The sequence below is a fragment of the Pseudoduganella dura genome (genome assembly GCF_009727155.1).
Classification (GTDB): domain Bacteria; phylum Pseudomonadota; class Gammaproteobacteria; order Burkholderiales; family Burkholderiaceae_D; genus Rugamonas; species Rugamonas dura.
Genome location: NZ_WNWM01000002.1, coordinates 919639 through 1034718 on the forward strand (window position 1 = coordinate 919639; position 115080 = coordinate 1034718).

Consider the following 115080-nt stretch of genomic DNA (forward strand, 5'->3'; position numbering starts at 1 on the left):
ACCGGCCCATCGACGTGGGCACGCTGGCCAGCGAGGCAGGCATGAGCGTGGCGGCGTTCCACGCGCACTTCAAGGCGGTCACGCAGACCACGCCGATCCAGTACCTGAAGACGACGCGCCTGCACAAGGCGCGCCTGCTGATGGTGCAGGACGGCCTGAACGCGGCCACGGCCTGCCACCGCGTGGGCTACGAAAGCAGCTCCCAGTTCAGCCGCGAATTCAAGCGCTTCTTCGGGCGCACGCCGGCCAGCGAGGCTGCGGAAATGAAGAACGCGCTGATGCAGATGCCGGCGCAACCGGCATCCGCCCACATGACAATGCAGTAGCGCAGCGTGCCCGGCACTCCGCGCGATACGGCACCTTGCCTGCAAATAAACACCTGAAATCGCTATCGATCGTTCCCGGCAGGTGGATATTCGCCCTGCATGCGCCATGGCGCCCCACCCCACCATGCAAATAAACCGCTTCGCGCGCCCGGGAAGCGCGTACACTGCGACCAGTGGGGCCACATAGCAAAATGCTATGAACCTGAAGTTGAAACCGCTTGCGCTGGACCAGTCACCGACCGGCCTTCGCGCGGATGCCCCATGTTACAGCCTTTCATGGCGGCCTGCGATGCGACGTCGACGAGTTCGATCGACCATTCCGGGCAGCTTCCGGCCCCAGGCCGGCCATTGTCCAGCGGAGTACAGCATGCCTTCTCAATCCTATCGTGGCCACGTGATCGACGTGACCAGTTATCCCCTCGGCGAACGCATCGCCTACCTCAGCAGTATCACGGTCGTCGTATCCGGCGAAGTGCGCCATCTGGCGAAATCGCTGGCCGATTCGTTCACCAGCGACAGCGATGCGCAAGATTATGCATTCAGCGAAGCCCGCTCCTGGGTCGAACGCTTTCCGCTGCGCTGGCCTTTCACGGCCCGCGCCGCCAGCGGAACGTGAGCGGCGAGGCCTCATCATGACCAAGACGGGTGTGGCGCTGTTCCTCCTGGCCGTTACCGCGGCCTGGTTCCTGTGGCCCTACAACGCGGGACCGGGCGAACCGCCTGCGCGCCATATTCTTACCAGTCAGCAAGCATCGCGGTAAGGTACGAACGGCGCCGGCGCAGCGGCGCCGACGGCATGAGAATAGTTGCCGCAATGCAAAAGCCCACCGCTGGGGTGGGCTTTTGCATTGCGGGCCGCGGCACCGCCCGCGCTATCTGCGCGGTGCGGGCCAGGCAGCCTGATCTTTAGATCGCGCGGATATTGCCGGCTTTTTCGCCTTTTGGACCGGTCGAGCGTTCGAACGAAACGCGCTGGTTCTCGGCGAGGCTCTTGAAGCCTTCCGATTGAATGTCCTGGAAATGGGCAAACAGGTCGCCGCCGCCAGCATCAGGCGTGATGAAGCCGAAGCCTTTGGAATCGTTGAACCATTTTACGGTGCCGGTTTGAGTAGTCATTTAATCAGTCCTTAAAAATTGCATGGGCAAAGACGCCCGAGATGCACATTCGACCAAGAGGGATAACGGAGGAAATCAAACGGGACCGCCAGATGGCGAACGGGAGAGAAAGACCAACAATAACAACGACTTGATGTAGTGCGAGACAGAAGATACAGTACATCGCCATAATGTCCTAATCTTTTCGGATTTATTTTTCGCGATTCACGCTGGCGCAATCTCCCAATAATTTCCTGTGGTAACTGATATTATCCAAAGCCCCCTCCGGTGCGGGTATGGCAGCATCGGGTTCAAATAAGGCAATCGTAAAATGACCCAATCCCGACTCGCCGGTTTCATACGCGACAATATGGAACCAATCCTGCAGGCATGGGAAAACTTCGCGCGCACCATCGAGCCGCCGGCCCTGACGATGAGCGATGTCGATCTGCGCGACCACGCGCGCCAGATGCTGCTGGTGTTTGCCGACGATCTCGACACCGAGCAATCCGACCAGGAGAGCGCCGACAAGGCCAAGGGCTTGGGCGAGCGCGGCCATGCCGACACGGCCGCCGAAGTGCATGCCGAGGCACGCCTGCTGTCCGGCTACACCGTGGTGCAGCTGGTGTCCGAGTACCGCGCCGTGCGGGCGAGCGTGCTGACGCTGTGGGCCGACGACACGCGCGGCGGCCAGGGCACGGACCTGGGCGATGTAACGCGCTTCAACGAAGCGGTGGACCAGGCCGTCGCCGAATCGGTCGCGCGCTACGAGCGCCTGGTCAAGCAGTCGCAGAACATGTTCCTGGCGATCCTCGGCCACGACCTGCGCAACCCGCTCGGCACGCTCGTCACCGGTTCGAGCTTCATGATGCAGGCCACGGATGTGCCGCCGAAGTATGTGCTCGTGGCCACGCGCATGTTCAACGGCGCCACGCGAATGAGCAAGCTGATCAACGACCTGATCGACTTCACGCGCACGCACCTCGGCCCGGGGATCCCGATCCGGATGCGGCAGGGCAATCTCGCCGTCGTGTGCGACCAGGTGGTCAACGAGCTGCGCACCTTCCACCCGGAACGGCAGGTCGACATGCGCCTGTCGCGCCGGCTGGAAGGCCAGTTCGACGAAGGGCGCATCGCCCAGATGCTGTCGAACCTCATCGGCAACGCCATCCAGCACGGCAGCAACGATACCCCGGTCACGGTCGATGTAAACGGCGGCGAGGAAGACATTGTCATTGCCGTGACCAATCGCGGCCCGGTCATCCCGCCGGACAAGATCACGGGCATTTTCGATCCGCTCGTGCGCCTGGTCTCGAACGCCGACGCCGACTACACGGAGCGCACGAGCCTGGGCATCGGCCTGTTCGTTTCGCGCGAAATCGCTCACGCGCATGGCGGCCGCATCGACGTGGCCTCCAATGCGGCCACCGGCACCACCTTCGCGGTGACGCTGCCGCGCCGGCCGAAGGGGTTGCGCTCGACGGACAGCGCGGCGGACCACTCTTGAGCGGCACGCCGCGCACGGTGCTCGTGGTGGACGACGAGCGGGACCTGGCCGACATGGCCGAAGCCCTGTTTGCCGGCCACGGCTTCCAGGTGCGGGTCGCCTATTCGGCGGACCAGGCCCTGGCGCTGCTCGCCAGCGACGGCGCGATCGACGCCTTGTTCTCCGACATCATGATGCCCGGGATGACGGGGCTGCAACTGGCCACGACGGTGGGCAGCCTGTACCCCTCGATCAGGATCGTGCTGACCTCCGGGTACACCGCGCCGGCACTGATGGCCGGCATGGCCCGGCCGTGCCATTTCGTACCCAAGCCCTACCGGATCGACACCGTGGTCGATCTCCTGCGCAGCTGAGCCGCGCAACGCGGCATCGGACCACCGGGGGCGCGGGCCCCGACACGCTTGGCTCATCCATCGATACGGTGCGATACTCCCGGTACAGGCGCTCTTTCCGGAGGCAAGATGATGCAAGCAACCGACCAGCAACCGGACCCGGGCGGGTTATCGGTGACATCACGGAAAATGCTCGAGCTGCGCGAAGCCGTGCTGGCCGAATGGGAGACGCGCGTGCGCGCCTGCCTCGACAAGGCAAAGGAACTGTCGCATCCGATCCTCATCGATACGCTGCCAGCCTTCTACGACAACATCGCCCAGGCCCTGACGGCCGATTATCCGCGGGTCGATGCCGGCGACGGCACCACGGTGGCCATCGAGCATGGCGGCGAACGCGCGCGCATCACGGCCTACGACCATGAATCCCTGATCCGCGAGTACCAGCTGTTCCGGTGGGCGATCTACGACGTGCTCTACCGGGAAGGCGTGCAACTGTCGCGCAGCGAACTGCTCACGCTGGAAGCGTCGATCGACAACGGCATCCAGGCGGCCGTGTCCGGGTTCGTGATGGCGCACACCGCGCTGCGCGAACGCTTCGCGGCGGCCCTGACGCACGACCTGCGCGGCCCGCTGGGCACCGTCTCCGCGGCGCTGGAACTGATCCTGATGGTCAATGATCCCGCGAGGATCAAGACGCTGGCGGCGAAAGCGCTGGACAACGTGCACCGCATGGATGCGATGATCCACGAACTGCTGGACACGATGGCGTTCCACAGCGGCGAACAGCTGGCGCTGCAGCTGGCGCAGTTCGACATTCGCGAGGTGATCCTGGATATCCAGGTCAACAGCGCCGGGGCCGGGCGGCCGCAGGTCGATTTCGGGGACCGGGCGCCGATCGTCGGCTGGTGGGACCGTTCGGCGCTGCGGCGCGCCATCGAGAACCTGGTCAGCAACGCGGTCAAGTACGGCCGGGCGGGATGCCCGATCACGATCCAGGCGGACGAGATCCACGGCCGGCTGCAGCTTTCCGTGCACAACGAAGGCAACCCGATCCCGCCGGAAGAACAGGAATCGATCTTCCAGATGTATCGCCGCTCGGAAAAGGCCAGGCATACCCGCACCAACGGCTGGGGCATCGGCCTGCCGTACGTGCGGGCGGTGGCGGAAAGCCACGCCGGCAGCATCAGCGTGGACAGCCATGCCGAACGGGGTACCACCTTCACGATCGACACGCCGCTCGACTGCCGTGCCTACAGTGGCGCTCCCACCGTTGTGTAGCCGGCCGCCGCCGTGTCAGTTGCCGCGGTAGGTCGAGTAGCCGAACGGGCTCAGCAGCAAGGGGATATGGTAGTGCTGGGCGGGCGCATCCACCGTGAATTCGACCGGTATGCGCGGGAAGAACGTGGCCTGCTTCTGGCGGGCGTAGTGTTCGCCCGTCTGGAACACGATGCGATAATCGCCCGCGGTCACCGGCCGGCCTTCGGGGTAGAGCGCGGCGATGCGGCCCTGGGCATCGGTGACGCCGCCGGCCAGCTCGCGCCACGCATCGCCGGCGCGCGCCTCCAGCGTCACGCGCACGCCCGCGGTGGGCTGGCCGCTCTGCAGGTCCAGCACGTGGACGCTGATCGGGTTGCGGGCCGTGGTTGCCGCCGCGGTTGCGGCAGTGGCAGCGGTGGCAGCCGTGGCGGTAGTGGCCGCGGCGGCGGCAAGGGCGCAGGCGAGCACGAAGCGCTTGATATGATGGCGTTTGATCGGGTACATGGGATTCTCCTGTGGGATTGAAAAAGTCACTGCGCGGCGGGCTGGTCCAGGCCGGGCACGGTGCGGATGGCGGCCAGCGCGCAGGCATGGTCGTTGACCGCGCCGCCGCCGCCGGCGACGCCGATCGCGCCCACCACCTGCCCCGCGGCGGATAGCGGCACGCCGCCGCCGAGCAGCAGCAGTTCCGGCAGCGTGGCGAGGTTGCGGGCATCGGCGCTGGCCGCGGCCTGGCGGGCGAGGTCCAGCGTGGCCGTGCGGGTCGACAGCGCGGTATAGGCCTTGCGCCGGCTCGCCTCGATATTGTGCGGGCCGACCGTTTCGGCGCGCTGCAGCGCCAGCAGGTTGCCGCCGCGGTCGAGCACCGCGACCACGATGGCGCGCTCCTGGCGCCGGCAGGTATCGATGGCGCCGGCGACCAGGCGATTGGCCGTTTCCAGTGTCAGGTCGCCCTGCTGGCGCACCTGCGCGGTGGCCGACGCGGCGGAAAGCGCTGCGAGCATGGCCAGCAGCGAGGCGGTGGGTTTGAACATGGGGCTCCTGTCGGGGTCGATGTGAAGCCCGATTGTGGCATCCGCCGGGCCACGGCCGCCTGACCGCCAGATGACAATTCCGTCATCCAGGACCGGCCTGAACCGGCTTAGAATAGGCGCTTTGCGCAGGCGCTTCCCGCCCGCCCCAAGTCATGACCATCCTGGTGATCGAAGACGAGCCGAAGACCGGCGACTACCTGCAGCGCGGCCTGGCCGAGTCGGGCTTCGCGGTGCGCCTCGCGCGCAACGGGCGCGACGGCCTGGCGATGGCGCGGGACGGCGGGATCGAGCTCGTCGTGCTCGACGTGATGCTGCCGCGGATGGATGGCTGGCAAGTGCTCGAAGCGCTGCGCGGCGATCCGGCGACCGAGCAGGTTCCCGTCATGTTCCTGACCGCGCGCGACGAAGTGCACGACCGCGTGCGCGGCCTGGAACTGGGCGCCGACGACTACCTCGTGAAACCGTTCGCGTTCGTGGAACTGGTGGCGCGCATCCGCACGCTGCTGCGGCGCGGCCCCGTGCGCGAGGAAGAACTGCTTTGCATCGGCGACCTGGAAATCGATGTGATCAGGCGCCGCGTGCGCCGCGGCGCCGCCACCATCGTGCTGACCGCCCAGGAATTCGCCCTGCTCCACCTGCTGGCGCGGCGCCAGGGCCAGGTGCTGTCGCGCTCGCTGATCGCCTCGCAGGTGTGGGACATGAATTTCGACAGCGACACCAACGTGATCGACGCGGCGATACGCCGGCTGCGGCGCAAGATCGACGACCCGTTCGCGGAAAAGCTGATCCACACGCGGCGCGGCATGGGCTATGTGTGCGAGGCCGGGCCGGCCGCCGGGGAATGACGGCCGGGCTGCGCCATTCGCTGGCGGTGCGCGTCACCGCCATGTTCGTGCTGATCGTCGCACTGGCGGCCGCCGGCCTGGGCACCTACCTGTACCGCGCCTTCGTGGCCGAGATCGAACGGCGCGACGATATCGGCCTGCTGGGCAAGCTGCGCCAGGTGCAGATCCTGCTCGGCCGCCCCGGCGCCGCCGAACTGCTGCACACGCGGCCGGATTTTTTCCGCGACACGATGAGCGGCCAGGAAAATTCCCTCGTGCGCTTCATCGCGCCCGATGGCGCGGTGCTGGCCGACATCAACGCGGGCGGCGAACGGTATCCGGTACCGCCCGCCGCCGCGATCGCACCGGACCGCGCGGCGATCGCCGGCTGGACCAGCCGGCGCGGCGATCCGGGCCGCGTGGTGGCCGGGATCGCCCGGCTGGGCACCGGCACGGTGACCGTCGTCGTCGCGCGGGTCTACGGCGAACGCAGCGCCATGTTCGCCCGGTACCGCCAGCGCATTGCCGGCGCCGCCGCCGTCGGCGCGCTGGCGGCGGCGCTGCTGGCCGCGCTGCTGCTGCATCGCGGCCTGCGGCCGCTGCGGGTGCTGGCCGGCCATGCGGCATCGATCCGGCCCGGCACGCTGGCCCAGCGGCTCGACGCGGGCGACGCCCCTTCCGAACTGCTGCCGCTGATCGAGGCCCTGAACGCCATGCTGGCCAGGCTGCAGGAAGGCTATGCGCGCCTGTCGGGCTTTTCCGCCGATCTCGCGCACGAGTTCCGCACGCCGGTGGCGAACCTGCTGGGGCAAAGCCAGGTGATGCTGGCGCAGCCGCGCGGCGCCGCCGAGTACGAGGGGCTGATCGCCTCGAACATCGAAGAGCTCGAGCGGCTGGCGCGCATGATCGAAAGCATGCTGTTCCTCGCCCGCGCCGGGCAGGACGAAGTGTTGCCGGCCCGGCAAGCGCTGCAGGCACTGGACGAAATGACGAAGGTGGCCGACTTTTTCGAAGGAATGGCCGAGGAACGCGGTCTGCGCATCGAATGCGCGGGCAGCGCCGTGGTGCTGGCCGACCCGGCGCTGCTGCGGCGCGCGCTGGCCAACCTGGTGTCGAACGCCGTGCGGCATGCCGACGCCGGCACCACGATCGCGTTGCAAGCCGATCAGCGTGCCGGTTCGACCGTGCTGAGCGTGGAAAACACCGGTGTGCCGATCGCGCCTGAGCACCTGCCGCACCTGTTCGACCGTTTCTACCGCGTGGACACGGCGCGCGGCAACGCCGACGGCTCCACCGGGCTGGGACTGTCGATCGTCGGCGCCATCATGGCGCTGCATGGCGGCACGGCTGCCGTGCAGGCCGAGGGTACGCGGGCGCGGTTCACACTGGATTTCCCTGCCGCCCGGCCCGAGAGCGCGCGCCACGCCGCGCACTGAGCGCACAAGGTCACAGCGGCCGCGGCCGTGGCGCCGCCGGCATCGGCAAACACCATGCCGGCAGGTACAGAAGTGGCTTGCATTCATGTACCCGTCGCATGTCCGGCACGTGCGTGTTCTTACCGTCGTGCTCGGGTGATTTCAGGTTAATATTCGCCATCAACCTCCCGGCGACAAGAACGCCGGCCTGCCACGCCCGACCGGCGGGCCCGAACCGCTGTGCGGGGCGAAGCTGCCTCGTTGAACATGGATGCGCGATCATGCTGGGTATCGAACAGGCTCCGGACGGCGAAGGATTATCCCAGGCGGCGCAGGAACTGCTGTCGCTGCGCGAGGCCGTGCTCGACCACTGGGAAGCCACGGTGCGGGCCGAGATCAAGGGCGCCGCCGAGCTGCTCGGCCCGGCGCTCACCGACAACCTGCCCAGCCTCTACGACAACCTGGCCGAAGCCATCAGCCCGGACCGGCCCCGCAAGACCGCCACGCAGCACACCACCGCGGCCATGTCGCATGGCAGCGAACGCGCGCGCCTGACCTGCTTCGGCCCCGAAGAGGTGTTGCGCGAATACCAGTTGTTCAGGGACGCGATCCGCGATGTAGCCCAGGCCCACGGGATGGCATGGCCGGCCGAAGTGTGGGCCGGGATCGGCCACTCGATCGAGATCGCCGCCTGCGAATCGCTGCGCGAATTCGCCGCCACGCACGAGGCATTGCGCCGGCGGGTGGCCGCCGCGCTGTCGCACGACATGCGCGCGCCGCTGGCGGTCATCGCCACCGGCGCGCAACTGATCGAACTGACCGACGACGTCGAGGTGGCGAAACGCTCGGCGGACAAGATCCGCCGCCACGCCACGCGGCTCGAATCGATGATGGGCGAGCTGCTCGATGCGCTGACCGTGCTGCGCGAGGAATTGCCGCCGCTGGCCCTGTCGTCCTTCGATATCGGCGACCTGGCGCTGGAGGTGGCCCGGCAATTCGGCGAGCACGGCGGCGGCCCCTTCACGTTCGAAGGCGACAGCGTGGCCGGCCACTGGTGCGCGCCGGCGCTACGCCGGGCGCTGGAAAACCTGGTGTCGAATGCCGTGAAATATGGCGCGGGCGGCGAGGTGCGCATCACCACGTCGGTCAACCGCGGCAGGCTGTCGCTGTCGGTCCACAATACCGGACCGGCCATTCCGGAAGACCGGCGCGATCGCATCTTCGGCTACCTGTTCCGCTACGGCGGCCCGGGAACGGTGGGATGGGGCATCGGCCTGCCGTTCGTGCGCGACGTGGCCGAATCCCACGGCGGCAGTGTCTCGGTCGACAGTTCCGACGAAGATGGTACCACCTTCACGATCGACATCCCGGTCGACTGCCGGCCGTTCGTCAAGCGCACCGTGCACTGCGCGGATGCCGTGCCGGAACGGCAGGATGCCGGCGGCTGAGCCGCCGGGCCGCCGGGCCCGTCCCCTGCCGGGCTGTCAGGCCGCCGCGGGCATCCGCACTTCCCTTACATCCCGGAAGAAGCGCAGCATCTCGCCGCTGGCAGAAGGGCCTTTTTCGTCGGTGTAGCTGCCCCGGCAGTTGCCGCCGGACCAGGTATGGCCCGCGCCATGGATCACCCATTGCTCGGCCAGTACCGTGCCGCCGGCACCGCGGTGGACCATCCGCGTGAAGTCGCGGCCCTGGAACGCGCCCACTTCCTTCACCACTTCGGCACATTGCGAATCGTTCGCGCTGGCTGCGCTCAACGAGTGTTCGATGACCGTGTGCCCGTTGGCGATGTGGACGGTTTGATCGTTATCGCCGTGGAATACGATGACCGGCACGGCCGTTTGCGTCAGCGCGGTCGCGTCGCCGATGGCGGCCCCGTTGCGCATCGCCTCCAGCGCCGTGGCGGTGTCGCCGGCACAACCATGGGGCAGGCCGGAATGGCAGCCCACGGCACAATAGATGTCGGGATAGGTACAACCCAGCACCACGGCCATCGCGGCACCGGCGGACATGCCGGCCACGAAGACCTGGTCCGCCGGCACGCCGTATTCGCCTACCACTTCGCGCGTCGCGCCGGCGATCAGCGCGGCATCGCCCTGGTCGCGTTGCTGGTGCGCCTTGTCGAACCAGTTCCAGCAGCCGCCGGGCATGCCGAACCTGGTCTGTTCAGGGTACATGACCAGGCAGCCCGACTGCTCGGCATGCATGTTCATGTCGGTACCGTTGGCGAAATCGTCCACGCTCTGGCCGCAGCCATGCAGCATCACGACCAGGCCGGGCTCCTTGCCCGGATAGGAGGCGGGGATATACAGCTTGTAGCTCAGCGAGCCGTGCGGGGACAGGAAAGTCCTGCTGATGAAGCGGGAAGTACTGGACGAATGCGGCCCGCTGGCCGGTTCGATGGCGGCAGTGCCCAGGCTAAGGGGCATGAACGCAAACCGCGTCCACTGTTCGCAAAAATTTTGTATCATTTGAAGACTCCGGAGAAGTGATGGTGGGTCTCCTGCATGTTTTTTGTTACTTTACCGGCTGCCGAGCTGGCGTGACAGGGTTAATTGGCTGTCTCCGCGTAGGACAGGTACCCGTAAGTAGTTTGTTAGTATTTGACCGGCTGTCCGGCCCCCTCTTTCCTGGCTGTGCTCCTGGCGGCGCATGCCTGCCGTCAACAATCCAGGTCTCTGCCGTTACCTCGCGGGTTACGCCCCGGCGTCGCCGAACACGTCCCTCCCATGCTCCAGCAATGCCTGCCGCAGCCACTGGCCTGCCTGCCGGTGCGCATGCGCACGATGCCACAACACCTCGAGTCGCTGCACCGGCAGTCCCGCCACGTAGTCGCTTTGCAGGCGCACGACTTCGCCACGCTCCAGCGCACTGTTCGCCACGAACAGGGGAACGATCGCCCATCCATGCCCCTGCCGCACCATTTCCAGCACGGCCGGGTCGCCTTCGACCCACCATATCGCACTCGACAGCTGGATTTCCGGCGAACTTTTCTGCCGGGTGCGCGCCGTCAGCGCGATTTGCCTGGTGCTTGCCAGTTCCGTGCGCGTGACCGTGCCTTGCCGCGCCAGCGGGTGCCTGGCCGCCACCACCAGCGCCACTTCCACGCTGCCCAGGCCATGCGACCGGATCGCGCTTCGCAGCCCCTGCTGCTCGTAGCCGACACCGAGGTGCGCGCGGCCGCTGCCGATCATTTCCAGCAAGTCTTCCATCAGCGGGAACAGCAGCTCCAGTTCCACCCGCGGGAAGCGCGTGGCGAAGTCGCCGAGCACCCTCTCCAGCCAGGGCAGATGCGAGTCGTCGTCGATGGCCAGGGTCAGGCGCGGCTCGACGCCGCCGGCCAGTTCGCCGGCCAGCGCCTGCATGTGCTGGCATTCGCCGATGATCCGTCCGGCATCCTTGACCAGGCGTTCGCCGGCCGGCGTCAGGCGCGGATAGCGCCCCGCGCGGTCGAACAGTTGCACACCCAGGTCGGCCTCCAGGTTGGCGACCGCCGTGCTGATGACCGACTGGGCCTTGCACAGGCGGCGGGCGGCCGCGGAGAACGAACCGAGCTCGGCCGCCGCGTGGAACGCCAGGAGCTGATCGATGGAAAAATGCATTTATCTGTTTTTTGAATGGATACCAACTTCAGTCTATCGCACTTCGCGATGTACTCTGCAAGCTCTTCAACAAACAACGGGGTATGCCATGCGCACCACGGCAGACAGGTTGCGGCACGCGATCGGCTTCGAGGCGATCGGGCTGCTGATTTGCATCCCGCTCGCGGTATGGGCCTTCGGCATGGAAGTCCACCAGCTCGGCGTGCTGGCGGTGGGGATTTCGCTGGCGGCCACCGGGTGGAATTACGGCTACAACAAGGTGGTCGACCGCCTGATGGTGCGGCACCTGGGCCGCCTCGACAAAACCTGGGCCGAGCGGGTCGCGCACGCGGCGTGCTTCGAGCTCGGCCTGTTGCTCATCACCCTGCCCGCCGCGGCATGGTGGCTGTCGGTTTCGCTGTGGGAAGCGTTCATCATCGACGCGGCCATGGCGGTGTTCTATCTGGTGTATGCGTTCGTCTACAACCTGGCCTACGACAAGGCTTTTCCCGTGCGGATGGCGCATCGCGCCTGAGGAATACCTGAAATAAGCGGCCGCAATGCCCGATGCCGGGTCGGCGGTTTCCCGTGACGGAATGTGCGTGGCCACCACCCTTTCATCCGACAAGTTATCAGGCAGCCGCATGAAACTTATCGAAAACGAGAATTGGCTTATTTCTTCGCGAGGCGCCAAGATGGGCGCATCCCTACTCAACAACAGCGAGTCCATCATGTCTTTCCTCGAATACTTCCCCATCGGCCTGGCGGTTGCCGGCCTGGTACTGCGCTACGCACTTTCAAAGCGTTCGGCACGCGCGGTGCAGGCCTGGGAAGCGTCCCGCCCCCAGGACAAGGCCGTTGCACCGTCCCGCCCGCCTGCCATCCTGGTCCGCACCGGCGCATTCAACGCGGCTTGAGATTCCCACTGCACGCCGTTGGCCCGGCGCGCCGTGGCATGCCAACGCGCCGCGCCGAAACCGTCGTGCCTGCAATCGGCCAGGCATGACGGCCATGCCGTTTCCGTCACAACCGTCGCCTTAATCACCACTCAGCAATTCAAATCCCTCGCCAACACCGGCGCAGCAGCGCTACGATAGGTGGATCGCGAAACGCTAGTCGTCCACCCGCCCGGGAGAGGAGCGCGCCATGATCCCCCATGAACTGACCCGCAGGTTTGCCAGCGGCAAAGGCGCGATCTTCGTCGGCGCCGGCATGTCGATGGGGGCGGAGCTGCCGAGCTGGAGCGAGCTGGTGACGCCGCTGCAGGACAAGCTCACGCACCTGAAGGCGGGCGACCAGTACAGCCCGGAGCAGATCGCCGGGTGGTACGAGGTGCACGAAAGCCGGGAAACGATGATCGATTTCCTGAAGAAGCAATTGCGCCGGGATTGCGTGCCGACCGAGTGCCACCGCCTTATCGCCGCGTTGCCGGTGGACCTGTTCTTCACCACCAATTTCGACAACCTGCTGGAGCTGTCGCTGCCCGACGCCGAAGTGGTCTACAACGACGTGGACTTTTCGATGCTCGACGCGCCGCGCAGGCGCCAGCTCATCAAGGTGCATGGCGACTTCAAGGACAGCAAGTCCATCGTGTTCACCCGCAGCGACTACGACCACTACCTGGAAGACCGCCCGACGATTTCCGAACTGATCCGCCTGACGCTGGTGCAGCGCGCGGTGCTGTTCCTCGGCTACAGCTTCAACGACCGCAACCTGACCACCATCCTGGCCCAGGTGGGCCGGCGGCTGGGCCAGCTGCGGCGGCCGCTGTTCGCCGTGCTGATCAATCCGCATCCGTATGTCAAGCTGGAGCTGGACAAGAAATACGGCGTCACGGTGATCGAACTCGTCGTGCCCGGCGAAGGCAGGCAGTTGCGCGAGGCCAGCGTGCTCGCCGTGCGCAGCTGGCTGGAGCGCTTCAGGACGCAGATCGACCGCGAGCGCAACAACTTCGCCGACACGCAGTCGATGCTGCCCGGCTCGAACCTGCCCCTGCCCTCCGGCGGCTTCGTCGGCCGCGAACGCGATATCGACAAGGTGATGAAGGCGCTGAAGGTGTCGCGCGTGGTGGCGGTCAACGGGCCGGCCGGCATGGGCAAGACCGAACTGGTGATCGAGGTGGCCCGGCGCTGCGAATACGGCACCAAGTCCGACCTCACGAACCGGGAGACCCTGTTCGCCTACAGCGTGTATATCGACGCGCGCGACTGCAGCGATTCGCCGTCGGTGCTGCACTGCATCCTCGACACCATTGCCGAGACCTTCAAGCTCGGCGCCACCAGGCATGTCCCGCTCGACCAGAAGAAGGCGCAGATCGCCGGAATGCTGGCGATCTTCCGCGTGCTGCTCGTCATCGACAACCTCAGGCGTGCCACCGAGTCGGGCATCGCCGAGTGGCTGCAGCAGATTCCCGAGCCCAGCGCCGTGATCCTGGTGACGCGCGGGCAGTTCTCCGGCGTATCCGTGCGCGTGCCGATCGGCGGGCTGGAAACGGAAGACGCCAGGGCCTTTCTGGGCGAACATCTCGCCCGCCGCCGCATCGCCCATGACGATGCCGGAGTGGACGGGCTGATCGCCACCGTGCACGGCAGCCCGCAGGGCATGAAGATGCTGGTCGGGCAGCTTGCCACGCCCGGCTTTCCCGTGTCGGCGGAACGGCCGCAGGACAGCATGGCCGAAGCCTGCGAACGGGTGCTCGCCGATTCATGGAAGCACCTCGGCGAGCCCGGCAAGACAGTGTTGCGCGCCGCCTCGATCCTGACGAAGAACCACATTTCGCGCGACGCGCTGCTGGCCGCGTCGGGCCTGGAAAGCGGCGCCTTCGCGGCGGCGCTGCACGAATGCGAAAGCCTGCTGCTGCTCGAACCCAGCACGGAACCATGGAGCGGCACGGGCCGCGTGCACGGCTACAAGCTGCATCCCGGCACCGCCGCGCTGGTAGGGAGCGCGCTCGAAGATACCCCCGGCCTGCGCGACGGCTTCTATACCCGGCTCACGGCGTATCACCGCGCATTCGTCGGCAAGGTGGTGGTGCGGCCCGACCCGCCCGTGCCCTACTGGAACGCGGTGGTCACGCAGGACATGCTGGAGATCGACGACGAATGGCCGAGCATCCGCGACGCGCTGGTCTGGGCCACGGAGCACGAACCGGCCCATGTGATCGCGCTGGTGGTCCTGCTCGCGCATTACATGGACTCGCGCCTGCTCAACAGCGACCGCATCCGCTTTACCCGCGCCGCGACGGCCGCGCTGCACGAAGCGGGTCGCGCGTGCGAGGAAGCACTGCTGCGCATCGATGCGCTGGGCTGGACGCTCATCGAGGAAGGCCAGTTCGAGGAGGCCGAGACGGAAATCGCGCAAGGCCTGGCGCTGCTCGGGGAATGCGATCGCGGGCAGGCCGCCGGCCTCGCATCGCTGGCGCTGACCTGGCGCGCCCGGGCCCGCTGCCTGCAGGACCGCGCCGCCCATGCGCAGGAAGAAATCGTCAAGGCGCTGCGCACTTCCCGGCACGAGCCGAACTGGATCCGCTACCGGGTGCACATGGTGGCCGGCGACATTCGCGTGAAGCAGAACAACTTCGCCGGCGCGATCAGGAGCTACGAGAAATGCCGGCGCTTCGTCAACAGCTACGGCGGCGAGGAAGGCTACCAGACGCTGCCGCGGCTGGGCATGGCGCACCTGCGCAACGGCCAGCCGAACCAGGCCGAGAAAGTGTTTGCGGAGCTGCTGCGCATCTGCCTGGCGGACTCGATCGAAATCGGCGCGCTGTATGCCCGCTACGGGCTGGCCTACATCGCCTCGCGCGATGCCGCGCGCCGCGGCGGCGCGCGCATGCAGCTCAAGCAGATCCGCGCCCAGCTGTCGCGCGCGACGACGTCCAACCTGCTGCACCGGCTGATGGACGAGCTGGAAGGCATGCTCGATGCCGCCGAAGCGCGATCCTGATGCCCTGAAAGCAGAATAAGTGAAGCGCCGCACCCACTGCACACGCGGCGCAATCGTGCGTCGGCGCCAAGGCGGCACAATCGGTGGATACGATCCAGTCTATTTCCATCCCGACGAAAGGAGCACGCATGACCACCGAGTTCGACCGCGCCGACAACCTGCATCGCCCGCCCATGGAAACCGCCACGACATCGACCACCCGGCCGCTGATCGTGACCCCGACCTTCGTCAGCCGCGTCGACGATACGCCGCGCGGCGAACGGCCGCAGGACGCGGGTTCCTCGAAGAGCCGCCACGGCCACGAGGTGCACTTCCCGAACTGGCGGCCGCATGCGCTGGCGCTGGAGGGCGATCCCAACCTGGCGTTCGAACACTGGGACGAATACTGGCGCAAGGTGCACGGGCCGAAGTTCGCCTGGGACGAACCGGGCAGTTCGTCGGCGCTGGTGCTGCGCTACGACCAGGTGCACCGCATCGCCTCGGGGCCGTCGTCGGCGTTCCGGCCGCCCTACCGCGCCATGGTGGATGAAGACGGGCGGCTGCCGCCGGACCCCGAACGGCGCGTGCCGGCGCATCGCCGGCCGCGCTGGGACGGCTTCGCGTATATCGCCTACGCCGACGAAGCGGACATCGAGCGCACGCTGAAGCAGGAAAAATTCGCCGAACGGATCGTGGCCGACGAACAGGTCGCGTTCCGGATGGTCACGCGCGAGATCGCGCGCGAATACATCCTGATTCCCAGCGAGCGGCACCGCGATCCGGTCAGCCTCGTGAAGATCCATATGCGCGCCGCGAGCCTGTCCCGCGAGGAGTTCCAGCGCCGGCTGCTCGACGAGCATGCGCCGCTGGTCATGGCGCAGCCGGCCACGCGCGAGTTCGTGCGTCGCTACGCGCAGCTCCACAATATCGGCTCCACGCAGGAGGATCCCGAGGGCAGCAGGATCGACGCCGTGTCCGTGCTGTCGTTCGCCTCGCTCAACGACGTGGAGGATTACCTCGTCAGCGCCGATCACGCCGCCATCGAGGCCGCGGAAAACGCGCTGCTGGGCGAAGGCTCCGAATGGTGGACCGGCATCAACTACAGCGTGATCAACCGGCTGGTGCCGGAGCTCGCGACCGAATGGCGGTGATGCCGCGCTCCAGGGCCGCCGTCAGCGCGCTGCGCCGGCGGCAGTGGGGCTGACCCGCCATATCTCGCCGGTCACGTCGTCGACCACGAGCAGCGAACCGTCGTCCTGCACGGCCACGGACGACGGGCGGCCCCATACCTCGCGGTCGCTGACGACGAATCCCGTCATGAAGTCCTGGTACTTCCCGGCCGGCACGCCATCCTTCATGAACACCCGCACCACTTTCGAGCCGGTGCGCGTGGTGCGGTTCCAGGAACCGTGCAGCGCCAGGAACATGTCGCCGTGGTATTCGGCCGGGAACCGGTTGCGCGCGGCGCCGCCCGCCTCGTACACCACCATGCCCAGCGGCGCCGAATGCGCGGTCACCAGCAGGTCCGGCGTTCTCGCCTTGTCGCGCAGGTCGGGGCGGATGCCCTTCAGGCGCGGCTCCTCGTTGCGGCCGATGTAGTACCACGGCCAGCCGAAGAAGGAACCGGCCGGCACGCGCGTGAGGTAATCGGGCGGCAGGTTGTCGCCCAGCAGGTCGCGCTCGTTCACGCTGCAGAACAGGTCGCCCGTGGCGGGGTGCCGGTACATGCCCACGCAGTTGCGCAGGCCGGTGGCGTGGGTGCGGCGGTTGCCGCCGTCCGGATCGAAGGCAAGCACCACGCCGCGGTCGGTTTCCTCGCCCCACGCGCCGCCCACGCCGTGCTTCGCCTCCCAGGCGGGCAGCGGTTCGTCCGGACGGGCACCGATCCGTTCGCCGATGTTCGACGCCGAGCCGACCGACACGAACATGGTCTTGCCGTCGGCGGAAAACGCCAGCGTGCGGGTGGTATGGGAGCCCGGCGCCGCCACCAGCGTCGGCACCACCACTTCCGGCTCCGCGCTCGCCACCAGGTCGCCGTTCCGGTATGGGAAGCGCACGATGGAATTCACGTAGGCCACGTACAGGTAGCGCGGTTCGGCGCCGACCGGCCAGAAGGCGAAACCGAACGGCCGGTTCAGGTCCTTCGCGAACACGCTCACGGTATCGGCCCGCTCGCCCGTCGATGAACGGAACACCTTGATCAGCCGCTTCGGCATCGACGACATGAACAGGTCGCCGTTGGGCGCCTTCACGAGCAGGCGGCCGCGGTCCGGATCGGTGGCCCACAGGTTCGCCTCGAAGCCGTCCGGCACCGACGGCGCCACGCCGGCCGGGCGCGCCACGGTCTGCGGACTGTTGCCGGCGCTCGGCGTGGCGAACGGGCGCGCCAGCCTGTCCGCGCGCACTTCGTGGATGCGCCCCGGGCGATCGGCGCTCCAGCCATCCTGCGCGGATGCGGAAGCGGAAGTCGGGGTGGAGCCGGACGATGCCGCCGGCGCGGCCTGCTTGCCCCGCACCGTGCCAAGCCAAGCGACGAGCGCGGCGCGGCTCTCCCCGTCCGCCACGTTGACGGGCATCGTGGTGCCGGGCGCGTAGCTGCCCGGATCGAGCAGGTAGCGGTCCAGCTCCCGCGCCGTCCAGGTGCGCCCCGCGGCGCCGGCCGCGGCAAGCGCCTTCGAGTACGCATAGCCGGGCACGCCGGCCACGCGCCGCCCCAGCACATTGAACAGGCCAGGGCCCGCCAGCGCCTGCATGTCCGGCGACACGCTGTGGCACATCGCGCAGTTGGTGGCGAACACCTTCGCGCCGTCGACCGGCGCGGCATGGGCGGCCAGTAGCGGCAGGGTCAGGAACAGGCACAGGGACAGCGCGGCGCGGATCGGCTTCATGGTCGGATGGGTGTCGGTTTCTCCGATTATGGCGGCAATGCGCCGCCGGCCGGGATCATTCGCGTGATTCTTTGGGAGCCACCGGACATCCGGTGTCAGACACTTTTTCCGGATGCTTTACCCGGAAAAGGTGTCTGACACCGGTTTTCCTACGCATCATCCTCCCCGCCCTCCGTCAGCGCGTAGACATCCCCGGCCGTCGCCCCGGTTCCGTGCTTGCGCGCCCGCAGGTCGCGGTACACCGCGGCGCGCATGATCGTCATTGCCACGACGGGAGCCGTCATCAGCAGGAAGAGCGCGATGATGACCTCGTGGATGACCAGCCGCGACTGCGCCACCGTGAAGTAGATCATCGACGCCAGCAGCAGGCACCCCGCCCCCAGCGTGACGGTGATGGCCGGGCCGTGGATGCGCTGGTAGAAGGTGCGCAGGCGCAGCAGGCCCAGCGCCCCGGCCAGGATGATGGTTGCGCCCAGCACCAGCAGCAGCGCCACGGGCAGCGCCGCCCAGCCGGGCAGGTGCTCGATGCCGCTCATTCGATGATCTCCCCGCGCATCAGGAACTTCGCCATCGCGATCGTCGAGACGAAGCCCACCAGCGCGATCAGGATCGCCACCTCGAAATACACCTGGGTGCCGAAGCGGATGCCCAGCACGATCGCCAGCAGCATGCCGCACATCCACAGCGTGTCGAGCGCCAGTACCCGGTCGTGCGCCGCCGGGCCGGCCAGCAGCCGCACTGCGCAGAAGACCATCGCCAGCAGCACGCAGACCAGCGCATAGCCGATCGCCAGTTCAAGCAGGGTTTCCATCTTGCTCCTCCGTTTCAAAGATCGCCATCAGCGGCTGTTCGTAGCGGGTCCTGATCGTGTCGATCCACCATGCCTCGTCTTGCAGGTCGAACACGTGCAGCGCAAGTTCGTGCCGTTCGGGCAGGATTTCGATCCAGACCGTGCCGGGCGTCATGTTGATCAGGCAGGACAGCATCGCCAGCCCGTAGGGATCGCGCATCGTCAGCGGCACGCGGATGAATTGCGAATGCACGGTGCCGTAGTCCCTGAACAGGATGATGCGGCACACGGCAAAGCACGACCGGACGATTTCCGCCGACGCCATCGCCAGCAGCCGCGCGAACACGAACGGGCGGCGCAGGCGCGGGTAGCCCAGCGGCTGCAGCCGGCGCGTCAACAGAGGCACCGCGATGCCGAGCACCGCGCCGAACAGCAGGTTGGCCGGGTCGAGCGCCTGGTTGAGCAGAAGCCACACGGCGCACAGCGCCAGCGAGACGACGGGGAACGGCAGCCAGCGCATCATGGCGCCTCCGCGGGCGGCGACGCAGGTGGCAATGCGGGTGGCAATGCCGGCAGCACCGGGCCGGGCACCGGCGGCATGCCGAGCACCCGGTCGACATACAGGCCGGGCCGGTGGATGTCATGGCTGGCGCGCGCCAGGTAATCGAATACCGGCGCGGCCTGCACCGTGAGCAGCACGGAGACGAGCAGCAGGCCCGCTACCGGCGCCACCTCCGCCGCATGCAGGGCCGGCGGCGCGGCCATCTCCGTGGCCCAGAACGTGCGCACGCCGAAACGCATCAGCGACACGATGGCGACCAGGCCGGATGCGAACACCAGCGCCATCAGCGTCCAGCCGGTGGCGCCGATCGCGGGCAGGCCGGGGCCCGGGTTGATCAGCGCATGGAACATGCCGAACTTGGCGACGAAACCGGACAGCGGCGGCAGGCCGGCGATGGTCAGCGCGCAGGCCGCGAACGCCAGCGACAGGAAGGCCATCGCCGCGGGCACGCCCTTGCCCTTCGGCTCGGCGGGCATGTCTTCGACGGCGTAGGCCTCGGCCGTCAGCGCCAGGATCGCCGCGCCCGGCGTACGGATGCGGTCGACCAGCTCGATCAGCAGCACGAACCCGGCGAGGGCGACGGTGGAGGCGATGAAGTAATACAGCCCGGCCGCCACCAGGGATGCCTGGCCGTAGCCGATCACGGCCAGCAGCGTGCCGGACGAGACGATCGCCGCGTAGCCGGCCAGGCGCCCCGCCGTGTCGGTGGCCAGCATGCCGGCCGCGCCGAACACGATCGTGGCCATGCCGCCCCACAGCAGCGCGTCGTAGCCGTAGCGGGCCGCCTCGCCCGCGCCGTCGGAAAATACCAGCAGCCACAGCCGCAGGATCACATAGGCGCCCACCTTGGTCATCAGCACCAGCATCACCGCCACCGGCGGCGAGGCGGCCGCGTACGTGGTGGGCAGCCAGAAGCCCAGCGGCCACATGGCGGCCTTGACGAGGAAGGCCAGCGCCAGCACGGCGATGCCGGTCTTGAGCAGGCCGAGGTCGGCCGCGCCCAGTGCCCCGACGCGGCCGGCCATGTCGGCCATGTTCAGCGTGCCGGTGGTGGCATAGACCAGCGCGGTACCGACCAGGAAGAACAGCGCGGCGACCAGGTTCACGGCGATGTACTGCAGGCTGGCACGCAGGCGTTCCACGTTATAGCCGTGCAGCACCAGGCCGTACGACGCGGCCAGCATGACCTCGAAGAACACGAACAGGTTGAACAGGTCGTGCGTCAGGAACGCGCCGTTGATCCCCATCAGCAGGAACTGGAACAGCGGATGGAAATGCACGCCGATGCGGCTCCAGCGCGGCTGGGCGTAATGCAGCGCCGCCAGCGCCAGGATGGCTGTCAGCACCAGCATGCCGGCGGCCAGCCGGTCGGCCACCAGCGCGATGCCGAAGGGCGCGGCCCAGTTGGCGGCGAGGTAGACGCCGATGCCGTCCGGCCAGCTGCCGTCGGCCAGCGCCACCAGTGCCAGCGCATTGGCCAGCAGCGCCAGGACGGAGCCATACGCCAGCGCGAACTTCAGGCGGTGCCGGCCCTGCGTGAGCGGCGCCAGCGCCGCGCCGCACAGCAGCGGCAGCACGATCGGCACGACGACCAGGTGCTGGGTCCATGCCACGTTCATTCGCCGGGCTCCTCGCCGTCGACATGGTCGGTGCCGGCCAGGCCGCGCGCGCCGATCATCACCACCAGGTACAGCGCGGTGGTGGCGAAGCCGATGACGATCGCCGTCAGCACCAGCGCCTGCGGCACCGGATCGGCCAGGGCCGCCGGATCGGGAACGGCGCCGGCCGGCGTGAGCGGCGGCCGGTCGACGGCCAGGCGCCCCATCGCGAAGATGAACAGGTTGACGGCGTACGACATCAGCATCAGACCGATCAGTACCTGGAAGGTGCGCGGCCGCAGGATCAGCCAGATGCCCGAGGCGAAGACGATGCCGATGCCGAGCGCGAGAACGGTTTCCATTACTGGATCTCCTTGGGTGGCGGGATGGCGGCGGGGCTGACGGTGCGGCCCGCGCCGGGAGGCACGCGGCGGCTGCGCAGCGACTGGTGCGCCAGCGCCACCAGGATCAGCATCGTGGTGCCGACGACGACCAGGAACACGCCGAGGTCGAACGCAAAGGCCGACGGCACGTGCAGCTCGCCCAGCAACGGCAACGCGACATGCGCGGTATGGCTGGTGAGGAACGGATAGCCGAACAGCCAGGCGCCCAGGCCCGTGCCGCAGGCGCACAGCAGCCCCCAGCCGATCCAGCGGTGCGGCCGCAGGCGCAGGCGCGACTCGACCCAGTCGGTGCCGGCCACCATGTACTGCACGATCAGCGTGGTGGCGAAGATCAGGCCGGCGACGAAACCGCCGCCCGGCAGGTTGTGGCCGCGCATGAAGAAATACACGGCGATCACACCCATCACCGGCAGCAGAAAGCGCAGGTACACGGCCTGGATCATCAGGTAGCCGTCGCGCGCCTGCTGCGCCGGCTTCTGGGCGATCGCCGGGTCCACGTCGCTGGCCTGCTGCATCGGGATGGCGATGCTCTCCGGCGCGGGCCGGAAGCGGCGCAGCAGCGCATACACGGTGAGCGCCACCGCCGACAGCACCGTGATCTCGCCCATCGTGTCGAAGCCGCGGAAGTCGACCAGCAGCACGTTGACGACGTTGGCGCCGCCGCCTTCGGAGAGCGCACGCAGCACGAAGAAATCGCGGATGCTGGGCACCGCCGGCCCGGTCAGCACCGCGTAGCTCGCCGCCGCCATGGCCAGCCCGCCGGCCACCGCCACGGTGGCGTCGCGCGCCCGCCGCAGGTTGGTGTTGCGTGGCGGCTTGCCCGCCAGGTGCGCCGGCCTGCGGCGCGGCGGCAGCCAGCGCAGGCCCAGCAGGATCAGCACCGTGGTCACCGTCTCGACCATCAGCTGGGTCAGCGCCAGGTCGGGCGCCGACATCCACAGGAAGGTCACGCTGGTGGCCAGGCCGGTGGCGCCCACCAGCGCCAGCGCGGCCAGCCGGTGATACTTGGCTTGCCAGGCCGCGGCCACCGCGCAGCCGGCGCCGATCAGCCAGAGCAGCGCCAGCAGCGGGTCGGGGCTGCCGGGGGTGAGCCGCGGCCAGCTCTCCAACGGCCGGGCAAGCAGCAGCGGCACCGCCACGAACGCCGCCATCAGCACCAGCAGCTGCGGTTGCAGGCGGCGCGTTCCCGCCAGGCGCACCAGCCGCGCGGCGCCCTGCGACAGCGCCAGCATCGTGCTTTCGTACATCTGCGCGCCCTTCACGCGGTGCAGCACCGGCACGCGGTCGCGCTCGGCAAGGCCGAACCGCTCGCGCAGCAGCAGGTAGACCGCCACGCCGCCGCCCAGCGCCCCGAGGCTCATCATCAAGGGCAGGTTGACGCCGTGCCAGATGGCCAGGTCGTACTCGGGCACCGTGGGGCCGAGCACCGAGCGGGCCGCCACCGCCAGGATGTGCCCCACCACCCGCTCGGGCATGATGCCCACCGCGATGCAGAGCAGCACCAGCAGTTCGATCGGCGCGCGCATCCAGCGCGGCGGCTCGTGCGGCTGTTCCGGCAGGTCGCGCGCCAGCGGGCCGAAGAACACGCTGATGAAGCGCAGCGAGTACACCACGCTGAACAGGCCCATCAGCACGGCGGCGTACGACATCCACCAGTTGTCGTTGCCGCCCACGATCATCGTTTCGGCGAAGAACATCTCCTTCGACAGGAAACCGTTCATCAGCGGCACGCCGGCCATGGCGGCGCTGGCCACGACCGCCAGCGCCGCGGTGTGCGGCATGGCGCGCCGCAGGCCGCGCAGCCGGCGCATGTCGCGCGTGCCTGTTTCATGGTCGACGATGCCCACGGCCATGAACAGCGAAGCCTTGAACACCGCGTGGTTCATCGTGTGGAAGATGGCCGCCACCACCGACAGCGGCGTGCCGATGCTGATCAGCACCGTGATCAGGCCGAGGTGGCTGATCGTGGAATACGCCAGCAGACCCTTCATGTCGTACTGGAAGATCGCGAACCACGAGCCCAGCAGCAGTGTGCAGACGCCCGCCGTGCCGAGCACCCAGCTCCATTCCGCGGTGCCGGCCAGGGCAGGCCACAGCCGGATCAGCAGGAACACGCCGGCCTTGACCATCGTGGCCGAATGCAGGTAGCTCGACACCGGCGTCGGCGCCGCCATCGCGTGCGGCAGCCAGAAATGGAACGGGAACTGGGCGCTCTTGGTCAGCGCGCCGAGCGCCACCAGCACCAGGACCGGCAGGTACCAGTCGTGCCCGCGGATCAGGGCGCCGGCCCCCAGCACGGTCTGCAGCTCGTAGCTGCCGACGATGTGCCCGAGCAGCAGCACGCCGGCCAGCAGGCACAGTCCGCCCAGCGTGGTCACCGTGAACGCCATGCGGGCGCCGCGCCGCGCATCGTTGCGCTGCTGCCAGTAGCCGATCAGCAGGAAGGAAGTGACGCTGGTCAGTTCCCAGAACACGACCAGCTGGATGAGGTTGCCCGACAGGACAACGCCCAGCATCGCGCCCATGAACGCCATCACATATGCGTAGAAGCGGTGCACCGGATCGCGCTTCGACATGTAATAGCGCGCGTAGAGCAGCACCAGCAGGCCGATGCCCAGTACCAGCACGGTGAACACCCACGCCAGGCCATCCATGCGCAGCAGGATGTCGACGCCGAACGCGGGCAGCCAGGCGAAGCGCATCTGCGGCACGCCGCCGGCGGCGATGGCACCGAACTGGCCGATGGCGAGCACCAGGGCTGCCAGCGTGGCGACGCCCGCCACGGCGGCGGGACGGGCGCGCGAACCGCCGGGCATGCAGGCCGCGACGAGCGCCGCGGCAAAGGGCAACAGCAGCAGCAACAGCAGCATCGCCGTTACCCCCTGCCTGGGCGGCTGCCCGGTCGCGCCAGCCCGTCAGCCATCGTCGCTGCCTTCCGTCGCGCGCACCAGCAGCGTATCGCACGGCAGGTGCTGCAGCAGGTCTTCGCTCGTGCTGCCCATGAACACGCGGGCAACGGTGGATTGGGGATGGACGCCGAGCACCACGAGGCGGATGCCATCTTCGATGACATGGCGGGTGATGGATTCCGTCACGAGGCCGTGGCCGACCGCGATGTGGATGCGCTCGCGCACGCCGGCGGCCAGCGCGCAGCCGTCGAGGAAGCGTTCGCCTTGCGCCAGTGACGCCTGCGCCGCATCGGGCGGGGCATCGGCCGCGCTGTCCTCCAGCACGTGGTACAGCGTGATGCCGCGGCCGGGGAACAGGCGCAGGGCCGTGTCGAGCGCGCGGCGCGATGCGTCGGAAAAGTCGTTCGCCACCAGCACGCGCGCATAGCTGCCCCGCGTGCGCTGGCGCACGACCAGCAGCGGCTGCGCGAGATCCTGCACCAGGCGGCCGGCGGTGGAGCCGAGGATGACCTGCTCGAACGGCACATCGGGGGATGCGCCGATGACGACGACCGCGTCGCCCAGCGTGGCGGCGGCGCCGAGAATACCGTCGGTAACGTCGCCCTCCACCACCTGCAGGGCCGGCGTCACGCTCGTGCCGGCGAATTCCTCGGCCAGTTCGGCGCGCGCGGCATGGTGGAACGCCTGCCCGGGACCGCTGCCGTCCAGCCAGGACGACACGTCTTCCGGCGTGCTGGGCCCCTGCTGCACCACCAGCACGGTGAGATCGGCCCGCCATTCCGCCGCCAGCTGCCTGGCGCGGTCCAGCGGGCGGTCGCAGCGCGGCGACAGGTCTGTTGCAAGCAGCAGTCGCCGGGGCTGGAGGCTATCGGTAATGTCGTCGTTCACGCAAAATCTCCGTGGCTCAACCGGTGTCAATTGCCATTACTGTAGCGGTTCCCGGCCGATGATGACCACGCGTTAGGCCGGCTTCGCCAGCTCCGGCCCTGGCCGCGCAGGATGACGGGGTACCCGTGCCGGAGGAACCGGTACCGGTTGCCTCCGCGGCGGCCGTGACAATTCGCGCATTTTCGGGGGTTGCATTTTGATAAGCTCCGAAATCCCTGCCGGCGGCCGCATGCCGGGGTTGCCACGCTTGCCACTTTGTCCAGCACGGAGCTCTTGTGCCGAGGACCGGTATCGAGGTGGACCGGCGGGGCGTTGTGATCTAAGCTGTTCCGGTCTATTCCGGCGCCGCTCGATCGGCACCTTTTACTGGAATAACTCTCTCGGAGGAACATCATGATCGCAAAGAACACGATTTGTCTCTGGTTCGACGGTACCGCATTGGAAGCCGCGCAGTTCTACGCAGCCACGTTCCCGGACAGCGCGGTCGGCGCCGTGCACCGCGCGCCGGGCGACTATCCCGCAGGCAAGCAGGGCGACGTGCTGACCGTCGACTTCACCGTGATCGGCATTCCCTGCCTTGGCCTGAACGGCGGCCCGGCGTTCCGGCACAGCGAGGCATTCTCGTTCCAGGTCGCCACCGCCGACCAGCAGGAAACCGACCGCCTGTGGCATGCGATCGTCGGCAACGGCGGCCAGGAAAGCGAGTGCGGCTGGTGCAAGGACAAATGGGGCCTGTCGTGGCAGATCACGCCGCGCGTGCTGACCGAGGCCTTCACGGGCTCCGACCAGGCGGCGGCGAAGCGTGCCTTCGACGCGATGATGACGATGCGGAAGATCGACGTCGCGGCGATCGAGGCCGCGGTGCGTGGCTGACCGCCTTCGGGCAATCGACGACAACGAAACCGCAATAACGGACATCGTGCATGGTTGAACTGATCATCGAAGCGGGTGCCTGGATCGGCCGGGTACTGTTTCATCTCCTGGCCGAACTCGTCCTCCAGGTCATCTTCTACTGGCCTGGCTGGTTTTTCCTCCGGCTGGTAACCTTCGGGCGATACCCGCCGCGCAGGCCGATCGGACACGATTTCATGTGGGTGGCGGCAGTCGGCGTGATCGTCCTGGCGGTGGTGGCAGCCCTTTGCTTTCACCTTGCAAGTTTCCGCTAGGCGTGGCGCCTGCACGGGCCGTGGGGCCGCGGGCGCCTGCCCCGCGTTCCCGCCCTTCATCGCCGTCGGGTAAGGCGGCCGGGAATCGTCTCGTGGCCCCACTCCGGCCAGTGCCTGGCGGTCTGCCGGGCTTTCCGCAGCCACGCGAAAGCGGCATCGATCAGCGCAAGCTGGGCCTCGGCCTCCCGGATCGATGCCGCCTCGGCGCGCCCGCGGATGTAATCGGCCAGCCCCTGCGCCACCGTATCGGCCTGCAGCTTGAGGATATCGACATCGACGACGGTTTCGACAAAGCCGAAACAGCACGGCCCGCCAAGGAACTCGGCATCGTTGAAGTTGCTTTGATACGCCGCCTCGATCAGCAGGGTGTCGATATCGCCGGGCCCCCTGCCCATATCGACATCGATGCCGGCGAGCCGGCCAAGCGCCGCGATGCCGCTGCACATCTGCTGTTCGGCGTCGCCCCAGCCGCGCAGCCGGAGGTTTCTTGCGATTTGCAGGTAGAACTTGTCCATGGATGCCTTCCCCCGATGTACTAGTAAGCTCCCACAGGGTAAGACAGTGAGCGGTTCGATCCGTTCCTCGCCGGCTCATGACAGTCCGCAATGCAGCGCGGTTTATTCCACCGCCACGTCCCACAGCTTCGCCATCCGGGACGATCCCTGCGGGCCGTCCACGGTCAGCACGACGAGGAACTTGCCGGCCTCCCTGTACCGGTGCACCGGATGCTGCTCGGTCGACGTGGTGCCGTCGCCAAAGTCCCAGAGCCACCGGGTGACCGGCCCCACGCTCTCGTCCCGGAAGGTCACGCTGCGCCGCGCCATGTCCGTGACGATGAACGACCACTGCGCCTCGAACGGCTTCCGGTACTTCGCTTCCAGCGGCATCAGCGTGAAGACGGTGCCCAGGCTGGCGTTGCCGTACATCCTGCGATGCGCCGACAGGTTCCAGAAGCCCTTCTTCGACGCTTCGTCCGGGCCGTCGTAGTCGATGACCGCCCAGGTCAGGCCGACCTTGCTGTTGTCGGACAGCTGCGATGCCACCGCGCGGGCGGGATCGGCGCCGGCGTAGTCGAACGGCGTGATCCAGAATTCGGCCGTCAGCTTGCCGGGCTGGCCCGGCTTCGCGTCGTACGAATAAGCGATGTTCGAGTACGGCAGCTTCTTCAGCCATGCCTGCGGGCCCCACAGCAGCGCCCAGTCCTTGCCGGCCGCCGGCGTGAAGATGTGGTAGTTTTGCGCATGCACGCCGTGATAGGCGAAGTAGCGCTGCGCCCATGGCAGCGACTGGTCCGGGTGCAATGTGTCGATCAGCGGCCCGCCCGAGAGATCGCCGTCGACGACGATCTCGAAGGTATCGTTGTGCAGGCCGGGATCGGCGTAGTCCCAGTGGTCGTCCCAGGCTTCGTAGAGAAAATACAGCCGGTTCAGGCCTGCCACCCACGCCACGCGCACCTTCACGTCGAGGCTTTTCGGGTCGATCCTGCGCCCCTTCCCGGAGTCGTCCCGCAACTGGTCGGTGCCAACCACGTACGCGTCCGGGAAATCGCGCCAGTCGTCGGCCTTGCCGTCGATGACGGGGATCTTATTGGCGGGGAACTGGAAGACCTTGTAGCCCCGGTCGTCCTGGGCCCCGGCACTGGCGCAGGCGATGGCGGCGAGCACCGCGGGCGCGAATTGTCTGATGGTGATCGGCATGTGGGCAGTGGCAAGGATAGCCGGCAAGGACCGGCATGAGCTGCATGCACTCTACCAGTTCGCCGCACCGGCAACGGCGCCGGGCCGATCAAGAAATTGAGAATCGCAAGGACGCCGGCACATTACAATGACCAGGTTGCTCTCGACCGGCCACCATGATCACCTCCCTCAATCACATCACGCTGTCCGTCTCCGACCTGGAGCCCTCGTTCGCCTTTTACGTGGATACGCTGGGCTTCCGGCCGCGGGCGAAATGGGCCCGTGGCGCCTACCTGTCGGTGGATGGCCTGTGGCTGTGCCTCACCCTCGACAGGCGGTGCCGGCAAGGCCCGCTGCCCGAATACACGCATGTGGCGTTCACCGTCGAAGCCGCGCGGTTCGCGGCACATGCGGCCGCCCTGCGGGCACTGGGCGTCACGCAATGGCAGGACAACAGCAGCGAGGGCGATTCGCTGTATTTCCTCGACCCCGACGGGCACAAGCTGGAGATCCACGCCGGCAGCCTGGCGTCGCGACTGGCATCGCTGCGCCTGGCGCCGTATGACGGCTTGACGCTGTTCGACTGAGCCGCCCGGCCCGCCGCCACGGGGTCGATCGCCAACGCGGTCAGGCCCCGTCCAGCACGAAAGCCGCGGCCTGGAAATCCCCTTCGAGCACGACGTCCAGTCCATGCCCCATCCAGTAGGCGCCGCTGGCCCGCTTCGGCGTTCGCGGCGACACGCCGCCGGAAATGGCCCGCAGCGCATACGTTTTCTTCGGATCGAGCCCGCGCAGCTGGATGCGCGGCCGGGCTTCGCGCAGGCCGCCCGAATGGAGGAAGGCGAACAGCACGGCCTGTTTGGCGTCCTGCGCCACCGACAGCGTGGCCGAACGGGCCGAGCCGCCCTGCGGCGACACGAGGCGGTACAGGTTCCCCTGCTGCACCGTCATGCGGATCGTCTTGTATTCCGCCACCAGGCGCTTTGCCTTGGCGAAGTCGTCGTCCTTCCAGTGATTCAGGTTGGCGCCGATGCCCAGCCCGCCCTGCATCGCGGACAGGAAGCGGTATTCCAGCGACGTGACACGCTTGTTGACGAAGTTCGGCGCATCGGTCACCCACGCCATCATGATCGCCGGCGCGTAGGCGCGGCTGAAGCCGTCCTGGATCAGCAACCGGTCGAGGGGATCGGTATTGTCGGACGTCCAGACCTGGTCGGTCAGGGCCATGATGCCCAGGTCGACGCGGCCGCCGCCGCTGGCGCACGACTCGATCTCCAGCTTCGGGTGCCGCCGGCGCAGTTCTGCCAGCAGCTTGTACAGGTTTTCCACGTAGGCGACGTACAGCCGCTGCTGTTCGGCAGGCGCCGCCTCCGGCCAGCCCGGTTCCGACCAGGCGCGGTTGTGGTCCCACTTCAGGAAGGCGATATTGTGGTCCGTCAGCAGCTTGTCGAGCATCTTCAGCAGGTGCTCGTACACGTCCCTGCGGGCCAGGTTGAGCACGAGCTGGTTGCGCGCCTCCGAGCGCGGCCGGCCCTTGAAGTTGATCACCCAGTCGGGATGCGCGCGATACAGGTCGCTGTCCGGGTTGACCATCTCCGGCTCCACCCACAGCCCGAATTCCATGCCCAGGTCGTTGACGCGCCGGATCAGCGGCGCCAGTCCGTTCGGGAATTTTTTCCTGTTCACGACCCAGTCGCCCAGGCCGGCCTTGTCGCCGTTGCGGGCGCCGAACCAGCCGTCGTCCATCACGAAGCGCTCGACACCGATGCTGGCCGCCTTCTCGGCCAGCGCCGTCTGTCCCGCTTCATCGACGGCGAACAGCGTGGCTTCCCACGAGTTGTACAGCACGGGCCGCAGCCGTGGCGACGGCGCGCCGGGCAGGATGCGCTCGCGCTGGTAGCGGTGGAACATGCGGGATGCGCCGCCGAAGCCGTCGCCCGAATATCCGGCATGGAAGACGGGCGACGCCAGGCTCTCCCCCGGCTTCAACCGGTAGGCGAAATCGAACGGGTTGTAGCCTGCCGTGGTGCGCACGCCGCCCAGCGCATCCATGTCGACGTGGATGCGCCACGAACCGCTCCAGCCCAGTGCGCCGAACCACACGGGTCCGGCTTCTTCCTGCGTGCCCGCGCGGCTGATCGCGATCCACGGATTGGCCTGGTGGGACGTGACGCCCTTGCGGCTCTCGATCACGATCGAACCCGGCACGATCGGGCGCGTCTGCAGCGCGAACTCGCCCGCCCAGCGCCCGGTGAGGTAGGACAGGCGGTAGTCGTCGCTGTACGGCAGGTTGAGGCTCGCCGCCGCCAGCTGGTCGAGCTGGATCCAGCCGGCGGTGCGGTTTTCCACGGTCGCCGAGCGGGCCACGATGCCGGTCGCCGCATCCATCGCATAGGTGACGGAAACGTGCACCGCGCGGCTCACGTCCTTCAGCCGCACCACGATCCGGTCGTTGCCGACCTGGTGGTCCACGTAGCGCAATACCAGGTCGCGCACCCCGTCCGGGAAGGTCACCTTCAGGGCCGGCTCCACGGTCAGGCCGCCGCCGAAGCCGGGGAATTCCAGCGGCGTGATGGTGACCGGCATTTCATTGGACGAGTTTTCGGGTACCGGCACGGGCGTCGGCAACGTGTCGCCCGCGGCCAGCGCGCTGCCCCAGTACAGCGTCTGCAGCTGCCCTTCCCCGTTCACGCCGAACGCGTACGTCACGTCCGCGCCGTCGAGCCGGAAGACCCTGGCCGATTCGTCCACCGACGGCCGTGCCCTGGCGGCGCCGCCGAGGGCGATGCCGGCGAGGCCGCCGAGAAGTTGCATGCAGAGGGTGCGGCGGCGCTGGTCGATGTCGGTCATGTGTGGTGGTCTCCTTGTCGTTGATGTTTTCCGGTGAGTGTACGGCCTTACCCCGGCCGCGCCTTCCGTTCCCTGGTGCGTATCCCCTGCAGCAGCGTGCTGCGCGACGAATCCAGGTGGATCCGCATCGCCTCGCGGGCCCCGGCGAAATCGCGCCGCGCGAGTGCCCGCATGATGTCCAGGTGCTCGTGCACCGCGTACTGGTTGCGGCTCTGCTCCTCCTCCTTGTCCCACTGGTAGTGATAGTGGAACACCAGCGATACGCTGTCGTACAGGCTCCTGGCGAAGCGGTTGTTCAGCAGCCCGATCAGGAAAGTGTGGAAGTCGCGGTCCAGTGCCGGAAAATCCTTGTGCCGCGCCGGCATCACGGAGCCCAGCTGTTCGTGGCGGGCAATCAGTTCGTTCAGTTGCTCGAACGCGGGATCATCCGGCGGCAACTGCGCGAAGCGATCCACCGCGGCGAATTCGAACATCTGCCGCACGTCGGCCAGTTCCATCGCGAACGAGCGGTCGAAGGCGCACAGCCGCCAGCCGCCGCGCGGCTTCTTTTCGATCAGCCCGGAGCGCGAGAATTCGATCAGGAACTCGCGCACGCTGATCGTGCCGGTACCGGAGGCCCGCGCCAGTTCCGCCTCCGAGAATTCGGCGCCGGGCGGCATGTCGCGCTGGTAGATGCGCTCCAGCAGCACTTCCCGGATGCGGTCGGAGCCGGGCTGCAGCTCGGCGAGGTCGAAATAATCCTTGCGTCGCGGCTTGCGGAGCAGGCGGCGTTCCTTCAGGTCGCCGATCAGGCCCTGCGCATGCAGGTGGCCGAGCACGCTGCGCACCGCGGTGCGGCTGCCCTCGACCAGTTTGGCCATCTGCTGCTCAGTCGGCAACGGCTCGCCGATCGCCACGTGCGCGGCGAAATGTTCCAGCAGCAGGTTGGTGCTGCGCTTGAAGACGAGGGGCGGTCGGGCCATGGGGTCTCGGATCTTGTATTGAATAAATTATATCCCCGATTCGCGGCAATGCCCGGGCCATCGGAGGCCGCGCCGGTCATCTTGCCGGTCGCCGCGCCTGTCGTGCGCCCCTGTCGTGCGCCCTGTGGCAATTCGCCCACGCATTGGTCAAGTTCGTGAGCAAGTGCTTGCATGCTGCCCATGCCGAAACATGCATGATTACACTCGCCGGTGCAAACATGAAGTTTTTTATTCATTAAGCACTGTCGGCTTTTAAAAAATACAACCCTTGACCAGGACTCCATGCAAAGCACCATTCTCGCCGCCGCCCTGCTGCTCGCCGCCGCGCATGGCTTCGCGGCCGATTTCAACGTGCGCGACTACGGCGGCAACGGCGACGGCGTGACGAAGAACACCGCGGCGATCCAGAAGGCGATCGATGCCGCCGCGAAGGAAGCGGGCACCGTGGTCTTCCCGGCCGGGACGTACCTTACCGGCTCGGTCTTCGTCAAATCAGGCGTCACGCTGAAGCTGGGCAAGGGCGTGACCCTGCTCGGCTCCCGCGATATCGACGATTACCCGTTGATGCCGACCAGGATCGCCGGCATCGAGATGACGTGGCCGGCGGCGCTCGTCAACATCTACCGGCAGCAAAATGCCGCCATCGTGGGCGAAGGAACGATCGATGGCGACGGCAAGGTGTTCTGGGATGCCTACCTGGCGCTGCGCAAGGAGTACCAGCCGCGCGGCCTGCGCTGGGCTTCGGACTACGATGCGCGCCGCCCGCGCCTGGTGCAGGTGTTCGACTCGTCCGACGTGAAGGTGGGCGGCGGCCTGCTGATGCGCCGCGCCGGTTTCTGGACCGTGCACGTGTGCTATTCGAACGACGTGACGGTGGATGGCCTGACGATCCGCAACAACGAGGACGGCAAGGGGCCGTCGACGGACGGCATCGACATCGATTCGTCGCGCAGGGTGGTGGTGGCGAACGCGGATATTTCCGTCAACGACGATGCGCTGGCGCTGAAAGCCGGGCGCGATGCCGACGGCCTGCGCGTGAACCGACCGACCGAGGACGTGCTGATCCGCGACGTGATCGTGCGCGCCTCGAAGGGCGGCATCACGTTCGGCAGCGAAACCTCCGGGGGCTTCCGCAATATCGAGGCCTACAACCTCACGTTCGACGAACACACGCCCGTCGGCATCCTGTTCAAGTCGGCGCACACGCGCGGCGGCTGGGGCGAGAACCTGCGCCTGCACGACATCACGATGCACGGCACGCCGATCGTCATGCGCATCAACATGAACTGGAACCCGGCCTACAGCTACGCCGCCATTCCGGCCGATGCGAAGGATGTGCCGCCCCACTGGAGGGTGATGGCCACGCCGGTACCGAAGGACAGGGGCCTGGCCCATTTCCGTGATATAAAAATCTGGAACATCAGGGCCACCGGCGCGAAGAGCGCGTTCGAGGTGGCCGGCATTGCCGAAGCGCCGCTGCAGCGCTTCCATTTCGACGGCATCGACATCGAAGCGAAGAGCGGCGGCCATATCCACGAGGCGCAGGACTGGCGCTTTACCAATACGAAGCTGCGACTGCCGGCTGATGCACCGGTGGAAGTGGGCGAAGACAGCCGCGTGACCGGGCTGCCGGCCGGAACGTTCGTCGTGCGCAACCCCGCAAGGAAAGGTTAATTTACCCGATGCTCAAGCCACACCACCTTGCCGGCCTTCCGCTGCTGGCCGTGCTCATCGCGGCGAACGCCGCCCCGATCGACCGCCAGGCCGTCGTCAAGCGCCACGATCCGCATTTGCGGGCCATCGATCCGATGTCGCCACTCAGCGTGGGCAACGGCCGCTTTGCCTTCACGGCCGATGTGACGGGCCTGCAGACACTGCCGGACCATTACCACGGCCAGGGCACGCCGACCGAAACCGGCGCGCGCTGGTCATGGCATGAGAACCCCAATCCGCACGGCTACAAGCTGTCCGACGCGAACCGCGACTACACCGCCTGGGGCCGCACCGTCGGCTACCCGATGAACGCGAAGTCGCCGGCCGGCCAGTGGCTGCGCGAGAACCCGCACGTGCACCCGCTGCCGCAGATCGGCTTCGTGCTGACCGGTACCGGAGCCCGGCCCCTCGCCGCCGCCGACGTCAAGGACGTCGACCAGCGCCTGGACCTGTGGAAGGGTCAGCTGGACAGCCACGTGCGGCTGCTCGGCCAGCCGGTATCCGTCAGCAGCGCCGTCAGTCCGGACAGCGACACGCTCGCGCTGCGCATCCGTTCGCCGCTGCTGGCGGGCGGCCGGGTGGCCGTGCGCATCGCCCTGCCCTACGGCTACCGGCCGGGCGATCACCACAACCCGCCGCTGGACTGGTCGCAGCCGGACGGACACCGGACGAAGGTGCTGGAACAGACCGGCCGCAGGCTCGTGGTCGAGCACACGCGCGACGCTTCCCGTTATGCGATGACGCTGGCCAGCGGCACCCCTCTGACCATTGCGCATCCAGGTGCCCACGTGTTCGAGATCACGCCGAAATCCGGCGAAACGCTGGAGCTGACGATTTCATTCGTGCGGGACGGCATCGCCCCGGCGCCCGCCGCCGCCAGCGTCTTCAAGACCGGCAGCGCCTTCTGGGACCGGTTCTGGCGCAGCGGCGCGGCCATCGATTTCGCCGGCAGCACGGACCCGCGCGCGGCCGAACTGGAACGGCGCGTGGTGCTGTCCCAGTACCTGGCCGCGATCCAGCTGGGCGACGAGATGCCGGCGTCGGAGAGCGGGCTCACGACGTCGACCTGGTATGGCAAGCACCATACCGAGATGGTGTGGTGGCACACCGCTCACTTCGCGCTGTGGGGCCGCCCCGAATACACGGCGCGCACGCTGACCTGGTTCCAGCGCACGCTGCCGGTGGCGCGCGCCGTGGCCGCCGAACGCGGGCTGAAAGGCGCTCGCTGGATGAAGATGACCGGGCCGGGCGGCCGCGAAAGCCCAGGCGGCAACCCGCTCATCGTGTGGAACCAGCCGCACCCGATCCACCTGGCCGAACTGCTGTACCGCGCCAATCCCACGCGCGAAACGCTCGAACGCTACCGGGAACTGGTGTTCGACACCGCGCAGGGCATGGCCACGATGCTGCACTGGGATGACAAAGGCAAGCGCTACGTGCTTGGCCCGCCGCTGTGGATCGCCCAGGAGATCTACGACCAGGGCACCAGCATGAACCCCACCTATGAGCTGAGCTACTGGGCGCGCGGCCTGGAGATCGCGCAGCAGTGGCGCGAACGGCTCGGCATGCCGCGCGACGAGGACTGGGAACGGCGCAGGACGGGACTGTCGAAGCTGCCGGTGAAAGACGGCAAGTACGTGGCGCTGGAATCGACCCCTGATACCTGGGACAACGTCGACAGCCGCCACGACCACCCGTCGTTCCTGATGGCGCTGGGCCAGTTGCCGGGCGACGGCGTGGACCGCGCGATCATGCGCAACACGCTCGACGCGGTGCTGGCGAAGTGGGACTGGAACACCAAGATCTGGGGCTGGGATTACCCGATGATCGCCATGACGGCGGCCCGGCTGGATGCGCCGGAGCTGGCGGTGGGCGTGCTGCTCAAGTCCGACGGCCCGAACAACGGCTACACGGCGGCCGGGCACAACCCGAACAAGGCCCTGCCCGTCTATTTGCCCGGCAATGGCGCGCTGCTTGCCGCCGTGGCGATGATGGCCGGCGGCTGGGATGGTGCGCCCCGCGCCACGCCGGGGTTCCCCGACGATGGCACCTGGAAGGTGCGGACCGAGGGGTTCATGCCGCTGCCATGAACGACATTTCCAGCCCCGACATGAAAAGTGAAAATCACATGACCGATCCGCTCGACCGGCGACGCCGCCGCTTCCTGCGCGACACCTCGGCGGCGGGTGCGCTGCTGGCCTCGGGCGCGGTGCCGCTGGCGGTTGCTGCCAAGGAATCCGCGGCGCCGGCCGATCCATGGCGACGCGCGCAGCAGGTCGTCGACCGCTGCTCGCGCCGCCTTGTCTTCCGCAGCGAAGATTTCACGATCACCGCCTTCGGCGCCAGGCCCTGCGCGCTGGTGCCGGCGCAGTCGGTCTGGCGCACCGAGCGGACGGATGTGATGACGCCGGCCCCTGGTTCGCCCGACTGCTACCCGGCGCTTGCCAACGCCATCGCGGCCGCCAGCCGCGCGGGCGGCGGCCGCGTGCTCGTGCCGGCCGGCAGCTGGTACTGCAAGGGCCCGATCGTGCTGCGCTCGAACGTGCACGTGCACCTGGCGGCCAATGCGCAGGTGTACTTCAGCGCCGACCCGGCCGACTATGCGAAGTATGGCGACATCGACTGCGGCAAGGCCGGCAGGCTGGTGCTGTCGCGCTGGCAGGGCAACGACCTGCTGAACTACTCGCCGCTGGTGTATGCGTACAACCAGTCGAACATCGCGCTGACCGGCGAAGACTGGACCAGCGTGCTCAATGGCCAGGCCGGCGTGCACGTCGATGCCGGCGAAGGCCCATGGTGGGACTGGATCGACCGCAAGGACGGCAAGGTGAACGCCGCGACCGTCAACCCGCTCAATCTGCCGCTCGAAACGGTGGCGCCCACACTGGCCCCGGAACAGCGCGCGCTGATCCAGGGTAATCATCCGCGCTGGAATGGCGACACGCGCTACCTGCCCGCGCTTTCCGAAGCCGGCGTGCCGGTCGCGCGGCGCGTGTTCGGCATCGGCCACCACCTGCGCCCGTGCATGATCGAGCTGATCGGCTGCACCGACGTGCTTCTCGAGGGCTACCAGGTGGTGCAGTCCCCGTTCTGGCTGCACCACCCGGTGAACTGCCGCAACCTGCGCATCAGCAAGGTGAACATGGAAAGCAAGGGGCCGAACAACGACGGCTTCGATCCCGAATCGTGCGACACCGTTCTCGTCGAGCACTGCATGTTCAATACGGGCGACGACTGCATCGCGATCAAGTCCGGCAAGAACCGCGACACGCAGTATGGGCCCACCCGCAACGTGGTGATCCAGGACTGCGTGATGAACAGCGGCCATGGCGGCGTGACGCTCGGCAGCGAGATGGCTGGCGGCATCGAGCACGTGTACGCGCAGCGCATCGATTTCCGCAACGCGCACTGGGCAAGCGACCCGCTGCGCAGCGCTATCCGGCTGAAAGCGAATCTGAACCGCGGCGGCTTCCTGCGCCACCTGTACGTGCGCGACGTGACGGTGCCGAACGGCGTGGATGCGCGCGCCCGCAAGAGTTCCCCGCCGGACGCGGCCAATCCCTTCAAGGGCCTGGCCACCGGCAGCGGCGCGATCGTCACGATCGACTGCAACTACGCGGCCGGCGACGATGGCGTGCGTACCCGTCCCACCGCGGTGTCGGACGTGCACATCTCGAACCTGCGCGCGCGGAACGTCAAGATGGCCGATGGCGAGTTCTCGTGCTGGCAGGCCGTGCTGATCCTGGGGCCCGTCGCCGCCAGCTTCAACGGCCCGGCCGGCACGGCGATTCCGCCGGTGACCAACGTGACGATCACCGACTGCGACTTCGGCACGCCGCGCAACGGCAGGGAGCCGGTGTACCTGCACAATGCGCGGGACGTGGTGCTGGCCAACGTGAAGATCGGCGGCAAGGTCGTCGACCGGAAATTTTCGGCCTGAATTATCCATTCGAGGGATCGTCATGCAACGAACGATAGTCCTGCTCGCGGCGCTCACCGTGGCTGCCGGCGCCCACGCCGCCGCCCTGGCGCCGATCCGCGTGATTCTCGTCGGCGATTCGACGATTGCCACGGGCAATGGCTATGGCGACGCGCTGTGCGCGCGCTTCAGGCCTGAAGTCGCCTGCGTGAACCTGGCGGCGAACGGGCGCAGCTCGAAGAGCTTCCGGGCCGAAGGCCGCTGGGACAAGGTGCGGGAACTGCTGCGCGATGGCGGCGACGATGGGGGCAACGATGGTGGAAAATTCAGTGCGCAGTATGTGCTGGTGCAGTTCGGCCACAACGACCAGCCGGGCAAGCGGCACGCGACCGACCTGGTGGCCGAGTTCCCCGCGAACATGGCACGCTATGCCGCCGACGTGCGCGCGCTCGGCGGCGTGCCGGTGCTCGTCACGCCGTTGACGCGCCGCACCTTCAGGGGGCCGTACCTGCGCGACACGCTGGCGCCGTGGGGCGCGGCCACGCGCAAGGCGGCCGCGCGGGAGCGCGTCGTCCTGCTCGACCTGAACACGGAGAGTGCGCAGGCCGTGCAGGCCATGGGCCAAGCAGGGGCGGATACGCTGGCGGTCGAACCGCCGGCGGTGCCCGATCCCGCCGGCAACAAGGTGAAAAACGCGTTCGACTGGACGCACCTGGGGCCGAAGGGTGCCGCCTTCTTCGGCGCGATGGTTGCAAAGGAACTGGCGCAGGCGGTGCCCGCGATCGCGCCTTACCTGGATACGGATTGATTTGGGTGTTCTACCAGACGGGAAGTGCCAGCGTCAGCAACCTGAATCCGGGATCGGTACATGCGTCCCCATCGTCGCTGATCAGATGGATCACGCGCTGCTTGCCATCGACCATCAGCGCCTCGGGCCGGAAACCGGCCGGCAGTGCAACGTCCAGCGGCACGGCCTTCGCGCCCGCGCGCCAGCCGAACAACGCGAATTTTTTCCCTGACCCGCTCGGGCCGGCGACGATCAGGTAGCCGCCGGTACCGGGAACGGCCTCGATGCTGCGAATGCCCAGCCCGCCGAGATCGAGTTCGACCGCATCGCCGAATTCCGGCTCGGCGTTCGCGCCGCCGGCGGCCACGAGCGCCTGCGGATTCCTGAGCGGCACGATGAGTGCGCGGCCACCGGGAACAGGATTGCGGAAACCGATCAGCAGGCCGCCGGCGGCGTCCGCCGCCAGGCCCTCGATGTTGAGGGCGCCCTTGCTTTCGGGAGACAGGAGCGCCACTTCGGCAAGGTGGTAGCGGATGCCGATGGGGTGCGCGAAGAGCTTCGGCAAGCCGGAATAAGCCGTTCCGGCCGGACGAAGGCTCGCCCCGCCCGTGCCCGCGCCGACTTCCGTCGCGAACAGGCGGCGCCGGTCCGGCCTGGGCTTGCCGTTCTTGTTCGCGCCGTGCGAAGTGAGCCAGTAGACGCGGTTGCCGACGCGGGCCGCGCCTTCGATGTCCGCCTCCTTCTCCACGCCCAGGAAAGCCTGGAGATTCAGGGTGGCGACAGGCTGGCCCGGGGCACGAAGGCTGTACACGCGCAGGACATTGTCCTCGTCGTTCGCGACGACGAACCTGTCGCCGTCGAGCATGACGGCGGCGGAGGCGTCGCACATGCCGGCATAGCGCGTGACCGCGGCAGCGGGCAGTGCGCAGATCACGGCCATCAGGATCGCGCAGGTTTTCACGGTAAAAGCGGACATGGCACCTCCATCACGTTCATCGACGCACGATGGGACCGGATTGCGTCGCCGGATCCGGACCCGCTCTCAGCGCGGGTAAGTAAAACCGGTACGGATATCCATCGGCGCGATGCGGCTGCCTTCGCGCACCATCAGGCGTTGGGGCGGTTCGACGCCGGCCAGCACGCGCGCCGCGACAGGCAGCCCTTCCCCCTTGCGCAGCAGCGCATCGCAGCGCTCGTAGACATTGGGGCAGTCCGTGGCCGCGAGGAGCGCCTGCACCACAGGTATCTTCCACAAGTCCACGCCGCCGGCATTGAACTGGCAGATCAGGTAGCCATCCTTGCCGCCGTAGCTGTGCACCAGCAGGCCCGGCAAGCCGTCCTTCTCGCCGTCGACGAGCGGCACCAGTGCCTGCATGTCGGCGTTGCGCAGCGCATCGGCGCGGCGGGCGATGGCGGCCTGCACGCGCCGCTTCATCATCGCGTGGTCGATCGGCTCGTCCTCGCGCAGCGTCCACACGCGGGCGGCGATCTGCGACTTGGCATTGTAGGCCGCGCGGGCCAGGAACTGGCGCGACGACGACTGCACGATCGCCGTGGCGCCGGGCTTCCTGAGTTCCTGGGGCTTGCCGTCGACCTTGTCGATGGCGGAGGCGTAGATCCACGGGTCGCCGGCCAGCAGGCCTTTTTCCTTACCCTGTTTGATGGTGATGATGAGCATGTGCGGCTTTCGTATTCAAGGACGGAATGATACAGCAAGGCGTTACGTGACAGAACGCGAGCAGTCAGGCACTTTTCGGTGACGGTAATACCGTTTGGACAAGTCGAACCCGGGCGCAATTTCCGGGTCGGCCGGCCTGATTCGAATCCAGCCTGTCGCTTTCGGAAAAAGCAAGTGTGATCGATGCGCGGCAATGCTTCGAACCAGCATATTCCAGATACCGGCACCATTCAGCATCGCTAAACCAGCTCATGCATGCAAGAGGCTCCATTAATACTATTCCACGAGGAAACAGCCGTATTTGCACGATTTACAAATTAACTTTTATTTTGCTAGTGTTGCAAATAACCAAAATATGGGTAGTTTCACCTGCATCGAGTTACCGCAAGGATGTGTCAATGCTAAAATGTTGTCTTATTTTTAACTAGGAATACGTATGAAGAAATTGGTACAGAAGATCGTCGTATCGGCGATCATGGCCGGTTTCGGCATCTCGACTGCCGTTGCCGCCGATGCCTGCCAGGACTGTTTCAAGAAGCGGTGGATTTATTTCAACGGCAACATCACGTTGCCGGCGGACTATGCAGCCCTGCAAACGCTGATCGTGCAGGCCCGGAAGGAAGGCTTCAACGGCATCGCTCTCAATAGCGGCGGCGATGGCTCCTTCACCTCGCTGGCCGGCCTGCCTCAGAATAAATACAATCTGATAATTGAAAACACGAAAAAACTGGTTGCACTGGCCAGCCAGAATAATATCGAACTCATTCCGGTGGCCGGCGGCCCGGAAGTGCCGGCCGCACTGAATTCAAACCTCGTCGAAGCCTTGCCGACGAATACCGTGTTTACTGTCGAAGGCAGCACTGGCCGGGTAAAGGACCTAACAAACAAGATTCCGGACGGAGGCTTCGATACGACAGCCGGATGGGGCATGGACACGGTAGTGACGGTGGATAAATCCGAAGGCCACACGCGCGCACCGGCGATCAAACTGACGCCGTCGGATGGAACGATCAAGTTACCGAACGGAGAACCCAATTACAACTCCAGGCTCGTCAAGAACCTGAAATTGCCGGCACATAAATCCTACAAGCTTTCTTTCTGGCTCAAGGCCAGCCCCGGTTACGTTACGTCGGACCTTTTCATCCAGATCCTCGATGTCGCTTCCGGCGCCCCGGCGTACAAGAACGGCCTGGGCTGGGCGCTCGGCAGCAATGGCGAGTGGGAAGCCAAGAGCAACCGGGAACTGTTTGCCGAAAACAGTTCGGACTGGAAGAAATACGAATTGATCTTCAATACCGGGAACTTCACGAATCTTAATCTGTGGTTCTCGAACCAGACCAAAGGCGACCCCGCCACGTTCGCCCTGATCGACGATGTCGAACTTTACGAGATCGGCCTTCCCAAACTGGTGGACCGCGCGAGTATCACGACGGTGGTAACCGGCAACGGAATCCAATACGCCAAAGGCCAAGATTACGCCATCGATTCGATCAATGGAAAACTGAACATACCCAAAGGAAGCAGGATAGCAAGTGGTCAGGACGTGACGGTTTCCTGGCATCAATCAGGTGTAAACCTCGCCGGACGATGGAACACGCCATCGACAGCGTGCACGGACGGATATTTCTATTGGCAGAATACGTTGCACAGGAATTTGTTCCAGCTGTTTGGAAACAAGTTCGGCGAAGGCAATACGAATAAATACTTCATGCCCTATGACGATATCCGCGTCATGAACTGGGACAAATCCTGCGCCACCGGGAATAATGCGGCAGATTACCTGGCTTCCACCGTCAACAAGGTGCGGTCCAACATCGTTGCCAATAATAAATCGGTCGAGATTCTCACATGGAACCAGATGTTCGATCCGCACGTGAATGCCAGGGCGAATTACTGGCAAGTCAACGGCAGCCTGGTGCCCTCATCCGTCAAGCTCGATTCGAATATCGTGGTGGTCAATTCGGCCGGTGGCGGCAGAACGGCCATGGCGGACGACAAGATCCGTGCCGCATCGCTCAATTTCTTTGCACGGCGCGGCCACAAGCAAGTTGCCGCCTTGTATCACGACAACCGGGACAGCGTGAAGAACTGGATCGAGATCATCAGCGATCCCATGACGCCTGCTCTAGACGGTGTGATGTATACATCATGGGTCTACAACAAGGAAGATCGTCTCCAGGGTTACAAGGAGCTCGAAGAAGTGGCGCGACTGCTTCGTGACAACCTTCCTGGCAAGTGGCCCGCCAGGCAGCCGTGATAGAGCGCCGATTCCACCCGATTGCGTCGCCAGCGGACATGCCGATGGCAGGCGTGCCGGCAGCGCACTGACCGATTTGGCCACCATGTTTTCAGGTTGAAACGGCGAATCGGCCATGAGCAATCGTGAATCAAAACAGCTCCTGCGCTCCGGGAGCTGTTTTTCATGGCGTCTTCCGGGCGGCACGCGAAGCGGTACGATCCGGCGACATCTCGACCGCAAGAACGGCGATGGACAAGAAGATTCAGCCTGTTTCGTACCGTTGGCACCGACGCAAAAAAGGCCTGCAACGCAACGTTGCAAGCCTTTCATGTGTCCTGCGAATCCTGGTGGGAAGTGCAAGTTTCGAACTTGCGACCCCTGCAGTGTGAATGCAGTGCTCTACCCCTGAGCTAACCTCCCGAAGAGGCATGATTATAGGGAAGACCATTGCATGACGTCAAGGCCCTTTGCATGGAAGCGCAAAGGGATTCCAATCCCGAATGTAAAAGTCCGGCGGATGCCATGCCGGCGTGCGGATAGGCCCCCCGATAGCGGCCGGGAGTGCTATGCCCCCAGCAGCCCGGCCCCGCCCAGCGGCACCGTCTCGAACCGCTCCCCGAACCCGGCGATCAGCGGCCGCCCGGCCACCAGCGCCTCCTTCACGGCCGGCAGGCCGAGCGAAGCCTTGTGGCTCTCCGCGCTGTCCCACGCCTCGGTGATCCACAGCGCATCGGCATCGTTCGGATCGGCGGCGACGATGTAGCTCAGGCAGCCGGGCATCGCAGCCGTCGCCTTCAACAGGATCGCGGCTAGCGCATCGCGCTGGCCGGGGGTGGTTTTGATTTTTCCGATGAGACCGTACATGGGTTTTTGCTCTTTTACTGGAGAAAGGATCGACTGGCAACCCGCCAGGGGAACGACCGCCATGGCCGCCACAAGGGTACGCCGCTTTGCTTGCATGGGCACTCGCGAAAGTTGGAAACGCCGGACATCGCGTCACGCTCGCAGCATAACGAAATTCTGCCGTTGCAAAATACGCGAATTGTCACCATCGCGGGTTGCCGTGCTGCCGATAGTTATGCAGGGTAATTAAAATTGTGACATCATGCCTGGTACTCGCTTTTCGCGAGCTTTACCAGAAACGCCCCGCCTCATGATTCCACCCGCCAGTCCCGCCGATCGCGCCAGCCCCGAAGTGCGCTTCGGCGCCCTGTTCGAGCAGGCGCCCGTCAGTATCCAGATCCTGGCACCCGATGGCCGCACGCTGCGCGTCAACAAGGCGTGGGAAAACCTGTGGCAGATCCATGAAGGCTCGGCGCTCAGAGCCCATGTCTTCAGCGCGGACTACAACGTGTTGCGGGACCCGCAACTCATCGCGGCCGGTATCGCCGCCTGCCTGGAGCGCGCGGTTGCCGGCGAATCCGTGACCATTCCAGCCATTCGCTACGACGTCGCGGCGCTGGGCGGGACAGGACCGGCGCGCTGGGTGACGGCGCGCGCGCACCCGATCAAGGACAGCCACGGCAACATCCTGGAAGTGATGCTGATGCACGAGGATATCAGCGAGCGGATCGAAGCCGAGACCGCCCTGCGCACCCGCGAAGAACGTTTCCGCATCCTCGTGATGGCGACCAACCAGATCGTGTGGACGAACACGCCGGATGGCCGCGTGCTCGAGGATTCGCCTTCCTGGCGTGCGTTCACGGGCCAGACATACGACGAATGGAAGGATTTCGGCTGGCTGGATGCGTTGCATCCGGACGACCGGGACGGCACCAGGGCGTTGTGGACCGCCTGCGTGGCATCGCGCTCGGTGTTCGAGACCAGGTACCGTATCCGCCGCGTGGACGGCTGCTATCGCTGGATGGCGGTCAAGGGCTTGCCGATCGTGGACGCGAACGGCGCCATCCGCGAATGGATCGGCGCCAATGCCGATATCCATGACATGGTCACGGCACAGGCCGGACTGCAGGAGCAGGACCGGCGCAAGGATGAATTCCTGGCGATGCTCGCCCACGAACTGCGCAACCCGCTGGCGCCGATCTCCGCGGCGGCTGAGGTACTGAAATTCTCCGCCGCCGACGAAGAGCGGGTGCGCCTGGCCAGCATGGTCATCGGCCGCCAGGTGCGCCATATGACTTCGCTGGTCGACGACCTGCTCGATGTGGCGCGCGTGACGCGCGGCCTGATCCAGCTGGAGACCGCATGCGTGCACGTGATGGACATCGTTGCCAGCGCCGTCGAACAGGCGCGGCCCCTGCTCGAGGCGCGCGGGCATGCCTTTGCGATCGACGGCGATGCCGGCGGCGCGCAGGTGCTCGGCGATGCGCACCGCCTGGTGCAGGTGGTGGCCAACCTGTTGAACAATGCCGCGAAATACACGCCGCGCGGCGGGCGCATCACGCTGGCGCTCGCGTGCCATGGGGCGGCGGTGACCATCGAAGTACGCGACAACGGCATCGGCCTCGACCACCAGCTGCTGCCGCACGTGTTCGACCTGTTCACCCAGGCGGAGCGGTCGCCCGACCGCACGCAGGGCGGCCTGGGCATCGGCCTGGCGCTGGTACGGCACATCGTCGCCATGCATGGCGGCACGGTGGCCGCGCATAGTGGCGGACCCGGCATGGGCAGCGTATTCACGGTGACGCTCGATACGGTGGCGCCCGATGCCGCCGGCGTATCCGCAAGTTCCGAAACGGCAAAGCAAACAGGGTAGCGCCGGGGAGCCTAGTGCTCCACCGGCCCGCAGCCGGCGGTTTGGTCCGCCCGCGGCAGCGCCAGCGTAAATGTGCTCCCCTGCCCCGGGCCCGCGCTGGCCGCGCGGATCGTTCCGCCATGCAGCTCGGCCAGCCGCTGCGCCAGCCACAGGCCGAGACCGAGACCGCCCTCGGCGCGGTCGGAAGTGAGCGCGGCCTGCGAATATCGCTCGAACAGCCGCTGGAGCAGCCCGGCATCGATGCCGACCCCGTTATCTTCGACGATCACTTCCACCTGCCGCGGCCCCGCCGCCAGCGTGAGCACGATGGTGCCGCCCGGCGGCGTGTACTTCGCGGCATTGTTGAGCAGGTTCGACACGATCTGCACCAGCCGCTTGTGATCTCCGCACACATGGGCCGGCCCGCCAGGCAGCACCACCCGGCAATCGTGGCGCCTGCGCCGCATCAGGTCCTGTACCTGGTCGAGCGAGCCGGCGATCACGTCGCGCATGTCGAGCACGGCGCGGTCCAGTGCGATCCGGCCGTGGCTCACGCGTTCCACGTCCATCAGGTCGTCGACCAGCGCCACGATCTGGCCGACCTGGGCGGCGATCACATTGCCGATCCGTTGCCGCTCTTCGGGCCGCGCGGCGCCACCCAGCCGCAGCACTTCCGCCGCCGCGCCGACCGGCGCCAGCGGGTTGCGCAGTTCGTGGGCCAGCGTGGCGAAAAAGACATCCTTCCTGTCATGCTCGGCGCGCAGGGTCCCGAGCGCGGCGTGCAGTTCGCGCTCCGCATGCGACCGGGCGGCATCGACCGCGGCCAGCCCGATCGCGAAGCGCCAGATGATCATCATGAACAGAACGACCAGGCTCCAGACGAACAGCGGCAGCGCCGTGCCGCTGTCGTACAGGCCGGCCCGGGCAGCCATGGCCGCGAGCGCGCCGGTGCCGACCGGCACCACGAACGCCAGCACCAGCAGCCGGCGCGAGATCCGCGCGCTGGGCAGCTCTCCCGTGACCGCCGCCATCAGGCCGTCGCGCGGATGCGCGAACAGGATACCCAGCGACAGCAGGATCACCTGCGCGGTGGTCAGCACGGAAGTGCCGCGCCCCGGCAGGAAGCGGAACAGCAGCGTGTCGCGGAACAGGTACCCTGCCAGGTTCAGGATCGCCAGCAGGAATACCGCCAGTGCGATGGCCTGGGCAAGCTTCATCCGCGTGCGCGCCGCGGCCAGCGCCAGCGCGCAGCCGAGCCAGAAAAACATGCCGGCCGTGACCGGCGACGACAGGCTCGTTGCCTGTTCGTGCCCGCTTCGCATCGGCACGAAGGGAAACGGCGGCCCGCCGGCGAGATAGCAGGTTTCGATGGCGAGCGCCAGCGCGATCACGGCCGCGGGCCATGGCAGCACGAGCGCCGGCCGCGCCGGCCACGTCCGTTGCGCCCAGAGCCCTCCCGCCATCAGCAGCGACAGGATCGCGGTTGCCGGCACCATGGCCGGCAAACCGGGAACGATCGAGATGAACGCTCGCTGTCCAGCCAGCCAGCCGCCGAGATTGGCGATGCCGATCGCCAGGCAGGCCGCGATGACGAGCGCCGATAGCGGCGAACGGCACTGCGGGGGTTCGTCCCGCTTGTTCACCGTATGAAGCCGCCTGCGCCGCCGCAACGGATTGCCGCAGCCGGCCTTCCTGCGCGTGCGACGTCCTGGACCGTGCGATCGGGATCGTTGTTCATGTTTTCTCCCTGCGTCGAAGCCGTCAGGTTACTGCGCTGCGCAGTGGAGAACTGTTCGATCAGGCACACTGGGGCGATGTCGCTGCCGCGCTGCCGCACTACCGTTCGTCAGGCGGCCACCTCCAGGCTGTGCGGCAGTTCGTCGGCCGGCACCGGCCTGAACAGATGGAAACCCTGCAGTTCGTCGCAGCCCAGGGCTTGCAGGATGCGCACCTGCGTCGCCGTTTCCACGCCCTCGGCGACCACCCGCATGCCCAGCGAATGGGCCATGGTGATGATCGCCTGGAAAAACACATCGCCGTTTTCATCCTTGCCAAGCCGGCTCGTGAACGACTTGTCGACTTTCAGCAGGTCGAAGGCCATGTTGTGCAGCATGGAAAGCGACGAGTATCCGGTGCCGAAGTCGTCCACCAGCAGCCTGACGCCCAACGCGTGGATGGCCTGCAGGTTGTCCGCGGTGCGCCGCGGATCGACCACCATCGACGATTCGGTCAGCTCGATCTCGACGGACGAGGCACTGATCCCATGGCGGGCAAGCGCGTCGCCGATACTCTCGCGGATATCGCGCTCGTTGAACTGCCGGCTCGACACGTTGATGGAAACAGGCACGCTGGCATAGACGCCCCCGGACCACCGCGCGATCTGCGCGCAGACCAGGTCGATCACCAGCTCGCCCAGGTTCAGTATCAGGCCGGTTTCCTCGGCCAGGCCGATGAATTCGTCCGGCGCGAGCACGCCTTCCAGCGGGTGATTCCACCGCACCAGGGCTTCCAGGCTCGTGACCTTGCTGGTCCGGCAGTCGACGCGCGCCTGGTAATGCATGACGAACTCGTTGTTGGCGATGGCGGCGCGCAGTTCCTTTTCGCGCCGAGTACGCGCGCGCATCGCATCGTAGAACGCCGAGTTGAACAGGTGGTAGCGGTTCTTGCCGGACGTCTTGGCCTCGTACATCGCGATATCGGCATGCTGGTACAGCGTTTCCATGTCCTTCGCATCGCAGGGGTACACGCTGATGCCGATCGACGTGCCGACCGAAGCGGTACCCTTCGACGTGGTGAACGGGGCCTGGAAGGCATGCAGGATGCGATCGGCCACGTGTTCCGCCTCCGATTCGTGGGCCAGCAGTTCGAGCACCACCACGAACTCGTCGCCGCCGAGCCGTATCACATGGTCGTTCGGGCGCACCGCCACCTTGAGGCGCTTGCCCACGTGCTGCAGCACTTCATCGCCGGCGCCATGGCCGAACGTATCGTTGACCAGCTTGAAGCCGTCCAGGTCAACGAAGAGCACCGCCAGCTTCTGGCCCGCCTTGTCCGCGCGTTCGAGCATGGCCGGCAACTGCCGCCGGATCCAGCCGCGGTTGGGCAGGCCGGTGAGGGTATCCTCGTTGCCCCTGCGTTCCAAGTCTGCCATGTGCGACTTTTCCAGCGTGACGTCGCGCACGGTGATGGCAAGCACTTCCTCCGACCTGACAACGCCCATGCGCAGGTGCTGCGGCTCGCTCCTGCTGTCCGGCTCGATCTGGAAATCCTCCTCGGCCGCGCCCTGCCGGAACGCCTTGTCCAGCAGTTCCTTGGCCGGTTGCGCGGCCAGCCCTCCCTGTATGCCCAGCAGGCGCTGGCCGATGACCGACTGGCGCGACGAACCCAGCATCGCGGCGCCGCGTTCGTTGCAGTCCACGATGCAGTAATCCACGATGACCTTGCCTTCGCCGTGCACCGGCTGGCAGATGAAGAAGCCTTCCGTTCCGCCTTCCGTGGCCTTGCGGTAGGCGGCCTGGGAAAGTTCGAGCTGGCGGCGCTCGCGATGGAAACGGACCGACATCGTCGTGGCGATGATCACGAACGCCGCCAGGACCAGGTTGGCGCCCGCCGCGATCTGGATGGACAGCAGGCGCCGCTCGTTCATCGCGGCCTGCGCTTCGGTCTGGTCCGCCGCCGCGATGACGACGATCGGGAATCCGTCCACCCTGGCCCAGGAAATGAAGCGGTTGACCGAATCGCCGAAATCCTTTCCGGACACGTAGATGTTTCCCGCCGACGTGTCGAGCGCGAAACGCAGCGACAGCGGAATGACCGGCGGCTGGCGCCCGGCATGCTCCGCGCGGAAAGCCCGGGACGCGCCATCGATGCCGTACGACGCGACGAAGCCATGCTGGCCGAGAATGCCGCCGTCGTAGGGCGCCATCAGCGAATCGCTGTCGAGAGCCACCACCACCACGCCGGCCAGGTTGCCGGAGGCATCGAGGATCTTGCGGGAAAAACGGACGAAATACTCGTCCTGCCCCGGCAATTTCCTGGGCGCGCCGATGAACATCGCATCCACGCCGCTTTTCGTCTGCTCGGCGAAAAAGGGCAGGCTGCCGGCAGTTTTCAGTTCCTCCTCGCCCCAGGCCGAGGGACTGTTCGTGAACAGCATCTCGTACCGGGGGCTGAAGACCGAGATATTGAGGATCGCCTTGTCCGGGCCCACCACTTCGTCGAGCGTTTTCTGTTCGGGCTTGCCGCCGACCGCCTGCCAGTGCGAACCGATCAGCACGAGGATCTGGTCGATCATCGTCAGGTCGCGCGACAGCTGGGCCGCCTGGTTCACCGCGATCCTGGTCGCGGTTTCGTAGGCCCGGCGTTCGAACTGGGTGCGCTCGGCGTCGAGCACCTGGAACAGGTAGACCCAGCAGGTGCAAGCCACGATCAGGCCGAAGAACGGCCATGCGAAGATAGGCAGGCTGTCCGCCCTCATGGCACGCAGGGCGCGGGACTTGAGCGCCGGGCCTGGCATCTCGTCCATTGTTGTCTCCTCACGCCGCTGGTGTCGTGCTTGCGTTTCGCGCTCGCGTTTCGCGCTCATATCCTGCGCTTGCGCCCGTATCGCATGCATTCTCATTGCCCGTTGAGCCAGACGAAGCTCAACCGTGGGTGCAGCTTAAGCATACGCGAGCGGGTTGCAGGTCGCAAGTGAATAGCGTGCGGGAGCAACGGCCCCGGCGGCATGCCGGTGGCTGTGGTAGCCGATGCGGTGAAGGAATTTGCGGCGGCGCCCGATGCGCCGTCCGGTGCCGGTGACGGCTGGCCTCAGCGGACAGCGGCCCCCGGGTGGCTAGCGGACCCGTCGGCGGCATCCAGCCGCGGCAACACGACTGTAAACGTGCTGCCCCTGCCCAACCCGGGGCTGCTGGCGTGAATGGTACCGCCGTGCAACTCGACGATATTCTTCACCAGCGCCAGCCCGATTCCCAGGCCGCCCTGCACGCGGTCGGGCGTGCGTTCCGCCTGGGCGAACAGGTCGAACGCACGCGACTGAAGGTCGGCCGGCATGCCGATGCCGTTGTCGGTCACTGACAGCGACACCCGGACCGCATCGGCCGACAGCCGCACGTCGACACGGCCCCCCTCCGGCGTGTACTTGGCGGCGTTGCTGAGAAGGTTCGCCAGCACCTGCACGAGCCGCTTCCTGTCGCCGGAGACCGGCGCGGGCGCGCCGGGAAGCTCGACGGCCACCGCATGGCGGCGCGCATCCAGAACGGGGCGCAGCTGTTCCAGCGCATCGTGCACCACCTCGCCCATTTCGGTCGGCGCGCGCCGCAGGGTCACGAGGCCGCGGGTCACCCGCGACACGTCCAGCAGGTCATCCACCAGGCCGGACATGTGGCGGACCTGGCGGCGGATGACCGCGCTGGCATGCCGCACGCCGGCCTCGTCCAGCGTGCCGAGCGACAGCAGCTCGGCCGCGGTACCGATCGGCGCCAGCGGATTGCGCAGTTCGTGCGCGAGCATGGCCAGGAACTCGTCCTTGTTGCGGGCTTCCTGGCGCAGCGTCTGCTCGACGACCCGGTGCGCCAGGTACTGGTCGGTGACGTCGGTGCCTTCCACGAAGATACCCTGCACCGTGCCGTCCGCGCCGACGATCGGCTGGTAGATGAAATTCATGAAGCATTCGGTCAGCGTGTCGTCCGGCCCCCGCCGGAACCGCGCCGACATGCCGTGCACGACACGCGCCTTGCCGCTGCGGTACACGTCGTCGAGCATCGCGAGGAAACCCTGCGCCACGATCTCGGGCACGGCGACACGGGCCGGCTTGCCGATGTAGTCGCGGTCTCCGCTGAGCGCGATGGTGGCTTCGTTGACCAGTTCATACACGTGGTCGGGACCGCGCAGCACCGCCATGAAACTGGGCGCCTGCCGGAACAGCGAATGCAGGCGGTCGATGTCGGCCTTCAGCGTGAGGTTCGCCTCGTAGACCTGCCGGGCACGCGTGAAAATGCCGCTCTGCTCGGGAAGCAGGGCCAGCGGCGCATCGCCGCCATCCCGGGAAGCATGGCGCAGCCGTTCCAGCTCGGTGACATCGATCGGGTGCTGCAGCACGTACGCCACCTCGCCGTCCGCGCCGAGCACGGGGCTGTGCGTGATGCTCCAGTAGCGCGCCTCGAAGCCGTCGCCATCGATCCGCGGGACGTCGAAACGCAGCAGCGCCATCACGTCGACCTCGCGTGTGCGGATCACCCGCTCGACCGACGCGATGGCCTGCCCGAGCGTTTCCTGGTCGGTCGGGAACGCATCCCAGGCCCAGCGCCCCACGATATCGGCCAGCGCGCGATTCGTCGATGCCAGGTAGGCCCGGTTCGCGCCGGCGATATTCAGGTCGCGGTCCAGCACCAGGTAGGGATTGGGCGACGCATCGAACAGGGCCTGGTGAAAATTATCGATCAGTGGCATGGTCATCGCAGCGATCCGGCCGGTGCCGCCGGCCACCATCAAAAACTGCATTGTATCGATGGCGCGTCGTGCGCTATGTGCGCTCACGCTCTCCGCGGCCATCGCCGGCGCGATGCTGCGCCGTGCACGTTTGCTGCACATTTTGCCGCACGCTACGCCGTATCTCACGCCGCACGTTACATATTTCGTGCGGCAAACAAATATTCGCTCGGGTAAGATGCGCAAATTGCCTGACGGCCAGTTCCGCCATATGCCGGCCGGATTCACGGAATCCTTCACGCCAAGCGTGCCGTGGTGTAACGTGCATGAACCGCTTCGTACGCTGGAGTAAATCGTTGGTACCGATCGACACGCCCATCCCCGATCCCGGCGCAGCGGACATCATGCGCCCGCTGGCCGCCGATGAGATCCACAAGGTTCACGAAAACCGGCATTACCGGTTTTTCCGGGCCCGCAAGGGCGGCGAGGCGCTGTTCGTCAAGTCGGCGAGCATCCGGCCGCTGGATACCGGCGCCATCGCCGCGCTGCGCCACGAATACGAACTGCTGCACGATATCGGCATCGAAGGCGTCGTCAAGGTCACCGGGCTGCTGCAGTCGGACAACGCGCTCTCGCTGGTGATGGAGGACGCGGGCGGCCAGAATCTCGCCGCGCGGCTGCGCGACGGCGCCCTGGCGCCGGCCGCGTTCTGCGACATCGCCACCCGGCTGGCCCGGGCCGTGGCGGGGCTGCATGGCGCCGGGATCATCCATCGCGGCATCGGCCCGGACAACATCGCCTGGTGCGCCGCGACGGGCCGGGCAACGCTGCTCGACTTCCAGACCGCCATGTTGCTGACCACGTTGCCGGTGGCGGGTGGCGACGCGGCGCGGCCGGAAGGCAACCTGGCCTATCTGTCGCCGGAGCAGACCGGCCGCACCGGCCGGCCCGTGGATGCGCGGTCCGATCTCTATTCGCTGGGTGCCACGCTGTATGAAATGCTCACGGGTGCGCCGCCCTTCACCGCGCGCGATCCGATCGAACTCGTGCATGCGCACCTGGCACGCCGGCCCAGGGCGCCGCATGCGGTCGATGCCGCCATCCCGGCTGCCCTGTCCGGCATTGTCCTCAAGTTGCTGGAGAAGGAACCCGAGCGGCGTTACCTGACCGCAGCCGGCCTGGCGGCCGACCTGGCGCGCGCCGGCGGCGAGCTGGCCCGCACGGGCACCGTCCAGCCGTTCGCGCTGGGCGAACACGACGTGCCGCACGGCCTGTACCTGCCCGAGAAGCTGTATGGCCGGGCACGCGAGCGCGCCACCCTGCGCGCCGCCTTCGACCGGGCCTGTCAGGGGCGCCGGGAACTGGCGCTGGTGACAGGCGCACCGGGCATCGGCAAGTCGGCCCTGGTCAACGACCTGGAACGGCAGGTCATGCGCGAGCGCGGCTACTTTATCGCAGGCAAGTTTGATCAACTGCAGCGCAATGTGCCGTATGCCGGCCTCGTGCAGGCCCTGCGCATGCTGGTACGCCAGCTGCTGACCGAACCGGATGACGCGCTGGCGGCCTGGCGGCAGGCCATCCTGGCGGCGGTGGGTCCCAACGGCGGGATCCTGGTCGACGTCATCCCGGAGATCGAGGCGATCCTGCAGGCGCAGCCGGCGGTGGCCGCACTGGAACCGGTGGAGTCGAAGAACCGCTTCAGCCAGGTGTTCACCTCGTTCCTCGGCGTTTTCGGTGGCAACGGCCGCCCGTTCGTGCTGTTCCTCGACGACCTGCAGTGGGCCGATGCGGCATCGTTGCAGCTCATCGGTCAATGGATCGGCGACGCCGGCGGCGGCCACCTGCTCGTGGTGGGCGCCTATCGGGACAGCGAAGTCGGCCTGGCTCATCCGCTCGCGCGACTGTTCGCGGAAGTGAAGGCCGCCGGCGCGCAACTGCCGGAAATCCATCTCGGCCCGCTGGAACCGGACGACGTGGGCGACCTGCTTGCCGACGCGTTCGGCCAGCCGCCCGGGCAGTGCGCACGGCTCGCCGGGCTGGTCGCCGCGAAAACGGCGGGCAATCCCTTCTTCATCCGCCGCCTGCTCCACGAGCTGCACAAGGAATCGCTGGTGCGCTTCGATCCGCGGGCCGGTTCATGGACGTGGAACATCGATGAAATCGAACGCGCTCCGGTCAGCGACAACGTGCTGGCGCTGATGGTCCGGGCGATCGACCGGCTGCCGGAAGCGGCACGCGAGCTGCTGCAGGCCGGCGCCTGCATCGGCCACGATTTCGACCTGGGCACGCTTGCCGAGGTCGGCGCACGCTCGCGCACCACAGCGATGAACGACCTGTGGCCGGCCATCGAGGATGGCCTGCTGGTGCCGCTGCGCGAAGCCTATAAGGCGCCGCGGCAGGCCGGCCCGCTCGATGACGACCTGGCCGGCCTGCCCGTCGTGCTGCGCTTCGTCCACGACCGGGTGCAGCAGGCCGCCTACTCGCTGCTCGGCGAGGAACGCCGGCAGGCGCTCCACCTGGCCATCGCGCGCCAGCTGCTGCGCAGTACCCCGGCCGGCGAGCTCGAGGCCCGGCTGTTCGACGTGGCGGACCAGTTCGCACTCGGCGCGGCGCTGGTCGCGGACCCGGCCGAGCGGCTGCGTGTCGCGGAACTGTACCTGGGCGCCGGGCGCAAGGCCAAGGCGACCGCGGCCTACGAAGCGGCGTTCGATTACCTGGCCGGCGGCAGGCAGCTGCTGCCGCCATCGGCGTGGCGGGCCCATGCCGCGCTGGCCTTCGCGCTGCACCGCGAACTGGCCGAGGCGGCGTACCTCGCGGGGCGGCACGCCGTGGCGGAACAGGTGATCGAAGCCAGCCTCGCGCATGCGCCGTCGAAGGTCGCGCTGGCGGACCTGTACTCGCTGCGGGTATTGGCGGCAACGGTGGCCGGCGACTGGTCCGGCGCATTGCGCTGGGGCCGGGAAGGCCTGGCCGTGTTCGGGCACGCGTGGCCGCTGGACGGCCTGGCGGCCGCCAACGACGCCGAGGCCGCCGCCGTGCCGGTCAACCTGGGCGCGCGGCGCGTCGAAGACCTGGTGAGCCAGCCCGAAGTGGCAGACGACGACATCCGCGCCTGCATGCGCCTGCTCTCCATCCTCGGCCCGCCGGCCTACTTCAGCGGCTCGGCGGTGCTCACCTTCCTGGTGACCCGCGGCGCCAACCTGTCGCTGCTGCACGGCGCCTCGCCCTACTCCGCCTTTGCCTACGTGTTCCACGGCGCGCTGCACAACGCGCGCACCGGCCAGTACGACGTGGGCCATGCGTTCGGCAAGGTGGCGCTGGCTCTGGCACGGCGCTTCGGCAACCGCGCCGAGGAAAGCCGCACGCTCGAAGTGTTCGGCCTGGTGGTGCACGCATGGCGCATGCCGTTGAGAGACAGCCTGCCGCTGATGATCGAAGGCCACCGCGCCGGCGTGGAATCGGGCGAGCTCGCCTACGCCGCGTTCAATCTCTGCGGCATCCTGATCAACGGCTTGCCGGCCGCCGTGCCGCTGCCCGGCTTGCTGGCCGACGCCGACCTGGCGGTCGAATTCGCCACCCGGCACCGCAACCGCACCGGCCGCGAGATTTCATTGCCGTTCCGGCAGTTCGCGCGCGCGATGACGGGCCGCACGCCCGTGCCCGCGCGGTTCGATGACGGCGACTTCGACGAATCGCGCTTCCTCGACGAGACGCAGGGCAACCAGACCGCCATCGGGCAGTTCTGGGTGGCCCGTCTCCAGGCAACGTACCTGTTCGGCGATTACGCGGCGGCCCTGCACAGCGCACGGGAGGGTGCGAAGTGCGTGGATGCCGGCATCCTGGGCATGGTGACATCGGCGGAGCACGTGTTCTACAGCGCGCTGGCGCTGGCGGCGCAGGACTCGCGGGGACAGGACTCGCCGGTCCAAGGCTTGCCCGCACAGGACTTGACTGAACCGCGTGCCTCGATCGCCCCCCTGCGCGCGCGGCTGGCCAACTGGGCCGTCCACTGCCCGGCCAACTTCCTGCACAAGCAGAAGCTGGTCGACGCGGAGCTGGCACGCCTCGACCGCGCGCCCTGGCGGGCGATGGAACTGTACGGCGAAGCGATCGAAGCGGCCCGGCAGCACGGCTTCGTCCAGGATGCGGCGCTGGCCAACGAACTGGCGGCGGCCATGTTCCTTGCGCAGGGCCAGCCGCGCCTCGCGAATGTCTACCTGGACGCGGCACTGGCCGGATACCGCGGCTGGGGCGCAACGGCCAAGGTGGCGGCCCTGGCGAAGCGCCATCCGGGGCTTGTCGCGGCGCCGCCGGAGGCGCGGCCGATGCCGGCGCACGCCGCGCCGCCGCTGGCGCTCGATGCGCTGGGGCTGATCAGGGCATCGCAGGCGATCGCCGCGGAAACCGTGCGCGCGCGGCTGTTCGAGCGGATCCTGCAGATCGTCGTCGAACTGGCCGGGGCGCAGACGGGCATGCTGCTGCTGGGCGACACGGCGGCGCTGCGCGTGCGGGCCCGCATCGCGGCGGAAGACGGCACCACGATCGTGCTGGAAGATACCGCGCTGGCCGACTGCCCCCTGCTGCCGCGCGCCATCGCCCGCTACGTGGCGCGGCTGCAGCAACCCGTGGTGCTGGGCGACGCCGCGCGAGAAGGCGCGTTCGCCGCCGACGCGGAAGTACAGTCGCTCGGCCTGCGCTCGGTGCTGTGCGTGCCGCTCCGGCAGAACTTGCAGTTGATGGGTTTGCTGTACCTGGAAAACAGGGCGATGGCGCACGCGTTCACCGCAGCGCGCGTGGAGGTGGTGCAGGCGCTCGCGGCGCAAGCGGCGATATCGCTGGAAAACAGCACGCTGCTGCGCGAGCGCGAGCGGGCGGAACTGTCGGCCCGCTTCCTGGCCGGCGCGGGCGCCGCGCTGGCCGAATCGCTCGACTACGCGGCCACGCTGGCGCGGGTTACGGCGCTGGGCGTGCCCACGCTGGCCGACTGGTGCATCCTCGACCTGGTCGATGAATACGGCAACGCGCGCCGCGCCGGCGTGGCGCATGGCGACCCGGCGCAGCATGCGCTGGCCGCCGCCCTGAAAGCCGTTTCCATCCCGGCCGCCGGCAATCTGCTTCACCCGGCCACGCAGGCGCTCCACGAAGGCCAGGCGGTACTGCTGACGGACGTTTCCGGGGAACGCGTGCGGGCGATGGCCTATGGCGACGAGCACCGGCGGCTGATCCTCGCGACGTATCCACGTTCGTTCATTGCGGTACCGCTGTCCGCCCGCGGCCGGACGCTGGGCGTGCTGACCTTCATCGCCAGCGCGCCGCGCAGGCCCTACGGGCAGGCCGACCTGGCGCTGGCGGGCGCGCTCGCCGACCGCTGCGCGCTGGCGATGGACAACGCCGCGCTGTACCGGGAAGCGCAGGATGCCATCCGCGTGCGCGAGGATTTCCTGGCGGTCGCCTCGCACGAACTGCGCACGCCCCTGACGCCGCTGCAGCTGCAGATCCACATCATCGAACGGCGCCTGCCCCGGCTGTTCGACAACGGCCAGGGCGGCGAGGACGGCGCGGCATGGCTCGCCCCGCGGCTGCGCACCCTGCGCCGCCAGGGCCAGCGCCTGGAACGGCTGGTGACCGAACTGCTCGACATATCGCGCATCACCAGCCGGCAGCTGCAGCTCGAGCTCGAGGAAGTGGAGCTGGCCGACATCGTGCGGCAGGTGATCGAGCGGCTGGAGGACAGCGGTGAGATCGCCCAGGCCGGTTCGGCGCTGGCGGTCGGCTGCGACGCGGGCATTGTCGGCTCGTGGGACCGCCTGCGGATCGAACAGGTCGTCACCAACCTGCTGTCGAACGCGCTGAAGTACGGCGAGGGCAAGCCGGTCGCCCTGCGCGCGACGTCGGACGGCACCGAAGCGGTCATCGAGGTCACCGACCACGGCCTGGGCATCGAGTCCGCACACCTGCAGCGTATCTTCGGCCGCTTCGAGCGCGCCGTCTCGGCCCGGCAATATGGCGGTCTCGGCCTGGGCCTGTATATTGCAAGCCAGATCGTCACGGCGCTGGGTGGTAATATCCACGTCACCTCCACGCCAGGGGCCGGCTCGACCTTCACGGTCCGGCTGCCGCTGGCGCAGTCTCCCTCACCAGGAAAGTTCACCTGACATGGATCCGGTTCCGCCACAGGGTTCGACAGCCAAGACGATCCTCATCGTGGACGACGATGCGGACATCCGTTCCGTGCTGTCCGAATTCCTCGAGGAAGAAGGCTATGCGACCGCCACGGCGCCCAACGGGCGCGAAGCGCTGAGCTACCTGCAAAAGCATCCGGAGACCTCCGTGGTGCTGCTCGACCTGATGATGCCGGTGATGAACGGGTTCCAGTTCAGGGCATCGCAGAAAAGCACGCCGGCGGTAGCGGCGGTGCCGGTCGTGGTGATGACGGCGCGCGGCGCGTTCGACCCCGCGGAAATGGATGTGCAGTGCGTGCTGGCCAAGCCGCTCGACCTCGACCTGCTGGTCGCTTCGCTCGACCAGGTCCGGCGGCCCGCCGAACTGCGCTGAAGTAAAGACGTAGCGCATCAGGCCTGCCGCGGCCGCTTCCCGTGCCACAGCCGACGCCGGCCAGATTCTGGCGAGCAAGCACAATCGATCCCGAATGCCCCGCAAAGTTGCGTGTCTAACAAACACGATACGCCATCGAAGGTAGGGTTGTGCTTTTAGGCGCCCCTGGCCGCACGCTGGCTGCAACCGGACGGCGCCGCCCAACCAAGGTGCGAGTGCCATGAAAATAAATTCGAAAGCCGCCAAGATCGGCGGCGCCCTTCTCGCGGCAATCCTGGGGTTGCTGATCCTCTTCATGCTGTTCGACTGGAACATGCTGCGGCCCTATATCAACCGCAAGGTCTCCGAAACCACGGGCCGCGAATTCGCCATCCGGGGCGACCTGGACGTGAAATTCCACCGCGGCCTCGACAACGAGAAAGGCTGGCGCCGCTATGTGCCGCGGCCCTATGTCAGCGCGCAGGATATTCGCATGAGCAATCCTTCGTGGAGCACGGTGGGCAAGCAGATGGCCACGGCGAAGCGGGTGGACGTGGGCTTCCGCATCCTGCCCCTGCTGGGCAAGGATTTCATCATCACCGACCTGCGGCTCGACGGGCCGCAGGTGGCGCTGCAGCGCCGCAAGGACGGCAGCAATTCGTGGACGCTGAAGGATAACGGCCCGTCCGAATGGAAGGTCGATATCCAGCGCCTCGCCTTCTCCAGCGGCACGCTGCGCTACCTGGACGATTCGATCAACCTCGACCTGCACGCGGATGCGAAATCGATCAGCGGCGCCGGCGCGCCCGCCGTGAAAGGCGCCCAGCCCTACGGCCTGGCATTCACGCTCGGCGGCAGGTACAACAAGGCGCCCGTGACGGGCGGCGGCAAGGCCGGCGCGGTGCTGACGCTGACCGACTCGGATACCACCTTCCCGATCGAGGCGAACGCCAACATTGGCGGCAACAGGATCAGCGTGGAGGGCGTGCTGAGCGATCCGAAATCGCTGTCCGGCCTGGACCTGCAACTGAAGCTCGCCGGCCAGAGCATGGCCGACCTGTACCCGCTCACCGGTGTGCTGCTGCCGCAGACGCCGCCCTATTCCACGCATGGCCGGCTGCTCGGCGAAAAGAACGATGCCGATGCCTGGACCTTCACGTACCAGAAATTCACCGGCAAGGTGGGGGCGAGCGATATCGCCGGCACGCTGGCCTATTCGCAACGCAAGCCGAGGCCGTTGCTGCGCGGCGAGCTGACATCGCAGCAGCTGCGACTGGCGGACCTGGGCCCGGCCGTGGGGGCCGACACCGGCGCCGGCACGAAGCAGGCCGGCAAGGTGAAATCGCCGCCCGCGGGCAAGGCGCTGCCGGTCAATGAATTCAATACCGACAAGTGGGGCGCGCTGGACGCCGATGTGAAGTTCACCGGCAAGCGCATTGTTCGCGTCAACGACATTCCGCTGCAGAACGTGGTGGTCGACCTGCACATGAAGGACAAGGTGCTCAAGCTCACGCCGCTGAACTTCGGCATGGCCGGCGGGAACATCTCCTCCAATATCTCGCTGGACGGCCGCCAGAAGATGATCAATGCGCAGGCCCGCGTGGCGGCCCGCCACCTGAAGATCCGCGAGCTGTTCCCCAAGCTGCAGTCGATGCGGGGCAGCTTCGGCGAGATCAACGGCGACGCGGCGCTGGCCGGCAAGGGCAACACGGTCGCATCGATGCTGGCCACGTCGAACGGCGAACTCAACGCCGTCGTCACCGAAGGTTCGGTCAGCAAATTCGTGCTGGAGCTGGCGGGCCTGAATGTGGCCAACGCCGTGTTCGTCAAGGTATTCGGCGACAAGCAGGTGCAGATGAATTGCCTGGCCGCCGAGGCGGGCGTGCGCAACGGCCGCGCGAACGTGGAGCGCTTCGTGCTCGACACGGACGATGCCGTGATCGACGTTACCGGCTACGTGGACCTGGCGCAGGAACAGCTCAACCTCGACGTGCGGCCCAAAACCAAGGGCACGCGCATCTTCTCGCTGCGCACGCCGCTGTACGCCAAGGGCACGTTCGCCGACCCGGACGTCGGTCCGTACAAGGGCCCGCTGGCGCTGAAGGCCGGCGCGGCCATTGCGCTGGCGACCGTGTCGCCGCTGGCGGCCATCCTGCCGCTGGTGAACGTGGCGAAGGTGCCGGACACGAACTGCGCCGCGGCGATCAGGGAAGCGGAAAAGGCGCCGCAGGTGCGCGAGGCGCCGAAGGCGAAGGCGGCTGCGAAGAAATAAGATGCTATTCCCTGGCGACCGCGAACAAGCCTTGGCGGCCCGTTACCCGCTCGCCAGGCTCTTCAGCGCCACGCGCGCCGCTGCCAGGTCCCACGCCGCGGTACCGACACTCTTGAACACGGCGGCGCGGTTCACGTCGACCGGCCCACGCAGCGCGGCGGCGAGCGAACGGACACGCGACCAGTCGGTGTTCGCCCGCAGCAGGTCGCCGGCCTCGTGCCGCGCGCCGGCCGGATCGTCGGCATACAGGTCGCTGCCATCGAGCGTGATGCGGCCCAGCTCGGCCATTTCGGGCTTGAACGCGCCGGCACCGATCACCAGCCGCCCCGGCCGGGCCTGCTCGTCGTAGACCGGCTCCTTGCTGGTCGTCAGCATGATGACCGCATCGATATCGGACGGCGGCGCGGCGCAGGGGCCCAGGAACGGATGCAGGTCCCGATGGCTGTCGCAAAAGGCTTCGGACGATTGCGCGCTCCTTCCACAGACCAGGATCTCGCTTTGCGGATGAAGCGCGTGGATGGCCCGCACATGGTAGCCGGCCTGCACCCCGGTACCGAACAGCAGTATCCGGGCGGGCGCGCGGCGCAGCAGGGTGCGGATGGCCAGCATCGATACGGCGGCGGTGCGCCGGCCGGTGACTTCGGGGCCGTCCAGGATGCACAGGATGCGGCCCGTTGCCGCATCGCAGACCGTGACCGTTGCGTGGATGGTGGGCAAACCCCGCCGCCGGTTGGCCGGCTGGACGTTGACCAGTTTGTGGATGCCGATATCGCGCGCCGTGGCCGGCATGCTGAGCAACACCCCGCCCTCCCCCAGCGGCACCACCAGGCGCTCGGGGCTCAGGATGGTGCCCGCTTCCTGCTCGGCTGCCGCCTCGGCGATGGCATCGACCAGCATGTGGAAATCGAGCAGCGTGGCAGTCCGTTCGCGATCGAAGACCAGCGGGCCCGTATCGGTTCCGCCGTTGGTACTGGATGGGCTATTCATGCATCCTCCGTATCGGTTGGGCCCGATGCACGACGCATTGGCACCCCGCGTGGCTTCAATGCAGCCTGGCCCAGATCTCGTCGACCTGGGACTTGGGCCGTTCGATCGCGCGAAGCAGCCTGATTTCCAGCCACAGCATTCATCCCGCCCTGCAACCAGCATATAACACCGGCGAGCGCACCGTCGTGCTGTTCGATCCAACTGCAGGCCTACGTGCGCCTTGACCGCGAAGACCAACATTCCATATACTGTTATATATCGCGTTATGGAGAATTGAAATGGTGGATTTGTTGCGGGATTCGGGACCGGTATTCCTTGGGAGCCGGCTCAAGCGGCTTGGCGAGCGCATGCAGGCAGGCGCGGCACGGGTCACCCAGAATGCGGGGCTGACGATGCAGCCGGCGCATATGTCGCTGCTCGCGACGCTCGACGGCGGTCCGATGACGATCGGCCAGCTGGCCGAAGCGGTCGGCATCAGCCAGCCCGGCATTACACGTGGCGTCGGCCAGTTGATCGAGCTCGGCCTGGTCCTGTCCGAGCAGGGCGAAGACCAGAGGCAGCGAACGGTCTCGCTGACCCCTGCCGGCCTGACAGCCCTGGCACGGGCAAGACTGCACGTCTGGCCGCAGGTGGAAGCGGCGGTCGAAGCCCTGCTCGGGGACAACGCCGGACAATTCCTGGCGCAGCTGGCACGGATCGAAGACGTGCTCGAGCGGACGCCGCTCGATGTCCTCGCCGCCAGGAGCCGGCCCGAAATCCTGGCGATTCGCGAATACAGCGACGAGCTGGCGGCCGACTTCCACGACATCAATGCCGAATGGATTACCGACATGTTCCGGCTCGAAGCGACCGATGTGGACGTACTGCGCAATCCGCGCGAAAGAATCATCGATGCGGGCGGCACCATCCTGTTCGTGGAAGCGAAAGGGCTGGGTATCGTTGGCGCCTGTGCGCTGCAAAAAACCGGTCCCGGCAGTTTCGAACTGACGAAGATGGGGGTGCGCAGTTCGGCGCGCGGATTGAAAGCCGGAGAATTCCTGCTTGCCGCCGTCATCGAGCGCGCCAGGTCGCTGGATGCCGGACTGCTTTATCTGCTCAGCAATAAAAAGTGCGCCGCCGCGGTGCACCTTTACGAAAAGGCCGGGTTCCTGCACGATCCGGACATCATGGCGCGATTCGGCGCCCGTTACGAGCGGTGCAATGTCGCGATGCGCTACCCGCTTCCTTCGCCGGCGCCGGCGCCGGCGGATCCTGCATCGGCCGGCAGCGCGCGCGCTTGAGCTTGTGCCTCAAGGCCTCGCGGCTCGGGCGTTGCGGGTAGGCGGTATCGCGAACGCAGGAATGCCGGCCCGGCGTACCCGGATCTACTGGCCAGTGAGCACGGTCAATCTCGAACCTGTTCCGGCATCGCCCAGCGCGGCGCTGGTGACGAGCACCGTGGCGCCGGGCTGCAGCATCGCCGTCACGCGCCGGTAGAAGTCGTCCGGGATGCGCACCTTGTTGCGGGCCAATTCGTCGACCGGCCGGCCGTCTTCGTTTTCGTGTCCGGCCACGCCGGCATGAATCCACTGCTGCGCGCCCCCGGTGCCGGCGGCCAGCGTCAGCACGTGGGTGACGTCGTCATCGCGCGGCAGCGCGACGGCGGAACGGCCGATCGGCACGCCGTTGCGCAGCACGATCACGGCCTGGTCGGCGCGCGACATCACGATCGTCACGGGGCCGGCGGGCGATTTTTCCGGTGTCCAGAAATCGCCGTCGCTCGTCACATCGAGCGTCGATGGCGCCAGTACCTCGCCGCCGCCGGTGGCGACCGGATGCACCGAATCGCCCGCGACGATGACCGTGGTACCGAGCTTGGTCGCCGCGAACAGCTGCCTGGCGAAGGCCATCGGCAGGTGCACGCAGCCGTGGCTTTCCGGATAGCCGGGCAAGCCGCCGGCGTGCAGCGCCACGCCGTCCCAGGTCAGCCGCTGCTGGTACGGCATCGGCGCATTGTTGTAGGTACTGGAGCGGTGCTTTGCATCCTTCTGCAGGATGGTGAACACGCCGGTTGGCGTCTGGTGCCCGGGTTTCCCGCTCGACACGGTGGCGACGCCGATGCGCACGCCGTTCCGATAAACGGTGGCCAGCTGCTTCGAGAGATCCACGTAGACCAGCACCGGCCCGCGCGGCGCGATCTGCGGCGCCCATACCCACTCCCCCGGCTTCATGCTGGCCGACTGCCGCGCCAGTTCAATCGCGGACGATACGGTGCGCCCTTGCGCCGCAGCCGTTCCGGTCCACAGCACGGCGGCAACGGCAAGGCTTGCGGCCAACGCCAGGCTCCGCCGCCCTTCGACGATGCGCTTGCCGTGCCTTGCCGATGTGTTGGATCCGCTCATTGATGACGGCTCTTCCATTTTCAAAAGGTAAGGGAAATCCTTGCGCAACCTTGAGCTGTTGCCCGTGCAATGCAGTCAGAAGAGGCGGCGCCTTTCATCGGCATCGCAGCGGCCGCTCGCGGCAGGCAAGCTGGACGTTATCGTTCAGGCATGTACCGTACACGAATCTCCGCCGGGATGCCAGCCGCCTGCGGACAGTGCCCGAAACTTGCGTTTGACTGTAATGTTCACCTGCCGGGCACGTTGCCCCGGTTATCGAAAGCCTCCATGAAACGATTGCGCATCACCCTGCCCCTGTCGCTCGGCGTGCTCGCGGGCTGGCTGGCATTGACCATCGGTGTCGGCTGGATCACGTCGGGCGGCGGCACGCAGTCGCTGGGCGACGCCGCCAGCGTCGGCATCGGCCCGGGCTGGCTCCTGGCGGCGTTGTTCGCGGCGGCGTTCGCGCTGGCGTCCGACGATCGCCGGGCGGCCGGGCTCTGCGCGCCGCGTCCATGGAAATCCGTGGGCCTGGTCTGGCTGCCGCTGCTGTATGCGGCCCTGATGGTGCTCGCGGCGCTCGGGGACCAGCTGACGATCCCGCGCGCCACCTTGCTGGTCCTCGCGGTCAACATGCTGGCGGTGGGCCTGTCGGAAGAACTGATGTTCCGCGGCGTGCTGCTCGCGGGGTTCCTGGACCGCTACACGGCCTGGCAGGCAGTCTTCGCTTCCTCCGCCATCTTCGGGCTGATGCATGCGCTGAACGGCTTCACCACGGGCGACGTGCCGGACGCGCTGTGGCAATCCGGCGGCGCCTTCCTGCAGGGCGTGGGCTACGCGGCGGTCCGCCTGCGCACCAGGTCGATCTGGCCGATGGCCGTGGTGCATGGCCTGTGGGATTTCTCGCTGATGCTGCAGCTGGTCTCGGGCGCGCAGCAGGAGACGGCGCCGCTGCGTCCTTACGTATCGCTGCTGCTGGTGATGCCGATTTTCCTGTACGGCCTATACCTGCTGTGGGACGGCCGCGGCGAGGCGCCGCATGGCGCCACGGCCGGCGGAACGCCCTGAGCCCATGCCGATCCGGGATCGCTTCGACTTGATCGAACAGGCAACCGTTACTTTTGCGTGCCCACGGAAAGCGTATAGTTCGCGCTTTCGTTGCGCCGCGCCGCATTGCGCATCAGGTACACGTTCACCGTGTACTCGCCACCCTGTTCGGCCTTGCCGCGGTAATCGAGGCCGTCGATCGAGCCGTTGAACAGGGCCTCCTGCGCGCCCGGCGCAGTGACGTTGAAGTAGTTCGAGCGGGAATTCGTCTTCAACCCGACGGCCAGCATCTGCCCCTGGCGCACCTGCACCTTGTACTCGGCGCTGCCGTAGCCGCGGATCTTGCCGCGCACGAGTTTCGTGCCGGGGGTGCTGGCGTCGATCGTGTGCGTCTCGACCTTGTCGGCCGCCGCGGCGGATTGCTGCAGCCCTGCCAGCAGGCCGCACAATGCAACGCCGGCGGCAAGCACACGCTTGCCGGCCAGGGCCGAATGGTTTGCTTCGGTTTTCATTGCGCTCCCACCAGCGCGGCGGCGTGCCGCGCGATCATCAGTTCCTCGTTGGCCGGCACCACCCAGGCCGCGACCTTGCTGGATGCGGCGCTGATGCGCGCGATGCCGCCGCCAACCGCGCCGTTGGCCGATTCGTCGAGCGTGACGCCCAGCCACGCCGCATCGCGGCACACGGCGGCGCGCACCGCCACGCTGTTCTCGCCGATGCCGCCCGAGAAAACCAGCGCATCGAGCCCGCCCAGTGCCGCGGCCAGCGAGCCGAGTTCGCGGCCGATGCGGTAGACCAGCAGGTCGATCGCCAGTTGTGCGCGGGGATCGACGCTGGCCTCCAGCGTGCGCATGTCGGCCGCGATGCCCGATACGCCCAGCAGCCCGGACTCCTGGTACAGCAGCCGCTGCACCGCCGCCACATCCATGCCCAGCTCGTCGATCAGGTACAGCACCACGCCGGGATCGAGCGCGCCGCAGCGGGTGCCCATCGGCAGGCCGTCGACCGCCGTGAATCCCATCGTGCTGGCCACGCTGCGGCCGGCGTGCATCGCGCACATGCTGGCACCGTTTCCCAGGTGGGCGGCGACGATGCGCCCGCCGGCCAGCGCCGGCGCGAAGTCCGGCACCCGGCTGGCGATGTATTCGTAGGAAAGCCCATGGAAACCGTAACGCCGGATGCCGCGGCCGGTGATCGACGGCGGCAGCGCGAACGCCTGCGCCAGCGCCGGCTGGCCCGTATGGAACGCGGTGTCGAAGCAGGCCACCTGTGGCACCTGCGGCGCCAGCGCCAGCACCGCGCGCACGGACGCCAGGTTGTGCGGCAGGTGCAGCGGCGCCAGCGGGATGAGTTTTTCCAGGTCGTCGAGCACCGCGCCGTCCAGCAGTTGCGGGCCGCTGTAGTGGACGCCGCCGTGCACGATACGGTGGCCGACGGCGCGCACGTTCATGCCTTGCAAATGCTCTTCGGCGTGATCGATCAGGAAGCGCATCGCCCCCTCGTGATCGAGCGGCGCATCGGCCCACGTGCGTTCCCCGGCCGGGTGCCCCTGCGCGTCGGACGCGCTGAAGCGGGTGGTGCCGGCATACAGGTTTTCCACCTTGCCCTTCAGCTCCGGCGAGAAGTCCGGACCGCGGAACAGCGAGAACTTGATGCTCGACGATCCGGCGTTGATGACCACCACGGCATCGTCCGGCGCCAGCCCGTGATTTGGTGCGTTCATCCTAGCCGCCCAGGATCCTGGCATCGGCCAGCTTGCGCCGCGCGACCAGCACGGCCACGGCGCACGAGGCCAGGCGCGCGGCCACCGAATCGGCGCGGCTCGTGAGGATCAGGGGCACGCGCGCGCCGAGCACGATGCCCGCGGCCTCGGCGCCGCCCATGAAGGTGAGGCTCTTGGCCAGCATGTTGCCCGCTTCCAGGTCGGGCGCGACCAGCACGTTGGCGCGGCCGGCCACCGGCGAGACCAGGTGCTTGATCGCGGCCGCGCCCGGATCGATCGCGTTGTCCATCGCCAGCGGCCCGTCGAGGATGCCGCCGGTGATCTGGCCCCGGTCGGCCATCTTGCACAGCGCCGCCGCATCGATCGTGGCCGGCATCTTCGCGCTGACCGTTTCCACCGCCGCCAGGATGGCGACCCGCGCCTCGCCGAATTCGAGCACGTGCGCGAGGTCGATCGCGTTCTGCACGATGTCCACCTTGTCGGCAAGTTCCGGGGCGATGTTGATGGCGGCATCGGTGATGATGACCGGCTCGCCGCGGCCGGGAATATCCATCACGAAGCAATGGGTAAGCCGGCGCGCGGTGCGCAGGCCGGTGGCGGACGATACGACGGCGCCCATCAGCTCATCGGTGTGCAGGCTGCCTTTCATCAGCGCCTGCGCCCTGCCCTCGCGCACGATTTCGACCGCGCGCGCGGCGGAGGCGTGGCTGTGCGGCGTTTCCTCGAGGGGCAATGCGGAGATATCCAGTCCGGCCATGGCGGCCGCCTGTTCGATCCGGGCCCGCGGGCCCACGAGGATCGGCAGGATCAGGCCCAGGCGGCTGGCATCGAGCGCCGATTCCAGCGCATGGGCATCGCAGGGATGGGCCAGTGCCACGGTGACCGGACCGCCGGCGCGGGCAATGTCGATCAGCCTGTCGAAATAGGGATGGCCGGTGCCGGGTGCGTTCATCGGCATACGGCTCCCGCGGTGCAACAGCGTGCTGCCCGGCGTGCGGGCAGGCTTTCTTTCGAGAGATACATTCGGGCTCCAGCGACGGGTTGTAGCGATCTTATCTATAAATCAACGCCGCAGCCAATATTTTCTGCTGCGGTGCGCAATCCCGCCGGTGGGCAGGCATCAGGGCTGGGCGCGTTCCCAGGTGTAGACGCCGGCACCGCCGGCCAGCACCAGGTGCAGCCGCCCGTCGACGATGCGGTAGCTGCGCACTGCTTCGATATCGGCAGGCAGCCGGCCCGCAAGCGGGCCCGGTGGACACAGCATTTTCGTGGTGCCCAGCGGACTCAGTGCCAGACCGCCGGCCGGACCGTCGGCGCTCCAGGTGCCGGAACCCCGGTTGCAGTCGATGCGCGCGGACAGCCGGCCATCCGCACCGAACTGCAGCTGGTACTGATCGGGCCGGGATGGCCGGAGTTCGGCGGCGGCGGCGTCGCCCGCCCGGTACGATACGAGCTGCCAGGCCGTGCCGGCCAGTGGCGGCTGGCTCGCGGCCTCCCCCGGAACCGGCGCGGAAGCGCAGCCGGACAACAGGAGCGCCGTGGCCGCGGTGCCCGCCAGGAATCGTGCAGCGGCGGCCGATGTGGTGGATTTGCTTGCAGTGTTCATGTCTCGATCCTTCCAGGAAAATGCCCGCCGCTCAGAAACGGCGGTGCCCTTCGTCGGCATCGCAGCGGCCGCTGAACTTGATCAGGCCTTCGATCTCGATGGCGCCGTACACGAACCCGTGTATTCATGCCAATAACTTGTCGTCACGAAGACGCCGTGACGCCGGCCGTCCCGTGCATGTGCAACAACCACAGGCAGCGCAGGAAGCCGGGAAGTCGCGGTGGATGCATCGGCTGCTTTTCACTCCAGTCATTGGCCATGCCGGTTGCGGGATCGTCCGGTCGCGTGGACGAAGATGAGTGAAGCTTAACTGATGGGCAACGCTGACTGGCGGCACAGGAGCCCGGTAACGGGCCTGGTTGTGGTTTTTTTGAACGGCCAGGCCGGTTTTTCCCGGCAGCTAGCTGGCGCTGCCGTTCAGCCCCCCATGCGACGATGTGCTCCCCTCTTTTATAGCGAAAGCCATCTCATGAACCAGAGCCAGCCACCGCGCCGCGATTTCCTGCGCTATGTCGGAACCCTGGCGTCGTTGTCCACGCCGGCGGCGCTGGCCGCGGCCAGCGACAAGGACCGCGTCACGTTCGCGCCGATCTTCGACAAGTCCGAAAAGCCGGAAAAGACCGAACCGCCTGCCGATCCCTGGGACCAGCGCGTGGGTGTCGCGATCGTCGGCCTGGGGCGCATCGCGGTCAACGAGATGCTGCCGGCCTTTATGCAATGCAAGCACGCCAGGCCGGTCGCCCTGGTGACGGGCGACCGCGCCAAGGGCCTGAAGATCGCGCATCAGTACAACATCCCCGAAAGCGCGGTGCTCGATTACCGGGACTATGACAAGCTTGCCGGGATGCCGGAAGTACGAGCCGTGTACATCGCGCTGCCCAACAACATGCATGCCGAATATACAGTGCGCGCGGCGCGCGCCGGCAAGCATGTGCTCTGCGAAAAGCCGATGGCGAACAGCGCGGCGGAGTGCCGGCAGATGATCGAGGCGTGCGGCAAGGCCGGCCGCAAGCTGATGATCGCCTATCGCAGCCAGTACGAACCGCTGGCCAGGGCATTGGGAGAGATGGTGCAGGAGCGGAAGCTCGGGGCGCTGAAGGAATTCAATTCGGTGAACTCGCAGAACATGGGCGACCCGCAGCACTGGCGCCTCAAGCGCGCGCTGGCCGGCGGCGGTGCCTTGCCGGATATCGGGCTGTACTGCATCAACGCGGCACGCTTCCTCAGCGGCGAAGAACCTGTCGAAGTGTTCGGCAATACCTGGTCGACGCCGGGCGATACGCGTTTCCGCGAAGTCGAAGAATCCTGCCAGTTCGTCCTGCGCTTCCCCAGCGGCTTCATCGCCACCTGCACCACCAGCTACGCCGTGCACAAGTCTCAGATGTTCCGCCTGAACGGCGCCGACGCCTGGGCGGAGATGAACCCTGCGTACGCGTATCACGGGAACCAGCTGCGGGTGGCCCGCGTGGTCGACGGCAAGGAACAGGTCAGCGACATCCAGGCCGGGGAAAAGAACCAGTTCACGCTGATGATCGACCACTTTGCCCGATGCGTCCAGCAGGACAGGGAGGTGCGCACGCCGGGCGAGGAAGGCTTGCAGGACCAGCGGATCATGGAGGCGATCTACGAGTCGGCGCGCACGCATCGGGTGGTGAAGCTGGCGGTGCCGGGGCGGACGCGGGGGCCGGCGCTGGAAAAGAAATGAAGCCGGCGCATGCGCCGACAGCCATCCGCAGGGATACCTTCAAATGGACGATTCGGAGAGCCCCGCGGTGGTAAGCGCGGGTCTTCGAATCCCACCCTCTTCCGTCCAGACAAGTAAGTTGGCGCATGCGCCGACGGCCATCCGCAGGGATACCTTCAAATGGACGATTCGGAGAGCCCCGTGCTGGTAAGCGCGGGTCTTCGAATCCCACCCTCTTCCGTCCAGACAAGTAAGTTGGCGCATGCGCCGACGGCCATCCGCAGGGATACCTTCAAATGGACGATTCGGAGAGCCCCGCGCTGGTAAGCGCGGATCTTCGAATCCCACCCTCTTTCGTCCAGACAAGTAAGTTGGCGCATGCGCCGACGGCCATCCGCAGGGATACCTTCAAATGGACGATTCGGAGAGCCCCGCGCTGGTAAGCGCGGGTCTTCGAATCCCACCCTCTTTCGTCCAGACAAGTAAAAAAGGCCATCCGCAGGGATGGCCTTTTTTACTTGTTCTGGCGGAGAGGGTGGGATTCGAACCCACGGATGGGTCGCCCCATCGCTTGATTTCGAGTCAAGTACATTCGACCACTCTGCCACCTCTCCTGGTGACGCTACAGCGCGCTGACTCGACGCCCTGCACTCCCAAGCTGAACAAAGTTCGTTGCAACTCAAGAGGCACGATTCTATAGCAACATTTGTTCCGCGTCAAACCTCGGCGGTGGGATTTGTTCAATGCGGTCGAGGCACGCAAAGCGCTGGCTACTCGAAGACTGAAAACCCGGTCAGGGGGAAAAGCGCCAGCGCGAAGCGCCGGCGAAGCCGCTGCAAAGCAGCGGCAGATGGGCGATTCGGAGAGCCCCGCGCTGGCAGGCGCGGGGCTTCGAATCCCACCCGCTTCCGTCCTCCTGCCGACCTCCTCGAAAGACGACGCAGGCGCCGCGCGCCCTCGGCGCGCGAGGCTGGCGCGGAGCGCCAGCAGATGGGCGATTCGGAGAGCCCCGCGCTGGCAGGCGCGGGTCTTCGAATCCCACCCGCTTCCGTCCAGACAAATAAAAAAGGCCATCCGCAGGGATGGCCTTTTTTACTTGTTCTGGCGGAGAGGGTGGGATTCGAACCCACGGATGGGTCGCCCCATCGCTTGATTTCGAGTCAAGTACATTCGACCACTCTGCCACCTCTCCTTTCCCACATTGCTGCGAGAAGGCAAGATTATAGCAGCCCTTCCGGAAAATGGAAGGGCTTTTTAAAGCTCATGGACTCACGCCTTCAGCGAGGTCAGGCCGCCCATGTACGGCTGCAACACGGCAGGAATCTCGACGCTGCCGTCGGCCTGCTGGTAGTTCTCCAGCACGGCGACCAGCGTACGGCCCACGGCCAGGCCGGAGCCGTTCAGCGTGTGCACCAGTTCCGGCTTGCCCTGCGCGTTGCGGAAGCGCGCCTGCATGCGGCGGGCCTGGAAGGCTTCGCAGTTCGACAGCGACGAGATCTCGCGGTACGTGTTCTGCGCCGGCAGCCACACTTCGAGGTCGAACGTCTTGCTGGCGCCAAAGCCCATGTCGCCGGTGCACAGCGACAACACGCGGTAAGGCAGGCCCAGCTGCTGCAGGATCGTTTCGGCGTGGCCCACCATTTCGTCCAGCGCTTCGTAAGATTTTTCCGGGTGGACGATCTGCACCATCTCGACCTTGTCGAACTGGTGCTGGCGGATCATGCCGCGCGTGTCGCGGCCGTAGCTGCCCGCTTCGGAACGGAAGCACGGCGTGTGCGCGGTCATTTTCACCGGCAGCGCATCGACCGGCAGGATCTCGTCGCGCACGGTGTTCGTCAGCGTTACTTCCGACGTGGGGATCAGGTAGAAGGTCTCGCCCTCGCCTTCCACGCCGCCCTTCTTCACCGAGAACAGGTCGGCTTCGAATTTCGGCAGCTGGCCGGTGCCGAGCAGCGAATCGGCGTTGACCATGTACGGGGTGTAGCACTCCGTGTAGCCGTGCTTGTCCGTGTGCGTGTCGAGCATGAACTGGGCGAGCGCGCGATGCAGGCGTGCGATGCCGCCCTTCATGACGGAGAAGCGCGAGCCGGTCAGCTTGGTTGCGGTGTCGAAGTCCAGGCCCAGCGCGGCGCCAACGTCCACGTGGTCCTTCACTTCGAAATCGAACGCGCGAGGGGTGCCGACCTTGCGCACTTCCACATTGCCGGATTCGTCGGTACCGACGGGCACGGATTCGTGCGGCAGGTTGGGCACCGCCTGCAGGAATGCCTGGAGTTTTTGCTGCACGTCGGCCAGCGCGGTTTCGTTGGCCTTGAGCCCGTCGCCGATGCCGGCCACTTCGGCCATCACGGCGGAGGTATCTTCTCCCTTGCCCTTCAACATGCCGATCTGCTTCGACAGCGCATTGCGCTTGCCCTGCAGCTCCTCGGTACGCGTCTGGATCTCTTTGCGCTCGGACTCCAGCGCGCTGAATCCGGCAACGTCCAGCTGGAACTTGCGGCTCGCCAGGCGGGCGGCCACGGTGTCGATGTCTTTACGGAGAAGTTGGATGTCAATCATGGAAATTGCCGCGAATGTCGAAACCGCAATTGTACCAAGACGACGCCCCTTCCCTTGAGTTTTACGCCCCCGCGGCGCACGGCCCCGCCGGGCCGTTCAACACATCGGCTCAGCTTTTCTCGGCAGGGGTCAGGCGCTTTGCGGCGATCGTCACGACCGGCATGTGCACGTCCGGATGGATGAACAGCGGACGGTCCGCGGAAACGACGAGCGGCTGTGTTTCGCTGGTGACGAAGGCGGTGCCGAGACCGATGGCGGCGACGACGAAGAAGATGGCTTCCATGTGTTTCATTGCATTCATGATGCGCTCCGTGGTGGTTTGGTTGTACTGGTACTGCGAGGCGGCCCGGGATGTTTGCACTGTACCTAAAGGCTTTTCGCGTCTCCACCGGCGTGCGACGAAGCGCGGAAAACGCGGGATGAACTGCAACCGCGCGGGCTCCGCATAAATTCGCATGAATTCGAGTGTGACGTTTCACCTGACCCGAAGCACAGAATAGGCCGCGTCAATCTCTGCCGATTGACGGACCGCAAATGCGCAGTTGATGGAAATCAGGATGGAACTACTGGCGGGGAACTAAGCGGATCGCAAACGTTTTCAAGATTTGCCCAAACGTTTTCATAAGCGATGGAGTAATTTCAGAACACCGGTTTGCGTGGCAGGGCGCCAACAACGATGTGTCATTTGCGCACTGCCCCGTGTTTGAAGGAAGCGTTACTGGCCGTACGCATCAGCGCACCGGCGTGCTCGCCAGGTCGCCCACGACCGTGTGCCATTTGCGCACGGTCCAGCGCTTGACCAGGCCGTGCCGGACGTACGGATCGGCGGCGGCGAAGTCTTCCGCAATGGCCGGCGCATCGATGGTGAAGACCAGCAGCGCGCTGTCGATCGGCTCGCCCGCCGCGCCGGCCAGCAGCAGTTCGCCGCGTTCGACGGCGTCCCAAGCCAGCTTCAGGTGTTCAGTGCGGTACTGCTCGCGGCGCTGCAGGTAATCGTCGGCGAGCTCATAAGTCAGCAGGTAATGCATGTGTGCTTTCCGTGGAAATGGGTGACCCGAGCCAGTCCAGCACGAGCCGGTTGAAGGAATCGGGTTGGCGCAGCATCGGCCAGTGATCGGTGTCCATCGCCACGGCCTTGCTGCCCGGCTTGCCGTCCAGCTCGGCCACCCAGGCGGACGAATGGAACATGAACGGCTTGCGCGTGCCGTAAATATAGAGCATCGGGCACAACGGGCGGAACGGCCTGCTGCTCTTGTACTTTCCGGTCCAGGTCGAATAGTAGGGATAGTTCTTTGCGACCGTCAGCGCCTCCGGCGCGGCCGGCACGCGCATCTTCCTGGCCAGTGAACGCGTCATCGATTCACCCACGCCGCCGCCGATCTTCCAGGCGGCCGCCAGCCATAACTGGTACGCCATGATGCCGAGCTTGCCCTTCAGGCCGATCTCGTCCAGGTGCGCTTTCGATCCCGCGTCGCCGATATCGACGCCGATCACGCGCGATACCAGGTCCGGGTGGCGCTGCGCAAAGTTGTAGCCGAACAGGCAGCCCCAGTCGTGCACCAGCAGCGTGACCGGCCTGCCGGGGCTGACCTGGAGGACCACCTGTTCGCACAGGGCGACCAGCGCATCGAGCGAGTGTTCCTTGCGGGGCGCGCCGGGCTCGAAGCCGGGCCAGGTGAAGCGCACGCAGCGGAAGTATGGCGAGAAGGCGGCGGCTTGCGGCTCCCACAGCGCGGCGGTGTCGGGCCAGCCGTGCAGCATCAGGATGGTGTCGGGGCCGGTGCCATCGATGTGGACCTGGGTGTTGCCGATGAGTGTTGCCGCCACTTGCCCTCCGTTGTCAGTATCCGGTGATCAGTATGGGGGTGGTCAATCCTCGCCCGCCTGCTTGTCCAGCCCCCTCAACCACGCCAGCTTCTCGGCGATCTTGCCCTCCACCCCGCGCGGCACCGGCTTGTACCAGCGCGGCTCGGGGATCCCGTCCGGCAGGTACGTTTCGCCGGCGGCATACGCATTCGGCTCGTCGTGCGCATAGCGGTACTCGTGCCCGTAGCCGAGTTCCTTCATCAGCTTGGTGGGCGCGTTGCGCAGGTGGACGGGCACCTCGCGCGACTTGTCCTTCTTGACGAACGCCATGGCGGCGTTGAAGGCGTTGTAGCCGGCATTGCTCTTGGCGGCGATGGCCAGGTAGACGACGGCCTGCCCCAGCGCCAGCTCGCCCTCCGGGGAACCCAGCCGTTCATACGTTTCGGCGGCGTCGTTGACGATGGTCAGCGCGCGCGGATCGGCCAGGCCGATGTCTTCCCAGGCCATGCGCACGATGCGGCGGGCCAGGTAGCGCGGGTCGGCGCCGCCGTCGATCATGCGGCAGAACCAGTACAGCGCCGCATCCGGGTGCGAGCCGCGCACCGATTTGTGCAGCGCCGAGATCTGGTCGTAGAAATTGTCGCCGCCCTTGTCGAAGCGGCGCGCGTTCAGCGTCATCGCGTTCTCGACGAACTTCGCGTCGATGTGCGTGATGCGCGACGAACGGGCCGCCGTATCGGCCTGCTCCAGCAGGTTCAGGAAACGGCGCGCGTCGCCATCGGCAAAGCCGACCAGCGTGTCGACGGCCACGTCGTCGAACGTCAGTGCCGTCAAGGCGGAAGCGCGCGCCTTGTCGAGCAGTTGCCGCATCTCGTCGTCGGTCAGCGACTTGAGCACGTACACCTGGGCGCGCGACAGCAATGCCGAGTTGACTTCGAAGCTGGGGTTTTCCGTGGTGGCGCCGATGAACGTCACCAGGCCCGATTCGACGAACGGCAGCAGCGCATCCTGCTGCGCCTTGTTGAAGCGGTGGATCTCGTCGACGAACAGGATGGTGTTGCGGCCGAACTGGTCGAGGTTCTGCTGCGCCTGTTCCATCGCGGCGCGGATGTCCTTGACGCCGGCGAACACGGCGGACAGCGCGATGAACTCGGAGTCGAACGCGTTGGCGGTCAGCCGCGCCAGCGTGGTCTTGCCCACGCCCGGCGGGCCCCACAGGATCATCGAATGCGGCTTGCCGGCCTGGAACGCCAGGCGCAGCGGCTTGCCTTCGCCCAGCAGGTGGCCCTGGCCGATCACTTCGTCCAGCGTCTTCGGGCGCAACGCCTCGGCCAGCGGTTGCCGGGGCTCGGTGGAGAAGAGATCGGCCATCGGTTCTATCGCCTGGTTTATTGCTTCACGACGTCGGCGCCCTTCGGCACATCGAACCGGAACGCGGTCGTGCCCAGCGGCGGGTTCTTTTCGAACTTGCGGAACGCCAGCGTGGACACCTGTCCAAAATTATCCTTCAGCTCCATCGCTTCCGGCTGGCCGTTCTTCAGGCCGATCGAGATCAGCTCGAAGCTGGTGTCCTTCGCCTTCGGCACGGCCTTCAGCCATTCCAGGCCGTCGCGCGTGCCCGCCTCGGACAGCGTGAAGTTCTTTTCCAGGTCGTTGGAGCCGAACAGGATCGCGGCCGGCGAAGAGCCCAGCGCGTCGCCCAGCTTCTTTACCGTGACCTGGTTCAGGTCCTTGTCGTAGATGTACAGCTGGTCGCCGTCGGCCTGCAGCACCTGTTCATACGGCTTCTGGTAAGTCCAGATGAACTTGCCGGGGCGCGCGAACACGAACGTGCCCGTCGACGGCGCGGAGGTCTTCTTCGCGCCGTCGACGTTCTTCGTCAACGTCTGCGTGAATTCGCCCCGGGCCGACTTGGTCGAGCCGACGAAGGTCTTGAACTGGTCCAGCGCCGCGGCATGCGCCGCGCCCGCGAACGACACCGCGAAAGCCAACGAAACGGAAGCGGCAATGATGAAACGATTCATGAGATCAATCCTATTCTGCGGGCGTGGCCGGAACGAGAATGTCCCGGTTGCCATTCGATTGCATCGGCGACACCACGCCGCTGTTTTCCATTTGCTCCAGCAGGCGCGCCGCGCGGTTGTAGCCGATGCGCAGGTGGCGCTGCACCAGCGAGATCGATGCGCGGCGGTTCTTGAGCACCACCTGCACCGCCTGATCGTACATCGGATCGGCTTCGCCGCCGCCCTCGCCCGCCGCGGCACCGTCGCCGCCGCCCCCTTCGCCCTCCAGCGTGCCGCCTTCGAGGATGCCGTCCACGTAGTTCGGTTCGCCCTGCAGCTTCAGGTGCTTGACCACGCGGTGCACTTCCTCGTCGGAGACGAACGCGCCGTGCACGCGCACCGGCAGGCCGGTACCGGGCGGCATGTACAGCATGTCGCCCATGCCCAGCAGCGCCTCGGCGCCCATCTGGTCGAGAATCGTGCGCGAGTCGATCTTGGAGGACACCTGGAACGCGATCCGGGTCGGGATATTAGCCTTGATCAGGCCGGTAATCACATCCACAGATGGGCGCTGCGTCGCCAGAATCAAGTGCAGGCCGGCCGCGCGCGCCTTTTGCGCGATACGGGCAATCAGCTCTTCCACCTTCTTGCCCACCACCATCATCAGGTCTGCCAGCTCGTCGATGATGATGACGATCGTCGGCAGCTTTTCCAGCGGCTCCGGCGAATCCGGCGTCAGCGAGAACGGATTCGGAATGTGCTCCTCGCGCTTTTGCGCCTCGGCGATCTTGGCGTTGTAGCCGGCCAGGTTACGCACGCCCAGCTTCGACATCAGCTTGTAGCGCCGCTCCATCTCGTTGACGGCCCAGTTCAGCGCATGGCCGGCCTGGCGCATGTCGGTCACCACCGGCGCCAGCAGGTGCGGGATGCCTTCGTAGACGGACATCTCCAGCATCTTCGGGTCGATCAGGATCATGCGCACATCGTGCGGATCGGACTTGTACAGCAGCGACAGGATCGTGGCGTTGATGCCCACCGATTTACCCGAGCCGGTAGTACCCGCCACCAGCAGGTGCGGCATCTTCGCCAGGTCGGCCACGACCGGCTTGCCGGCGATGTCCTTGCCCAGCGCCACGGTCAGCGACGAGGCGCTGTCGTTGTACACCTTCGAACCGAGGATCTCGGTCAGGCGCACGATCTGGCGCTTCATGTTCGGCAGCTCGAGCGCCATGTAGTTCTTGCCGGGGATCGTTTCGACCACGCGGATCGAGGTCAGCGACAGCGAACGCGCCAGGTCGCGGGCCAGGTTGACGATCTGGCTGCCCTTCACGCCGGTGGCCGGTTCGATCTCGTAGCGCGTGACGACCGGGCCCGGATAGGCGGCGACGACCTTGGCTTCCACGCCGAAGTCCGACAGCTTCTTCTCGATCAGGCGGCTGGTGAATTCCAGCGTTTCGATGGACACCGTTTCCTGCGCCGGCGGGGCTTCGTCCAGCAGCGCCAGCGGCGGCAGGTCGGTGTTCTCGATATTCTGGAACACCACCGGCTTTTCGCGCGGCAGCTCGGTTTCGGTAAACAGCGACGGCTGCTTTTCCTTCGGCACCCGCTCGACCTTTTCGACCGGCTCGGGCTTCGGCACCACCAGCATCTGGGGTTCCACCTTCAGCGGCAGGATCTCCGGATGCTTCTCCACGTGCTTCTCGCGTTCCTTGACGACGACTTCCTCGCGCTTCACGGTGGCCGCGGCGCCCTGGCGGCGATCCTCGCGGTCCTCGTAGCGCATGATGACCCAGTCGATGGCCGTTTCGATGGCCCCGCCGATGCGCTCGGCCACCGTCAGCCACGAGACGTGGAAGAACAGCGACGTGCCCATGCCGAACAGAAGCAGCAGGATCAGCGTGGCGCCCGTGAAGCCCAGGCCCACGTGGGCGGCATGGCCGACCAGCTGGCCCAGCACGCCGCCGGGCGCGCGCGGCAGCTGCACGGGCAGCGAATACATGCGCAGGTATTCCAGGCCCATGCTGCCGGTCAGCAGCAGCACGAAGCCGATCAGGCGGATGATGCCTTCGTGGCTGTGCTCCTCGTCTTCTTCCTTTTCCAGCACGAACTTGTTCGTCAGCCGGCGGTAGCCGCGCCACACGAAGCGGACCAGGTAGACGCAGAACCACCAGGCCGAAAAGCCGAAGATATAGAACATCAGGTCGGACAGCCAGGCGCCGCCGCGGCCGCCCAGGTTGACCACGTTCGGCACCAGGCTGGCATGCGACCAGCCCGGATCGCCCTTGTGGTAGCTGGCCAGGATCAATACGAAATACAGGCAAGCGACGGCCAGCGCGAACCAGCGCGCCTCCGACAGCAGGCGCACGAGCCGGTTCGGCAACGGTTGTCTTTCGGTTGCCGTGCGCCGGTAAGAATTGCTCGTCTGTTGCGTGGTTTTACTCATGACTACAACTGTGGTGGATTTTGTCGCAAACGTGTTGCGCTAAGGTAATTATTTCTATTGCGCTTATTTTAAGGCATCCGGGCCTATTCCGGCCTCTCAATTCAAGAATGCGGGGGTTCGCTTATAATCTGACTTTGCTTGACCGAACCGCTTGTGCGTTCCGGCGATGCCTCCATATAGGCTCGAACTCCCATTTTCGGTTTTATTTCCCCAATTCGCAGAGAAGCTTCCATGACCACTACCAAACACGCCCGCGTCCTGATCCTTGGCTCCGGTCCCGCCGGCTACAGCGCCGCGGTCTATGCCGCGCGTGCCAACCTGAAGCCGATGCTGATCACCGGCGTCGAACAGGGCGGCCAATTGATGACGACGACGGACGTGGAAAACTGGCCCGGCGATCCGCTGGGGGTGCAGGGTCCGGAGCTGATGCAGCGCCTGCTGCAGCACGCCGAGCGTTTCAATACCGAGATCGTGTTCGACCATATCCATACGACCAGGCTCGATGAAAAACCGATCCGCCTGGTCGGCGATGCCGGCGAATATACCTGCGACGCCCTGATCATCGCCACCGGCGCCTCCGCCCAGTACCTGGGCCTGCCGTCCGAGGAAGCGTTCATGGGCCGCGGCGTATCGGCCTGCGCCACCTGCGACGGCTTCTTCTACCGCGGCCAGGAAGTGGCCGTGATCGGCGGCGGCAACACGGCCGTCGAAGAGGCCCTGTACCTGTCCAACATCGCCACCAAGGTCACGCTGATCCATCGCCGCGACAAGTTCCGCGCCGAGCCGATCCTGATCGACCGCCTGATGGCCAAGGTTGCCGAAGGCAAGATCGAGCTGAAGCTGAACAACCAGCTGCACGAAGTGAACGGCGACGACAGCGGCGTGACCGGCCTGACGCTGCTCTCCAACGACGGCGAGCAATCGAAAATTTCCGTGCACGGCCTGTTCGTGGCAATCGGCCACAAGCCGAACACCGGCATCTTCGAAGGCCAGCTGGACATGCATAACGGCTATATCAAGACGCGCTCCGGTACCGAAGGCATGGCCACGGCCACGTCGGCGCCGGGCGTGTTCGCCGCCGGCGACGTGCAGGATCATGTGTACCGCCAGGCCATCACCAGCTCCGGCACGGGTTGCATGGCCGCGCTGGATGCGCAGCGTTACCTGGAAGCGCAGGAGTAAAGTCACATGGCGCGCGGATTGAAAAGCTTCGAAGACCTGAAGGTTCTCGGCAAGCAGCTCAAGGAGGGGGCCGCCGAGCGCGCCGCGGCCGAGGCCGAGCGCCTTGCCGAGGAAGCCGCGCGCATCGAGCGCGAAAAGCAGAAAGTGGCCGAGGCCGGCATGTTCCGTACCACGATGAAGGGCGTGAACAAGCTGCCGGAGTCGAACCGCTACGTGCCGCAATTGCCCAAGCCCGTCATCGCCCCGCCGCCGGCCCCGAAGCGCAAGCTGACGGCCACCGAGCAAAAGAACGACGATGCGGCCGTGCTGCGCGAATCGCTGTCGGACCTGTTCGGCGTCGAGCACTACATGGAAGAAGAACCGTCGCTGAACTACCTCGCCCCCGGGGTCGGCAGCGACGTGATGAAGCGGCTGCGCAAGAACTACTGGCCGGTGCAGGACGAGCTCGACCTGCACGGCCTGCGCCGCGACGATGCCCGCAACGCCCTCGCCGGCTTCCTGGGCCGCGCCGTGCAGCGCAACCAGCGTTGCGTGTGCGTGATCCACGGTCGCGGCTTCGGCTCGCGCGGCGGCGAACCCGTGCTCAAGTCGATGGTGCACAGCTGGCTGGTGCAGACCGACGGCGTCATCGCCTTCTGCCAGGCGCATGCCGCCGAGGGCGGCGAAGGCGCGCTGATCGTGCTGCTGCGGGCCGCGCTGCGGCCGGAGCGCTGAGGCGGCGATTCCTGCGGGCGTGGTGTCCGGGCATGGTGTCGGACACCGGCTTCATCGGTGTCGGACACCGGTTTTCTCCCGGATGCTTCCAATGAAAACCGGTGTCCGACACCAGAAGGCCGGTGTCCGAAACCAGCGGCTCCACCGGACCTGGTGTCGGACACCGCTTTTAACTCAGCGGCTCCTGCCCTTGCACGGGCCACCGCTTTTCCCCTTGCAGTCTTCCTTTTCTGTTAACCTGTGCCCATCCTCCCCTGATGAGCCCGCATGAAAATCGTCCCGCACGTTTCCCTCGTTACCGTCATCGAAGTGATCGCGATCCTCGTCGGGGCGTTCTCGGGATTCGTGGAGGCGCGGCGCAAGCGGATGGATATCGTGGGGGTCATCATCGTGGCGTTCATCGCCGCGTTCGGCGGCGGCACGCTGCGCGACATCCTGCTCGACAAGCGGCCCCTGTTCTGGGTGCAGCACCAGGAATACACCATCCTGCTGTTCGTGCTGGCGCTGGCGGTGGCGCCGTTCATGAAGCACCTGCGGCACATCGTGTCGGAGCGCCTGATCGTGGTGGCCGATGCGATGGGGCTGGGGCTGTTCGCCGTGGCCGGCGTGTCGCAGGCGCTGGCGGCGCAGATGCCGATCTTCATCGCCGCGATGATGGGCGTGATCACGGGGATCTTCGGCGGCGTGCTGCGCGACATCGTCTGCAACGAGGTGCCGATGGTGTTCAGGGACGGCAAGCCCTACGCGATCTGCGCATTCTTCGGCTGCTGGCTGTACATCCTGCTGCGGCAGGTGAACGTGACAGAAGATATCGCGCTGTGGTCATCCGCCGCAACGATCACGCTGCTGCGGCTGATCACGTGGAAATTCGACCTGCGCGTCGGGAGACCATGAAGCTCGAACCAGTGTCGGACACCATTTCAAGCAAGCTCGAAATGGTGTCCGACACTAAAATCAGACGGCGTCCGGCCCCGTCTCGCCGGTACGTATCCGCACCACCTGCTCCACGTTCTGCACGAAGATCTTGCCGTCGCCGATCTTGCCGGTGCGGGCGGCCTTGATGATGGCGTCGACCACCTGCTCGGCCACGCCGTCGTCCACCACCACTTCCACCTTCACCTTCGGCAGGAAGTCGACCACGTATTCGGCGCCCCGATACAGCTCGGTATGGCCCTTCTGGCGGCCGAAGCCCTTGACTTCGGTGACGGTCAGGCCGGTCACGTTCACCTCGGCCAGCGCTTCGCGCACTTCGTCCAGCTTGAAGGGCTTGATAACGGCGGTAATCTGTTTCATGGCATTCTCCTTATAGAAATTGTTGGGTCAGGCATCCGGCACGGTCTTGAGGTTTTCCAGCCACACCACCGATTCCGAATCGCTCGGTGCGCGCCAGTCGCCCCGCGGCGACAGCGATCCGCCCGAGCCCACCTTGGGCGCGTTCGGCACGCAGCTGCGCTTGAACTGGCTGGTCTGGAAGAAGCGGCGCAGGAAGATGCCGAGATTATGCTTGATGTCCTTGAGGGCATACTGGTTGCGCACCACGTGCGCATCGTCCGGCCAGGCGCCGGTGGAACGGTCCTTCCACGCATGCAGCGCCAGGAAGGCCACCTTGCTTGGCGCGAAGCCGAAGCGCAGCGTGTAATACAGGTTGAAGTCCTGCAGTTCGTAGGGGCCGATCACGCTTTGCGTGCTCTGCGCCGGCGCGGTGTCATTTGCCTTGCCCGGCACCAGCTCGGGGCTGATCTCCGTGTCGACGACATCGATCAGCACCTGCGAATCGGCCTCGCCGAACTGGCGGCTCTCGGCCACCCAGCGCACCAGGTGCGAGATCAGCGTCTTGGGCACGCTGGCGTTCACGTTGTAGTGCGACATATGATCGCCCACGCCGTACGTGCACCAGCCCAGCGCCAGCTCGGACAGGTCGCCGGTGCCCACCACGATGCCGTTGTGGTGATTGGCCAGCCGGAACAGGTGGCTGGTGCGCTCGCCGGCCTGCACGTTCTCGAACGTGACATCGTATTCTTCCCTGCCCTCCGAGTACGGGTGGCCGATATCCTTCAGCATCTGGATGCAGCTCGGGCGGATGTCGATCTCGTGCGCCGTGGCGCCGACGAAGTCCATCAGTTTCCGCGCCTGGTCCAGCGTGCGCCTGCTGGTGGCGAAGCCGGGCATCGTGTAGGCGAGGATGTTCGTGCGCGGCAGTTGCAGGCGGTCCATCGCCTTGGCGCAGACCAGCAGCGCGTGCGTGGAATCCAGGCCGCCGGAGATGCCGATCACCACCTTCTTCATGCCGCTGGCGGACAGCCGCTGCACGAGCGCCTGCACCTGGATGCTGTAGACCTCCATGCAGCGCTTGTCGCGCACGGCCGGGTTGGCCGGCACATACGGGTAACGGGCGACCGCGCGCTGCAGCGGCAGAACGTCCTGCACCGGCAGCTCGATCGCGAATTTCACCACGCGGAAGGCCGCCACCTGCTGCGCATGGCGCCGCACCGAGTCGCCCCACGTGTTGGTGCGCATGCGGTCGCGCGACAGCCGCTCCAGGTCCACGTCCGCGAAGATCACGTGCGAATCGTCCTGGAAGCGCTCCGCCTCGGACAGCATCTCGCCGTTTTCATAGATCAGCGCCTGGCCGTCCCACGCCAGGTCGGTGGTGGACTCGCCCCGGCCGGCGGACGAATACAGGTACGCCGCCATGCAGCGAGCCGACTGCTGCCCCACCAGCTGGTGCCGGTAATCGGATTTGCCGACGACGATGTTCGAGGCCGACAGGTTCACCAGCACGGTGGCGCCGGCCAGCGCCGCATACGACGACGGCGGCACGGGTACCCACACATCCTCGCAGATTTCGGCGTGGAACCGCAGCAGCGGCACGTTCGCCGCCTGGAACAGCAAATCGGCGCCGAACGGTACGCGCTGGCCCAGCAGTTCGATCTCCGTCGACACCGCCTCGTCGGCCGGGCTGAACTGCCGCGCTTCGTAGAACTCGTTGTAGTTGGGCAGGTAGACCTTCGGCACCGCGCCCAGGATGCGCCCGTTCGACACCACCACCGCGCAGTTGAACAGCCGGTGATCGACGCGCAGCGGCATGCCGACGATCATCGCCACCGGGATGCGGATCGACGCCTCGACGATCTTGTCCAGCGCCGCGTGCACCGTGTCGAGCAGCGCGCGCTGGTGGAACAGGTCGTCGCAGGTATAGGCCGACAGGCCCAGTTCCGGGAACGCCACCAGCACGCCGCCCTTCGCCGCCACCCCCTCGGCCAGCGCGATCGTCTGGGCGGCATTGTAGAGCGGGTCCGCCACGCGGCAGCGCGGCACGCCGACCGCGACGCGGACGAAATCATGGGTGTACAGATTGTGGAAGGATTGCGGCATGGGGAAGGTTCTTCACGGGATTGGCGAAGATTTTAACATCGACCTTCCGCCGGCGTGATCCCTTCCGGGCGGGGCGCCGCCCCCGACCGCGGCGGCGCCGGCACCCCCGTGTCAGAACTTGAGCTCGAGATTGGCGCCCAGCCGCGCCGAACCCTGCGTGCAGCTCGTGCTCCGGCCCACGCCGGCCGCATCCTCGTAGCGCGAGTAGCCATAGGTATCCTCGCCCAGTGCATTGTTCAGCGAGACGCGCAGCTGCAGGCCGGGATTGAACTTGACCAGCCAGTACAGATCCAGGTCGCGGCGCTGGAACTGCCGCACGGTCTGCTCGTCCGACACGCGCACCGGGCCGCCCCGCCGGTACGCGAAGCTGGCGCCCAGCGTGTTTTTCGCGCCGCGGTAATCGATGCCCAGGTTCGCCGTCAGCGGCACCTGCTGGTCGAGGCGGTTGTCCGGGCCCGGCACCGTGTCGACCTGCGACCAGTTCCTGTTGACGCTGGCGCGCACGTCCACCGCCGGCGCGTCCTTCATCACCGCCTTGAGGGGAAACTTCAGTTCCACGTCCAGCGAGCGCACGGTCGCATTGCCATCGTTCAGCGGCTGGTTCAGCCACAGGCCGCGGCTGTCCCGGGCGAGCCGCAGGCGGATGTAGTCGCGGATGCGCCGCTGCGACGTGCCCACCGAGAATACCGCGCCCGGCGTCCAGAAATGTTCGTACGTCAGGTCGATGCCGTTCGCCAGTTCGGGGCGCAGGTCCGGGTTGCCGCTCCAATCCGGATTGAAGCGCGTGTTCTCGGCCGATTCGTTGCGGCGCGCCGTCAGCTGCTGGATCGTCGGCGCCTTGTACGTGCGTGTCAGCGCCATGCGCAACTGGCGGCCGCTCTTGTCCGGGAACTTGTACAGCGTCTGCGCCACGGGGCTTGGCACGTGACTCTTCGACCGCGTGGCCTGCAGGCCGGTGCCTTCGCTGTCCGTGCGGATGGCTTCCCACCGCGCACCCAGGTAGATCGACCAGTCCTTCGTCACGTTCCATTCGTCCTGCCCATAGGCGGCGTAGCGCAGCACACGCGGCCTGAAGCGCTCGGGGAAGACATCCGGCGCCGCGCCGGCGAATTCTTCCACGCGCAACACGTCCTCGGTGGTCTGCTGCCGGTTGACTTCCCAGCCGGCCGACAGCGCATGGCCTTCCCCCATCGCGCGCGAGTACTTGCCGGTGCTGCTCCATGTGCCGTGGCGGGCCCGCGTATCGACGTCGCGCAGCCGCGTGACGGCATCGTCGGCGGTGCTCCAGTCCGTCGCCGAATCGCCATGCGTGCGCCCTTGCGACGTGCTCACCTTCGCATCGAGCTTGCCGCCGGCCAGCCTGGCCACCCAGTTCGCCTCGAGGCCGAAGAAGCGCGACCGGTCGCTGTTGCGGCTGGTCGAATCGGCATAGTCGATCGTGGCGAAACGGCCGATCCGGTTCGTGTACGCGGTGGCGTAGTCGCTCTTCGCGCGCCCCACCTGCACGAAGCCGTTGACGTTGAGCTGCTCGTCGCCGGGCAGCTTCCACGAGAGGCGCGGCTGCACGCCGAAAAAGGTGTTGCCGGCCGCTGCCCTGCGGTTCCAGTCGCGCAGTTGCGACAAGGTACCCTGCGGCGTGGTGAAGTCGTCGGTGCCGCCGCTCGGCGTATCGCGCAGCGAACGGCCGATCACCGAATTCAGGTACCACGACAGGTTGCCGGCGCGGTCGGCCAGCGTGCCGAGCAGCATTGCATCCTTCTGCTCGTCGGCATGCGATACGTTTACCCGCAGGTCGCGCTGCGTCTTCGCCACCACTTTCTTCAGCACCACATTGACCGTGCCGGCAATGGCCTGCATCGAATACTCGGCGCTGGCGGCGCGGATCACCTCGATTTTCTCGATCTGTTCCGGCGGCAGGTTTTCCAGTGAAAAGCCCGGCGGCGGCCGTTCGCCATTGACCAGGAATTGCGTATAGCCGTTACCGAGCCCGCGCATGCGCACGCTGTTGCCGATCACGGTAACGCCCGGCGCGCGTTTCAATATGTCGAACACATTGGTATCGCCGTATTTCATGATCTCCGCATTGGAAATGATCGTCTTGCTCGCGGTATCGTCACGGCGCGGATCATAATCTTCCGGGGTTCCGTTGACTTCCACCTTCGTTATCGGCCTCTCCTCGGCCGGCGGCGTGGCCGGCGCCGGCGCAGGCGCTGGCCGCGCCTCTTGCGCGAGCGCGGGAACACCGATCGCGGCTATTAATACGGGAGTCAGTCTCGATAACATTTTTATTGGCGACAATTAAAGTCCGACGATTATGCCGGGGCGCCAGGAAAATAATCATTGAGATAAAAATAATCACCAGCCTGATTGGCGAGATATTAATGACGCCGGCTCCCGCCGGCACCGCTCATTCAAACAGCGGCCGGATGGATTATTCCGCTGCCGGCCATGGCGGCACGCGGCCGGCGCCACGCGCCGAACTCCCGTACAATGTTCCGATGAGCTTTCGAACCGCCGTCCTTACTTCGCTGTCGCAGGCAGGCGAAGCCGCCTGGACCGCGCTGCTGGCCTGCCAGGAGCCGGGCCGCGCACCGAATCCCTTCCTGTCCTATGCCTTCCTGCACGCCATGCATGAATCCGGCAGCGCCAGCGAGAAAACCGGCTGGCAGCCGCAATTCCTGGCGCTGTGGGACGGTACCGAGCTGGCCGCCGCGCTGCCTCTGTACGTCAAGTCCCATTCGTACGGCGAATATGTGTTCGACTGGGCCTGGGCCGATGCCTATCACCGCAACGGCGTGGAGTATTACCCCAAGCTGCTGTCGGCGATTCCGTTTACGCCGGTAACGGGTGCGCGGCTGATGGCGCGTGACGACAATGCGCGCGCCGCGCTGGTCGCGCTGCTGTGCGAACAGCAGGAGGCGGTGGGCGTGTCATCCACCCACGTGCTGTATCCGCCGCAGGCGCAGGCCGAGACGCTGCAGGGCGCCGGTTTCATGCTGCGCAGCGGCGTGCAGTTCCACTGGCTGAACGCGGGTTATGCGGACTTCGAGGCGTTCCTCGCCTCGCTGGAGCACAAGAAACGCAAGAACATCCGCGCCGAGCGGAGAAAAGTGCGCGAGGCCGGCGTGACGATGCGCCGCGTGCGCGGCGTGGACGCCACGGACGCGGACTGGCGTTTCTTCCACCGCTGCTACCGCAACACATACGCCGAGCACCGTTCGTCGCCGTACCTGAACCTCGACTTCTTCCAGCGCATCGGCGCCACGATGCCGGAAAATATCCTGCTGGTGATCGCCGAGCGCGATGGCGAGCCGATCGCCGCATCGCTGCTGATCCATACCGCGGACACGCTGTATGGCCGCTATTGGGGCGCGCTGGAGCACGTGCCCTGCCTGCATTTCGAGACCGCGTATTACCAGCCGCTGGAATTCTGCATCGAGCAGGGCATCGCCACCTTCGAGGGCGGCGCACAGGGCGAGCACAAGATGGCGCGCGGCTTCCTGCCCACGCGCACCTGGTCCGCGCACTGGCTGGCGCATCCGGCGTTCGCCGATGCGGTGGAACGTTTCCTGGAGCGGGAAAGCGGCGGGATCGATGCTTACATGGATGAGCTGAACGAGCGCAATCCGTTCAGGGAGTGATGCCCGAAAACGGGCGTGCTTCCCCGCCGCGAGGCACGCGCGCACTGGCGCGGTGCCCTGCCGCGTTCAGCGCAGCGCGACTTTGCTGTCGTCCTGGAGGTCGACGCCGCCGGGGCGGCCTTGCGGCGCGGGTTGCGCGGCGGCTTGCCGGTTGCGTTCCTTGTCCCCTGCCGATGGTTCCGGCCCGGAGCCATGCCGTGCTTCCGCTTCCCGCCTCGCCTCCTTGCCGTCGCCCGTGGCTTCCGCCACCGCGAGCACGAACAGCGATGGCGCACCGGCCACCGCGGAGCCCAATGAACTGGCTGCCGCGGCGCCGGTAACGACCGGCAGCAGCGCCAGCGCGAGCAGCACGCGCAATGTTGATGCGAATTGGTGAGCCATCGTACCCTCCTGTGCGGTGCGCAATGAAGCCATTTGCGATGCAAGAAAGGTGCCAGCTGCATCCGCCCGACGCGCCGCGCTGGCCGGCGGCCGCCGGGCGGCCCTGCCTCGCCGCGCGCCGCGCGCCGGGTCCGTGTCGCGGATCGGATCCCGTCAGGCGGCCAAGACTTCGGCGCCGCGCAGGAACCGCGTCACTTCCTCTTCCGTGGGCGGCTTGCAGCCTTCGCGCATGGCGTTCAGGCTGGCCGTGGCCACCGCGCGCCGGCCAGCCCGCTCCAGCGTGGCGGCATCGGCCTGCGCCAGCGCCGCCGGTGCCAGCAGGTTCGCCTGGGCCAGGCTTTGCACCAGCCCGGCCACGAAGCAGTCGCCGCAGCCCACCGTATCGATCACCGCCAGGCCGGCGGGCGTGCCCACGTTCACGGTGGCGCTGCGCGTGAGCAGCACCGCGCCCTCCGCGCCCAGCGTCAGCGCAACCAGGCAGGTATCCGGCGCCGCCAGCAGCAGGCGTGCCGCGTCGAGCGGCGCCAGTCCGTCGAAGCCCAGGTGCTGCAAGTCTTCCTCGCTGACCTTGACCAGGTGCGCCTGTGCCAGCACGCGCCGCACGCCGGCCGCGTAGCCGGCCAGGTCCGGGCAGGCCAGCGGCCGCATGTTCGCGTCGAGGGATATGAGCGCGCCGGCCGCCGCCGCCGCGGCGATGACCTGTTCGGTCTTCTGCAGGTCGGCCGGCAGCAGCGCCAGGCCGCCGGTGTGGAACAGGCGGGGCGTGGACGGAAGCAAGGCGCACGCCTGCTGCGGCGTGATGTCGCGGTCGGCCACGCCCTCGCGGTGGAAGGCGTAGCTGGGACTCCCGCCGGTATCGAGCGTGACGATGGCGAGCGACGTGGGATGGCTGCTGCGCTGTGCGCTGGCCAGCGTGACGCCGGCATCGTCCAGCAGGCGGGCAAAGCCGTTGCCGAAGCTGTCGACGGACAGCGGATTCAGGTAAGTCACCGGCATCGCCTGGCGTGCGCAGGCGATGGTGAAATTGCATACCGAGCCGCCCAGCGCGGCGGCGAAGCGGCCGTCCGGCATTTCGATCATGTCGACCAGCGCTTCGCCATACGTTACGACTGCATTGACTGCCATTGGGTGTCTCCGGATTTCAGAATTTTCAGGAACAGCTCGCGGTCCGGCGCGAAGTTCGCGTGCAGCGGCAGCAGGGCCGCGCCGACGGCGCGCGCATCGGCGCCGATGGTGCCGCCGAGCAGGTTGGGCCGCTGGGTACCTTCCCAGCTGTAGCACGCCAGGGCGGCATGGACGGCGTCCAGCAGGCGCGCGAGCAGTTGCGCGTGGGCCGAGCTGTCGATCACCACGTCGTCCAGGTCCAGCAGGCAGTTGGCGCTGTGGATCGCCAGCGCGATCGCGCGTGCCGCGTCGTCGAGCCAGGCCTCGGTATGAGGGAGCCAGGGTGCCTGCAGCGCGCGTTCGTCGAAGGTGGCGCCTACATCGAGGCCGGCGGCCGCGTACATCTGCTCCAGCCTGAACAGCGAGGCGGCGCTCAGCAGCTGGGCTGGCAGTGCGCGCATGTCGTGGGCGGCCACTTGCAGCGGCAACGAACCGAGGGCGCCGGCATTGCCGTGCGCGCCCGCATGCACGCTGCTGTTCAGTACCAGCCCGCCGCCGATGAACGTGCCGACGAAGACGTAAATGAAACTGCGCACGCTGCGCCCGCGGCCGGCCACGAGTTCGGCCACGCAGGCGGCCATGGTGTCCTTGGCGAAGGCCACCGGCAGCGTCGTCATGGCCTGGATGCGGGCACGGATGTCGATGCGGCCCCACTGGTCGGCCTGGCCGGGATCGCTGTTGAGCAGGGCCTGCCAGCCGCCCAGCCCCAGCGGTGCCGCCACGCCGATACCGGACAGGCGCGCCGCCCTGCCCGGCCCCAGCGTGGCCCGCATGGCGCGCAACTGGGTATCGATTTCCCCGAACAGCGTTTCCGGTTCCGGGTAGCGGTAGGCCAGGGAGGAACGCGCCCGCACCGCGCCGGCAAAGTCCACCAGCAGAACATCGACGCTGCGCCGGCCGACATTGATGCCGATGAAGAAGGCGCCGTCCGGGTCGAGCGCCATCGGCACCGAAGGCTGGCCCACCTTGCCGCGCACGGGCGCCAGCTTCTTCACCAGGCCCTCTTCATGCAGGCGGTTGATGATCAGCGAGACGGTCTGCGTGCTCAGGTTGGTCAGGCGGGCCAGGTCGGCCTTGGGCAGGCTGGCGTGCAGGCGGATCGCCTGCAGCACCACCCGCTCGTTGAACTGGCTCATGCCGGTCTGGTTGGAGCCGCGCGGGCGCAGCCAGTCGCGTTCTTCTTCGTAATTCGTGCTCATCAGAGTCCCGTTGCCGTGTCGATCACGCCCTTGCGCAGCAGGATATTCGCATACGGCTGCATTTCGCCGGTCTGCACGATGGCGAAGGCATTGCGTACCCGGTCGTAGAAGGCGAAGCGTTCGACCGCTTCGCACCGTTCGTGACCGGCCCCGCCCATGTGGTCGCACAGGGCCAGCGCGCGCTCCTGCACCGCCGAGCGGTAGCCGCGCGGCTGGTCGGAGACGGCCATGAAGGCCACCGGCCCCTCTTCCAGTTCCAGCGGCAATACCGACAGCACCGCCTTGCAGGCGCGCTCCAGGCCGATGCCAGGCAGCCGCAGCAACGGCTTGCCCCGGCCCAGCGTGGCGGCCGTGAAGTTGGCGTCGACGATGGCGATGGTGTCGCCATGGCCCATTTCCGCCAGTACCTTCAGCAGTTCCGGCGCCAGCAGCGGGTCGATCCCCTTAAGCATGGGCCAGCTCCGGCAGGTCGCGGGGATCCTTGGCGCCCGTCATGACGGCCACCGTGTCGGACATGGTGATGTGCTTCGGATCGACAACGGCCACGCGCTTGCCGAGCCGCTGGATGTGGATGCGGTCGGCGATCTCGAACACGTGCGGCATGTTGTGGCTGATCAGGATCACCGGCAGGCCGCGGTCGCGCACCCGGCGGATCAGTTCGAGCACCATGTTGCCCTCCTTGACGCCCAGCGCGGCGGTCGGTTCGTCGAGGATCACCACGTGTTTGGCGAAGGCCGTGCTGCGCGCCACCGCCACGCCCTGGCGCTGCCCGCCGGACAGCGTGCCGACGGCCTGCTGCATCGAGCGGATGCCGATCTTGAGGTCCTTCATGTGGCTGACCGCTTCGGCCAGCATGCGCTTCCGGTCGATCACGCGCAGCCACTTGCCGAGAAAGCCGGGGCGCAGGATCTCGCGGCCCAGGAACAGGTTTTCCGCGATCGTCATGGCCGGTGCCACGGCCAGGTCCTGGTACACGGTCTCGATGCCGTGGCGGCGCGCATCGATGGGCGACTTCATGCGCAACTGCCGGCCGTCCAGGTGCAGTTCGCCTTCGTCCGGCACGATGGCGCCGGACAGCGCCTTGATCAGCGAGGATTTGCCGGCGCCGTTGTCGCCGATGACGGCCAGGATTTCGCCGGCACGCAGGTCGAAATCGGTGCCGTCGAGGGCGGTCACGCCGCCATAGCGCTTGACCAGGCCGCGCGCGGTGAAGATCACGGGAGCTTCGGAAATGGACATGATCAGCCTTTCTTGTGGGTCAGTTGGTCGGCGGCGACCGCGAGGATCACGAGGATGCCGGTGACCAGGATCTGGTAGACGGAAGGAACGCCCATCAGCGTGAGGCCGTTGCGGAACACGCCGACGATCATCACGCCGATGAACGTGCCGACGATCGAACCGCGCCCGCCGAACAGGCTGGTGCCGCCCAATACCACGGCGGTGATGCTGTCCAGGTTATCGGTCTGGCCGCCCTGCGGATCGCCCACGCCCATGCGGGCCACCGACAGCATGGCCGCGATACCGTAGCACAGGCCGGCCAGCATGTACACGCCGACCAGCACGCGGCCGGTGGCAATGCCGGTCAGGCGCGCCGCTTCCGGATTGTTGCCCACGGCGTAGACGTGGCGCCCCGGCGCGGTCTCGCGCAGGAACAGGTAGGTCAGCACGTAGAGGCCCAGCATCAGCACGGTGCCGTAGGTGATGCTGGTGCCGCCGAGGCGGAAGGTATTGCCGAAGAACGTCATCGCTTCCGGCAGGCCGGTCACGGTCTGCGCCTGCGAGTAGATCTGCGTGGCGGCGAAGGCGATATTCATCGTGCCCAGCGTGACGATGAACGGCGGCAGCTTGATCGAGGTGACCAGCGCGCCATTGAGGTAGCCGATGGCGATGCAGACCAGCATGCCGCACGGGATCGCCAGGTACGGCGACAGGCCGTAGTCGACGGCGAACTTGGTGGCGACCACGGAGCCGAGCGCCATCGCCATGCCGCACGACAGGTCGATGCCGGCGGTGAGGATGATCAGGGTCTGGCCGATGGCGATCACGCCCACCACCATCACCTGCTGCAGGATCAGCGAGAAATTCTGGCCGGTGAGGAAGCGGTCGGACTGCGTGGAGAAGAAGATGACGGCGGCCAGCAGCGCCATGACCGGCCCCAGCACGGTGGCCGGCGGCAGCAGTTCCTTCAGTCGCGCGGAGACGGCTTTACCGGCGTCACGGCGGGCGCCGTGCGTGGGTGCGGCCATGTTGGCGGCAGGTACGGCTGCCTTCAGATGGAGACTCATGTTGTTCCTTTCGGTGACGATGACGAGATGGGGCCGGATGCGTCCCGGCATGCCGGGACGGGGGCCATTGCCCTTGTTGGCTCCCTGGATTGCCTCGCTACTTGCCCCAGCAGGCAGTCAGGCCGAAGGCGCTGTCCCGGCTCTCGACGCCGTCCTGCTTCCTGTCGGTGATCAGCGTGACGCCGGTATCGACATGGCCGGCCGCCTTCTTCCCGGTCTTCGCATAGGCGACCCCGGCATCCACCGCCAGGCCGGCCATTTTCAGCGGGTACTGCTGCGCGGTGGCCGCGATGACGCCGGCCTTGACGTCGCGCACGCCGGCGCAGCCGCCGTCGACCGAGACGATCAGCACGTTCTTCTCCCTGCCGGCCGCCTTCAGCGCCTTGTAGGCCCCCGCCGCGGCGGGTTCGTTGATGGTGTAGACCACGTTGATGCCCGGGTTCTTCTGCAGGCAGTTTTCCATCGCCGTCTGGCCCTTGGCCTGGTCGCCGAAGCTGTCCGCCATGCAGACCACGCCGGCGGTCCTGGCCAGCCCCGCCGTCTTCGGCGTGATGCCAGGCGCGCCGTAGCCGGCCAGGAAGCCGTTGTGACGGGCGATGCCGACCGGGTGGCCGGGAAACAGGTCGAGCGTGGCGATTTGCGCCGGCTTGCCGCCCATCGCGGTCCTGGCGTACTGGCCGATCAGCTGGCCGGCCTTGAAGTTGTCGGTGGCGAACAGCGCATCGGTCGCGTCCTGCGGGTCGGCCGGGCTGTCCAGCGCGATCACCATGATGCCCTGCTCGCGCGCTTTCCTGATCGCCGGGACGATGGCCCGGGAATCGTTGGGCGTGATCAGGATCGCCCTGGCGCCGGCGGAGATCATGTTTTCGATGGCCGTGACCTGCCCGGCGTTGTCGCCGTCGGACTTGCCCGCCGCCGTCAGCAATTTGGCGCCCTGCCGCTTGGCCGCGCTTTGCGCGCCCTCCTTCATCTTGACGAAGAAGGGATTGGTTTCGGTCTTGGTGATCAGGCCGACGATGGGTTCGGCGGCGAGCGCGGCGCCGGTGGTAGATGCGATCAAGGCGAGCGCGAAGCAACGCTTTGCTGTCATGCGGGTCTCCTGAAAAATTTTTTTATCTGGGATACGCCTTGGGTGGCGCTTGACGCAAATATAGGCCAGCTTAATTAATAAATCAATCAGTTTTATTTATTAGTTGTGGCTTGCGCGCCAAGGTTGCATCGCCCCCGTTCGAGAGCTTGACCGGGCCTGGCGGGCGCCGCTAAGCTGCGCGGCAACGCGGGTGTTTCTTCCCGCTCATCAAAGGAACGCCCGATGTCCAGCCCCACCGCGATACCTCCATCCCAGCTGCTGGCCGCCCTGCTGGCGCTGCGGCGGGGCCCCGGTCAGCGTGTCATCCTCGGCCTGGCGGGCGCGCCCGGCGCGGGCAAGTCCACCGTGGCCCGCCAGTTGGCCGATGCGCTGCCGGGGCGCGCGCTGGTCGTGCCGATGGATGGCTTTCACCTGGCCAATGCCGAGCTCGCGCGCCTGGGCCGCGCGGACCGCAAGGGCGCCGAGGATACGTTCGACAGTGCCGGCTACGTGGCATTGCTGGAGCGGCTTCGGCGCCGGCCGGCCGGCGAGACCGTGTATGCGCCCGACTATGTGCGCGGGCTGGAAGAAGGCGTGGCGGGCGCCATCGCCGTTCCGGAGGAAGTGGAACTCGTCATCACCGAGGGCAATTACCTGCTGCTCGAACACGGCCACTGGGCACGCGTGCGCCCGCTGCTCGATGCCGCCTGGTATGTGGACGTGGATGACGACCTGCGGCGCCGGCGCCTGGTCGAGCGCCACGTGCGTTTCGGACGCGGCGTCGAAGCGGCGCAGGCCTGGGTGGAGCACACCGACGAGCCGAATGCGCGCCGGATCGAGGCCAGCCGCGTGCATGCCGACCTGGTGTTGCGCACGGCGGCGGGCCGGCACGATGGTGCCGGCCCGCTGTTCCTGACTGCGCTTCACTGAAACCGGGCGGCGGGAAGCGGTGCAACAGGCTCAGAACTTGTAGGTCGCCCCCACGAAATAGCGCCGTCCCGACCACGCCAGCTCGTTGCGCCGCGACGTGGAACCGGCATTCAGGAACTGCCCTTCATCCGTCAGGTTCTTGCCTTCCACCGACAGGGTCAGGTTCTCCGTGGCGCGGAACTGCAGCTTGGCGTCCAGGAAGCCCGCCTTTTCGCCATATACCGGCAGCGAGGCGTTCGAGTCCACCGTGCCGGTGTAGTAACCGTCGCGGTAGTTGTAGGCGAGGCGCGCATTCCACTGGTCCTTGTCGTACCAGATGCCCACGTTATAGCTGTTGCGCGACATGCCGGGGTACGGCAGCACCGAGTTGTCCAGCGGGTTCAGCAGCTCCTTGCCGGCCGCGTAGTCGAAGCTCATGCGGGTGTAGTTGGCGTCCAGCCCCAGGCCGCTGAACAGGCCCGGCAGCATCGTCAGCGCCGTGCGGCCCGCCAGTTCCCAGCCCTTCGTCGTGGCGCCTTCGCTGTTGATCGACGTCTTCACGTCCCACCGCGTGCCGTCGCCGAACACGTCCACGTTCCCGATCGTCACGTCGTTCTGGATGTAGGTGCGGATATCCTTGCGGAAGAACGCCAGCGACAGCTGGCTGTCGGCCGACGGATACCACTCCACGCTGGCATCCTTGTTGGTGGCGCGGAACGGCTTCAGGTCCACATTGCCGGCGGTGCAGTCGTCGGCGCTGCCGTCGCCGCCGAACTGCGACTGGCCGCTGCCGGCGATGCAGCTGATGTTCGGCGTCATCTTGTCGATCAGCGGCCGCGCCATCACCTTGCCCCAGCCGATGCGGGCCACCAGCCTGTCCGGCACCAGCCAGCCGGCCAGGTTCACGCTCGGCAGCACGTCGCTGTACTTGTTCTCGTACGTGACGATCCGGTTGGCCTTGATGGTCTCGACGCGCACGCCGTTCGCATCGTTCGAATACACGCGGGACGACTGCAGGCCCGTGGCGCGGGTGCGGGTGCCGGCATAGCGCACGCCCACGTTGCCGTCCCATTCCACGCCGAACAGCTCGTGCGCGAAGTCGGCCCGCACGTAGAACGCGCGAATGCTTTCCTCCACGGCGAACTGCGGCGGCATCGGATACGACTTGCCGTCGCTGCCGATCGAGTTGCGCAGCAAGTCATGGTTATAGCGCGACAGGTCGAAGAACTGGGTGGAATTGGCGAAGCTCGGCGCCATCCAGCCGGTCGGGTAGCCCGACAGGCCGCCGTAGCCGTTCAGGAAGCTGCCCGGCGTGTTGGTGCGGATCGCATCCACCAGCGACGTCATCTGCCCCGCCGTCACATAGCGCGTGGTGTTGTTGGCGGTCAGCCCGGTGCCCGGGATGATGGCGCCGTTGTTCTGCAATGTACCGGTCTTGTTGAGCGGATTGTAGATGATCTCGTGCAGCACTTCCGGGCTGCGCACGATCACGTCGTCCGCCGTGCTGTTCGGATCGCCGGTGACCATGTAGCCGGTCCAGCGGTATTGCTCGGAAGTGGACTTGCGGCCCTGGCCGCCGAATGCGATCGACTTGAGGAACGGCAGGTTCGGCCGGTACTTGAAGTCCAGCTTGACCTGGTCTTCCGTGTTGTCGGTGAACGATGGCTGGTACTGCGACCGGATGCGGGTATAGGTGCTGCTGTCGTTCGGGTCGAAACCGGCCGGGAAGTTGAACTTCGGCAGGCCCTGGTCGTCCAGCGTCACCTTCAGGCCCGGGATGTTGCCGGCCATTGAGATCAGGTTGGTGTGCAGCTCGTAGAACGAATCGGTCTTGGCGACCAGGCCTTCGGCCGACCACTGGCTGTTCTTCCAGTTGAAACCGGCGGAACGGTAGTTCGAGTTGATGTTCAGCGCGAAGTCGCGAGCCGCCGTATCGAAGTTGTACGACGCGCCCTGCCCCGGCACGTTCTGGCACGTGCCGGCACTGAACTCCGTCATCACGTGATTGTTGAACGACATGCCCGGTGGCGTGACGCCGGCAGGCGGATTGGCGCACGTGGCCGTGGCGGACCCCGGCAGGATAGCGCCGTTGGCGCCATACGTGGGCGCCACGCCGCCCGTGGAGAAGCGGTTCAGCGAGCCGAAATCCGTCGTGTAGTTACGGTCGTTCAGCATCTGCTTCTGGTCGTTCTTGTTGTAGCGCGCCCAGACATCGAGGCCGGCGTTGACCTTGTACTGCGCGGTCAGCTCGGCCGAGGAGCGCTTGTGGTCGCGCGTCCAGATGCCGTAGCGCGGCACGCCCGGCGAGTAATCGTTCCACTGGCTCTCGCAGGCCGTCCTGTTGGCGCCGGTGAGCGCGGCGCAGCCGGCCTTGGTGCTCACCGCGGCCGCGGCGGAGTTCAGGCTGGTGTTGGTCTTGTCGGGCGAGAAATCCCAGTCGCGCAGGTAGCGCCAGTTACTGTTGCGCACGTAATCGTTCTGCGTGTAGACCTTGTCGTACACCAGGTTGGCCATCAGGCCCAGGCGGCCATCGAGGAACTTGTCGGCCAGCAGCAGGCTGCCGCGCGGCTGCACGGCGCCGCGGTTCGTGCTGTGCTCGCCTTCGAGCTTCACGACCACCGTGCGCTTCTTGAAGTCCAGCGGCATGTTGGTCTTGATGCTGACGGTGCCGCCGATGCCGCCCTCGGTCTGGTCGGCGGTCACGCCCTTGAACACGTCGATCGACTTGATCAGTTCGGCCGGCAGTTCGCGCAGCTCGGCGCCGCGCCCGGCCGTGCCGTTGGTGGAGAGCACGGACAACCCGTTGATCTCGATGCGGTTCAGGTTCGCTTCCACGCCGCGGATGTTCACCTGCGAGCCTTCGCCGAAATCGCGCGACAGCTGCACGCCGGTTACGCGCGACAGCGCCTCGCCCACGTTCTTGTCGGGGAATTCGCCGATATCCTCGGCCACGATCGAATCGACCACGGTGGCGGCGTTCTTCTTGCGGTCGATGGCCGAGGCCACCGAGGCGCGGGTGCCGGACACGACGACGACATTGGCGGTTTCCGCGGCGGGCGCCTGCTGCGCGCCGGCGGTGGGAATGGACAGCAGGGATACGGCGGTGGCTACGGCGGCGGCGCAAACGGTGGGACGGATGCGGTAGCGTGGGGGGCGGTTCGATGGCATCTCTCTGGTCTCCTGGATCTTATTATCAGCATGAAAGGTGGTTACCTTTCGAGCCGATTCTAGAAGAAGCGCGACGCCAGTTGAGCGGTACGGCGACAAACGGTCAGCGGGTTGACTGATAGCGGGCGAAAAGTATGAAGGCAACAACAAGCTGAAATATCAGCTTGCAGGCGGGTGTGACATGCGGTATATGGTCACGCTACCAGAGGGTTGCGAGCGCGGTCAGGGCTGGCCGTGCTGGCGACCGTATTCCCAGTGCCACGGCATGCCGGTATCGCCCAGCGCGGCCTGCACGATGCCTGCGAACGCCCGCTCGGCCCGCACGTCGTTGGACAGGATGACAACGCAGCGGCGCTGCGTGCGCAGGCACACCAGCATGTTGCCGGTGGAATCGTTGTGACCGCCCTTGAAGAAACCCGGTCCCTGCGGCCCCGTGAACGCGACCACGCCCAGGCCTGCGGCAAGGCCGGGTATCCGCTCCTCTGGCGGTGCTTCGGGCTGCAGCGTGGGGAACTGGGAGCGCGTGGTGACGGCAAGCGCGGGCCGCAGCAGTTCGTCATGCGCCGCCTTGCCCAAACCTTCGCCGTTCACCAGCGCCGTGGCGAAGCGGGCCATGTCGACGATCGTCGTATCCATCGAACCCGCCGCGCGCACGCGGCTGCGCTCGTCGTGCGGTGCCGGCTTGCCGTCGGCAGTCCAGCCGTCGGCCAGATTGCGGGCGAACGCCGCGCGCCAGACGAGGCTCGTGTCGCGCATGCCGAAGCGGTCGAATACGCGCCGCTGCAGTTCCGCGCCCACGTCCAGCCCCAATCCCCGTTCGAGGGCGAACTGCAGCAGGATGATGCCCTCGCCGGAATAGGCATACCGGCTGCCGGGTTCGAAGTGGATGCGCAGCTTGCCGTCCGGCTCGACGAAGGCGAAGTTCGCGAAGCCGGTCGCATGGGTGAGCGCCATGCGCGGCGTGATGCGACGCCAGCGCTCGTCGCCGCGCAGGTCGCCCCAGTTGCCGTAGGCGGCCAGGTTGCCGTAATCGGGCAGCGGCTGCGGCAGGAGGCTGGCGAGCGGCTGGTCGAGGTCCAGCTTTTTCTCGCCGGCCAGCTGCGCCACCAGGTAGGCGAACACCGTCTTGGTCAGCGAGGCGCCGTACATGATCGTGTCCGGCTCCAGCTTCGCGCCGGATGCATTGCGCTCGCCATACGTACGGATGAAGGCCGGCCTGCCGGGCTCGATGACGGCGACGGCCAGGCCGCGGGCGCCGGTGGCGCGCAGGCCGGACTCGATGGCGGTTTCGATCGCGGCGATCGGGGATGGCGGCGGTTCGGGCACCGCGCTGACGGCGGTCGCGAAGGATGCGGCTACGGCGCAGCAGAGCAATGTTTTCATGCTGACGGCTCCCGGTTGAAGGCCGCCCCCGGGCTGTGCGGGAAGCGGCGTCAAGGTTGTTGCGACGGTGCCGCTACATCACGATGATGTCAGGCGGCGATACAGCAGGATTGCGCCGGCAAGCAAGACGCCGCCTAAGCCGGTCACGACCAGGCGCCATGCCATTTCGCGTGCGACGCGGGACTTGATCCACCGGCGAGGTTCGGGCGGATGGGCCTGGTCCCATTCCGCCTGGTCGTCGGGGTGGATATACGTGTCGTCGAGGGAACGATAGGTTTCCCATTCGTCGCCGCGTACCCGGGCACCAAGGTATCCCGCCAGTTCGATCATCAGTTCGAGGAACCGGTCGCTCGGATTTGTCGCCCACAGTTCGTCGTCTTCCACGACCAGGATCTCGCTTTCGTCGTTCAGCGCCGGCGGGTACAGGCGGAGCTCACTGCCGGGACCGATGTCGAGACGTCCCGCCATGGGAACGATGGCGCGGCGCACCTCGTCTTCGGTGATCGGTTGCCGGATGCCCGCCTCGGTGCGGAGAATGGTGACGTGATAGCCCATCTGGCTGAGTTCCTCGAAAGATGGTTCCGTGTGACGACTGCCAGGCATCGCGGCACCGGATGACATCTCGACAGTGCAGTACCATGCTGCCATTTTAGCAACCATCACCTCACCTGTGCAGGCAGCCGGCCATGAGGTGCACAGAATGGAGCCGAACATGAGTCTTCACGTTATCACCGCCACTCCGACCCACGCGACAGTCATCGCATCGCTGATCACCGCGCTGACGCAGGAAATCTGCGACCGCTGCAACGACCAGTCGCAGTTCGAGCACAACGAAACGCTGACCAGCCAGTTATGCGCGCGCTGGATCGACGAGGGGATTTACACGGTACTGCTGGCCTGCAGCGGCGATCGCGCCGTGGGCGTGGTGACGATTGCGGAAATCCATGCATTGTATGCGGAGGGGAAGATCGGCATCATCCAGGAGTGTTACGTGCTGCCGGCGTACCGGAACCGCTGAGCCGCAGGTCCTGTCGGTCAAGGCGGATCGTGATCCGCCCTGCCCGCGCTGCGTCAGTCCGTCCCCTCCGGCGCATACTTGTCCGCCTGCGCCTTGCCGTTCACGCCGTGCGTGCGCACTTCCGCCGTGATCGGCAGCATGTCGGTATTCCACTGCTCCCACTGCGCCTTCAGGTCGGCCAGTTTTTCCGGATGCTTGCGGGCCAGGTTGGCGCGCTCGCGCTGGTCCTTCGACAGGTCGAACAGGAACTCGTTGCCGTTCAGCTTCAGGTACTTCCAGTCGCCGGCGCGCACGGCGCGCTGGGCATTGGCTTTATAGCGCCAGAATAGCGTGCGCTCGGCGGGCTTCTCTTCGCCGAGCAGCACCGGCAGCAGGTTCCTGCCGTCGGGCGGATGCGACGCGGCCGGTTCGGTGCCGGCGGCGGCCAGCAATGTCGGCAGCCAGTCCATGCTGATCGCGACCTGCTCGCTCACCTGCCCCGCCTTGATCTTCGCCGGCCAGCGGATGATGCCCGGCACGCGGATGCCGCCTTCGAGCAGTTCGGTTTTCTGGCCGGAGAACGGCCACGTCTTCGAGAAGCGCTCGCCGCCGTTGTCGCTGCTGAAGATCACGATCGTGTTCTCGGCCAGGCCCTTCTGCTCCAGCGTCTTCAGCACGCGGCCGATCGACGCATCCAGCGCCACCACCATCTTCGCGTAGGTGGCCAGGTCGCCGCCGTCGTAATGGAAGATGTTCGAGATCTGCTTCGAGGTTTCAGCGTCTTGCGGGCCTTCCCACGGCCAGTGCGGCGCCGTGTAGTGCAGCGACAGGAAGAACGGCTTGTCGGCCGAATGCTTCTTGATGTAGCCGGACGCGCGGTCGCCCAGCAGGTCGGTGTAGTAGCCCACCTCGGAGACCGGCGTCTCGCCCTCGTACAGATCTTCCTTCACGTTCGGGCCCACGCCCGGCTTGTGCGTGAAATAATCGATCGCGCCGCCATAGTTGCCGTAGAAGGTTTCATAGCCGCTCTTCAGCGGGCCGAAGTTCGGCAGCGAACCCAGGTGCCACTTGCCGAACAGCGCGGTGCGGTAGCCAGCGGCCTTCAGCAGCGAAGGCAGCGTGGGGTGATCCGGCGGCAGGCCGATCGTGTCCGAGGCGCCGTGGATCGGCTCTTCCAGGCCACCGCGCAGCCGGTACTGGTAGCGGCCCGTGATCAGGCCGAAGCGGGTGGCCGAGCAGACGGCGGAATTCGAATAGGCCTGGGTCAGGCGCAGGCCCTGGGCGGCCAGCTTGTCCAGGTTCGGCGTCCTGAAATCGGTATTGCCATAGACGGACAGGTCACCCCAGCCCAGGTCATCCGCGAGAATGAAAATGATGTTCGGCTTGCCTCCGGCGGCACCGCGCGCGGCCTTGCCGAGGGCGATGGCCGGCAGCACGGCCAGCGTGGACAAGCCGCCGACGACGGCGCGACGTTTCGGGTTGAAACTGCGATCGATGCTCATGTGTTCTCCTCCTTAGAATTCGTAGCGGCCGGTGATGCCGGCGGTGCGCGGGGTGCCGATGACGGCGTTGTAGGAACCGAAACCGCTGTTCCACAGGCTGGTGTAGTAGTGCTTGTCGAAGGCATTCTTCACCCACAGCGAAACGTCCCATGCCGCGCCTTGCGTGCTGCGCACACCCACCGAGAAATTGCTCACGCTGTACGCGGGAATCTTCGCGTACTCGGACGCATCGAGCGTGCCGTACGTGGCGCCGCGGTAGGCGTAGTTCCCGTTGACGTAACCCTGCAGGCCTTCGGCCACGGCACGCGAATACTGCGCGCCCAGGTTGCCGATCCAGCGCGGCGCATTGACCAGCGCGTTGCGGCCGGAAAGGTCGCAGAACACGCCCGTCTTCTCCGGTGCGCACGGCGCGTTCGTGTAGCGCAGGTAGCTCACGTCGTTGAACGAGCCGTTGGCGCGCAGCGTCAGGCCGCGGAACGGCGTGGCGATCGCTTCGAGTTCCAGGCCGCGCGTACGCACGTCGCCGGCGTTGGTCAGATACGAGGTGCGGCTGACCGGGTCGTAGGCATTGCTCTGGTAGCCGTGCACGATCGTCGTGAACAGGTTGCCGTTCAGTTGCAGGCGGTTGTCCAGCAGCGTGCTCTTCACGCCCAGTTCCAGCGCATTCGCGCGCTCGGCGCCCACCAGCATCGAGGCCACGCCGCCGGCACCCGGCACGGCCAGGTTGATGCCGCCGGACTTTTCGCCGTGCGACAGGCTGCCGTACAGCAGCACTGTCGGTTGCAGCCTGTAGCCGGCCGACAGCAGCGCCGTAGGGCTGGCCTGCGTCAGCGTCAGGTCGCCGGAATCGAAGGCGCCGTAGCGGCCGTTGCGGGCAGCCAGGGCCGCGCCGGTCACGGTGGCGCCGCCGGTCGGCGCATTGCGGACCACCCGCGCCCACTTGTCCTCGTAGCTGGCACGCACGCCGGCGGTGAGATCGAGCTTGTCCGTCGCGTGCCAGGTCGACTGGCCGAACAGCGCGTAGCTGTTCACCCGCAGCTCGCCCGGCGCGGTGCTGCTGACGTTGGACCAGGCGCCGGCCGGGTTGCCGTTGTAGATGTCGGCCAGCGGGCCGTTGACGGTGAACGAGTTGTTCGACAGCTCCTGGTAGTAGTAATAGCCGCCGAACACGGATTCCACCGCACCCCCCGTTGGCGTGGACCAGCGCAGCTCCTGCGTGAACTGCTCGTGGTTGGCCGATGCGCCCACGTTCAGCGTGACCGGCACGGGCAGGCCGTCGTCGTTGCGCGGCACGAAGTTCCAGCGGCGCCACGCGGTGATCGACGTCAGCTTCGCATCGTTGGCGAACGTCCAGCTGGCTTCCGCCGACGCGCCGCCCTGGTGCACCGTCACGCTCGAACCGGTGTCCAGGCTGACGGCGCGCTGTGCGGGATCGAGCACCGGCGTGGCGCCCACCAGCGCGGCCTGCGCGATCGCCCGGCCCGATGGGCCGGCGTTGTAGAACACCAGCGTGCCGTTGTTCGAGCTTTCCTCGTTGTAGTCGGCGATCAGGCGCAGCGAGAATTCGCGGCCCGGTTCGTACAGCAGCTGGCCGCGCACGCCCTGGCGGTCGCCGCCCTGCACCTTGTCGCCGTTGTAGCGGTTGGTGATGTAGCCGTCGTCATGCGTCTTGTAGGCGGAGAAGCGGCCGGACAGCGTTTCCGTGATGGGGCCCGACAACACCGCCTTGCCCTGCACGTAGCCGAACTGGCCGGCGGACAGTTCCACGCTGCGTTCCGGCGTGGACGTCGGCTTCTTCGTGGAGATGTTCAGCACGCCGGCGGTGGTGTTCTTGCCGAACAGCGTGCCCTGCGGGCCGCGCAGCAGTTCCAGCTGCTGCACGTCCAGCGCGTCGAAGGCGGCCATGCCGGGGCGGGCCAGGTACACGTTGTCGAGGTAGATGCCCACGCTGCCTTCGAGGCCGTCGCTGGCCGGGTTGTTGCCCAGGCCGCGCACCGCGAAGCTCAGCTGGCGGGCATGCACGTAGTTGATCGTGGTGCTGGGCAGCAGTTGCTGCAGGTCCTGCACGCGGTAGGTGCGAGTGCCTTCGAGCGCGTCCTCGCCGAGCACCGTCATCGGCGTGGGCACGTTCTGCGAGCTTTCCACGCGGCGGCGGGTGGTCACGAGCACGGTCTGCACGGCGCCGACGAACGACTCGGCGGTGGCACCGGTTCCCGCCTGCGCGCCTTCGGCCGCATTGGCTGCCTCGACGGTTCCCGTGGTTCCGGCGTCGGCGCCTGCTTCATTGGCCGACAGGCCCAGCGCGATGCTCGACGGCGCGCCGGCAATGGCGGCCACCAACGGGTTGGCCTGCGCGGCACCGGCATGCCCGGCATAGGCTGCCAGCAGCGCCAGCGTGAGTGCGGTTTGTTTGAATGGCTGGATCAAGATGTTCCCCTCGTTATTGTTGTTCGGGTGTGGCGGCGCCCTGCCTCCCTGGCGGGCGCGCCCGATGCATGTCTGGATGGCGGCGCGAGGCGCCGCCGGCATTACCGCCTCGCGACGGGCGGCGCGGGAACGGGTACGGCCTGCTCGGCGCGCGGCGTGCCTTCCGGCACCCACTCGTACGGCACCGGCTGCGCGCGATACACCCAGTTGGTATCGACCTGCTTGCCGTTGCCGCCCACCGCCGATGCGCCATAGTATGGACTCACGTACTCCCACACGATGTCGCCCTTTTGCGTCACCTGGAAGAAACGGCCGTTCATGCCTTCGTCGATCAGCGTGTTCCCGTTCGGCAGGCGGCGTGCGCTGGAAATGAACGCGCTGTAGAAGCTCCATGCCGGCTGGCGCGAATCCACGGCCGTGTACTGCCACACGATTTCCTTCTTCACCGGGTCGATCTCCAGCACGCGCGAATGCGGGAAGATGCCGGGGCTGACCTTCGGATAGCCGGCCTCGCCCTGGTTGTCGAACACCAGCAGGTTGCCGGCGCCCGGCAGGCCTTCGGGAATGATGTGGGCATCGTGCTGGCCGATGAGCTGGTCCACCGGGCGCGGCACCTTCGTGCCGGCGATGGCCGGAAAGTCCGGGCCCAGCGACCACACCACCTTGCCGGTCTTCCTGTCGATGATCGCGATGAAGTTCGCTTCGCGCGAATCGATGACGATGTTGTCCGGGTGGAATCTATCGTCGCCCGGCTCGCCGTTAATCCCCCTGTGCCACCTGTTCGGGCCGACCACGGCCATGTCGTTGATGTGCAGCCAGTCCACCGCCTGCGCGCCGTATTTCGGCTGCGCGGCCCGCACCAGCTTCAGCGCAGCGGGCGAGAAGCCGAACTCGTCCAGGTGCTCCGAGGCGGTCCATTGCCAGGCGATCCTGCCGTCCGGCGTGACCTCGTAGATCACGTCGTCGAGCAGCGCTTTCGCCGCGAAGCCGGGCACCGCGTGCACCTTGTTGGCCAGCACCAGCGTGTTGCCGTTGGCCAGGCGGCGCCAGTCGTGGTGCTGCTTGGCGGCGCCGCCGGGCGCGCCGGCCGTGTCCACCGAGGCCGACGCATAGGCATCCTGCGAACCTGCGCCCCACTGCCACAGCACGTTGCCGTTCCAGTCCACTTCGCCGATCGACTTGTTGCCCAGGCCATTGCCGGCCGCCTGCACGCCGGGCAGTTGCGCCAGTTGCAGCAACACATTGCCCTTCTTGCCTTTCGTCAGCGCGGGGTCCAGCAGCACGGGCGGAAAGCCCTCGTACGGCCACTGCTTCACCTCGTTGCCGTTCATGTCGATCAGGTGGGTTTTCTTGTCCTGTCCGGTGAACAGCGTATAACCGTTCCACGCGCGGTCCGGTTCGTAGCGCGTGACGCCGGTGGGGTGCACGCTGGGCGCCGCGGCGGCCGAGATGGCCATCATCACCCCAGCCATCGCCATGCAGCCCTCCGTGATGGAGAATGGAATTGCCTGGCGGGGTGCTACGGTCATGAAAAACTCCTTTAGATGAGATCACTACAGATGAGTGACGTGATCATAAGGAGCGGTTATGAAAGCTTCCACGAATACATTTGCATAACGATATGAGGCGGCGCCGCATACCTTTATGCAGTCTATGACCCGATGTGCTTGCCGACCGTTCGCGGGTCAGACCCGCTGCGCCACCCATACCACCGCCATCGCGCCCGCGCAGAGCGCCGCCACGCGCCTTGCGTGCGCGCTCGACGGCGAGCGCGCCAGCAGCACCAGCAGCGGCGCGGCAACGGCCACGATCAGCGCCTGCATCGTTTCGATGCCGAGGTTGAACGCCAGGATGCCGGCCGCGAGCCGCACGCCTGAAAGATCGAGGTCGCGCAGCGAGGCGCCGAACGCCAGGCCGTGCACGAGGCCGAAGCCGGCGGCCACCCACGCTTCGCGGCGCGGGAAGGCGGGCCGCCACGCATGCGCGGCGGAGACGAGGATCGATGCGGCGATGGCCACTTCCACCGGCTGCTCCGGCACGCGCACCGCGCCGATGGCGCCCAGCAGCAGCGTCAGCGAATGGCCCACGGTGAACGCCGTCACGACCTTCAGCAGATTGATGGCGAGATGGCGCGGGCCGCCGTAGCCCTGCCAGCGGCCATCCTTCACCAGCAGCGCGGCGGGCAGCAGCAATGTCAGCAGGAACAGCAGGTGGTCGAAGCCCTCGGCGATGTGCGCCATCCCCAGCTTGAACAGATCCAGGCTGCCGATCCACCAGCGTGGATCGGCGCCACGCACTGCCAGGCTGCGCTGGCCGAAACGCAGCGTGCCGATGATGCGGGCTGGCGCGTCTTCATCCGTGCGCAAGGCCACCACGGTCATGTGGCTCTGCACGTGGTGCGCGATCGCGTCGACCTGCAGCGTGAAACGGTCCAGCGGCGCGCCGGCCGGCGGGCGCAGCGTGACGATCGCCCGCACGTCCGCCGGGCGCTGGTGCAGCAGCCAGCGCACGTTGACGATCCTGACCGTCCATGCGCGGCCGTCCGGCGCTACCGGCCGGATGTGCGCGGCCAGGTACGCGGCAATGCGCTCATCCCCTATCAGCACGTGGTTCGACGGCGTTTCCACCAGCGGCTCGCCGAACGCCAGCGCCAGTTCGTCGAGCGGCAGGGTGATCTCGGCCCTGACATCGGCGGAGGTTACGCCAGAGCTGCCGATGCCGCCGGCACGGCCTTCCAGCAATATCTCGGAATGCGGCGACGGGTGGCCCCACGCCGCCGCCATCGCCAGCGCGAGGCACAGCGCGGCGCCCAGTTGTAAAACCCGCGACATCACGTCAGAAGCTGCCGCCGTAGTCGGCCGTCTTGTCGCGCCAGATCGTGTGGTAGTGCACGTTGGTGCCGTACACCACGCCCTGCTGCACGACAAACTCGATCCACACGCGCGGCCCGTCGATGCGGATATACGAGCGCTGGGCATCGAGCGGTGCCGCCTTCGCGTTCGGCCATGCGCTGAAGTCGGCCTTGCTGCCGTTCTGGCCCACGCCGTAGCCCACATACGTGTCGGCCAGCGCGTCGTCCGACAGGTAGTCACCCAGCAGCGTGGCGGCCACGTCGGCCGCCTGGGTGTTCACCCACGCCTCGATGGCCGCGCGGGTGTATGCCTTCTGCGCGTCGTTCATCGACGAGTATTGCAGGCCGCGCCCGGTGGTCGGGTACACCAGCGATTTGTAGTTGCCGTCGCTGTTCCCGGAGGCGCCCATGATCACGTCGGTGAAGGTGCCGACCAGCCTGGCCGCGGCGGCCGTGGCATCGTCCTGGTAGATCGCCTCGGCCAGGTTGTACACGGCGGCGCGCTGCCTTTCCATCGGCGCATGCGCCGCGCCGGCGGTCGATGCATTGTTGGTTACCGTGACGGTGCCGTCCGCTGCGACCGTCCAGTCGGGCGGTTCGACGCCGATGAACGTCGGCGTGGCGTTGACCTTGCTGCCGTTGTAGGTGATGTTGTAGGCCAGGTGGTGGCCGGCCACCTGCAGGATCCACGGCGACGCGGCCGATGGCGTGCCGACGAACGCGATCGAATACAGGTCGCTGCCGTAGCCCAGGGCGGCCACGCCGGTGCCCCCCATGCCGCCGGCGCCGGCGGGTGGCGTACCCGTGCCGTCGGCCGGGAATGCGCCGGCCGCGCCGGTGCCTGGTACTGTGCCGGTGCCATCGGTTGGCATGGAACCGGTGGGTGGCGTGCCATTGCCGCCTCCCATGCCGGTGCCGGTGCCCGTTGCCTGCGCGCCGGCCAGCACCTGGTCGGCCGCGCGCAGTTCGCCCAGCAGCGTGAGCCCGGTGGCGCTCAGCGCCTTCGAGATCACGGCATTGGCCGCTGCCAGCTGGGCGGCGTCCAGCGTGGCCGTGTTCAGGCGCAGGCCGTGACGGCTGCCCGGCAGGTTGGTCCACTGGTTCGCGTTGGCCAGCGCGTAGTCGAACAGCACGGTGGTCGACGAGGTGGCGTCAAGGGCCACCGCCTTCTGCTCCGCCGACAGGGTGGCGAGGAAGGCGTTGGCCGCGGCGACCACGCTGGCCGTATTGGTGCCGGCACTGAGCACGTTGACCGCCAGCGCCACGCCGGCGCTGGTGGCGGTGCCCGCCGTGTTCGTGACCACGACCTTGTACGTGCCCGCGCTGTTGGCATTGGCGGTGGTGATCGTATACGTGCGGCCGGTGGCGCCGGCGATCGGCGTATCGTTGCGGTACCACTGGTACGCGACGCTGACGCCGTTGACGACCACGGAGAACGCCACGCCGGTGCCGGCATTGACTGTTTGCGCCAGCGGCTGGGTGGTGATGACGGGCGCCGTCACGTCCGGCGACACGGCGATCACGGCGGCGGTGCTCGTCGCCGCCCCGGCCGCGTTGGTGACCGTGACGCTGTAGCTGCCCGCGGCGGACGCGGAATACGTGGCCGCCGTGGCGCCGTCCATGGCGACGCCGTCCTTGTACCACTGGTACGCGAGAGCGTCGCCGTCCGCCGCAACGGTCAGTGCCTGGCTGGTGCCGGTGAGGATCGTGGCCGACGACGGCTGCGCGGTGATGACCGGCGCCGTGGTCAGCGCGATGGTGGCGTTGGCGCTGGTGATGGAGCCGTCGTCGGCGCTCACCACCACGTAATAGGCACCTGCCTCGGTGGCCGTGTAGATGGCGGATGTGGCGCCGGCGATCGCCGTGCCGTCCCGGTACCACTGGTAAGCGAGGCCCGTGCCGCTGGCAACGACCGAGAGCACGCTGTTTGAACCGGAGATGATCGTGGCCGACGCCGGCTGGGTGACGATGGCGGGGCCGGTTTCGGCATCCGGAGAGCTGCTGCCGCAGCCCGACAGTAACAGCGTCAGCGACGTGGCGATGACGGCCGCCCGGGTGGAAAAATGCATTGCGCGTGCTCCATGGTTGTTCGAGTACGCGGCACTGTAGCGAAGGCGATCGCCGGCGGGAGCGGTTTTGCGGGGGTTTTGCCGTGTTTTACGCGGCTTTACAAGTGTGGCTGATTTATGACTCTTGCTAAAAAACGAAAAGCAGCCTGGGGCTGCTTTTCGGAGGAACTGCGGGCTGCTTGCAACGGGCATCAGCCCTTGTAGGCTGCCACGCCGTTGACGATTTCCTGCTTGGCGGCTTCCGGGCCTTCCCAGCCGTCGACCTTGACCCACTTGCCCGGCTCCAGGTCCTTGTAGTGTTCGAAGAAGTGCTGGATCTGCTGCAGGCGCAGGTCCTGCAGGTCTTCCGGCTTTTGCCAGTGCTTGTAGATCGGTAGCACCTTGTCGATCGGCACGGCCAGCACCTTCGCATCTTGGCCGGCTTCGTCCGTCATCTTCAGCACGCCGATCGCGCGGCAGCGCACGACCACGCCAGGGAACAGCGGGAACGGGGTGATGACGAGCACGTCGACCGGGTCGCCGTCCGGGGACAGCGTGTTCGGCACATAGCCGTAGTTGCACGGGTAGTGCATCGCGGTGCCCATGAAGCGGTCGACGAAGATCGCGCCCGATTCCTTGTCCACTTCATACTTGATCGGGTCGGCGTTCATCGGGATCTCGATGATCACGTTGAAGTCGTTCGGCACGTCGCGGCCGGCGGATACTTTATTCAGACTCATGTTTTTCCTCGGTAATACAGCTTTGTCAAATGGTAATCCGCGCAATTATAGCCAAATGCAAGGAGATTGTGCGCTGCAGAAAAACCGGGGACGTACCCCTGTTTCCAGAAAATTTCTTGAAAACAGGGGTACGTCCCCAGTTTGTTTCATGGGCAAGACTAGAATTATAGAATCGTCGCCAGCGCGCATTGTCGGTAATGACTGGCCGCTTCCTCGGGCTGCTGCAGCGCTTCGTGCAGCTGGGCCAGCTTCAGGTGTGCTTCGCGTACCATCGGCGGGTCGGTGGCGTCGGACAGTGCCTGCTCCAGGTAGCGCTGGGCCTTGCCCCACAGTTTCTGCTTCAGGCACAGCGAGCCCAGCGTGAGCGCCAGTTCGGCGTCGTTCGGGCGTTCCGCCAGCCAGCCTTCGCAATGCTCGATCTGTGCCAGCAGCGCGGCCGAGCCGGCCGGCGAAGCGGCGTCGCGGTAGGACCGCACCACCCGCTCGTCCCAGTTGGCTTTCAGCGATTCCTCGGCGACCTGGCGCGCTTCGTCGTGCAGGCCGCGCGCGTTCAGCGCGGTGGCGGCGCGGCATGCCACGTAGGGCTTGACGCGGTCGACGGACGGGATCGTGCTCCACACCCGCATGATCGACTCGGCGTCGTGCGCCTTGTTGGTCAGCAGGTCTTCGTAAGCCAGTTCGCGCAGCCGCGCCGACAACGCCGGGTGCAGCGCGCGGTGCTTGTCCAGCGAGCGCACCAGGCGCAGCACTTCCGGCCAGTTCTTGGCCTGCTGCTCGGCCTTCAGCGACCATTGCAGCGCGTGGATGTGCCGCGTGCCGCTGGCGTTCAGTTCGCGCACGGCGGCCAGCGCCGCTTCCGGCTGGTGGTCGTCCACCAGCAGTTCGGTCATCGTCATCAGGCGCGCGGTCTTCATCGTGGCGTCGTCGGCGATGCGGGCCAGCCACTGGTCGCGGCGCGCGTGCTGGCGCATGCGGTGCGCGGCGCGGGCACCGATCAGCGCGGCCACGCCGGCATTCTCCGGCAGCTCGGCGGCGCGCAGGGCCGCCTTTTCGGCATGGCCGAAGCGCCCTTCGAACAGCGCCTTCAGCGCATCGCGCAGGCCCTTGTTGCCGTCGCGTTCGCGCTTGCGCTGGCGGTATTCGGCCACGCGCGCCGGCATGCGCGTGGTGGCGCGAAAGGCGCGCACCAGCGCATACAGCAGCATGAACAGGAGGATCTGCAGCACGACGAAGAAGTTCAGCGACAGGTCCATCCGGTATGGCGGATAGAACAGCACCACGTTGCCCGGGTTGTAGCGGGCGGTCACGGCGATGCCGATGGCGGCGGCCATCAGCGCTAATAACCAGAGGAATACACGCATGTCAGGGCTTTGCCTTGTAGTTGCGCACGGCGTTCAGACTGTCCGAAAGCGTGGGCATCTCGATCGCCAGGTTGCTGCCCTGGACCTGGCGCAGCAGCGTCTGCACCGTTTGCGTCTGCCGGGCGCGCGTGTCGAAATGACGCACCAGCGTTTCCTGTGCGGCCAGCAGGTCGGAACGGAACGCGCCCTCGTTGCGCGACAACAGCGCCATGCGGGCGTTCAGCAGGCGCAGCTTGAGGTTCTCGCGCAGGAAGTAGGCATGCTCGGGGGCCAGCATCATCGATTCGGGATTGTCCACGGTGCGTACGCGCACCAGCTGGCGCACGTCCGTCCACATCTCGCTGGTCCAGCCGTTCCACACCGCCTGCACGCGCGTCACCCAGGTATCCTGCGGCACCACCGGCTCCATCTGCGGCGCCCGGCTCTCCTGCAGGCGCGCGGCCTTGCTCCCGGCCGCCGGCGGATTCAGTGTCGCATCGGCCAGCATCGGCAGCGAGTCCACCTGGGCGATCACGTTATCGAGGCGCACCGCCAGGCCCACCGAATCCACGCTCGGCAGCGCCTTGAGCTTCTCGGTATCGCGCGCGATCGCGCGGCGGATCGTGATGAACTGCGGCGTATCGGAACGGGACAGGCTGCGGTCCGCGTTCTGCAGCGCGATCAGCGCGCCGGGCACGTTGCCGGCCAGTTGCAGCTGCTGGCTCGCCGTCGACAGCACCTGTTCGATCTCGGCCAGCGCCCAGTCGTCGCGGTTGCGCGACATGTCGTTGTACAGCTGTTCGAGGGCAAGCTGCTGGGCCTGCGCCTCCTGCTGCCGGTTTTCCAGCACGCCCACCTTCACCTGCAGGTCGCGGGTCGCTTCCTGCACCGTCTTCGCCAGCCCGTTCGATTCCGCATTGAGCGCATCGCCCTTCTGCAGGCGCAGCGCCGTTTCGGCGCGCACCTTGCGCATCTGCGTGTGCGTGTTGACGGCCTGCGCGGCCAGCAGCACGGCCAGCGCCACGACGGCGATCGACAGCGTGCGGTTCGAGAAACCGCCATGGGGCGCCGATGGCGGCGCGGCCGGCGGCGGGCCGGCCGGTGCGGTCGGAACAGCCGCGCCGGCCTGGGGAGCGGCGCCGCCTTGCGGCGCGGCCGGGTCTGGTAAGGTAGGCAATTCGTTCATGGCCGTGATTGTAACGCGGCGAGCAGGCGCTCGTCGCCGGATCCTGTGAGCGTAATCCGGGTCAAACCCAGCAGCCGCGCCGTTTCGGCAATCCGGGCGTGCGGCACGATCAGATGCTGTTGTTGCATTTTTGCCACAGCGTCATCGCCGCTTATCCCATCCGTCCCGCCGCAGCCCAGTTCCTCCAGCAGTACGAACAGGCCGCGCAGCGCTTCCGAGCTGGTGACGATCCAGTCGTTCGGTCCGGCCAGCAGCGCCCGCAGCCTGGCCGCGAACGCCGGCGTCAATGCCGGCACGCTGCGGCGGTAGGCGGGAATCGCCGTCACGCGGGCGCCGGCGGCGCGCAGGCTGTCGCCCATCAGTTCGCGGCCCGATTCGCCGCGCACGATCAGCACCTCCCTGCCGTTCAGCGCGGGCAAGTCGAGCGCGGCCATCAGGTGTTCGGAATCGCTGTGCGCGGGGTCGAGCGGGCTGACGATATGGGCCGTGGCCGGCGTGATGCCGTGCGCCGCCAGCGCAGCGCGGCTGCCCTCGCCCACCACGGCCAGCGTGACGTCCGGCGGCCAGGTATCGGGAAACTGCGCGGGAAACTGCGCGGGCAACTGCGCGCGCAACGACGCGATCTGCGCGAACGCCGCATCGATCGCGTTCGGCGACACGAACGCCACCAGCGCGAATTCGTGCAGCCGCGCCAGCACGGCGCGCAGCGGGCCAGCATCCGGCAGCGGCGCGATGTCGAGCAGCGGCAGCACTTCGGCACGCCGCCCCAGCGCGGTCACGCGTTCGGCCAGCGGCAAGGCCTGCGCGAGCGGACGGGTGATGACGACGGCGCCGGCCATCCGTCAGGCGCCGTTGCCGTCCGCCTCGGCGAGGCAGGAAGCAAGGATCGCCACGGCATCCTGCTCGCGCAGTTTGGTGGCGACCTGGTCGCCCAGCTGGGCCGCATCGGTGGCCGGCCCGTGCACCTCGGCACTGGCGACGCGCTTGCCGTCCGGCGTGGCGACCATCGCGCGCAGGTGCATCTGGCCGCCTTCGATGGTGGCGTGCGCGGCCAGCGGCACCTGGCAGCTGCCGCCGAACACCTTCGACACGCGGCGCTCGGCCGTGACGGCCTGCGACGTGGGCACATGGTTCAGCGGCGCCAGCAGTTCCACCAGGTCCACGCCATCGGTGCGGGCGGCGATCTCGATCGCCATCGCGCCCTGCCCCGCGGCCGGCAGGCTGTCGTCCGGATCGAGCACGGCGCGGATGCGCTGCGGCATGCCCAGCCGCTTCAGGCCCGCCGCGGCCAGGATGATGGCCGCGTAGTCGCCGCGGTCCAGCTTGCCAAGGCGGGTGTCGAGGTTGCCGCGCAGCGGTTTTATCACGAGGTGGGGATAGCGCGCCGCGATCAGCGACTGGCGGCGCAGGCTGCTGGTGCCGACCACGGCGCCGGCCGGCAGCTCGGCCAGGGAAGCGTAATCGTTGGAGACGAACGCGTCGCGCGGGTCTTCGCGCTCGAGCACGGCCGCCAGCGCGAAGCCTTCCGGCAGCTCCATCGGCACATCCTTGAGCGAGTGCACGGCCAGGTCGGCGCGGCCCTCGGCCATCGCCACCTCGAGTTCCTTGACGAACAGGCCCTTGCCGCCCACTTTCGACAGCGTACGGTCGAGAATCTGGTCGCCGCGGGTCGTCATGCCGAGGATTTCGACGGAACACTGCGGATATAATAATGCCAAGCGTGCGCGCACATGCTCGGCCTGCCACATGGCGAGCCGGCTTTCGCGCGAAGCGATCACCAGCCTGGAGGGAACCTGCTTGCTCGATGCGCCGGTCGATTCGGGCTGCACTGTTTCAGACGTATTAAAAGCTGATGTATTCAAAGCTGCTTCTTTCCTGTACTTTTCGCTGTATTTTCGCTGCTGCTTACGCTTACAGGCGTGCATCAGTTACCTGCGCGTGGTCCGGAGACCACAAATTCTAGCACGCGCATTCCTTGCAGCCGTGGCCACGAGCCCAATGCACCGAACCTCAACTTTGCCACTTCGTAGCGATCAATCCATGGTTAATCAAGTAAGTGCGACAGATAATGAACAACTCAGCGAACAAGGCGCCGCCGACAAGGACGCGCCGCTGAAAGAAGACATCCGCCTGCTCGGCCGCCTGCTCGGCGACGTGCTGCGCGAACAGGAAGGCGAGGAAGTCTTCGCCGTGGTGGAAACCATCCGCCAGACCGCCGTGCGCTTCCGCCGCGAAGCCGACGCCGGCGCCGCCAAGGAACTGGACGGCATGCTGAAGATCCTGACGAAGGAGCAGACCATCTCGGTGGTGCGTGCCTTCTCCTACTTCTCGCACCTGGCCAACATCGCGGAAGACCAGCACCACATCCGCCGCCGCCGGGCCCACCTGCTGGCGGGCTCGCAGCCGCGGCGCGGCAGTACCCGCTTCGCGCTGGCCAAGCTGAAGGAAGCCGGCGTCGACCAGCAAACCGTGCAGGACTTCTTCCAGGAAGCGCTGATCGCACCGGTACTGACCGCCCACCCGACCGAGGTGCAGCGCAAGTCGATCCTGGATGCGGAGCACGACATCGCCCGCCTGCTGGCCGAGCGCGACCTGCCGCTGACGCCGCGCGAAAGCGCCGCCAACCTGCACATGCTGCGCGTGCGCATCGCCACGCTGTGGCAGACCCGCATGCTGCGCTACACGAAACTGACGGTGGCGGACGAGATCGAGAACGCGCTGTCGTACTACCGCATCACGTTCCTGCGCGAAGTGCCGGGCCTGTATGACGATATCGAAGCCGATATCGCCGAGCAGTACGGCATCGACGGTGCCGACACGGCGGCGCCGCGCATCGACGCACCCTATCTGCAGATGGGCAGCTGGATCGGCGGCGACCGCGACGGCAACCCGAACGTCAACGCCGGCACGATGCAGCACGCGCTGGAGCGCCAGGCCACGACCATCCTCGACTTCTACCTCGACGAGGCGCACGCGCTGGGCGCCGACCTGTCCATCTCCACGCTGATGATCGCGTGCAGCCCGGCGCTGCAGGCGCTGGCCGACGCGTC

General features: G+C 66.8%; 94 protein-coding genes and 3 tRNA genes (2 of these 97 cut by a window edge). 35 read left to right on the forward strand and 62 right to left on the reverse strand.

Features of this window, described 5'->3' with window-relative positions; all coding sequences use genetic code 11:
• Together GJV26_RS04190 and GJV26_RS04195 are read left to right on the forward strand one after the other, a co-directional pair.
• Window positions 1–326 carry the end of an AraC family transcriptional regulator gene (locus tag GJV26_RS04190; RefSeq protein WP_155707726.1) on the forward strand. The gene continues 607 nt to the left of window position 1, outside the view, so 326 of the gene's 933 nt are visible here — the last part of the coding sequence; the start codon falls outside the window, past its left edge; the stop codon is at window positions 324–326.
• Between the two features lie 367 nt (window positions 327–693).
• A complete protein-coding gene (locus GJV26_RS04195) occupies window positions 694–942 on the forward strand; it encodes a hypothetical protein (protein WP_155707727.1) in 249 nt (82 codons plus the stop codon).
• A gap of 290 nt (window positions 943–1232) precedes the next feature.
• On the opposite strand, the gene GJV26_RS04200 is transcribed toward GJV26_RS04195, so the two are convergent.
• Window positions 1233–1442 carry a cold-shock protein gene (locus GJV26_RS04200; protein ID WP_056443212.1) on the reverse strand — a complete coding sequence of 70 codons (210 nt, stop codon included), beginning with the start codon at window positions 1440–1442 and terminating at the stop codon, window positions 1233–1235.
• A 349-nt stretch (window positions 1443–1791) separates the two neighbouring features.
• On the opposite strand from GJV26_RS04200, the gene GJV26_RS04205 reads away from it, so the two are divergent.
• The 3 genes from GJV26_RS04205 (at window position 1792) to GJV26_RS04215 (ending at window position 4538) form a co-directional block, all read left to right on the forward strand.
• A complete protein-coding gene (locus GJV26_RS04205; protein WP_229419167.1) occupies window positions 1792–2928 on the forward strand; it encodes a sensor histidine kinase in 1137 nt (378 codons plus the stop codon).
• On the forward strand, window positions 2925–3281 hold the full coding sequence (locus GJV26_RS04210; protein ID WP_229419168.1) for a response regulator: 357 nt from the start codon (window positions 2925–2927) through the stop codon (window positions 3279–3281). The genes GJV26_RS04205 and GJV26_RS04210 overlap by 4 nt, the downstream gene beginning before the upstream one ends.
• A 108-nt stretch (window positions 3282–3389) precedes the next feature.
• Window positions 3390–4538, forward strand: coding sequence for a sensor histidine kinase (locus tag GJV26_RS04215; RefSeq protein ID WP_173346137.1), 1149 nt, complete (start codon window positions 3390–3392; stop codon window positions 4536–4538).
• Between the two features lie 15 nt (window positions 4539–4553).
• Here GJV26_RS04215 and uraH read toward each other — a convergent pair whose 3' ends face one another.
• On the reverse strand, window positions 4554–5021 hold the full coding sequence (uraH, locus tag GJV26_RS04220; RefSeq protein ID WP_155707729.1) for a hydroxyisourate hydrolase: 468 nt from the start codon (window positions 5019–5021) through the stop codon (window positions 4554–4556).
• A 26-nt stretch (window positions 5022–5047) separates the two neighbouring features.
• A complete protein-coding gene (locus GJV26_RS04225; protein ID WP_155707730.1) occupies window positions 5048–5551 on the reverse strand; it encodes a GlcG/HbpS family heme-binding protein in 504 nt (167 codons plus the stop codon).
• A 152-nt stretch (window positions 5552–5703) separates the two neighbouring features.
• Between GJV26_RS04225 and GJV26_RS04230 the strand changes: the two genes are divergently transcribed.
• The 3 genes from GJV26_RS04230 (at window position 5704) to GJV26_RS04240 (ending at window position 9238) form a co-directional block, all read left to right on the forward strand.
• Window positions 5704–6396, forward strand: coding sequence for a heavy metal response regulator transcription factor (locus GJV26_RS04230; protein WP_155707731.1), 693 nt, complete (start codon window positions 5704–5706; stop codon window positions 6394–6396).
• The gene (locus GJV26_RS04235) at window positions 6393–7811 is read left to right on the forward strand and encodes a heavy metal sensor histidine kinase (protein WP_155707732.1); all 1419 of its coding nucleotides are present in this window, start codon (window positions 6393–6395) and stop codon (window positions 7809–7811) included. The genes GJV26_RS04230 and GJV26_RS04235 overlap by 4 nt, the downstream gene beginning before the upstream one ends.
• A 260-nt stretch (window positions 7812–8071) precedes the next feature.
• The gene (locus tag GJV26_RS04240) at window positions 8072–9238 is read left to right on the forward strand and encodes a sensor histidine kinase (RefSeq protein ID WP_173346138.1); all 1167 of its coding nucleotides are present in this window, start codon (window positions 8072–8074) and stop codon (window positions 9236–9238) included.
• Window positions 9239–9274: 36 nt separating this feature from the next.
• Here GJV26_RS04240 and GJV26_RS04245 read toward each other — a convergent pair whose 3' ends face one another.
• The gene (locus tag GJV26_RS04245) at window positions 9275–10216 is read right to left on the reverse strand and encodes an extracellular catalytic domain type 1 short-chain-length polyhydroxyalkanoate depolymerase (protein ID WP_173346139.1); all 942 of its coding nucleotides are present in this window, start codon (window positions 10214–10216) and stop codon (window positions 9275–9277) included.
• A gap of 267 nt (window positions 10217–10483) precedes the next feature.
• Entirely contained in the window at window positions 10484–11389 is a 906-nt protein-coding gene (locus tag GJV26_RS04250) for a LysR family transcriptional regulator (protein WP_155707735.1), read from the reverse strand.
• Window positions 11390–11477: 88 nt separating this feature from the next.
• On the opposite strand from GJV26_RS04250, the gene GJV26_RS04255 reads away from it, so the two are divergent.
• From GJV26_RS04255 to GJV26_RS04270, 4 genes are all read left to right on the forward strand, one after another.
• A complete protein-coding gene (locus tag GJV26_RS04255) occupies window positions 11478–11903 on the forward strand; it encodes a PACE efflux transporter (protein WP_155707736.1) in 426 nt (141 codons plus the stop codon).
• A 109-nt stretch (window positions 11904–12012) separates the two neighbouring features.
• Window positions 12013–12285 carry a hypothetical protein gene (locus GJV26_RS04260; RefSeq protein ID WP_155707737.1) on the forward strand — a complete coding sequence of 91 codons (273 nt, stop codon included), beginning with the start codon at window positions 12013–12015 and terminating at the stop codon, window positions 12283–12285.
• A 229-nt stretch (window positions 12286–12514) separates the two neighbouring features.
• Window positions 12515–15313: an SIR2 family protein gene (locus GJV26_RS04265; protein ID WP_155707738.1), complete on the forward strand. Its 2799-nt coding sequence runs from the start codon at window positions 12515–12517 to the stop codon at window positions 15311–15313.
• A 128-nt stretch (window positions 15314–15441) separates the two neighbouring features.
• A complete protein-coding gene (locus GJV26_RS04270; protein WP_155707739.1) occupies window positions 15442–16443 on the forward strand; it encodes an EthD domain-containing protein in 1002 nt (333 codons plus the stop codon).
• Window positions 16444–16464: 21 nt separating this feature from the next.
• Here the strand turns inward: GJV26_RS04270 and GJV26_RS04275 are convergent, their stop codons facing one another.
• The 8 genes from GJV26_RS04275 to GJV26_RS04310 all read right to left on the reverse strand — a co-directional run bounded on the left by GJV26_RS04275 (window position 16465) and on the right by GJV26_RS04310 (window position 25331).
• Window positions 16465–18180, reverse strand: a complete 1716-nt coding sequence (locus tag GJV26_RS04275; RefSeq protein WP_155707740.1) for a PQQ-dependent sugar dehydrogenase — start codon at window positions 18178–18180, stop codon at window positions 16465–16467.
• A gap of 149 nt (window positions 18181–18329) precedes the next feature.
• A complete protein-coding gene (mnhG, locus tag GJV26_RS04280) occupies window positions 18330–18716 on the reverse strand; it encodes a monovalent cation/H(+) antiporter subunit G (protein ID WP_155707741.1) in 387 nt (128 codons plus the stop codon).
• Window positions 18713–18991, reverse strand: a complete 279-nt coding sequence (locus GJV26_RS04285; protein WP_155707742.1) for a K+/H+ antiporter subunit F — start codon at window positions 18989–18991, stop codon at window positions 18713–18715. The genes mnhG and GJV26_RS04285 overlap by 4 nt, the downstream gene beginning before the upstream one ends.
• A complete protein-coding gene (locus GJV26_RS04290) occupies window positions 18975–19493 on the reverse strand; it encodes a Na+/H+ antiporter subunit E (RefSeq protein ID WP_155707743.1) in 519 nt (172 codons plus the stop codon). Before GJV26_RS04290 ends, GJV26_RS04285 begins: the two co-directional genes overlap by 17 nt.
• Window positions 19490–21151: a monovalent cation/H+ antiporter subunit D gene (locus tag GJV26_RS04295; RefSeq protein ID WP_155707744.1), complete on the reverse strand. Its 1662-nt coding sequence runs from the start codon at window positions 21149–21151 to the stop codon at window positions 19490–19492. Before GJV26_RS04295 ends, GJV26_RS04290 begins: the two co-directional genes overlap by 4 nt.
• Window positions 21148–21492 carry a Na+/H+ antiporter subunit C gene (locus tag GJV26_RS04300; RefSeq protein WP_155707745.1) on the reverse strand — a complete coding sequence of 115 codons (345 nt, stop codon included), beginning with the start codon at window positions 21490–21492 and terminating at the stop codon, window positions 21148–21150. Before GJV26_RS04300 ends, GJV26_RS04295 begins: the two co-directional genes overlap by 4 nt.
• Window positions 21492–24404 carry a monovalent cation/H+ antiporter subunit A gene (locus tag GJV26_RS04305; protein WP_155707746.1) on the reverse strand — a complete coding sequence of 971 codons (2913 nt, stop codon included), beginning with the start codon at window positions 24402–24404 and terminating at the stop codon, window positions 21492–21494. The genes GJV26_RS04300 and GJV26_RS04305 overlap by 1 nt, the downstream gene beginning before the upstream one ends.
• A gap of 45 nt (window positions 24405–24449) precedes the next feature.
• On the reverse strand, window positions 24450–25331 hold the full coding sequence (locus GJV26_RS04310; protein WP_173346140.1) for a universal stress protein: 882 nt from the start codon (window positions 25329–25331) through the stop codon (window positions 24450–24452).
• A 393-nt stretch (window positions 25332–25724) separates the two neighbouring features.
• Between GJV26_RS04310 and GJV26_RS04315 the strand changes: the two genes are divergently transcribed.
• A complete protein-coding gene (locus GJV26_RS04315) occupies window positions 25725–26204 on the forward strand; it encodes a VOC family protein (protein ID WP_155707748.1) in 480 nt (159 codons plus the stop codon).
• A 50-nt stretch (window positions 26205–26254) separates the two neighbouring features.
• On the forward strand, window positions 26255–26497 hold the full coding sequence (locus GJV26_RS04320) for a hypothetical protein (protein ID WP_155707749.1): 243 nt from the start codon (window positions 26255–26257) through the stop codon (window positions 26495–26497).
• Window positions 26498–26553: 56 nt separating this feature from the next.
• Here GJV26_RS04320 and GJV26_RS04325 read toward each other — a convergent pair whose 3' ends face one another.
• Entirely contained in the window at window positions 26554–27012 is a 459-nt protein-coding gene (locus GJV26_RS04325) for a hypothetical protein (protein WP_155707750.1), read from the reverse strand.
• 102 nt (window positions 27013–27114) lie between these two features.
• Window positions 27115–28194 carry a PKD domain-containing protein gene (locus GJV26_RS04330; protein WP_155707751.1) on the reverse strand — a complete coding sequence of 360 codons (1080 nt, stop codon included), beginning with the start codon at window positions 28192–28194 and terminating at the stop codon, window positions 27115–27117.
• Window positions 28195–28349: 155 nt separating this feature from the next.
• Here GJV26_RS04330 and fos point away from each other — a divergent pair, with 155 nt between their 5' ends.
• Window positions 28350–28760 (forward strand): fosfomycin resistance glutathione transferase, encoded by a 411-nt coding sequence (gene fos, locus GJV26_RS04335; protein WP_155707752.1) that lies wholly within the window; start codon window positions 28350–28352, stop codon window positions 28758–28760.
• Between the two features lie 40 nt (window positions 28761–28800).
• Here fos and GJV26_RS04340 read toward each other — a convergent pair whose 3' ends face one another.
• Window positions 28801–31023 carry an alpha-galactosidase gene (locus GJV26_RS04340; RefSeq protein WP_155707753.1) on the reverse strand — a complete coding sequence of 741 codons (2223 nt, stop codon included), beginning with the start codon at window positions 31021–31023 and terminating at the stop codon, window positions 28801–28803.
• Between the two features lie 47 nt (window positions 31024–31070).
• A complete protein-coding gene (locus GJV26_RS04345; RefSeq protein WP_155707754.1) occupies window positions 31071–31985 on the reverse strand; it encodes a GntR family transcriptional regulator in 915 nt (304 codons plus the stop codon).
• 282 nt (window positions 31986–32267) lie between these two features.
• Between GJV26_RS04345 and GJV26_RS04350 the strand changes: the two genes are divergently transcribed.
• From GJV26_RS04350 to GJV26_RS04365, 4 genes are read left to right on the forward strand one after another with little or no spacing between them, the layout of a single operon-like run.
• A complete protein-coding gene (locus tag GJV26_RS04350) occupies window positions 32268–33659 on the forward strand; it encodes a glycoside hydrolase family 28 protein (RefSeq protein WP_155707755.1) in 1392 nt (463 codons plus the stop codon).
• 8 nt (window positions 33660–33667) lie between these two features.
• A complete protein-coding gene (locus GJV26_RS04355; RefSeq protein ID WP_155707756.1) occupies window positions 33668–35788 on the forward strand; it encodes a glycoside hydrolase family 65 protein in 2121 nt (706 codons plus the stop codon).
• 38 nt (window positions 35789–35826) lie between these two features.
• Complete coding sequence (locus tag GJV26_RS04360) at window positions 35827–37638, forward strand: glycoside hydrolase family 28 protein (RefSeq protein WP_155707757.1); 1812 nt, start codon at window positions 35827–35829, stop codon at window positions 37636–37638.
• 22 nt (window positions 37639–37660) lie between these two features.
• Window positions 37661–38425 (forward strand): rhamnogalacturonan acetylesterase, encoded by a 765-nt coding sequence (locus tag GJV26_RS04365; RefSeq protein ID WP_155707758.1) that lies wholly within the window; start codon window positions 37661–37663, stop codon window positions 38423–38425.
• A gap of 10 nt (window positions 38426–38435) precedes the next feature.
• On the opposite strand, the gene GJV26_RS04370 is transcribed toward GJV26_RS04365, so the two are convergent.
• Window positions 38436–39380, reverse strand: a complete 945-nt coding sequence (locus GJV26_RS04370; protein ID WP_155707759.1) for a DUF3616 domain-containing protein — start codon at window positions 39378–39380, stop codon at window positions 38436–38438.
• 66 nt (window positions 39381–39446) lie between these two features.
• Window positions 39447–40082 carry a class I SAM-dependent rRNA methyltransferase gene (locus GJV26_RS04375; RefSeq protein ID WP_155707760.1) on the reverse strand — a complete coding sequence of 212 codons (636 nt, stop codon included), beginning with the start codon at window positions 40080–40082 and terminating at the stop codon, window positions 39447–39449.
• 436 nt (window positions 40083–40518) lie between these two features.
• Between GJV26_RS04375 and GJV26_RS04380 the strand changes: the two genes are divergently transcribed.
• Entirely contained in the window at window positions 40519–42339 is a 1821-nt protein-coding gene (locus GJV26_RS04380) for a hypothetical protein (RefSeq protein WP_155707761.1), read from the forward strand.
• 327 nt (window positions 42340–42666) lie between these two features.
• Here the strand turns inward: GJV26_RS04380 and GJV26_RS04385 are convergent.
• Together GJV26_RS04385 and GJV26_RS04390 are read right to left on the reverse strand one after the other, a co-directional pair.
• A tRNA-Val gene (locus GJV26_RS04385) sits at window positions 42667–42741 on the reverse strand.
• A 144-nt stretch (window positions 42742–42885) separates the two neighbouring features.
• On the reverse strand, window positions 42886–43185 hold the full coding sequence (locus GJV26_RS04390) for a putative quinol monooxygenase (protein ID WP_173346141.1): 300 nt from the start codon (window positions 43183–43185) through the stop codon (window positions 42886–42888).
• 289 nt (window positions 43186–43474) lie between these two features.
• Between GJV26_RS04390 and GJV26_RS04395 the strand changes: the two genes are divergently transcribed.
• A complete protein-coding gene (locus GJV26_RS04395) occupies window positions 43475–45037 on the forward strand; it encodes a sensor histidine kinase (protein ID WP_173346142.1) in 1563 nt (520 codons plus the stop codon).
• A gap of 11 nt (window positions 45038–45048) precedes the next feature.
• On the opposite strand, the gene GJV26_RS30615 is transcribed toward GJV26_RS04395, so the two are convergent.
• The 3 genes from GJV26_RS30615 to GJV26_RS04410 all read right to left on the reverse strand — a co-directional run bounded on the left by GJV26_RS30615 (window position 45049) and on the right by GJV26_RS04410 (window position 51472).
• Window positions 45049–46659 carry a sensor histidine kinase gene (locus GJV26_RS30615; protein ID WP_155707764.1) on the reverse strand — a complete coding sequence of 537 codons (1611 nt, stop codon included), beginning with the start codon at window positions 46657–46659 and terminating at the stop codon, window positions 45049–45051.
• 203 nt (window positions 46660–46862) lie between these two features.
• A complete protein-coding gene (locus GJV26_RS04405; protein ID WP_173346143.1) occupies window positions 46863–49541 on the reverse strand; it encodes a bifunctional diguanylate cyclase/phosphodiesterase in 2679 nt (892 codons plus the stop codon).
• A gap of 284 nt (window positions 49542–49825) precedes the next feature.
• Window positions 49826–51472, reverse strand: coding sequence for a sensor histidine kinase (locus GJV26_RS04410; RefSeq protein WP_173346144.1), 1647 nt, complete (start codon window positions 51470–51472; stop codon window positions 49826–49828).
• Between GJV26_RS04410 and GJV26_RS29765 the strand changes: the two genes are divergently transcribed.
• The 4 genes from GJV26_RS29765 to GJV26_RS04425 all read left to right on the forward strand — a co-directional run bounded on the left by GJV26_RS29765 (window position 51465) and on the right by GJV26_RS04425 (window position 60251).
• Entirely contained in the window at window positions 51465–51797 is a 333-nt protein-coding gene (locus tag GJV26_RS29765; RefSeq protein ID WP_173346145.1) for a hypothetical protein, read from the forward strand. The genes GJV26_RS04410 and GJV26_RS29765 overlap by 8 nt on opposite strands.
• Window positions 51772–57600 (forward strand): AAA family ATPase, encoded by a 5829-nt coding sequence (locus GJV26_RS04415; protein ID WP_173346146.1) that lies wholly within the window; start codon window positions 51772–51774, stop codon window positions 57598–57600. Before GJV26_RS29765 ends, GJV26_RS04415 begins: the two co-directional genes overlap by 26 nt.
• A 1-nt stretch (window position 57601) precedes the next feature.
• A complete protein-coding gene (locus GJV26_RS04420; protein WP_155707768.1) occupies window positions 57602–58000 on the forward strand; it encodes a response regulator in 399 nt (132 codons plus the stop codon).
• A gap of 220 nt (window positions 58001–58220) precedes the next feature.
• Window positions 58221–60251 (forward strand): AsmA family protein, encoded by a 2031-nt coding sequence (locus GJV26_RS04425; protein WP_155707769.1) that lies wholly within the window; start codon window positions 58221–58223, stop codon window positions 60249–60251.
• Between the two features lie 42 nt (window positions 60252–60293).
• Here the strand turns inward: GJV26_RS04425 and lhpI are convergent, their stop codons facing one another.
• Window positions 60294–61238, reverse strand: coding sequence for a bifunctional Delta(1)-pyrroline-2-carboxylate/Delta(1)-piperideine-2-carboxylate reductase (gene lhpI / locus GJV26_RS04430; RefSeq protein ID WP_155707770.1), 945 nt, complete (start codon window positions 61236–61238; stop codon window positions 60294–60296).
• 278 nt (window positions 61239–61516) lie between these two features.
• Here lhpI and GJV26_RS04435 point away from each other — a divergent pair, with 278 nt between their 5' ends.
• On the forward strand, window positions 61517–62518 hold the full coding sequence (locus tag GJV26_RS04435; protein ID WP_155707771.1) for a bifunctional helix-turn-helix transcriptional regulator/GNAT family N-acetyltransferase: 1002 nt from the start codon (window positions 61517–61519) through the stop codon (window positions 62516–62518).
• Window positions 62519–62602: 84 nt separating this feature from the next.
• On the opposite strand, the gene GJV26_RS04440 is transcribed toward GJV26_RS04435, so the two are convergent.
• Window positions 62603–63619, reverse strand: a complete 1017-nt coding sequence (locus tag GJV26_RS04440; protein WP_155707772.1) for a L,D-transpeptidase — start codon at window positions 63617–63619, stop codon at window positions 62603–62605.
• Between the two features lie 267 nt (window positions 63620–63886).
• On the opposite strand from GJV26_RS04440, the gene GJV26_RS04445 reads away from it, so the two are divergent.
• Window positions 63887–64666, forward strand: coding sequence for a CPBP family intramembrane glutamic endopeptidase (locus GJV26_RS04445; RefSeq protein ID WP_173346147.1), 780 nt, complete (start codon window positions 63887–63889; stop codon window positions 64664–64666).
• Window positions 64667–64713: 47 nt separating this feature from the next.
• Here GJV26_RS04445 and GJV26_RS04450 read toward each other — a convergent pair whose 3' ends face one another.
• From GJV26_RS04450 to GJV26_RS04465, 4 genes are all read right to left on the reverse strand, one after another.
• On the reverse strand, window positions 64714–65157 hold the full coding sequence (locus GJV26_RS04450) for a DNA breaking-rejoining protein (RefSeq protein WP_155707774.1): 444 nt from the start codon (window positions 65155–65157) through the stop codon (window positions 64714–64716).
• A complete protein-coding gene (locus GJV26_RS04455; protein ID WP_155707775.1) occupies window positions 65154–66368 on the reverse strand; it encodes an acetate/propionate family kinase in 1215 nt (404 codons plus the stop codon). The genes GJV26_RS04450 and GJV26_RS04455 overlap by 4 nt, the downstream gene beginning before the upstream one ends.
• A 1-nt stretch (window position 66369) precedes the next feature.
• Complete coding sequence (locus GJV26_RS04460; protein WP_155712244.1) at window positions 66370–67320, reverse strand: phosphate acetyltransferase; 951 nt, start codon at window positions 67318–67320, stop codon at window positions 66370–66372.
• 168 nt (window positions 67321–67488) lie between these two features.
• Window positions 67489–67974, reverse strand: coding sequence for an META domain-containing protein (locus GJV26_RS04465; protein WP_173346148.1), 486 nt, complete (start codon window positions 67972–67974; stop codon window positions 67489–67491).
• A gap of 469 nt (window positions 67975–68443) precedes the next feature.
• Here GJV26_RS04465 and GJV26_RS04470 point away from each other — a divergent pair, with 469 nt between their 5' ends.
• Window positions 68444–69679 carry a Gfo/Idh/MocA family protein gene (locus GJV26_RS04470; RefSeq protein WP_155707777.1) on the forward strand — a complete coding sequence of 412 codons (1236 nt, stop codon included), beginning with the start codon at window positions 68444–68446 and terminating at the stop codon, window positions 69677–69679.
• Window positions 69680–70182: 503 nt separating this feature from the next.
• On the opposite strand, the gene GJV26_RS04475 is transcribed toward GJV26_RS04470, so the two are convergent.
• The 9 genes from GJV26_RS04475 to GJV26_RS04515 all read right to left on the reverse strand — a co-directional run bounded on the left by GJV26_RS04475 (window position 70183) and on the right by GJV26_RS04515 (window position 78469).
• A tRNA-Ser gene (locus GJV26_RS04475) sits at window positions 70183–70272 on the reverse strand.
• Between the two features lie 488 nt (window positions 70273–70760).
• Window positions 70761–70850 (reverse strand) — tRNA-Ser (locus GJV26_RS04480).
• A gap of 77 nt (window positions 70851–70927) precedes the next feature.
• Complete coding sequence (gene serS / locus GJV26_RS04485; protein WP_155707778.1) at window positions 70928–72217, reverse strand: serine--tRNA ligase; 1290 nt, start codon at window positions 72215–72217, stop codon at window positions 70928–70930.
• 109 nt (window positions 72218–72326) lie between these two features.
• The gene (locus GJV26_RS04490) at window positions 72327–72518 is read right to left on the reverse strand and encodes a hypothetical protein (protein ID WP_155707779.1); all 192 of its coding nucleotides are present in this window, start codon (window positions 72516–72518) and stop codon (window positions 72327–72329) included.
• 430 nt (window positions 72519–72948) lie between these two features.
• Entirely contained in the window at window positions 72949–73245 is a 297-nt protein-coding gene (locus GJV26_RS04495; protein ID WP_155707780.1) for a YciI-like protein, read from the reverse strand.
• Window positions 73223–74044, reverse strand: coding sequence for an alpha/beta fold hydrolase (locus GJV26_RS04500; protein WP_229427900.1), 822 nt, complete (start codon window positions 74042–74044; stop codon window positions 73223–73225). Before GJV26_RS04500 ends, GJV26_RS04495 begins: the two co-directional genes overlap by 23 nt.
• 42 nt (window positions 74045–74086) lie before the next feature.
• The gene (locus GJV26_RS04505) at window positions 74087–75394 is read right to left on the reverse strand and encodes a replication-associated recombination protein A (protein ID WP_155707781.1); all 1308 of its coding nucleotides are present in this window, start codon (window positions 75392–75394) and stop codon (window positions 74087–74089) included.
• 17 nt (window positions 75395–75411) lie between these two features.
• Entirely contained in the window at window positions 75412–76047 is a 636-nt protein-coding gene (gene lolA / locus GJV26_RS04510; RefSeq protein ID WP_155707782.1) for an outer membrane lipoprotein chaperone LolA, read from the reverse strand.
• Between the two features lie 10 nt (window positions 76048–76057).
• Entirely contained in the window at window positions 76058–78469 is a 2412-nt protein-coding gene (locus GJV26_RS04515) for a DNA translocase FtsK (protein ID WP_155707783.1), read from the reverse strand.
• Window positions 78470–78700: 231 nt separating this feature from the next.
• On the opposite strand from GJV26_RS04515, the gene trxB reads away from it, so the two are divergent.
• From trxB to GJV26_RS04530, 3 genes are all read left to right on the forward strand, one after another.
• A complete protein-coding gene (gene trxB, locus GJV26_RS04520) occupies window positions 78701–79651 on the forward strand; it encodes a thioredoxin-disulfide reductase (RefSeq protein ID WP_155707784.1) in 951 nt (316 codons plus the stop codon).
• Between the two features lie 6 nt (window positions 79652–79657).
• A complete protein-coding gene (locus GJV26_RS04525; RefSeq protein WP_155707785.1) occupies window positions 79658–80365 on the forward strand; it encodes a Smr/MutS family protein in 708 nt (235 codons plus the stop codon).
• A 267-nt stretch (window positions 80366–80632) separates the two neighbouring features.
• Entirely contained in the window at window positions 80633–81259 is a 627-nt protein-coding gene (locus tag GJV26_RS04530; RefSeq protein ID WP_155707786.1) for a trimeric intracellular cation channel family protein, read from the forward strand.
• A 60-nt stretch (window positions 81260–81319) separates the two neighbouring features.
• On the opposite strand, the gene GJV26_RS04535 is transcribed toward GJV26_RS04530, so the two are convergent.
• From GJV26_RS04535 to GJV26_RS04545, 3 genes are all read right to left on the reverse strand, one after another.
• A complete protein-coding gene (locus GJV26_RS04535) occupies window positions 81320–81658 on the reverse strand; it encodes a P-II family nitrogen regulator (RefSeq protein WP_107141586.1) in 339 nt (112 codons plus the stop codon).
• A gap of 27 nt (window positions 81659–81685) precedes the next feature.
• Window positions 81686–83740: an NAD(+) synthase gene (locus tag GJV26_RS04540; RefSeq protein WP_155707787.1), complete on the reverse strand. Its 2055-nt coding sequence runs from the start codon at window positions 83738–83740 to the stop codon at window positions 81686–81688.
• A gap of 111 nt (window positions 83741–83851) precedes the next feature.
• Complete coding sequence (locus GJV26_RS04545) at window positions 83852–86023, reverse strand: TonB-dependent receptor plug domain-containing protein (protein WP_155707788.1); 2172 nt, start codon at window positions 86021–86023, stop codon at window positions 83852–83854.
• A gap of 215 nt (window positions 86024–86238) precedes the next feature.
• Between GJV26_RS04545 and GJV26_RS04550 the strand changes: the two genes are divergently transcribed.
• A complete protein-coding gene (locus GJV26_RS04550; protein WP_155707789.1) occupies window positions 86239–87381 on the forward strand; it encodes a GNAT family N-acetyltransferase in 1143 nt (380 codons plus the stop codon).
• Between the two features lie 66 nt (window positions 87382–87447).
• Here GJV26_RS04550 and GJV26_RS04555 read toward each other — a convergent pair whose 3' ends face one another.
• The 7 genes from GJV26_RS04555 to GJV26_RS04585 all read right to left on the reverse strand — a co-directional run bounded on the left by GJV26_RS04555 (window position 87448) and on the right by GJV26_RS04585 (window position 93500).
• Complete coding sequence (locus GJV26_RS04555) at window positions 87448–87762, reverse strand: hypothetical protein (protein ID WP_155707790.1); 315 nt, start codon at window positions 87760–87762, stop codon at window positions 87448–87450.
• 153 nt (window positions 87763–87915) lie between these two features.
• The gene (locus tag GJV26_RS04560; protein WP_155707791.1) at window positions 87916–88887 is read right to left on the reverse strand and encodes a PfkB family carbohydrate kinase; all 972 of its coding nucleotides are present in this window, start codon (window positions 88885–88887) and stop codon (window positions 87916–87918) included.
• Window positions 88866–90125 (reverse strand): ROK family transcriptional regulator, encoded by a 1260-nt coding sequence (locus GJV26_RS04565; RefSeq protein ID WP_155707792.1) that lies wholly within the window; start codon window positions 90123–90125, stop codon window positions 88866–88868. The genes GJV26_RS04560 and GJV26_RS04565 overlap by 22 nt, the downstream gene beginning before the upstream one ends.
• Window positions 90125–90577, reverse strand: a complete 453-nt coding sequence (locus GJV26_RS04570) for an RbsD/FucU family protein (protein ID WP_155707793.1) — start codon at window positions 90575–90577, stop codon at window positions 90125–90127. The genes GJV26_RS04565 and GJV26_RS04570 overlap by 1 nt, the downstream gene beginning before the upstream one ends.
• A complete protein-coding gene (locus GJV26_RS04575) occupies window positions 90570–91364 on the reverse strand; it encodes an ATP-binding cassette domain-containing protein (protein ID WP_155707794.1) in 795 nt (264 codons plus the stop codon). The genes GJV26_RS04570 and GJV26_RS04575 overlap by 8 nt, the downstream gene beginning before the upstream one ends.
• Window positions 91365–91366: 2 nt before the next feature.
• Window positions 91367–92272, reverse strand: coding sequence for an ABC transporter permease (locus GJV26_RS04580; RefSeq protein ID WP_229419539.1), 906 nt, complete (start codon window positions 92270–92272; stop codon window positions 91367–91369).
• A gap of 235 nt (window positions 92273–92507) precedes the next feature.
• Window positions 92508–93500, reverse strand: a complete 993-nt coding sequence (locus GJV26_RS04585) for a sugar ABC transporter substrate-binding protein (protein WP_155707795.1) — start codon at window positions 93498–93500, stop codon at window positions 92508–92510.
• Window positions 93501–93722: 222 nt separating this feature from the next.
• On the opposite strand from GJV26_RS04585, the gene GJV26_RS04590 reads away from it, so the two are divergent.
• Window positions 93723–94409 (forward strand): nucleoside/nucleotide kinase family protein, encoded by a 687-nt coding sequence (locus GJV26_RS04590; RefSeq protein WP_155707796.1) that lies wholly within the window; start codon window positions 93723–93725, stop codon window positions 94407–94409.
• A 30-nt stretch (window positions 94410–94439) separates the two neighbouring features.
• Here the strand turns inward: GJV26_RS04590 and GJV26_RS04595 are convergent, their stop codons facing one another.
• From GJV26_RS04595 to GJV26_RS04605, 3 genes are all read right to left on the reverse strand, one after another.
• Window positions 94440–97556 carry a TonB-dependent receptor gene (locus GJV26_RS04595; RefSeq protein ID WP_155707797.1) on the reverse strand — a complete coding sequence of 1039 codons (3117 nt, stop codon included), beginning with the start codon at window positions 97554–97556 and terminating at the stop codon, window positions 94440–94442.
• Between the two features lie 222 nt (window positions 97557–97778).
• A complete protein-coding gene (locus tag GJV26_RS04600; RefSeq protein ID WP_155707798.1) occupies window positions 97779–98939 on the reverse strand; it encodes a serine hydrolase domain-containing protein in 1161 nt (386 codons plus the stop codon).
• Between the two features lie 78 nt (window positions 98940–99017).
• The gene (locus tag GJV26_RS04605; protein WP_155707799.1) at window positions 99018–99653 is read right to left on the reverse strand and encodes a hypothetical protein; all 636 of its coding nucleotides are present in this window, start codon (window positions 99651–99653) and stop codon (window positions 99018–99020) included.
• Between GJV26_RS04605 and GJV26_RS04610 the strand changes: the two genes are divergently transcribed.
• Window positions 99652–99957, forward strand: coding sequence for a GNAT family N-acetyltransferase (locus tag GJV26_RS04610; RefSeq protein ID WP_155707800.1), 306 nt, complete (start codon window positions 99652–99654; stop codon window positions 99955–99957). The two genes, GJV26_RS04605 and GJV26_RS04610, sit on opposite strands and share 2 nt — an antisense overlap.
• Window positions 99958–100010: 53 nt before the next feature.
• Here the strand turns inward: GJV26_RS04610 and GJV26_RS04615 are convergent, their stop codons facing one another.
• From GJV26_RS04615 to hemC, 10 genes are all read right to left on the reverse strand, one after another.
• Window positions 100011–101438 carry a sulfatase family protein gene (locus GJV26_RS04615; protein WP_155707801.1) on the reverse strand — a complete coding sequence of 476 codons (1428 nt, stop codon included), beginning with the start codon at window positions 101436–101438 and terminating at the stop codon, window positions 100011–100013.
• Window positions 101439–101450: 12 nt separating this feature from the next.
• Window positions 101451–103865, reverse strand: coding sequence for a TonB-dependent receptor (locus tag GJV26_RS04620; RefSeq protein ID WP_229419169.1), 2415 nt, complete (start codon window positions 103863–103865; stop codon window positions 101451–101453).
• Between the two features lie 101 nt (window positions 103866–103966).
• The gene (locus GJV26_RS04625; protein ID WP_229419170.1) at window positions 103967–105394 is read right to left on the reverse strand and encodes an aryl-sulfate sulfotransferase; all 1428 of its coding nucleotides are present in this window, start codon (window positions 105392–105394) and stop codon (window positions 103967–103969) included.
• 156 nt (window positions 105395–105550) lie between these two features.
• Window positions 105551–106696, reverse strand: a complete 1146-nt coding sequence (locus GJV26_RS04630) for a HupE/UreJ family protein (RefSeq protein ID WP_229419540.1) — start codon at window positions 106694–106696, stop codon at window positions 105551–105553.
• Window positions 106697–106700: 4 nt separating this feature from the next.
• The gene (locus GJV26_RS04635; protein ID WP_173346149.1) at window positions 106701–108785 is read right to left on the reverse strand and encodes a DUF3500 domain-containing protein; all 2085 of its coding nucleotides are present in this window, start codon (window positions 108783–108785) and stop codon (window positions 106701–106703) included.
• Between the two features lie 191 nt (window positions 108786–108976).
• On the reverse strand, window positions 108977–109504 hold the full coding sequence (ppa, locus tag GJV26_RS04640; RefSeq protein ID WP_155707805.1) for an inorganic diphosphatase: 528 nt from the start codon (window positions 109502–109504) through the stop codon (window positions 108977–108979).
• A gap of 164 nt (window positions 109505–109668) precedes the next feature.
• A complete protein-coding gene (locus GJV26_RS04645) occupies window positions 109669–110865 on the reverse strand; it encodes a heme biosynthesis protein HemY (RefSeq protein ID WP_155707806.1) in 1197 nt (398 codons plus the stop codon).
• A 1-nt stretch (window position 110866) separates the two neighbouring features.
• On the reverse strand, window positions 110867–112030 hold the full coding sequence (locus tag GJV26_RS04650; protein WP_155707807.1) for a uroporphyrinogen-III C-methyltransferase: 1164 nt from the start codon (window positions 112028–112030) through the stop codon (window positions 110867–110869).
• Window positions 112027–112869 (reverse strand): uroporphyrinogen-III synthase, encoded by an 843-nt coding sequence (locus GJV26_RS04655; protein WP_155707808.1) that lies wholly within the window; start codon window positions 112867–112869, stop codon window positions 112027–112029. Before GJV26_RS04655 ends, GJV26_RS04650 begins: the two co-directional genes overlap by 4 nt.
• A gap of 3 nt (window positions 112870–112872) precedes the next feature.
• Window positions 112873–113859, reverse strand: a complete 987-nt coding sequence (gene hemC / locus GJV26_RS04660; RefSeq protein WP_260117440.1) for a hydroxymethylbilane synthase — start codon at window positions 113857–113859, stop codon at window positions 112873–112875.
• Window positions 113860–114070: 211 nt separating this feature from the next.
• On the opposite strand from hemC, the gene ppc reads away from it, so the two are divergent.
• Window positions 114071–115080: the 5' end (the start) of a phosphoenolpyruvate carboxylase gene (ppc, locus tag GJV26_RS04665; protein ID WP_155707810.1), read on the forward strand. Its footprint extends 1837 nt past the window's final position; 1010 of the gene's 2847 nt are visible here — the first part of the coding sequence; the start codon lies at window positions 114071–114073; its stop codon lies beyond the right edge, outside the window.

What these genes read in the sequence shown, in the direction of transcription:
- GJV26_RS04195 (WP_155707727.1), top strand. Translation starts at nt 694, where the DNA reads ATGCCTTCTCAATCCTATCGTGGCCACGTGATCGACGTGACCAGTTAT.
- GJV26_RS04200 (WP_056443212.1), bottom strand. Translation starts at nt 1,442, where the DNA reads ATGACTACTCAAACCGGCACCGTAAAATGGTTCAACGATTCCAAAGGC.
- GJV26_RS04205 (WP_229419167.1), top strand. Translation starts at nt 1,792, where the DNA reads ATGGAACCAATCCTGCAGGCATGGGAAAACTTCGCGCGCACCATCGAG.
- GJV26_RS04215 (WP_173346137.1), top strand. Translation starts at nt 3,390, where the DNA reads ATGATGCAAGCAACCGACCAGCAACCGGACCCGGGCGGGTTATCGGTG.
- uraH (WP_155707729.1), bottom strand. Translation starts at nt 5,021, where the DNA reads ATGTACCCGATCAAACGCCATCATATCAAGCGCTTCGTGCTCGCCTGC.
- GJV26_RS04225 (WP_155707730.1), bottom strand. Translation starts at nt 5,551, where the DNA reads ATGTTCAAACCCACCGCCTCGCTGCTGGCCATGCTCGCAGCGCTTTCC.
- GJV26_RS04230 (WP_155707731.1), top strand. Translation starts at nt 5,704, where the DNA reads ATGACCATCCTGGTGATCGAAGACGAGCCGAAGACCGGCGACTACCTG.
- GJV26_RS04235 (WP_155707732.1), top strand. Translation starts at nt 6,393, where the DNA reads ATGACGGCCGGGCTGCGCCATTCGCTGGCGGTGCGCGTCACCGCCATG.
- GJV26_RS04240 (WP_173346138.1), top strand. Translation starts at nt 8,072, where the DNA reads ATGCTGGGTATCGAACAGGCTCCGGACGGCGAAGGATTATCCCAGGCG.
- GJV26_RS04245 (WP_173346139.1), bottom strand. Translation starts at nt 10,216, where the DNA reads ATGCCCCTTAGCCTGGGCACTGCCGCCATCGAACCGGCCAGCGGGCCG.
- GJV26_RS04250 (WP_155707735.1), bottom strand. Translation starts at nt 11,389, where the DNA reads ATGCATTTTTCCATCGATCAGCTCCTGGCGTTCCACGCGGCGGCCGAG.
- GJV26_RS04255 (WP_155707736.1), top strand. Translation starts at nt 11,478, where the DNA reads ATGCGCACCACGGCAGACAGGTTGCGGCACGCGATCGGCTTCGAGGCG.
- GJV26_RS04260 (WP_155707737.1), top strand. Translation starts at nt 12,013, where the DNA reads ATGAAACTTATCGAAAACGAGAATTGGCTTATTTCTTCGCGAGGCGCC.
- GJV26_RS04265 (WP_155707738.1), top strand. Translation starts at nt 12,515, where the DNA reads ATGATCCCCCATGAACTGACCCGCAGGTTTGCCAGCGGCAAAGGCGCG.
- GJV26_RS04270 (WP_155707739.1), top strand. Translation starts at nt 15,442, where the DNA reads ATGACCACCGAGTTCGACCGCGCCGACAACCTGCATCGCCCGCCCATG.
- GJV26_RS04275 (WP_155707740.1), bottom strand. Translation starts at nt 18,180, where the DNA reads ATGAAGCCGATCCGCGCCGCGCTGTCCCTGTGCCTGTTCCTGACCCTG.
- mnhG (WP_155707741.1), bottom strand. Translation starts at nt 18,716, where the DNA reads ATGAGCGGCATCGAGCACCTGCCCGGCTGGGCGGCGCTGCCCGTGGCG.
- GJV26_RS04285 (WP_155707742.1), bottom strand. Translation starts at nt 18,991, where the DNA reads ATGGAAACCCTGCTTGAACTGGCGATCGGCTATGCGCTGGTCTGCGTG.
- GJV26_RS04290 (WP_155707743.1), bottom strand. Translation starts at nt 19,493, where the DNA reads ATGATGCGCTGGCTGCCGTTCCCCGTCGTCTCGCTGGCGCTGTGCGCC.
- GJV26_RS04295 (WP_155707744.1), bottom strand. Translation starts at nt 21,151, where the DNA reads ATGAACGTGGCATGGACCCAGCACCTGGTCGTCGTGCCGATCGTGCTG.
- GJV26_RS04300 (WP_155707745.1), bottom strand. Translation starts at nt 21,492, where the DNA reads ATGGAAACCGTTCTCGCGCTCGGCATCGGCATCGTCTTCGCCTCGGGC.
- GJV26_RS04305 (WP_155707746.1), bottom strand. Translation starts at nt 24,404, where the DNA reads ATGCTGCTGTTGCTGCTGCTGTTGCCCTTTGCCGCGGCGCTCGTCGCG.
- GJV26_RS04315 (WP_155707748.1), top strand. Translation starts at nt 25,725, where the DNA reads ATGATCGCAAAGAACACGATTTGTCTCTGGTTCGACGGTACCGCATTG.
- GJV26_RS04320 (WP_155707749.1), top strand. Translation starts at nt 26,255, where the DNA reads ATGGTTGAACTGATCATCGAAGCGGGTGCCTGGATCGGCCGGGTACTG.
- GJV26_RS04325 (WP_155707750.1), bottom strand. Translation starts at nt 27,012, where the DNA reads ATGGACAAGTTCTACCTGCAAATCGCAAGAAACCTCCGGCTGCGCGGC.
- GJV26_RS04330 (WP_155707751.1), bottom strand. Translation starts at nt 28,194, where the DNA reads ATGCCGATCACCATCAGACAATTCGCGCCCGCGGTGCTCGCCGCCATC.
- fos (WP_155707752.1), top strand. Translation starts at nt 28,350, where the DNA reads ATGATCACCTCCCTCAATCACATCACGCTGTCCGTCTCCGACCTGGAG.
- GJV26_RS04340 (WP_155707753.1), bottom strand. Translation starts at nt 31,023, where the DNA reads ATGACCGACATCGACCAGCGCCGCCGCACCCTCTGCATGCAACTTCTC.
- GJV26_RS04345 (WP_155707754.1), bottom strand. Translation starts at nt 31,985, where the DNA reads ATGGCCCGACCGCCCCTCGTCTTCAAGCGCAGCACCAACCTGCTGCTG.
- GJV26_RS04350 (WP_155707755.1), top strand. Translation starts at nt 32,268, where the DNA reads ATGCAAAGCACCATTCTCGCCGCCGCCCTGCTGCTCGCCGCCGCGCAT.
- GJV26_RS04355 (WP_155707756.1), top strand. Translation starts at nt 33,668, where the DNA reads ATGCTCAAGCCACACCACCTTGCCGGCCTTCCGCTGCTGGCCGTGCTC.
- GJV26_RS04360 (WP_155707757.1), top strand. Translation starts at nt 35,827, where the DNA reads ATGACCGATCCGCTCGACCGGCGACGCCGCCGCTTCCTGCGCGACACC.
- GJV26_RS04365 (WP_155707758.1), top strand. Translation starts at nt 37,661, where the DNA reads ATGCAACGAACGATAGTCCTGCTCGCGGCGCTCACCGTGGCTGCCGGC.
- GJV26_RS04370 (WP_155707759.1), bottom strand. Translation starts at nt 39,380, where the DNA reads ATGTCCGCTTTTACCGTGAAAACCTGCGCGATCCTGATGGCCGTGATC.
- GJV26_RS04375 (WP_155707760.1), bottom strand. Translation starts at nt 40,082, where the DNA reads ATGCTCATCATCACCATCAAACAGGGTAAGGAAAAAGGCCTGCTGGCC.
- GJV26_RS04380 (WP_155707761.1), top strand. Translation starts at nt 40,519, where the DNA reads ATGAAGAAATTGGTACAGAAGATCGTCGTATCGGCGATCATGGCCGGT.
- GJV26_RS04390 (WP_173346141.1), bottom strand. Translation starts at nt 43,185, where the DNA reads ATGTACGGTCTCATCGGAAAAATCAAAACCACCCCCGGCCAGCGCGAT.
- GJV26_RS04395 (WP_173346142.1), top strand. Translation starts at nt 43,475, where the DNA reads ATGATTCCACCCGCCAGTCCCGCCGATCGCGCCAGCCCCGAAGTGCGC.
- GJV26_RS04405 (WP_173346143.1), bottom strand. Translation starts at nt 49,541, where the DNA reads ATGGACGAGATGCCAGGCCCGGCGCTCAAGTCCCGCGCCCTGCGTGCC.
- GJV26_RS29765 (WP_173346145.1), top strand. Translation starts at nt 51,465, where the DNA reads ATGGTCATCGCAGCGATCCGGCCGGTGCCGCCGGCCACCATCAAAAAC.
- GJV26_RS04410 (WP_173346144.1), bottom strand. Translation starts at nt 51,472, where the DNA reads ATGACCATGCCACTGATCGATAATTTTCACCAGGCCCTGTTCGATGCG.
- GJV26_RS04415 (WP_173346146.1), top strand. Translation starts at nt 51,772, where the DNA reads ATGAACCGCTTCGTACGCTGGAGTAAATCGTTGGTACCGATCGACACG.
- GJV26_RS04420 (WP_155707768.1), top strand. Translation starts at nt 57,602, where the DNA reads ATGGATCCGGTTCCGCCACAGGGTTCGACAGCCAAGACGATCCTCATC.
- GJV26_RS04425 (WP_155707769.1), top strand. Translation starts at nt 58,221, where the DNA reads ATGAAAATAAATTCGAAAGCCGCCAAGATCGGCGGCGCCCTTCTCGCG.
- lhpI (WP_155707770.1), bottom strand. Translation starts at nt 61,238, where the DNA reads ATGAATAGCCCATCCAGTACCAACGGCGGAACCGATACGGGCCCGCTG.
- GJV26_RS04435 (WP_155707771.1), top strand. Translation starts at nt 61,517, where the DNA reads ATGGTGGATTTGTTGCGGGATTCGGGACCGGTATTCCTTGGGAGCCGG.
- GJV26_RS04440 (WP_155707772.1), bottom strand. Translation starts at nt 63,619, where the DNA reads ATGAGCGGATCCAACACATCGGCAAGGCACGGCAAGCGCATCGTCGAA.
- GJV26_RS04445 (WP_173346147.1), top strand. Translation starts at nt 63,887, where the DNA reads ATGAAACGATTGCGCATCACCCTGCCCCTGTCGCTCGGCGTGCTCGCG.
- GJV26_RS04450 (WP_155707774.1), bottom strand. Translation starts at nt 65,157, where the DNA reads ATGAAAACCGAAGCAAACCATTCGGCCCTGGCCGGCAAGCGTGTGCTT.
- GJV26_RS04455 (WP_155707775.1), bottom strand. Translation starts at nt 66,368, where the DNA reads ATGAACGCACCAAATCACGGGCTGGCGCCGGACGATGCCGTGGTGGTC.
- GJV26_RS04460 (WP_155712244.1), bottom strand. Translation starts at nt 67,320, where the DNA reads ATGAACGCACCCGGCACCGGCCATCCCTATTTCGACAGGCTGATCGAC.
- GJV26_RS04465 (WP_173346148.1), bottom strand. Translation starts at nt 67,974, where the DNA reads ATGAACACTGCAAGCAAATCCACCACATCGGCCGCCGCTGCACGATTC.
- GJV26_RS04470 (WP_155707777.1), top strand. Translation starts at nt 68,444, where the DNA reads ATGAACCAGAGCCAGCCACCGCGCCGCGATTTCCTGCGCTATGTCGGA.
- serS (WP_155707778.1), bottom strand. Translation starts at nt 72,217, where the DNA reads ATGATTGACATCCAACTTCTCCGTAAAGACATCGACACCGTGGCCGCC.
- GJV26_RS04490 (WP_155707779.1), bottom strand. Translation starts at nt 72,518, where the DNA reads ATGAATGCAATGAAACACATGGAAGCCATCTTCTTCGTCGTCGCCGCC.
- GJV26_RS04495 (WP_155707780.1), bottom strand. Translation starts at nt 73,245, where the DNA reads ATGCATTACCTGCTGACTTATGAGCTCGCCGACGATTACCTGCAGCGC.
- GJV26_RS04505 (WP_155707781.1), bottom strand. Translation starts at nt 75,394, where the DNA reads ATGGCCGATCTCTTCTCCACCGAGCCCCGGCAACCGCTGGCCGAGGCG.
- lolA (WP_155707782.1), bottom strand. Translation starts at nt 76,047, where the DNA reads ATGAATCGTTTCATCATTGCCGCTTCCGTTTCGTTGGCTTTCGCGGTG.
- GJV26_RS04515 (WP_155707783.1), bottom strand. Translation starts at nt 78,469, where the DNA reads ATGAGTAAAACCACGCAACAGACGAGCAATTCTTACCGGCGCACGGCA.
- trxB (WP_155707784.1), top strand. Translation starts at nt 78,701, where the DNA reads ATGACCACTACCAAACACGCCCGCGTCCTGATCCTTGGCTCCGGTCCC.
- GJV26_RS04525 (WP_155707785.1), top strand. Translation starts at nt 79,658, where the DNA reads ATGGCGCGCGGATTGAAAAGCTTCGAAGACCTGAAGGTTCTCGGCAAG.
- GJV26_RS04530 (WP_155707786.1), top strand. Translation starts at nt 80,633, where the DNA reads ATGAAAATCGTCCCGCACGTTTCCCTCGTTACCGTCATCGAAGTGATC.
- GJV26_RS04535 (WP_107141586.1), bottom strand. Translation starts at nt 81,658, where the DNA reads ATGAAACAGATTACCGCCGTTATCAAGCCCTTCAAGCTGGACGAAGTG.
- GJV26_RS04540 (WP_155707787.1), bottom strand. Translation starts at nt 83,740, where the DNA reads ATGCCGCAATCCTTCCACAATCTGTACACCCATGATTTCGTCCGCGTC.
- GJV26_RS04545 (WP_155707788.1), bottom strand. Translation starts at nt 86,023, where the DNA reads ATGTTATCGAGACTGACTCCCGTATTAATAGCCGCGATCGGTGTTCCC.
- GJV26_RS04550 (WP_155707789.1), top strand. Translation starts at nt 86,239, where the DNA reads ATGAGCTTTCGAACCGCCGTCCTTACTTCGCTGTCGCAGGCAGGCGAA.
- GJV26_RS04555 (WP_155707790.1), bottom strand. Translation starts at nt 87,762, where the DNA reads ATGGCTCACCAATTCGCATCAACATTGCGCGTGCTGCTCGCGCTGGCG.
- GJV26_RS04560 (WP_155707791.1), bottom strand. Translation starts at nt 88,887, where the DNA reads ATGGCAGTCAATGCAGTCGTAACGTATGGCGAAGCGCTGGTCGACATG.
- GJV26_RS04565 (WP_155707792.1), bottom strand. Translation starts at nt 90,125, where the DNA reads ATGAGCACGAATTACGAAGAAGAACGCGACTGGCTGCGCCCGCGCGGC.
- GJV26_RS04570 (WP_155707793.1), bottom strand. Translation starts at nt 90,577, where the DNA reads ATGCTTAAGGGGATCGACCCGCTGCTGGCGCCGGAACTGCTGAAGGTA.
- GJV26_RS04575 (WP_155707794.1), bottom strand. Translation starts at nt 91,364, where the DNA reads ATGTCCATTTCCGAAGCTCCCGTGATCTTCACCGCGCGCGGCCTGGTC.
- GJV26_RS04580 (WP_229419539.1), bottom strand. Translation starts at nt 92,272, where the DNA reads ATGGCGCTGCTGGCCGCCGTCATCTTCTTCTCCACGCAGTCCGACCGC.
- GJV26_RS04585 (WP_155707795.1), bottom strand. Translation starts at nt 93,500, where the DNA reads ATGACAGCAAAGCGTTGCTTCGCGCTCGCCTTGATCGCATCTACCACC.
- GJV26_RS04590 (WP_155707796.1), top strand. Translation starts at nt 93,723, where the DNA reads ATGTCCAGCCCCACCGCGATACCTCCATCCCAGCTGCTGGCCGCCCTG.
- GJV26_RS04595 (WP_155707797.1), bottom strand. Translation starts at nt 97,556, where the DNA reads ATGCCATCGAACCGCCCCCCACGCTACCGCATCCGTCCCACCGTTTGC.
- GJV26_RS04600 (WP_155707798.1), bottom strand. Translation starts at nt 98,939, where the DNA reads ATGAAAACATTGCTCTGCTGCGCCGTAGCCGCATCCTTCGCGACCGCC.
- GJV26_RS04610 (WP_155707800.1), top strand. Translation starts at nt 99,652, where the DNA reads ATGAGTCTTCACGTTATCACCGCCACTCCGACCCACGCGACAGTCATC.
- GJV26_RS04605 (WP_155707799.1), bottom strand. Translation starts at nt 99,653, where the DNA reads ATGTTCGGCTCCATTCTGTGCACCTCATGGCCGGCTGCCTGCACAGGT.
- GJV26_RS04615 (WP_155707801.1), bottom strand. Translation starts at nt 101,438, where the DNA reads ATGAGCATCGATCGCAGTTTCAACCCGAAACGTCGCGCCGTCGTCGGC.
- GJV26_RS04625 (WP_229419170.1), bottom strand. Translation starts at nt 105,394, where the DNA reads ATGACCGTAGCACCCCGCCAGGCAATTCCATTCTCCATCACGGAGGGC.
- GJV26_RS04630 (WP_229419540.1), bottom strand. Translation starts at nt 106,696, where the DNA reads ATGTCGCGGGTTTTACAACTGGGCGCCGCGCTGTGCCTCGCGCTGGCG.
- GJV26_RS04635 (WP_173346149.1), bottom strand. Translation starts at nt 108,785, where the DNA reads ATGCATTTTTCCACCCGGGCGGCCGTCATCGCCACGTCGCTGACGCTG.
- ppa (WP_155707805.1), bottom strand. Translation starts at nt 109,504, where the DNA reads ATGAGTCTGAATAAAGTATCCGCCGGCCGCGACGTGCCGAACGACTTC.
- GJV26_RS04645 (WP_155707806.1), bottom strand. Translation starts at nt 110,865, where the DNA reads ATGCGTGTATTCCTCTGGTTATTAGCGCTGATGGCCGCCGCCATCGGC.
- GJV26_RS04650 (WP_155707807.1), bottom strand. Translation starts at nt 112,030, where the DNA reads ATGAACGAATTGCCTACCTTACCAGACCCGGCCGCGCCGCAAGGCGGC.
- GJV26_RS04655 (WP_155707808.1), bottom strand. Translation starts at nt 112,869, where the DNA reads ATGGCCGGCGCCGTCGTCATCACCCGTCCGCTCGCGCAGGCCTTGCCG.